Source organism: Paenibacillus sp. lzh-N1 (assembly GCF_002872435.1).
In the GTDB taxonomy this organism is placed as follows: domain Bacteria; phylum Bacillota; class Bacilli; order Paenibacillales; family Paenibacillaceae; genus Paenibacillus; species Paenibacillus polymyxa_C.
Map to the genome: position 1 here is coordinate 3230343 of NZ_CP025696.1, position 115343 is coordinate 3345685.

Below are 115343 nucleotides of genomic sequence, written 5' to 3' on the forward strand. Positions count from 1 at the left end.
CAAGAAGAGGCTGTGCCAACGTCTGATCCTGCTTTTCTGTACCAAACGTTGCTGCCTTTAATTGATGCCTTGGAGTATATTCACAACAAAGGAATTATTCATCGGGACATTAAGCCAGGCAATATTATGATTGGGGAACATGGCAACATCAAGCTGATTGATTTTGGCTCTGCTGTGCATTTTGAAGGCAAGGAGCATCCGATCTTCACCACGGCAGGCTATTCTCCGCTGGAATTTTACTCTAACCGTTCGCGACAGGGGCCTGTGTCGGATATTTATAGCTTGGCCGCCACGCTGTATTATTGCCAAAAAGGATCACCCCCACCGGATGTGCCAGGCAGATTATTTGCAGATCGAACCGAACGGATTCGGATCGAAAATGCAGGGATTTCACTACTGCCGTATGTTATTAGGCGCGGTCTGGAAGTACAGGCTACCAAGCGTTGCCGCTCACTTCGATGGTTTAAAGCCGCCCTACGTGCGGAATATTGGATAAAAAAAGGGAAGCTCCCTACTCTTACGGTTCGTTAACCGTAAGAGACGGCGCTTCTCTTTTTTTATTCCGACGATGTTATCCTGTCGGAGCTTGAATATGGTCGGTGTAGACTGAAGTATTCGGCTTAATCGCTTTATAGCGCAGCTCAATTTCAGTGACACCATCCTCAAATGTGATATACAGTTTGTCACCATACGCCATGACCGCTTTTTTGTTGCGGGTCAATCTGACTTTTCCATGCTGCAGGGCGCATCGTGTATCATGTTTCACGATCAGAGTCCCTTTTTTACCTGCGGAAAATAGGATTCGTTCCGCTTCTGGTAACGGTTCGTGAACGTCAAGCGTACGGAATAACTCCTGCAAGCTGACCTTATGACCTGGAAAGGAGGTAAGCGGCCAAGATTTTACCGGAATCTCCTGCCCACTCGCTGTAGCGAGAAAATATCCTTCGATTCTTCCAGCAAACTGAGGCTTCGGTCGCAAGAACCAATACAGAAGAGCAGCTATCACAATACTGATGGCTACTGTCCATTTAATGGCTGTATACCGGGATTGGACTGAAACGGTCAGTGTAGCGCTGCTGGATGCACCTTCTGGATCGGTAGCGGTAATCTTTAGCTTCGTGTCACCTGTGTGAAGCTCGGATAGCAGCAGATCATTACCGTTAATCTCGGCATTAATCGTATCGTCAGAAGCTCCTAAATCCAGCTTATAGTTCAGCTTGTCATGATTGGGATCAACAATAAAGTCTGATAAACTTCGACGGGAATCACCGTCTTCTTTTACCAGGCGAATCGTCAGGTCTTTTAAGGCCTGTGGTGCTGCATTGGTGGCGTGAACCTTATGTACAGTTCCCTTACGGTACCACTGCGGACTATCCAGAGATAGCTGCCATGTATAATAACCTGTTTGGGGGAACGCATATTCGGTATGAAAGGCTCCTGACTTATAGGTCATGGGCACCTTTTTAGCTGTACCGCCCTTTACAGGGGTAACTATAATATGGGCTTGGAGAGATGTATATACGGCTTCATCTGTAAGCTTTTGGCCATCCGGTAACACGAGCTGAGCTTGAAACGATGTCGCTTGACCCTTCAGCAATTGCATAGGCTTGTCGCCATGAGTTGCTGTTGTTTGCGTTCCCCCTATAGTAGCTTCAGCTTCCAGTCGATAGCTGCCAAGTAGATTGATTTTAACCAAATCTCCGCGTATGCCTCGTAATTTCAACTTCACTTTACCTGCTTGTGGATGCTCAATTTTCAAAATTGCATATCGGCTCGACTTGTACCTGCGGACATTTTCTGAATTGGAGTATAGCTGGGTTTCCAGCAGGGGATGCTCCGACAAAAGCACCAGATTGGCTTCCTCCATACTAGAGTCCGGTAGGGTCACAGCTAATTCTTGCATCTCGCCAGTGGTTGTAATTGCAGCAACTGGAACGAGCTTGGAACGAATTTGACTGGCAAAAATGCGGTTCAGAATTTCGGGCAGATCCTCAGCACTACTGGTAATAAAAGAAGCTCCTCCCGTTTGAGAAGCGATCCGTTCGAGTTCTTGCCGGTTTACCGTGCCATCATGATTCAGACCAATCGTATACACCGGGTATCCCTTGGTCTGTGCAGATTTGATGACAGAGGATACATCGTTATTCGAGTCACCCTTGGACCGAGAACCAGAAGAGGCACCAAAATCAGTCTCTCCATCTGACAATAAAATCATAAAAGGCTGACGCCCTTGGGTTGCTCCTGCGGCTAGCAGTTCCGAGCCTTTACGCAGTCCAAGTCCCAAATCTGTATAACCAGAACGGTTCAACATTCTGATTTCCTGCTGGATTTGCGATTTTTGCGCTGCCACGCCAATCGAAGTCAGTGGTTTTGAGGCGACAACGTGATGGTTGTAGGCGACGAAACCCACACGTGTACGGTCTGCATCACTCAAGTCCATAAACATACTGATGACTTCGGCGGCAATACCCTCGGGATCCGTGTCTCTCATGGAATAGCTGGTATCCAGTACAAAAACAGCATCGTAACCCTCGATCGAAGCAGTCCCCAAAGATGCTGCATTAGCCTGATTTACAGTGCAAATGACCCCGTTTAAGCCCGTTTGAAAAAATAGTACAAAAGTCATGAAAGTGATAATTCCTAGTTTCCTTATTCTGAACATAAGCTCCTCCATCGGCGAGACCAATGTGGGCGTACCAACTCTCCTAATCCTTGGGATATAAGGGATAAAGGATCAAAACAGCTGAAAAACCTCACATTAGCCATGAATTTGATACTTTTACGCTTCTCAGAAATATCCAATGAACTTCTATCGGTCATTGGATTCCATTTGTGAATATTTCCCTGAAGAAACAGGTCTAACATATCATAAAAATTACATACTTACGCATAAAATGAGTCAAAATGCCCTGTTTCAATCTGAGACTACAGAAATTGACAAAACTGAAGGGTGCTTTGTATGATAGCTTTCGTATCAACGGCAAAAATTGGGATTGAAGTTAGGAATACGAAATCATAAATTTGAAATTTCTGTGTTATATGACTTTTGATTTTGAATTTTCTCTCATTTGAATGCCTTGCCGTTAAAAGCCGAATAGCGCTTCGGACCGATTTTCGAGGTTATATGCCTGTACCGTAAATGTGGTATATGCTCAATCCTTTGACGAATTTAAATGTTAAGTAGGGGGGAGGAGGCAAATGAACTAAAAATGAATATTCGTCCGTTTCAATTGGACATCCCGTGTCCGTATATGGAGCAATGGACCTATAACTCATACTTTATTCATTTGCCGACAACGATGGAAATCATTTATCAAACCAACCGGACAATGCTTTTTGAAGAGATTAACCCGGAAAAGCTGGATCTGATCACCATTGTAGGTGATGTGAAGGGTATCGACAGCTTGAGCGATGAGAAGATCAAGGAAATTAATCAGCACCTTCTGGTGCGTAGCTTTGACGAATTTTTGGATAAGTTTTCACCGACCGTATATTCATTTTTTAACGCGGCCAATCAAAAGGTCGTCTACACCCTTAAAAAGCCTGAGGGAATTGATGAGGATAGCATTTCTGAAATTCGTATTAATCAAAGTAATGATTTTCTGAAAATGTTATTTACGCTCATTGATACTAAGCGCAGTCAAGGAATCACCAATGTAGATTTCAAATTTGAAAATCTGCTGGATATGATTTCACCGAAAAAGGTTATGGACGATATTCGTCAAGTCCGCAAAGAAATTCACTATATGTACGGTGAATACGACAAGCTGGATGATGGCGATCCGAAGAAACTCGACATGGGTGACAAGCTGAATGCCATGTTCGAGGAAGCGAGCCAGAATTATAACAACGTTATGGCTATGCTGCCGCTGGCAATTGAGGACATCAAAACCCGTCTTCTGCTCGGTGGCGCCCAAGAGGAAAATGCTGGTGAGTTGATCCAGGTGGGTATGCTCTCCATTGGGGAAAGCGGCGAACTGAAAATTATTGAAGCGCCGAAGAGCGAAAGTACTGAGCTGATGCTGTTGGATGAGAACAGCACTGGCGATCTCTCCCAAGTATTCGAAGAAGATTATAACTCTATCACAGATACGCCTTCTGACTATGTGAAGGACTTGGTGGTTCGCACGTTTGTGCCACTTCCAGCTGTTCAGACCAAGGTTGACACAGCGGTTGAAGTTCAGAACTACAACACGTATCTGGAGTTCTATAAAAATGCCAAGGATGATTTCGTAAAGGCGGTTAAGCCGCTGGTAGAAAAAATCCTCGGTGTCAAAATGTTCTTCGACCAATATGCGACGAAGAGCAAAGGAATGCTGCCGACAATGCTGGTGGCGAATAACAAGCTGGACATGCTGGTGAAAAGCAGCAATATTCCACGTCTGGAAACGTACCTGAATACCGTAAATGCCAAAAATGAATTCAGCGACACCATCTGGTTCGGGATCGTTCCATCTATTGAGCTGGAAGCAGCCGGTAAGGTGAAGGTGTCTCGTGAACGCTTTAAGGGCAACGAGAAGGTCGTAAAGCAGGGCGGAAATTCAATGGAATCGCTCTCGATGCTGCTGCAAGTCGTGAAGGATTACAAAATTCAAATGTTCTTTAACTTTGAATCCGGTGAAGAGACGACCTTCAACAGTATGGCGACAGCAGGTATCGACAAATATGTTGATAAATGCGCCAGTCTTGTGCGCAGAGAATATAGCGAATTTGCGATTCCTTGTGTACCGAACTTTACCATTATTCCGAAGGATAAATCGGGTGTCATTATTGATAGCAAAATGCTACAGACCGAAGACGGTGTGCAACTTTCCAAGGAAAAAGAAGATATTCTCAAGCTGTGGATCGAGGGCGTATATGTAGGCGCTGCCTACGTGGCTGCTGGCTTGGTCGCTTCTTATCAATGTCCTGAATACCTGCGTGAGACGTTCAAAACGGTCAATAAAAACTTCCCTGGTGTACGCTTCGACATTGAAGCTGGGGACAACAGTCTGCGCACAGTGACGACGATGGCCAAGGAAATCACTGGGTTCACCAACACGATCAAGGATGCCATCAACCGTAAAAACTTTGGCTTTGTATTCTCGTCTGAGAATGCTCAGATTCAGGATAAGGATATCCGCCGGATTACTGTCTACAAGGCAAGAAGCATGGCGATGTCCGAGGACGGCTTTGACTCCATCTACAAAACGCTGGTCAGCACGTACATTGAACGTATTTTGCGCTACCAAACAGGAGACTTCAAGCACGAAAATATCGTCCGCTTCTTTAGTAACAATCCGAGCAGTCAGAAGAGCAAGTGGCTGAGCAGCAGAGGATCTGTGAACTCGATCATTCAGGACGGAGACGATATGAGCTTCATTATTGATGAGAAAAGCAATATGTGCCATATCGATCTGGTCTTCAATGGTAATGTGAAGAACCTGGAAGTCATGATCACTAAGGGAACCAGCTCGGTCAAATCATGATCCGAGCACTACGAAAGATGTTAGAGGCGTTTCTATCCAGAACCGCCTTTATACATAAATCGCGGAGAAGCACTGCTTCTTCCGCCATCATTTTACCTAATATCAAGGAGGCAACACACATGGGATTCAGATTGAAAGTAGAAGGACAAGAAACAATTGAGCTGGGCTTGGATAACATCCAAACGGTTATTTATGACACCGATACACCGGACGATTCCAATGCACGCTCCACTGACGTAGGCTCCACGCTGCGCATCAGCGGTAAAATCATCACAGCAGTAGACGGTGACAGCGCGGATGACACGCTGAAACTGGCTTTGTGGTCTCTGGTTCCTGCTGAAAAAGCAGACAGCTACCGTAAAGTAACACTGGAAGTTATTGCAGCTGATCAAGTTGTGCGTAAAATCTACTTCCCGAATGCTTTCGTTGTAGACTACAACGAGCACTTCGGCGACACAGAAGGTGTAGGTGCATTTACACTCTACATCAAACAAAAGAAAGACAAAACCGAGCTGGCTACCATCGACGGCGGATATCCGGTTTAAGCTTAACGTCTTAACGTTAAGTGCAGCTTAAACACACACTCACCCGGCGCATACGTGAAGGGTGGATAAATATTAAGAGGCCTACGGGTCTCTTAATATTTATTTTTTTCGGAGAGGGGAACACCAGACAATGACCAACTACTATGAGCTGCTCGGTGTCGGCCGGGATGCTTCGGAGGCAGAGATTAAGCAAGCTTACCGTAAACTGGCCAAAAAGTATCATCCTGATACCAACCAGGGAAGCGAGGAAGCAACGCGCAAGTTCAAGCTGATTCACGAGGCTTACAATACCTTGCGTGACGAAGCATTGCGGCAGGCATACGATGCTGAGCTCATCCGAAAAGCAACGGGAACTAGCGGAGAACAGCAAGAAAAAGCAAGAGGGGCAGCAGCACCTTCAGAGGGTACACGTAGGGCAGCCAAAGGATTCAATCCGGCTGACATAGGCACTGATTTTGAGCAATTTTTCGGCTTTCATCCGAAAACGAAGGAAGGCTCACCAGGGAAAAAAATGAAAAAATCCGGTGATCCGACGGATACCTCAGCCATGTTCAACCAATTTTTTGGTATTCGTAAAAAGTGATGATTTCAGGATAGAAACGGGGGAAGCAAGCAGTGAAAACGGCGCAGAGCAGATGGGTTTTCATCATAGATGTTGCCATGTTCGGGCTGATGCTGGCGATCGCCTTTTATGTGTTTAACCGTCCAGGCTACAGCGGTTTGAAGACTGTGGTCGCAATAGGTATTGGGATTAGCGTGCTTGTATACATACTGCGCAATCTGGTTTCCGTGGTCCCTGTGCCAAGGCCAAAGGCAGATCGTAAACGGATTGCCAAGCTGGTGTTAATTGATGAAGAAGGTGAATCTATTAAAGAATGGTATATCGAAGGCGAAACATCATTGTTAATCGGCAAAACAACGTCACGCTCTGAGGCGGATATTGATTTGGCAGGTACAGATTATGCTTCCTTGGTAAGTGTGGAGCATGCGGTACTCAACCGGGTAAACAGTGACTGGTTTGTGGAGGATGTGGATTCCGGCAATGGGACCGGGCTACGGTCTGCGAACGAAAGTGTAACCAAGAAGCTGGAAAGTGGCGAGCCTTACCGAATTTACTCAGGTGATTTATTATATATTGCCAATACCAGGCTGCTCGTTAAATAGAAGAAGTTGCACAATCCTTAGATTGCTGTAAAGACAATCAAGACAATGGGGGAAGGAACCGACTATGAGTTTGACAAGATGCCCGAACGGACACATGTTCAGTACACGAAAGCACGGAAATACGTGTCCTTATTGTAATACAGTAGTAAATATAGCCGCACCTAAGAACGCCGAACCAGCAGCGAAAACAAACGTTGCAGGAGACGATGACAAAACCATGCCGTATTTAGGCGAAACCGTGGGGATTCACCCAGTAACCGGATGGCTGGTATGTATCGAAGGAGCACAGGTGGGTCAGGACTATCGCATTATGGCAGAGAAAAACTTTATCGGGCGCGCAGAGGAAATGCATGTCCGTATTATCGGAGACAACACGATTTCCCGCAGAAATCATGCGGTCATTGTGTATGATCCGAAGAAACGCAACTTTTACTTGCTGCCAGGCGATTCGTCAGGCTTGGCGTATCACAATAACGAGGCGGTATATTCACCAGTGGAGCTGGCTGCTTATGATGTGATTCAGCTCGGGCGCAGCAAATTTATCTTTATTCCGCTGTGCGGCGCTCATTTCGAGTGGGATAACGAAAATTAGAACAGAAGTGGGCAATGGTGCAGGGAGGTAACGATATGCAGCCTTATTTTGTTGTATGTGGAGCTGCGGTGCTATTCGCTGTTCTTCTCATCATCCGTATACGACTGACGCGAAGTTCCGGCAGCCGTACCGTGAGTGGAATTGAGATTGGAAATGGTCAAACGATCGGGAGCCGGAGCGAGCAGGATGATTATTTCTCCAGTATGACCACCCCTGTCGGTACGCTGGCGGTTGTTGCAGACGGGATCAGTGGGCTGGCCAATGGGCGTATGTCCAGTACCTTAGCTGTGACGACTTTTACGAAGGCATTTGCCAAGTTAGAAGATGCAACGAATTTGAACGGATATTTTGCAGAGGCCGCAACCCAAAGCAATCGCGGCATTTTGCAAAATTTGAATGGGCAGGGCGGGGGAACGACGCTCGCGGCAGTCATTGTGTGTGGCTATCAGCTGTATTACGGAGCGGTGGGCGACAGCTTGATTACAATTTACCGCAATGGTCACTTTCAGACAGTCAATTCCAAGCATACAGCGGAAACACTGCTGGAGGAACGGGTGCTTGCTGGACAAATGACCTCGGAGGAAGCTAAAACGAGTCCTGTACGCAATCAACTGGTCAACTACTTGGGCTATGAAGGCTTTGAGAGCATGGAACTGGGGAATGCACCGATTCGTCTGTATTCGGGTGATTATGTGCTGCTGTGCAGTGATGGCATTCAGGAGGCGCTGACGGAGATTGAGCAGGAAGAGATCATGCGCAAGGGCGGAACTCCGCAGGAAATGGCGGATGCCATGATCGACACCATCAACGATAAAGGGTTTAAAAGTCAGGATAATGCGACAGTGCTTATTTTGGCGATAGGATGAAACAAGAAAGACGGGGGTAGCGATGCGCAAGGACAACAGCGATTTTAGTACCGCCTTTGTGTCGGAAGCGGGCTCTTACATAGACAACCGGGACTATTTTGCATTCATGGAGACGGACGACATGGCCTGTTATGTCCTCGCAGATGGTCTGGATTCAGATCAAGAGCTGCGCAGCGCAGAAATGGTTGTCAAAACGGTGCTGGAAAACTTCATGGAGAAACCTTCCATGTCCAAGCGGCGCTTGATGAGAGATCTGCGTGAAGCGCAGGAATGGCTGCAATTTGAAAGCCGTCGTGTCCGGCTCAAGGCCAGTCTGCTGATGGTAGTGACCAACTATAACAAAATGGTGTACGTTTCGTGCGGTAATGTGCGGCTGTATCATTTTCGCAATGGAAGGCTTAATTTTCGCAGTAAGGATCATAGCCTGGCTCAGTCATTGGCAGATGATGGACGTATTCCAGACGAAGCGACCAGTACACACGAGGAACGGGGCAATCTGCTGGAATATCTCGGGAATCCGAATGGGGTTCATGCCCATTTCGCCAAAAAGACACAGCTTGCAGATGGAGATGTAATGCTGCTCGCTACATCTGGGATGTGGGAGGATGTTGAACTGGCGGAAATGCTGGGTGCGCTGGAGGAAGCGAAGGACCCGGGTATGCTGACGGATACGTTGGAAGAGGTCCTGCTGAGTAAACAGCGCCGGACGGTGAATAATTACACGGCTGCCGCCATTTATGTAAACAAAGTTTTTCAGGAAAAGCCTAAAAACCGTCGTAAGCTGATCAAACGGATCTTGATTGCGTTGCTCGCCTTTGTAATCGTGGGCGGGGGAGCATGGATTACACTAGCGCGTATGGCTGCGAACAAAGCGGCTGCGCTGGAAACGATGATTGAATCGGCTCAGGCCGCGGATGATTATGCAAGAGCAGGAGATTATGCAAAAGCGCTCAAATCCTACAGTGAAGCGAAAAATGCGGCGATTAAGATTAACGATAAAATTCACAAGCGACTGTATACAGCTGAGCAGAAAGTATCTCAATTGATGGTAGATGGAGACGGCTATGTAGAAAAGGCCGATTTCACCAAAGCTGAAGCCAGCTACGAGAAGGCACGGAAAAGTGCCGGGCTATATCCACCGTTTAATGTGAAGGACATTGAGCATAAAATCGACCAACTGGACAGCTATGCTGAGACAGCGAGCTGGATGAAGGACGGAGATTTAAAATTCCAGGGTGGCGATTATACCAATGCGCTTAAGCTGTACAAAAAAGCAAACAAGGCAGCGATGGAATCTGGTTATACGTCCGCGCAAAAAGAGCTGGAAAAGAAAATAACCGAGACCAATGACAAATTAACATCCATCCAGCAGCAGCTCAAGGAGATTCAAGCTGGCAAACTTCAGGCCAAAGGGGATCGGCTGATGAAAGATCTCGATTATGAAGGAGCCATTGACGCTTATAGCGGGGCACAGGAGATTTATCAGGAGATCGATAAGCTCGAAAGTGTTCTGGCGCTGGAGCGGAGCATAGCCAAGGCGGAGGAAAAACAGAGCGCGGAGCAGCAGCAAAATGGTCAGCTTCCTGCTGGATTGGGATTGTCTGACGGAGCGATGAACGACACAGATACCGGGGACGCAGCGAGTGAAGCTTCATCTTCTGCTGGGGCAACCTCTGCCACAGCATCGCAAACGAAGGTTGCGCCGACGGCTTCAGCAGGTACTACGCCCGCGAAGAAGGAGGCCTCTCCGGCTGCAAAGAGCAGTGGTACGGGGGATGGCAATGCCGCTTCGGCCAAGGCGGACACCAGCAAAGAGCAAGGAACTGCTGATTCTGCTTCTAAAGCAGCCGGGGCGTCTAATTCAGAGAGCTTAGATCAGGCTGCTGCGAACGGGAAATAAGTTTTTAATGTTCATTGAATGCTGGAGTCGGAAAGGAGTGAGGCGTCGTGAAAGAGCTGGTACAGGATCGTTTGAGCAAGATGGACGATTTAGAGCAGAGACGTTTACTGAAAAATATGATGGCCGGGGTATTTATGAACCTCGTCGAATATCAGGAAGAAATGACCCGCCAGCTAGAACGGCGGGTATTTGAGGAAATTGAGAATACGGAAGAAAAGTTTGATGTGTATGTGTCATTGACATCGCGTGAGGACTATGACCCGATTCATGAATTTTTATATCCTGTGTTGCCCTCCGATGCAGAAGAAAAACAGGTAGACATCAGCCGTGTGGCAGAGGTGGTGGGCGAAGGCGGGGAGATGCCGCTGTTTACGCTTTTTCTCGAAATGGAGACCGAACGAATCTGGGCACTGGTACGCAGCAAGCGAATTTTCTCAGGAATGCTGGTCACGGAAACCGGAAACTATCCGATTCGTTTTCGTTTGGAGCATAACCGTTCTTATATTTTGGAGATTGAGCAGTTGTATCATACGTTTATGCAAAATGGTATGCCGTGGAAAACGATTAATGACCCGTACGCTTATAAATTTGTGGACTGTGTATTGATTGGTGGAGACGGCGAACCGGCCGCTCATGAAGAAATCCATGAAATCACGATTTCGTTGGAGGAATTCGACATTTTTAAGAAAGCCAATGTTTTTCCGCTGTGGAACATTGAAAGACTAGCTCTAAAGAACAGCGGTTTTCCTATACCCGCTATGGATCGTGTGAACTATGAGCATGTGCTGCCTTTGCGTAAAACAGGACCAGAGCATGGTTACCTGATTGACGGGACTGAAAGCGATATCCGCTATATCAAGCGGACAGAAGAGGAACTGACGATTGTCACACCACGTGATAAATCTGGCGAGTGGAATGTGTTGAAGGTTACGAAACCAGCTACAACCAAGCTTAGTCGTCAGACCTATCCGGTATTGTCCAATCGGCGGCAGGACAGCTTTTTGGGTCGCTATGCAGGGAAACAGGCCGTGATTGTCCGGGCCAGAGCAGAGATCACGCGCATCGTCAATTCGTTTGAAGCGGCACAGGGGCTGGAGCTAGAGCGTGTGGACATCTGGGGAGGTGCAGGGAGAAATGATATAAGCAACCTTGTAACCAAAACTCAGACGTATCCGTTAAATCCGTTTGTCAGCGATAATGTACGGACAGAGGATGGCAAGCAGATCATGCGATTGGGGTTCAGACGTGGTTCTGAGGATGTTTTGCCAACCGCACCTGCTTACATTTTGTCCGATTTAATGAGCTTTCTGGTGTCGGAAGTGCAGATGTATTTTCCAGAGTACAAGTGTGAAGGAGAATGGGTGTGAATTACGTTTGGGATTTGCTCATGCGCGCAAGGAAACAGGGGCTGGATGTAGATAAATTCCGCTTCGTACCCGCTGTCAGCTATTCTCCGTATATGGAGCTTAGCTTGGCTGAGCTGAATACGTCCCATTTGGAGCAGGTAGTGGAGATTAATCCGTACTACCGCTTTTATTCTATTTTTCGGGATCTGTTTCCACCGGATGCAGCAGAGGATCTGGAGCTGAGAGAATCGCTATTTGATATTATGATGCATTTTCTGGCGGAGATCGATCTGTATCAAGGAATGAATCGGCGAGAGTACCATATCCGGTTTGTTCAGCGTGATATTGTGGATGGCATTTTTGGCCCGAAGGTAAAGGAAGCCTTTGGACAATTAAACCGTGAGGAACAGGACGCGATTGCTGAAGGCCTGCTGCGCCTGTATGAGACGGGGGAAGCCGTACATCTGCTAAAACAAACGATGCGTCGCGTCTTTCATCGCTCGATCATTTACACCAACTGTGAGGAAAAAGACGAACTGCTCATATATATTGGTCAGGAGGAAACGATGCTCTCACGAGTCAAAGTCGATTTGATTCTCGATTTGTTTCTTCCAGCACGGTTTACGACGGAATTGTATTGGACCAGTCATTTCGGCATTTTGGAGGAAGACCCTACGATGAAAATTGATGCTATCGCCCTCTATTAAGGCTAAATGGCTAAGAAAGGACATGTGAACGATGAACGGACCCTATACATACAGGTTGCTAGACCCGCTCACCGATCGAAAAAACGCTCGTTTCACGACCAAATATACGCGGGCGGAATTGGAGCAAATGACGACCTTTCAGTTGCGTGGCATATGTGATAAGGAGCGACTGGTCGAGGGCTTTGCGAATCGTCTGGCACGTGAAGAATTAATTCGCGTAATTTTGCGATTTCGAAGCGCGGAGGAGCATCTACTCATCACCAGACCCAATCCTAGCGGCTTTGAGCGTATGCAATCGGCATTACAGCGCAACTGGAACGACCGCCGGCAGGAGAGCGGTGGTATCCGAGTTCCCGCCAAAATCACGCTGTATCAGGGTGTGCGCACAGGTCGCATGGACAACTATCGGATCGAATCCGATTTGCCTTGGCTGAGCTCATCTAATGTGCTGCTGGTGAATGCGACAGGGGAATTGTGTGGTGTTTTAAATTTGGTGAAGGACGAGGGACGAACAGGCGTATATTATCTTTCTCGTCACCGCGATGCTGAACTGCGAGAGACATCCAATCATAGCTATAGCTTGCTGTTTTTGCGAAAGCAGGAATCAGAATATTTTTATAACCTCTACTATGGAGATAAGCCGATGCTACCGCTGAAACTTCAAGGTCACCGAATCCCGGTGGCAGAGCTGATCATTCGGGGCACGGAAACAACCGATGCGGTACTGGCGATTGATTTTGGCACCTCGAACACCACGGCAGGTGCTTATTTGGATAGTTCCTACGTTACGGCCCCTGATACAGGTATGAGCAGCACGGTAAGGCTGGACGCCATCAATTATGTATCATTCCCTGGCCCAGAAGGTACGGAAGGCGACTGGATCGAAGTGTTGCCGACCGCCATTCGCGTCGCGGACTGCTCTAATCCTGTGCATATCGTTTATGCATTTGGGGAGGAGGCACTACGTGGAAGCGATGTGGCAGGCAGCCGTGCCACGGTATTGCGGGGGATTAAACGTTGGGTCAATGACTATAAGCGAATCGAAGAATTAATGGATTCTGAGGGGAATACAGCAACCGCTTCCCGCAGCGATATTTTAGCGGCGTTTATCCGTTATGTGATTGCTACAGCCGAGCAGCAATTTAAGTGTCGGTTTCGCAATTTACACTTTTCTGCTCCTGTCAAGCTGCAGCCCCAGTTTATTGAGATGTTTAGCGATATTTTGCCTGATTACCGGATTGAAGCGGAGGATGCGCTGGACGAAGGGCTGGCAGTGCTCTACAACACGTTGGCAGACCAGATGGAACGAGGAACTTTTGCAGACGGTGAGGAGTATCAGGCACTTGTCATTGATTGTGGTGGGGGCACGACAGATCTGTCTTCCTGCCGCTTTCGGATAGAAGATGGACGTATTGCTTACAAGCTGGATATTCACACAACGTATGAAAATGGGGATACCAACTTTGGCGGCAACAATCTGACGTACCGGATTATGCAGTTTATGAAAATTGTATTTGCAGGTTATTATGCTGCCGAGACTCGTTTGCCTGACACCGATATTGATGCTCTGATCGGCATTCCTTCGGGAGATTTGTACCGTCATGTGGATGAGTTTGGAGTAGATGCTGTATATGCAGGGCTGGAGGAACGCTATCGCGACGCAGAGGCGATCTTGCCTACCGCGTTCAAACGGTATGAGCATGCTACACGGGATGAATATCAACGGGTACTGAGTAATTTTCATCTGTTGTGGAGTGCGGCAGAAAATATGAAAAAGGAATTTTTTCTACGTACGGGGGTCTTGCGCAGTCGCTTTGAATCCGAGCAGGTATTATCTGCTGAAAGCGACCTGAACATTGCCGTAATGGATCGTTGGCTGGTTTCGGTGATTGAGAACGGACGGTTCCGTGATGAATATGGTTTGCCTGATGTGGTGTTTAATATTCGTGAAGTACAGCAGCTACTTAAGGCAGATATCTACAATATTGTGCGCAAGTTTCTGGATGATTTTTATTTGGAGGGGCGCTTGCAGGATTATTCGATTATCAAACTGACCGGGCAGTCCTGCCGGATAGACGTGTTCCGCGAAGCGCTTAAGGAATTTGTGCCAGGGCGCAGTATTGAGTTCCGACAAAAGGCAGAAGACCTAAGCCGGGTACCTGAGTTGAAAATGGCCTGTCTGCGCGGGGCTATCCGTTACCTGAACGCTAAAAAAATGGGGACCATTGAGCCTGTCATTACCAATCATATTCAAGCTATTCCGTATACGGTCAGCGCATGGACGCATACGGGGCGTGAGAAGGAGCTGATTGCGAGTTTGGAAAGCAGCCGGGTACGCGGTTCGATTTCCCGGCCGTCTCAAGCGGTCGAAGTGGAATTCTTCCTGACGGCCAACGGGGGTAAGCTGCGTCAGCGCCATGTGTACCGCAGTCGGCCAGATGCTTTTGAACCCATGCCGTATGAGGAAATCGCAGAGCTGTACGGTCGGGATATCCCGCAGGATGATACGGACTCCATCCGCAATGAGGAAACGAAATATTTTGTTTTTGTCGGGGATAGTCGTTGGGGCTTTTATGTAGTACCGATTACCCGCCGTGATGAATTGCTGTATCTGGGTCCCAAGCGCTTTTTTGCCTTCGAAAATGATCTCTCCGAGCTGGATTTCTTTGACGGCACGAAATAATAAATTAAGAATTATTCAAATGCAGAAATCAGAAAAGCACACAACACTTGGAGGGAATAACATGCTGTATGCAGGTTTTTGGAAACGAACTTTAGCCTATATCATTGACAGCCTTATTTTAGGATTTGTATTTATGATAATCGGACTGGTCTGGATCATCATTCAGGCCATTGGAGATTGGGTGCCATCTCCGGCAGAAACCTCTATGCTGACAAACGGGCCGACTGCTATTTTTACCATGCAATTATTGGGACAAACTTTGATGAATTTGGGGGCTTCATGGCTGTATTTTGCGATCATGGAATCGTCCAAATGCAGAGCTACGGTGGGCAAGCTGGCTCTTGGTATCGTTGTAGTAGATGAATTTAACCAAAAGCTGAGCTTTGGACGTGCGAGTGCCCGCTACTGGAGTAAAATTGTATCGAGTATCATTTTGTGGATCGGTTTTATCATGGCAGGCTTTACAGCTAGAAAACAGGCTCTTCACGATCTGATCGCCCGTACCTATGTTGTGGACAAGCGTGAGCTGAATTATATACTTCGCGAGCAGGCTGGGCGCGGAGCCGGGATGTAACAGGTAGATAATAAATTCTGAGATCATAATGAACCTCAGTCTTCAATCAGGGGGAACAAGATGGATTTACGCAGATGTATAGAAAAGAATTTTCGTCTATTTATTGGATTACTTGGAGTAAGTAAAGCTCCACCCACCACCGATGATGGAGTTACAGTCCCGCCGCCTGCGCCCGGTGTGAACCGGCTATCTGTTCCCCTAAATAAAGAAGAATAGAGAAAGGAGGGAACCCCATGTTAACGCATATCGTTCCAAAGTTTGAAAAAGGTCGTATTCTCAAAACCGAGATGCTGGAAAATCTGCGGGATTACCCCCGTAGCTTTCTGGATATCCGATATCAGGATTATTCGGATGGCATTATTACCGGAATGAACGTGACCGTTGGGGAACATGCGCTGACCGTAGGCAGAGGCATTGTAAAGCACAAGAATAGATTATACCTGCTAGAGCAGGAACAGGAAGTGCCGTATGCAGCCACGGGGCGGCTGTCGGTGTTGAAGCTGCTTTTTTTGGAACAAACAGATCGCCCGGATTTCACCATGCATCATGCAGATATTGTGCTGGAGGCCGAGGCTGAGATCGGATTGGATGAACTGGAGCTGGGCCGGTTCAAACTCAAAGATGGAGCCGTGCTTCGCTCCAATTATCAGGATTTTGCTGATATGGCTACTGAATTTAATACATGGAGTGATATCCATGTCCCGTTTGCGGGCTTGTATCAAAGCACATTGCGCCCGGAAACGATGCGCTACTTTGCATCCGAACTGCTCAAAAGCGGTACAAACGATCCGATGGATTGTATGTTTGCACTGATGTGTCTGAACCTGGAGGCTGTGGACAGAGAATCTATCCAGCATTATATTGCGAACCGAAGTGGTGCGGAATATAAGGAATTTTCACATGCTCAGCTCCATAGGCAGCTAGTGTTGATTTTGGAAGGAGCCGGACGGGGGAAGCGCACAGCAGGCCGCTGGCAGGGCGGCGGAGCCGGACGGATGATTGTGGATTAAAATAACTGATAGAGGAGTGGAGTGTGCATCCCCTCTATCTTTACTTCTATGTCCCGGCATTTGATAAATCAATCCGGTGTAAGCCTATACATTCTTTTAAATAAAAAAGATGACATATGTATAAAAAACAGGAATAAAGTCACTAAGACTATAGTCGCTTGTTTGGTGAAGTGTACATTTCTTATTCTGCTGAAATTCGACATTTTATATGCTAGATGAGACTTGAACGGATAAGTTGCAGCCATTACGCAATTGTGCTTGTCCATGATGAGTCTTTTCATATCGCTCCTCTATACCTTGTAAAACCAGTCCGATTAGAGTAGAAATTTGCATACATATGTATAAAAATGAGTATTAAGTCTTGGAAACGCCCTTTGCTACTGTGAATTGACAAAATATAAAGCAGTGGCTAATATGGTTGGGGACACGGGAGATATTGGAATTTATAAAGGGGTAATGAGTTTTGAATAAGAGACTAGATAACAAATGTAACAACAAAATGAGATGGAGCCAAACGATTTTGGGAGCGCTGTTGGCGCTTAGTCTGGTGTTACTCAGTGGAGGAAACGCGTGGGCTTCATCCAGTGAACAATTAAAATGGGTTGAAGGTGGCCGAAAGGTAGACCTGGGAAAGGTGGCTACGGTTGATTTAGACTCATCTCTTCTTTTTTTGGATGCGGCTAACACTGCAAAGGTAAGCGAGATGAATCACGAAAAGCCATCTGGCAAGGAAATTGGGAGTATATTTCCGAAGGATGAAAATCAAAATTGGGAAGTTGTTTTTGAATACTATGAACTTGGACATATCAAGGATGATGAAAAAGAAGATATCGATGCAGATGCCATTCTAGATAGTTATAAAGAAGGTACGGAAGAGAGTAACAAGGAAAAGGCGGAAAGTGATCGCCTGTATGTTACAGGCTGGGATGTGGAGCCTTTTTATAATGAAGCGACCCATAATCTAACTTGGTCTATGCTGGCGGAGGATGGGAACAAGGAAAAGCTGATTAATTATAATGTTCGCGTGCTCACTCGTCAGGGTTATATCTCTGCCATATTAGTGTCCGATCCTGCACATTTGGATGCGGATAAGAAGTTTTTGAATGAGAAAATATTACCCAAGTTGACCGTCAAATCAGGTGAGCGATACGAGGATTTTAATGCTTCAACAGACAAAATTTCTGAGTATGGCCTGACTGGACTGATCTTGGGAGGAGCTGGCTTGGCAGTAGCTAAAAAGGTAGGCTTGTTGGCATTAATCATTGCTTTTTTTAAGGGCGCGGGAATTAAGGTGCTCGTCCTCATTGGTGCTGCTTGTGCAGGTGTGTTTGGTGTGATAGGCAAGTTTTTTGCCAAATTATTTCGCAAGAAAAAATCAGAATCCATGCACAATGAAACGAATGCTCAGGATCAGTCAGAAACATTACGGTAGCTCTAAAGAAACACACCATAATAAAATTGCTGATAAAAAGGGGGATTTGTATGTCCGTTCATGATGATGAGAAAACGAAAATTTATAAATTGGATAATAAACGTTTTGCTATTCTTCATCCTCATGCCATTCTTACCGATTTGGCTCAGGCTCAGGCAGAAGCAATCAGTGTGCAGCTTTCCGAAGGAACTGTGACGATGGAAGAAATGGAGCATTATGATTATTGTATTCCATTACATGCAATAGAAAGCGTGCAAACAAATTTGACCAAATTTGATGATACATTGCTTCTTACCTATACAAAAGCAGGTAGCTCCACACCTGAAAAAGTGAAAATGGAATTTGCCAGTGACGAAAAGGACGCGTTCGTACAGCATTTGTACAGCTATATGAAAGAGGATTATACTTATGAGCAATCTACGAATACAGCTTGGGCATCTATGAAACCGTCGATCGTCTTTTTTCTATACACATTATTGATCGGGGGCTTTCTCTCCTGGCTAGCGTATTATATGGAGACGGCTGATGAGTATTCGTTCAGGGTGCCTGCCATCCTGTATCCGGTTGTAGAGCTGATTTCGTATACGGGATATATGCCGGTCGCTATCTTTATGGGGGTAATTGTATTGATTTCCTTAATGATGGTCGTCAAAAGAGCAATCAAACCAAGCACTAAACTGGTGATTAAGCGCAAATCACAATCACAGGCAGCCTGATCAGCACACACAGATTATGTAGCTTAGGCAAGAACATTATGAACAGATGATCATGGTAACATATACCCATGAATCATCTGTTTTTTCGTTTATTTATCCCTTGTAATACTTTCGGTACACCGCAGGTGTTGTGCCTTCATATTTTTTGAATATTTTAATAAAATACCCCGGCTCATTGAAGCCAAGCTCGCTACTGATCTGGGATACCGGAATATCTGTGGCTTCGAGCAGCTGCTTCGCCCATTTCATCTTTAAGCGGGACAGATAGCTGGAAAAGTTCTCACCCGTTTCTTTCGCAAACAGCCGACTAAAATAACTCGGACTAATGTGACACAAGTCAGCCATGGCTTTTAGAGAGAAAGTTTCACCCTTGTGCTCATAAATATATTCAAAAGCGGGTTTGAGTACAGGATTTCCGCACGGAATATCCTCATCCCCTGAGGAGTTCAGATAGGCATCTGCTAAGATATTATTCATTTCTTTCTTAAGGCTTTCGATATGCTTCAGCGAGTAGCCAGGAAGGATCTCGGACAACTGCGGAGTGGATTCTATGGCCGAAGCCTTTTCGAACATTTCCGCGAGAAGATTTTTGTTCATCGCTTCTTCAACAATATAATTACACAATAAGGATAACATGTTGGAGATCATCTGAATTTCCTGATAAGTCATCGTCGGCAGATCGGCATAGTAGTCCTTAAGTTCCTCCCATTTGGAACTGTACAGCTTTTCATTTTTTGACGTGAGGATCTGTTCCAGCTGTAAAGCGCTCGAAGGATCAGCTAGGCGAACCTGGCCTGCCATGACGGCGCCGATGTATTTATCGTCGATAATGATCGGTACCGCGATGTCAACGATGTCATAATGACAGAGATAAATGTAAGGTTTGTTGGAACGTACGGCCTCAAGTCCACCACGAGAGTCACATTTTTGGCAGTAGGGAAGGAGATTCTCATCTTGGCGAACCTTCTTGCAGAACGATTGACATTGGCTGTGGCTAGTTACGGGATTCCCTCTATAATCGACGGTGAGAATGGCTAATTTGGTAACGGATGCTAATGAATCCTGCAACTGCTCCCACTTTTCCAAATCAAAGATTTTCTGGATGCTCAAATGTTCACGTATCAAGATTCTCATCCCTTAATGGTAAATTATCCTGTAAGCAACAACAAAAAAGTACAATTCACATGCTTCAGTGCAAAAAAATACAATTGCAAATTATAATATATTCCTTGATTCCTCCAATGTAAAGTTCACATGGTTCGTTTATAGTTTAAATCAGAACGAAACCAACACAATAAAGGGAGGAATTATAGATGAGAAAAGCTTTTATCAGCCCAAGCAAATATGTACAAGGTGAAAACGAATTGTTAAATTTGGGTTACTATGTGAGCACCTTCGGCAAATCTGCCTTACTGATCGCGCATCCAGCCGATATGGAGCGGGTGAAAGATAAGCTTGATTCCACTACGGAAAAGTATAACGTAACCTTTGTTGAAAGCGGTTTTATGGGTGAGTGCTCCAGACAGGAAGTGTCTAGACTTCAGGAAATCGCCACTGCGAATGGATGTGATTGCATCGTTGGTCTCGGCGGCGGCAAAGCGATTGATGCGGCGAAATGTGTGGCACAAGGAGAAGCGCTTATCATCTGTCCGACGATTGCTGCGACGGATGCGCCGACAAGTCACTCGGCCGTTCTTTATACTCCAGAAGGTGCTTTCGACGATTACGCCTATTTTAAACAAAGCCCGAGTGTCGTATTAGTCGACACCACTGTAATTGCCAATGCACCAACCCGATTCCTCGTATCAGGTATGGGTGATGCACTGTCGACATACTTTGAAGCCCGTGGGACCTCCCGCTCTTACTCCAGGGTCAACGCTGGACTGCCTAATGGAGTACGCGAGGGACAGTGTGCGCCAGCCGTAGGTACGAATGCGGCGTTGGCACTTGCAACGTTATGCTATGAAATACTCTTAAAAGACGGTGCCAAAGCAAAAGCGGCATGCGATGAAAATCAAGTTACACAAGCACTCGAAAATATCATTGAAACTAATATTTTACTCTCAGGTCTTGGCTTCGAAAGCGGCGGACTTGCTGCGGCCCATGCGATTCATGATGGACTCACCATTTTGGAAGGCACGCATCATTATTATCATGGAGAAAAAGTCGCATTCGGTACGATCGCACAGTTGGTGCTCGAAAACGCACCGACGGAAGAATTACATCAGGTACTGGATTTCTGTTTAACCATCGGTTTGCCGGTCTGCTTGGCCGATATCGGTGTCGATCATATCAGCCGGGAAGAACTCATGGAAGTAGCTGCTAAAGCCTGCATTGAGGAGGAATCGATTCATGCCATGCCGTTTCCGATCACGGTGGAGCAGGTTGCAGCGGCAATTGCTGCGGCCGACCGGATCGGCAGCCAGTACAAAGCGGAGGTAAAATAGCATGAAAAAGGTCATCAACCGTACGGAAAACTTGGTTCTTGAGATGTGCAGCGGTATTGCGCTCGCGCATCCCGAGTTGGAATTTCTACCAAAATATAAAGTGCTCAAGAAAAAGGAACTGAACACGGAGAAAGTAACGCTCATCAGCGGCGGCGGCAGTGGGCACGAGCCCGCTCACGCCGGCTTTGTCGGCAAAGGGATGCTCGATGCGGCGGTCTGTGGTGATGTTTTTGCCTCTCCTTCGCAAATTCAAGTGTATCAGGCCATTCGAGCAACCGCTGGGGAAAAAGGCACACTGCTGATTATCAAAAACTACAGCGGTGATATCATGAATTTTAGAAACGGCGCCCATTTGGCTGCTGAAGATGGTTTGGAAGTGGACTATGTAAAGGTTGAAGATGACATCGCTGTAGAAGACAGTCTATATACGGTCGGACGACGCGGTGTAGCGGGCACGGTACTTGTGCATAAGATCGCGGGTGCAGCAGCAGAAGAGGGCCGTAGTCTGGCGGAAGTCAAAGCAGTGGCGGAGAAAGCCGCTGCGAATGTACGCAGTATCGGATTTGCATTGACGTCGTGCACCGTGCCGGCGAAGGGCTCGCCAACGTTTGAGCTCGGGCCTGATGAAATCGAATACGGCGTTGGCATTCACGGCGAGCCTGGAATCAGACGCGAGAAGCTGACAGATGCGGATACGCTGGCACGCAGAATGGTAACCGACCTCCTTCGAGACATGCAGATCGAAAACGGATTCAGCGGAGAAATTGCACTGCTGATCAATGGTTTTGGCGGTACGCCTCTGCAAGAACTGTATCTTTTCAATTATGCGGTCACTCGCGAACTAGCAGCGAAGGGAATCAAGATCAATCGAGCTTTCGTCAACAATTATATGACAAGTATCGATATGGCGGGCATCACAGTTTCGATCATGAAGCTGGACGGCGAGTTGAAAACGCTACTTTCCCATGAAAGCAACGCGCCGGCGTTCAAAGTGTCTGGACCTGTTGATCATGTTGAATTCACGGAGCTTTCAACTGTAGCAGACGAAAATCGGCAAGTATCTTTCGAGGTGGAAACCGCTCCTGCCTTTGCAATTATTGAGGATAGCAAGATTACGTTGAACAATCTGATCTACCTGGTTGACAAAATGAGTGAGGTTATCATCAAGAATGAGGTGCCTTTCTGCGAGCTTGATTCTCATGCCGGCGATGGTGACTTTGGCATGAGTGTTGCGAAGGGATTTCGTCAGCTGAAACGGGAATGGAGCGACATCCTAAACCAAGATTCTTTGACGATGGGAACCTTTCTACATTCATGCTCGCTCGTCATCATGGAATACTGCGGCGGTGCTTCGGGCCCGATCTGGGGCTCGGCATTTCGCGCAGCAGCACGCTCTGCGGGCGAAAGAAACGAGCTCACCGTTACCGAATTCGCAGATCTGATGCAGGCTACGGTGCAAGGCATACAGTCGACAGGCGAACGTTCTTTCGGCAGAGGAGCCGTCGTTGGTGATAAAACGCTTATTGATGCATTAGTGCCATGTGCGGATAGCTGGGTAGAGAGCGCGAAATCAAATGTTGACGTGAAGGCAGCCTTTGTACGAGGTGCTCAGGCCGCTGTACTAGGGGCCAAAAAGACAGAAAACATTGTGGCGCGTATGGGACGTGCCGGAGCGGTCGGAGAGAGAAGCCTTGGTTATCCAGATGCGGGGGCTTATGCGCTTGGAGTAATTTTTACAGAGCTTGCTGAATGTTTGAATTGATTCGCTAATTCTTAAAAATTCAAGGTTTGTTCATTGCAATTGGGATGCATTAGGTTTATAATTTCAGACGGATTCAAAAGGCTTATCCCTGGATCCGTGGGAGTTCATCCCATCTGAGCAAGCATACTGCATGCTCAAATAAGAATTAAGCGAGGGATTTACAATGAAAACCTGCTGCACCATCCAAGTTGACGAAGACAGTTTAGTTATTGATTTGCCAGAAGAAGGAACCACGCTAGAGTCCCTGCTCGGTGATATTGAGAGTTGTGGAGGCAGTGAAGAACCTTGGCTACAACTTATAGACAAGGTAATGGGTAACTCATCTGAGACTGTACTGACAGATCAAGCGACGGATGGCGGCGATATGAACGAAGATCAGGCAACCCAAGAACCTCAAGCTGCCGCTAAGGGGTAATAGGGACATCATACATTAAGACGAATTGTTAATATTATCTGATCACATATAAGATCATGATAAGACTGCTGTACCGAGCCTAGGCATCGGGAAGCAGTCTTTTTTTAGGTTAAACTTAATAAGTAAATGAGACTTTTGTCCCTTCAGTACTCTATAGTAGCCAACTAAGGGGTACATATCTCAAAACCGTGACTTCTTATTCATTTTCTGGGATAAAGTCGAAATGTAAAATGAAACTAACTATAATAGTAGTAGCATCCATATACAGGTAAGTGACATCGAATGTTGGACCTGATCCTTTTATTGTATAAAAGAGGGGGCGAAAAAGCGGAGAACAACGTACTGATAAGTCTTATCTACTTTATTAAAAGGAAGGAATGTGTAAATGATGAACGGGCAATGGGTCCTGCCAAGGATCGCAAAAAGAGTAGCAGTAATGTTAACAGCAGTGTTGCTATTGACGTTAACGAATGGCTTCAACTGGAATGCGCCGACAGCAGAGGCGGCCGGGACGACCCCTGTGGAACGTTACGGACAACTTTCAGTAAAGAACGGTAAACTGGTGGATAAAAATGGACAACCTGTACAGCTCAAGGGCATTAGTTCTCATGGCGTTCAGTGGTTTGGGGATCTGGTGAATCAGGACACTATGAAATGGTTACGGGACGATTGGGGCATTTCCGTGTTTCGAGTTGCGTTGTACACTGAAGAAAATGGTTATATTGCCAACCCTTCATTGAAAAATAAAGTGAAGGAAGCAATTGAGGCAGCACAGAAACTGGGCCTGTACGTCATTATTGACTGGCACATTCTCTCAGATGGCGATCCGAACACTCATAAAAATGAAGCCAAAGCTTTCTTTAATGAATTTTCCACTAAGTACGGTCATTTGCCTAACGTAATCTATGAACTTGCTAATGAGCCGAATGGGAATGTAAACTGGAACAATCAAATCCGACCTTATGCATCTGAGGTATCTCAGGTTATTCGAGCTAAAGACCCGGATAATATTATTATTGTAGGAACAGGTACTTGGAGTCAGGATGTACATGATGCAGCAGACCATCCGCTTACAGATAAAAATACAATGTATACCGTGCATTTCTATGCAGGTACACATGGACAATCTTTACGTGATCGGATTGATTATGCCCTGAACAAAGGTGTAGGCATTTTTGCTACCGAGTGGGGTACAAGTGACGCTTCGGGTAACGGTGGTCCGTTCCTGAATGAATCCAAAGTATGGACTGATTTTATGGCCAGTCGCAAAATCAGTTGGGCCAATTGGTCGCTTTCCGACAAAAATGAGACCTCTGCTGCCCTGTTGCCTGGTGCAGACCGCAAGGGTGGATGGCCTGATTCGCAATTAACGGCTTCCGGTAAATTTGTAAAACAGGCGATTCTGGAAGGCTCCAGCAATCATGGTGGAGGAAGCAACGGCGGAAATAGCGGCGGAGATGGCAACAATGGTAGTAATAACAATGGTGGAAACAACGGTGGCGATCACAGTGGAAGTGCACCAGGCGGTAATAATGAAGGGATTGTGCTTCAATATCGCACTGATGACACGAACGCCAAGGATAATGCAATCCGGCCTCAATTTAATATCAAAAATACCGGAAAAACAGCTGTGAAGTTGAGTGACCTGAAAATTCGCTACTATTACACAGATGAGAGCAAACAAGCTCAGCAGTTTTTTGTAGACTGGGCCAGAATTGGTAATGAAAAGGTAAAAGCAACTTTTGTAACTTTGCCAAATCCGAAGTCCAAGGCTGATAAATATGTGGAGATTTCCTTCACAGATGGAGCGGGAACGATTCAGCCCGGCGGCGAAACCGGAGAAATTCAATCTCGTATTCACGCAGCGAATTGGAGTAATTTTGATGAGACTAACGATTACTCCTATGGAGCAACCCAAACAGCATTTGCAGACTGGGACCACGGCACCGTATATCAGCAAGGTAAGCTGGTATGGGGCATAGAGCCCTAGAATTTAACCATGACAAACTTAGTTGGGAACGAGTAAAAAGATGGGACTTTTGGTTGCACTCTTTTGAAGATATGAAGTATAGCGTATGAGCCTTTGGTATATGGATGATGGAACTTTAGAAGTAAACAACTCATACTTTTGTTCCGTTGGATATACTACCAAAGTACCATGCAACATTCAACTTTTGTGAGTGTCTACACTACTTCTATAGTACAGATGGGTTGGTTCTAATGAACCGATCCTCTACAACAAACCCCCGCTGTTGCCATTATAGGCAGGCGGGGGTTTTAATGTGCTGAAAATTAGCCTATGTTTAACCTTCTGTTTATACCAAATTAAAAGCTTTGGCCAGCAGCCGATAGGACTGAACACGCTTATCAAAGTCATGAATCGATGAAACGACCAGTAACTCATCGGTGCGATACTGCTCAGCCAGTCTCAGCAGCTGTTCCTTGCACTGTTCAGGAGTGCCAACAACACGCCATGCTGCGGACTGACGCAGCCGCTCACGATCAAATTCTGTATAGGGATAGGACATGGCTGTTTTCACCGATGGAAGAGAATTCATTTCTTTACCCTGCATGAGTAAAAGGAAATACAAACTAGCACTGGACGCCAGCTGCTCAGCTTCCTCTTCAGTTTCAGCGCAGGCTACCGTAACTGCCGCCATGGAGCGGGGCTTATCTCCTAAAATCGAAGGCATGAATTGCTCGTGGTAACGCGCGGTAGCTTCTACGCCGCCCGGAGTACCGAAAAATTGGGCAAAGGCATAGGAGGCACCCATCATCGCGGCCAATCTGGCGCTCTCCCCACTGGAGCCAAGCAACCATAATTCAGGAACGGTCGATATCATCGGGGAGGCGTGAAGACCAGCAAACCGATGATTGTCAGGCACCGAATCATGGAAGTAGTCGATTAAATCTAGAATCTGCTGTGGATATTGTTCGACAGCTTGGTATTTCCCTTCCTGCAAAGCGCGAGTAGCCAGCGGCAAGCCGCCTGGAGCACGCCCAATCCCCAAGTCAATGCGTCCTGGGTGGAGCGCCTCCAGCAGACGGAAGTTTTCAGCTACTTTATATGCGCTGTAGTGTGGTAGCATAATACCGCCTGAACCCACACGAATACGCGATGTATGAGCGGCCAAATGGGCAATCAATACCTCGGGACTGGAGTGTGCTAGTGTTTTGGACGCATGATGCTCGGATACCCAATAGCGGCTGTACCCCAGTTGATCAGCTTCACGCGCTAAATCTGTTGTATTAGACAATGCATCTTGAGCGGAACCGCCTTCAGGAATATGAGATTGGTCCAGTATACCCAGTTTAAGCATTTATAATCACCTCTTACACAACTGTATCAAACACAACTCATTTGGTCAAAATTCAAAAATGGATAGGTTGGAGTTTGTGGATCTTTTCGTTATAATAAAAGATGCATAAGGGATGAGAGAACATTCCTGCTCATGGAGAGGGGATTGAATTTGTGTTAAGAACACCTTTGGGGCGTGTCCGGCTCATGCTCTGGATTCAAGCTATAGCGTATTTGGCGATACTATTCACCCACCAGCCGCTGCAAGCTGCGGGCATGACCCAAGCGGTTATGGTGATTGGTAACATATACCGGGTGAGCTTTCTGTTGCTCCTCGTTGCTCTGATCTATGGAAAAACCGCATTGCATTGGTCTATACGGCGGCCTCTTTTCATTATGTTTGCATCCTTCATTCCGTTTGGCCTGATGATTATGGATTTTGTTTGGGTGCGAAAATGGACAGGGGATTCGGCAGCAGAACAGCGAACTGCATCGTAAACTTTGCAGAGATGCTTTGCTGTGAAGTGTCGAGGAGCTTGTCAGAGTAAGCAGGACTGGCTCCGATGCAGTTGAAAGAACATTACGCAGATAGATGCGTGGTGTTCTTTTTTTATGCACCGGAACCGGAGGAAACTGTTAACTCAATCTAATGCTAAGATTTGAACTAAAAATTCAGCCGTCTTGCGTCTATGGAAACCTTCTACCCAATGTCCGGTGAACGGATAAACTTCAATTGTTTTTGGTGATTCAATGCGGTTATAAGCAGCAAAAATCGTCTCTGGCATGCACACCGTATCCTTCAACCCTACAGATACCATGACCGGGATACGAATGCGATGAGCTAAATTCATCACGTCAAAATAACTCAATGTATGTAGTACCTGCTCCAAATGCTCGGGGAAGCGGTTTGCGAATTCGGCAGCTTCTGTCAGTGAACTGGTAGAATTCATCATGCCAAAATCCATATGACACATATTAGGAATATCCGCTACTATAGTAGCAGCTTTATCGCTGAGCACACCCACCATTAATGCAAGTCCACCACCCTGGCTGGCGCCACTGATTGCGATTTTATCTGCATCGACATCGGACTGCTCCGCCGCCCAATCTACGGCTCTAAGGGCATCAGTTGTAATCGTTTTGTAGTAGCAGGTATCCTTGTCCAATATTCCTTTCGTAACCCAGCCTTTAACGGTTCCGTGTGGATCATTTCGACGATCTCCCGTTTCTCCTCCCTGACCACGAACATCTACCGCCAATACAGCAAAACCAAGCATTAGCCAAGATGAATAATCTTCAGGATAGCCCTTTCCGCCTGTGTAGCCATGAAACAGAACGATGCATGGCAGTTTTTGATCCCCAGCATATCGGGGGCGTACATACCAGGCATGCAGAGGCGTATCATCGACCCCCTCAAAAGTGACCCGATAGGCCATCATATGAGGATACGGTGTTTCTACGGGCGTTTTGAATGCATGTACAGGTTTGGCGTAAACTTCTCTCAGTGTTTTGTCCCAAAATAAATCCATATCTTTGGGGGTGGTAAGATCGGGACCGTACTGCTTCAATTCGGCAATTCTTTTTTCAATAACATTCATAATCAAAAATTCTCCTTCATATCGAATGAGTTCGCCTTAAGTTTTACTTGGTAAAGTGGACTTCTCCAGCTCTCTCAGCAGCTCAAATGCTCTTTCATTAGTGTCTCCGCATGTATCCTTATCCGCATGAAAGCCACTGCATACGGCAGGACGCTCGGGTTTTCCAAATAATTGGCAACGGTAATCAGGCGTGAGCTGAGGGCATGGAACACCAGCAGGTTTTCCGTCTGGCATGCCGGGAATAGGGGAAGAAATCGTAATGGCAATGCAACATGCAGCACATCCTACTCGACACTCCAGTGGGGGTCACTCCTTAATAATTTGTTATTTTTGTAACTTATGCATGAAGTGACTTCAGTGAAGCCATAATGTGAGGATGGCACAAAAAAAGCAGGAATACAAGGATAAACGAATAGGAGACACACTTTTCACACAAAGAGCATAAATAATCTGGGAGGCACGTAGGATGATATCAAGCCCCCAAATCAGCGTTCCATTGCGTGGTAATATTAACCAATTGGTCTCTGTGTGTTCAAAAGGAGTTCGAGTGGTTAATAATAGAACACAACGATAAAAACTTAAACGAGGTGACGCAAAATGAGTTGGTTATGGGCATTGATTGTTGGCGGTATTATTGGTTGGTTGGCAGGAATTATCGCAGGTCGTGATGTTCCGGGTGGCGTGATTGGTAACATCATCGCTGGTTTTATCGGTGGATGGTTGGGTAGCTTGATTCTGGGAGACTGGGGTCCTGAAATCGGATCGTTCTACATCGTTCCTGCATTAATTGGTGCGATTGTGCTAGTCGTGATTGTGAGCTTGATCTTCCGTTCCGTTGGACGGAGCAGAGGTTAACTTTACGAATTATTGAATAGACTCGTCCTATGGGACGCGAGTCAAAATGGAAAAAAGCTGCTTCCGCAAGGTTCACAAATGAACCTGTGGGAGCAGCTTTTTTTGAGAAAAGGTTACATATTCCCCTATTGAAACCGTCTGATATGAGGAACAATTAGCACGCCCAGCACGATACACATGCCGATGGCTGCAAACATACCAATGGTGAGGATACCACCAAGCTTGTCCGCCACGGCACCTACGGCCAGATAGCCGACCGGAAGCAGTGCAAAGGAAAACATCAAATCCAGACTGGCTACACGTCCAAAGGATTCAGCGGGAACTAATTCCTGCAGGCTTGTCTCCCAGATAATCGCAAAAATCATAATGCCAAATCCTTCGAGCATCATGCTCATAATTAATCCTGGCATCCAGGTGACTATAGACAACAGCAGTAAGGCGAGACCGCTGACAAAAGCTCCTAAGTAAGCGAGCAGACCGCGGTGTTTCCAATGCTTGCGTGATCCATACACAAAGGCTCCCAGCATGGCACCAATGCCACTACTTGCCATTGCAATGCCGTATACGACTGGATTATAGCCATGATGAACCTTGAACAGCCACGGGATGAGCACAGCGATAATACCTGAATAACAGATATTAATGAAAGAAAAGGCGAGAATCGTAATCCATAGCCACGGATGACTTCTGAGAATAGCAAAGCCTGCTATAAAATCCTTGAGAAAATGTTGTCCACCCTGATCTTCCTGTTCTGAATCGGCCTGACGTTTACCGATGATGGAGGCCAAATGAGCACTTAGCATCCAAAAACAGGCAAAGGATACCAGATAAGCGATAGAATCCAGTCCAAAGCCGACACCTGGGGAGGAAAAGGATACAATAAAGCCTCCTAGCGGAGGACCGAGTAGACGAACGGCTTGTATACTGATTTGACTTAGCGCATTGGCAGCATTGCGGATGTCCGGTGTGAACACTTGTGCACGTAAGGCCGAATAAGCCGGATTAAAGATACCATCCATCAATCCGTACAACGCAAGGCCAACGAATAGGAACGGCAACTTCATCCCGTCCGTAAACATCAACACCGATGCAACGAACATCAGACCAAAGCGGGCGACATTCGTGAACAGAAGAAGGCGAATTCGGTCAATTCTGTCCACGATCATTCCTGCGAAAGGAAGAATAAGTACGTTTGGCAGCATATAAACCGTCATCGCCAATCCCATGATGGTGGTCGAGCCTGTCAGAGAATAGATAACCAGTGGCAAAATGACTGTCGTAACAGAACTTCCTAACATAGCGATCCAATGTCCAAGCCACAAGAGGGTGAACGCTTTGGATTGCTTTAAAGGTGAAGTAAAGGTAGCCCAGGCTGAGTGCCTTCCTTCGGGAGATAAAGCTGAATTTTGGGTATCCATGATCACACTCCGGTAAATATTTCTAATCTGCATATTAAAACCTATTATACGAAATCTCTTATGTAATGGTACACAAAAAGTTGCTGCGAGGGGAGTGAAAATGAATAGCCTGCTTATGATTGAGTCAACCTAGAATAGCCTTAGATGATAAAAAAATATAACTTACATTTTGGATAGGGATTATTGGATAAAAGCATTGACGCGCGAAAATGAATGATGTACTATTCAATGACTAGCCTGCGCTAGGTGATCAAGAAAAAGGGAAAGAGTGTGAATAACATGAGAAAATTTAGTTTTTTACCGATTGTATTCATCGTGATGGCATTGCTGGTTTCGGCTTGCGGCAACAATGATAAAGGCGCGGGCACGAATAATGCATCTACTGGAGAGAACGGTTCTAATAATGGAAAAGCAGATACAACGGCTGCAGCTACTCTTGAATCTGTCAAAGCCAGTGGCAAGCTGAGAATCGGTACGGAAGGTACCTATGCTCCGTTTACTTACCATGATGCTGCTGGCAAACTGACAGGCTTTGACGTCGATATTGCAACTGAAGTAAGTAAGCGCCTGGGTGTGCAACCGGAATTTATCGAGACGCAATGGGACGGAATATTTGCAGGCTTGAACTCCAAGCGGTTTGACGCAGTATTCAATGAAGTGTCTATTACAGATGAGCGCAAGCAAAAATATGATTTCTCCGATCCGTACATTGTCTCTAAGGCAGTTCTGATCGTGAGTGAAGATAATACGGACATCCAGAAATTTTCGGATCTAAAAGGTAAAAAGGCAGGGCAATCCCTGACTAGCAACCTGACTCAAATCGCAAAAAGCAACGGTGCGGAAATTGTAGCAACCGAAGGATTCAACCAAGCTATTGATCTCCTCACTTCCAAACGGGTAGATGCGACCGTCAACGACGGATTGTCTTATCTGGATCTGAAAAAGCAAAAGCCTGATGCTCCGATCAAAAAGGTGGACGAATCTGCGGATGCTTCACACAGTGCAGCTGTATTTAATAAAGGCAGCGAAGATTTGATCAAGGCAGTCAACAAAGCGTTGGCTGATATGAAGGCTGATGGTACGTATCTGAAAATTTCTGAAAAATATTTTGGAGCCGATGTGTCCAAATAATAAAGGATGTCTGTACAATGGATGATCGCCAAATACAAATTATTATGGATTCATTATTACCTCTGCTAAAAGCAGGGGTTTCTTTTACGATTCCGCTCACGCTGATCTCTTTTGCTCTGGGACTCGTGCTGGCGCTGATTACTGCGCTCGCCCGGTTGTCCAAATGGAGAATACTTAAGCTGATTTTCGGCTTCTATGTATGGGTGATTCGAGGAACTCCTTTGCTGGTGCAATTGTATATTATTTTCTATGGTTTACCTTCGGTGGGTATTACACTGGACCCATTTATTGCTTCAGTGATCGGTTTTACGCTCAGCGTGGGGGCCTATAGCTCTGAAATTATGCGTGCGGCTATTATTTCCATTCAGGAGGGTCAATGGGAGGCAGGATACTCCTTGGGGATGACACGTTGGCAAGTGCTGCGGCGGATCGTGCTCCCCCAAGCTTCCCGTGTGTCGGTGCCTCCGCTTGCCAATTCATTCATCAGTTTGGTAAAGGATACCTCACTGGCTGCCACTATCACCTATGTGGAAATGTTCAGAACGGCTAATCAGATTGTAGCTACCACATACGAACCGTTATTAGTGTATACCGAGGCTGGGGTTATTTACCTGATATTTAGCACGATATTGACGGTGCTGCAAAATTATTTGGAAAAGCGTCTGAGTCGTTTTTCCGTTAGATAAAGGAGATTGTACCGGTGATCCAAATTCGTAATATACACAAGTCGTTCGGCTCGCTGGAAGTGCTTAAGGGGATTGACGTGACGTTGGATAAGGGGAAAGTGCTTGTAATTATCGGTCCTTCCGGTTCTGGTAAAACAACGCTTTTACGCTGCTTGAATTTGCTGGAGGTTCCCGGCCAGGGAGAAATTCAGGTAGGTGATATTACACTGAATTTTACGAAAGGGACGAAGCTTCGGCAAGAAAACATTTTGGCGCTGCGTAAGCGGACAGGGATGGTATTTCAATCCTACAACCTCTTCCCGCATATGACTGCCGTACAAAATGTGATGGAGGGGCAAGTCACGGTTCAGAAAAAGAGCAAGGACGAAGCGCGCAAACATGCATTGGAGCTGCTTAAGAAGGTGGGATTGGCTGATAAAGCGGAATCCTATCCACATCAATTGTCGGGAGGACAGCAGCAACGGGTCGGTATTGCCCGGGCAATGGCGGTCGAACCTGAGGTGCTTTTGTTTGACGAGCCGACCTCTGCTCTTGATCCCGAGTTGGTAGGTGAGGTGCTCAAGGTCATGAAGCAGTTGGCTGCCGAAGGGATGACGATGGTTATTGTCACCCATGAAATGAAGTTCGCGGCAGAGGTTGCTGACCATGTAATCTTAATGGATCAGGGCGTAATCATTGAGCAGGGTACGCCATATCAGGTGCTAGAGCAGCCAACCAGCCCACGGGCCATCCAGTTTTTGAACCGACTGAGTGGGGAAACGGAATAAACTGAACAGACAGGCAGCTACAGCTGGGCATTTGAAAAATAAAGCCTCGCACCCGTAGCTGCCTTTTGCTCATCAGTTGTCCTCTTTTATTTTACTTTCATTTTAATGTAATCAAGAAGGTAATCAAAAGAATGCAACAGCCTGTTAAAAATGGAGCGAACATATTCGCATCAAATAATAATCCCGCTAGAGTAGGACCTAAAATATTCCCGACACTCATATAGGCATTATTCATACCAGCTACATATCCTTGCTCATTTCCTGCCATCTTCGACAATTGTGTATTAAGAGCTGGACGAAGCGTAGCTGTAGCAAAGAAAATAAGGGAAGTCACAAGAAAGATACTCCAAAAATCTTTGGCGAAGAGAAATAAAATATAAGCAGCAGAGGTGAAGAGAAGCGAGCCTTTGATCAACCTTTTTTCACCAAACTGATGGATCATTTTAGCAACAACTAATGCCTGCATACCGACGCCGATCACAGCACCTGCAGTTAGAAGGATTGAAATATTTTGCGGTGAAAATTGGAAGCGATTCGTTACATATAAACCAAGAACGGATTCAAAATTAGCAAGTCCAAAAGTCATCACCAGGACAATGACAAAGAACATCGCATATTTTGATTTCAATGACCTTGCATACTGTTTGAAAATAGACTCTCTTTGATGATTAATTCTTGCTCGTGCTGCCTTCATTTGTTCTTTCGATAAACTTTCAGGTAAACAAACGATTGAAAAAATAACTGCAATCATAGCTGCACCTGTTGCTGTATACAGTGGCACTCTCGTTCCATATCCTGCAAGAAGGCCACCAAGTCCTGGACCAATGACAAATCCAAATGACATCGCTGCCGCTAGCAGACTATTTCCTTTGCCACGTTCTTCGGTTGTTGTAATATCAGCTACATATGCCATCATGGGTGGAATAATCAGGGCTGCTGCAACTCCTTCTAGAAGTCTAGAGGTATACAGCATCCACAGCTCATCTCCAATAGCAAAGATGAATTTAGCTACAGCAAAAACAATAACACCTGCGACGATAAAAACTTTTCTCCCATATCGATCAGACAGCTGCCCAGTCATGGGCGAGAGCAGGAATTGCGTTATGCCATAGGCTGCCACCAATAAACCGATGGCCTGCCCACTGGCACCAAATTCAATGATCAGTTCCGGCAGAATAGGGGTGATCAAACCCACGCCGACCATCACAATGAATATATTGATCATGAGAATTGCGAGTATTCTTTTCATACAAAAAAAACCTCCTTATCCATTGGTTTCTGGATAGGAGGCAGACATACGAACAAGAAGATACACTGCTCCCGTCAAAGAAGCAATGCTCTTATCGTTAATACCCAAAAGCCTACACTAATCCTATCCAGAAAATTCGTAAGATTACGTTTTTTCTTTGGGAATAGGATTAGTAGATCATTGGCTTAAGGTCACCCTTTCGGTACTTTATTGTTTATCAATGTAACATAAATTTCATAATGAGGCAATAAAAGGATGAATCAGAAGAAGCCGACTCGTCCTTCGGATACATTTTTTAACCAGTCCTGCTTGCGGCTTTTATCAAGCTCGCCTCGCATACCTTTAATAATCAGCTCAATATCGGCTTTTCCTTGTTCATGCCATTCTAGAGCCGTACTGACATATAGTTCTCCGAGCTGAGCCAGGGAGAAGCCGTCTGTCATCGCTGCCGCCTTCTGTGTACCTGTTTCACCTGCAAAAACAAGGAAGTTACGCAGCTTGAGATACGCGAGTCGCAGCGCTTCGTCAGGCAAACTGATTTCATAAGCCCGATCGAAGCGGCCCGCCCGGTTCATCAGACCCGGATCGATTTTCTCGGGATAATTGGTCGTTCCGATCAGGAAGATACCCTCCTTGGACGTAGCGCCGTCGAGCGTATTCAGGAAAAAGGAACGAACCTCCTGAGGCATGGAATCAATGTCCTCAATGACCAGCACCATCGGAGCCAGGCGAGTAGCTGCCTCGAACACCTCTTTGACCGATTCACTGGTTGTATATTCTGTAATTTGCCAGTAAGCGGCCGGACCTGGCACGCTATTGGCAATAGATTTCACTAGGGTTGTTTTACCGTTGCCTGGATGGCCGTATAGCAGAATCCCACGCTTGTAAGGAATGTTATAAGTCTGATAGAAGGTACGATCCGCTTCAAAAAACTGATCAAGTGATCGGAAGATATCCCGCTTGATTTCCGCTTTCAAAATCACGTCATCCCGCGTAATTGCGCGGGTTATCGGTTCTGCTTGTCGGGAGAGTCCACGGCTTGTATCGGTAAAGACGGTGACACGCTTCATATTTTGCTTGCGTTCACGACCGCGTACTCCTGCGAGGAAGCTTTGCAGCTCCTGGTCGCCTATGGCAAACACATAATCTTCATTATATACGCCATTATCACGGAAAAAGGGAACTCGTGCCAGTGCAATCCCCCATTTGGGATAGGCAAATACATTGTTACGCATCGACAGATGCACACCGTATTCAGGAGTTGGCCCGTCATCGTCATACTGGATGGTACGTTCCTCCAAACGATCGAACACCCGTGCCACATGCTCCAGCTCAGGGCTGCCTGAACGAATATCCTCCTCCAGCAAATCCCAATACTCAATATTGGGATCATCACTGGCGTACAACTCATATTTTACGCCATAGCGGTTATAAAGTGCTTCACTAATACCGTCGATCAGACGGGCATAAGCAGCATAACCGGTAATGCGTCCATCTGTACGTTCGTCAAATTCATAAATAGCTGGGGTGTCTATACTCAACATTATTTTGCTCCTTTCAGGGCGGCCAGCGGTCTACATTTGGCTACAACGGCTGCAAGTCCTGCCCCGGTAACACTTTCAATAATATCATCTACATTTTTGTAGGCTTGTGGAGATTCGTCGATAATACTTTCCAGAGATGCCTGGTTGACCACAATTTCGTCGTCTGTCCCTACACCCAGAGCGCCTGCAAAATCGTCCACACTCACGAGCCGTTTGGTTGCAGATCGCGAGCGAATACGGCCCGCTCCATGACAGATGGAGTGAAAGTTATCCTGACCGCCTGGTAAACCTACCATAATATAAGAGGCAGTCCCCATAGAACCGGGGATCAGGGCCGGATGCCCAGTCGACTGATAAGGTCGCGGATTGTCGGGGTGTCCTGCTGGAAGAGCGCGCGTCGCACCTTTACGATGTACAAACACGCTACCGTGATCTGAATGGGATTCCTCCCAAGCATAATTGTGCATCAGATCGTACAGAGTACGCAACTCGCACTTTGTACCAAAGACATCGCGGAAGGCTTCTCGCACGGAGTATGCAATCAGATGTCGGTTCACCACAGCATAATTCAGCGCTGAGTACATCATATCCACATAATGTGCTGCCTCGGGATGATCCAGCGGTGCGAATACCAGTCTCGGATCGGAGGTGCCGAGACCGAGACGGCTCATCGCTTTGGCAATGGCAGATGAACTGGTCTGGCTGACTGCTCCCCCCCAAGCACGTGATCCGGAATGAATCATCACAGCCACCTGACCGTCGAACATCCCCCAAGCTTCAGCGACTTCTCTATTTTCTTCTGCAATTTCAATCGCCTGAATTTCGACGAAATGATTGCCTCCACCCAGCGTGCCGAGCTGCCGATGAGCCCGGTGCCAAGTACGATCTTCGACGAGATTCAGCACTTCCTCGTCAAAGGAGAACTTACTGTGCTCTACATGGCTCAGTGAGGTGGATTTCTTAGGAGTGTAGCTATCCGGGATATATTTATTAGGCAAGCCATGCAGGCCTTTGCGTACAATATGCTCCAGCCGTATATCCGAATAATGTCCGCGTTGGTGGGCTTCCATCGGCAAGTATTTGTCGATCGTCTTAACCAACTTGCGGCGCAGCTTGATTTCCTTCAAGGCATCCTTGTGCAGATTGGTCAGGTGTACGCGCATGCCACAGCCGATATCGCTACCGACGATGGAGGGAGATACATAGCCGTCTTCCATTCCCCATACCGCAGTTGTACCGATGCAGGTTCCGACGCCTACATGTACATCCGGTGTGTATCCCATATAGCGGATACCTGGAATTTGTAAATTGTTATTAGCCATCTCGAACACTTTGTAATCCAGTGAGGAAAAGAGTTGCTGCGAAGCGTACACGGTCAGATCCCCTGCCGGAAGCTTCATCAGGTGGCTGTATGGTCCTTCATGAAAAGATGAATTGGTCGTAGGTTGTATATTCATAATAAATGGGTAGTTCCCTTCTTCATGTAAATTCATAACATCGTATAAAAAGATTTGAAAAAAACAAAAAAGCCGCAGACTTGTCGTCTACGGCTTCCTGCACCGAAAGTGTCATTACATTTTATGATTAGTACATCATAAAAATATAAATAACCTGTTCTTTCAATAGCATACAAAATAAAAAAAGCCTGGCATATCACGCCGTCAGACAGCGTGATACCCCCATCATGTTGCCCGAACGGGGCCGATGAGACGAAATTTCGAATATGTGATTGTATCATGCTGACTGATTGTCATTATCGTGTAAAGCTTGGTCATGTCTGTCGGCCCCCTTTTCTTAAAGTTAATTGATATGTTAATGGAAACCTGTGGAAGCTGTCAACCCTGAAAGATAAAAGTGTGGAAAAATGTGACTATACGCATGGTGAAGTGTGAGTAACATCATAGTTCAATTGACCCAAAGCTGTTATTGTACTGAATATTCAAATATTCAGATATTGTTGATCGTTATGAAACAATTCTGTGAGGGGGACGGCGCAGGAATGGAAGGAGATCTCCAGAAGTTTAAGGCTGACTTTTTCAAAGCATTGGCTCACCCTCTGCGCATCCGCATTTTGGAGGTGCTGAGTGAAGGGGAACGGAATGTGAACGAGCTGCAGACTGCGCTTGGTTCCGAAGGTTCTGCCGTATCGCAGCAATTGGCTGTTTTACGGGCTAAAAATTTGGTGAACAGCTTCAAGGAAGGCACAACGGTCGTGTATTCACTACGTGATCCGCTCTTAACGGAGCTGCTAGCGGTGGCGCGGCGAATTTTTGACAATCATTTAGTCGAAGCGATCTCGTTGCTGGAAGGCATACGTAACGAGAAGTAATGCTACTACAGAAAAGAAGGGTTACAGGATGAAGTGGAGAGGAAGGTTTGAAGGCTATAACGCAGGGGCTTTACGAAAGGATTTAATTTCTGGAAGCATTGTGGCGATTGTGGCTATCCCGCTCGGTATGGCGTTTGCCATTGCATCGGGGGTAAAGCCGGAATATGGTCTGTACACAACCATCATAGCGGGAATTTTGATTTCACTACTGGGTGGGTCCAAATTTCAGATCGGAGGACCTACAGGTGCGTTTATTCCGATTTTGCTGGCTATAGTCATGCAGTACGGCTATGAGAATTTACTTATAGCTGGTTTTATGGCAGGCATTATGCTCATTTTAATGGGTGTTCTAAGGCTGGGGGCGTTGATCAAATTTATTCCCAAGCCCGTAACCATTGGCTTTACAGCCGGGATTGCCGTGACGATCTTCAGTGGTCAGATTGCTAACTTTCTCGGCTTGCGCGGGGTAGAGCGACATGAAACTTTTCTGCCTTCGATGGCAGAGATCATCCATCGGCTTCCTTCACTCAATGTGTACAGCATCCTGACAGCTTGTATCTGTCTTGCTGGACTTATTGTGGTGCCTAAAAAATGGCCCAAGATACCTGGCTCACTGGTCGGCCTACTCTTGTCAACGCTGGTGGCAGCTTTGTTTTTTCCAGGGCAGGTGGCTACGATTGGCTCTGCTTATGGCGAAATTCCGGCATCTTTGCCTGAGCTGCATATTCCTGCAATGACGTGGGAATTAATCGTGAAGCTCTTGCCGCCAGCACTTGTTATAGCGATGCTGGGGGCTATTGAATCACTGCTTTCAGCGGTGGTAGCTGACGGGATGACGGGAGACCGCCATAACAGCAATCGCGAACTGGTTGGACAAGGGATTGCCAATTTGCTGACACCACTATTCGGCGGTATTCCTGCGACAGGTGCCATTGCCCGTACGGCCACCAATATCCGCAACAACGCGGTTTCTCCTATGTCAGGTATTGTGCATGGGGTCGTTGTACTCCTCATTCTGATGCTTTTTGCACCTTATGCATCTAATATTCCGTTAGCTAGTATGGCACCGGTGTTGATGGTAGTGGCCTGGAATATGAGTGAGCGCAAGCATTTTGCGCACATCCTCAAAACACGGACAGCGGATTCTATTGTGCTGGTCGTCACCTTTTTGCTGACGGTTTTTACGACGCTGACAACGGCTGTGGAGGTCGGCCTGATTCTGGCAGTTGTATTGTTTGTCAAACGTATGAGCAATACACTTTCAGTAGATAAGGTGCTTCCTGACCCTTCTGTAAAGCATGAAAAGGTAGGCGCACATATGGTCACAGAGCAGCATGATTGCCCGCAGGTGGCTATTTATAATGTGGAAGGCCCCCTATTTTTCGGTGCAGCTTCAGCGTTGGAAAACTCAGGTGTAGGAGGACAGACTGGTCTCCAGCAAGGGATTTTGTTGTTGCGTATGGGAAAGGTCCCTTTTATGGATATGACGGGAGAAGCTAACTTTACTGCATTAATACAAAAATACCGAAAGTCTGGTGGAACAGTGCTTGTGTCCGGACTCCAGCCTCAACCGCTGGAATTACTGCATAAAACCGGATGCTATGACATGATCGGACAAAATCATTTTTTTGAACATACAGGAGAGGCCTTAACAGCAGCTCTTGCAATGGTAAATCAGGATCGGTGCAGTGGGTGCAGACAAATGGCTTTTCGAGAATGTACGAGCCTGTGTCGTAGAACCCAGGAAACCAAATCTTCCTTTCCAGAAGGAGCCGTTTCGGTTCCCATACCTGTAAATAGCGGCAGATAGCGCTTTTCTACTTTTGCTGCTGAATGCCGAAAAACCTCTTCTATGATCCGAAACAAAATGCACGAAGAAGACCCGCATTTGTTTTGAAAATGGAAGAGGTTTTTCGATTTTTCAAGAAAAAAAGGAATAAAATTCAAAAAAATGCTTGAATATCTGATTTTATGACACTATACTAGATTCAAAAGATACCATATGTTTCATTCTTTTGTTTTAAATTGTATTTTAATATATGCTTATCAACCTCCTCGATCACTTCTAGTATCCTACCCTACCTTTTTCTTCATTTTTTTCACTTACTTTCTTCCAGACTTGTCCACAGTTCTTAATTGAATATCGTTCCTTGCGGTCTGCACCAAAGGTTATTCACCTTAGAATATGACCTATGGATTTCACCCCAGAATCTATATTTTTTAAGGAGGTGAGTACCAGAGGCTATTTGTGAGCTTTTGACGCTGCTATCGGAAGGTTGTCTTTGAGAATCAAAAAAACCAAGTAAAGGGAGATGAAAAGTATTAATTAAGTCGAAAAATATCAAAAAGACGCTGTCGGTCGGTTTTACCGCTATTCTTGCTTTTTCTCTGATTTCTCCGGTGTATGGAGATTCCAGCACAACCTCCTCACCAGGAGCATCGACGATTTCCGCCAAGGTTTCAGCCAAGCTGAACCAGCAATTCAGCACCAGTGAGTATGTCACCTATCTGGTTAAATTAAAAGATCAGGTAGACACGGAGTCTGTTGGCTAAGCACGCATTTCAGAAAGCTTCTGCCGAGCAGATTTCCCCCGCTGCTGCTAAGCTTTCTGTACGTAAAACGGTTGTCAACTCTCTGATGGATACTGCAGAAAAAACTCAACCATCTGTGGAAGAATACTTAAAGAAGGAAGTCAATAACGGAAACGTAAAAAAATACAAGAGTTACTTTATCGTGAATGCATTTGCGGTAACCAGTACCAAAGAGGTCATGGATAATCTCGCAACCCTACCTGAGATCGACAAAATTTTACCAGATGAAAAGCGGGAGCTGCAAAAGGTAGAAATAGATAAGGATGCCCAGCCGGTAGGGGAGCAATCAACAGCAGACCAAACAGTGCAGACCAAACTGCTGTCGACCTGGCTGTGACGGAAGAGAATGCACAAAAATCGGTGCAAGAATCCGTATATAAAGATGCGGTAACGCCAAGTCGTGTCGAGTGGAATATTTCTAAAATCAAAGCACCGCAGGTTTGGGCCAAAGGTATTGACGGCAAAGGCATTGTCGTTGCCAATCTAGATACAGGTGTTGAATATACTCATCCAGCACTGAAAAGAAAATGGCGGGGGCTGAATGCTTCTGGTCAAGTCGTGAATCCTGAGCTGAGCTGGTATGATGCGGTTAATGGAGCATCGCTGCCCACAGATTCCAATGGACATGGTACACATACGATGGGGACAAGCGTTGGCTCAGACAGCAACGGTACGAATGAAATCGGTGTTGCTCCGGGGGCCAAGTGGATTGCCGTTCGAGTATTCAATCCAGATACCACAGACTCCATCTTGCTGGACGGCGGGCAGTGGATTCTTGCGCCTGTAGATAAAAACGGCAAAAAACACCCTGAGCTTGCACCGGATGTGGTGAATAATTCTTGGGGTGGTGGACCTGGTTTGGACGAATGGTATCGCCCAGTGACCAAGGCGTGGAGAGCGGCTCAAATCTTCCCTGAGTTCTCCGCAGGCAACACAACACTATCGAACCCGGGCGGACCTGGGTCTGTGGCTAATCCGGCAAATCTGCCTGAAGCCTACGCCACGGGAGCCACCGATATCAATAACAAGCTGGCCAGCTTCTCGTTGCGTGGTCCTTCTCCTTATGGCGAAGTGAAGCCAGAAATCTCGGCTCCTGGCGTGAACATCCGTTCTTCTGTACCGGGCGGGGTTTATGAGGGTGGATGGAACGGTACCTCTATGGCAGGCCCGCATACTGCCGGATTAGCGGCATTGCTGCTTCAGGCTAAACCATCTTTGACCGTGGATCAATTAGAGGATGTTATTTCGAAAACAGCGACACCGCTGACAGACAGTCAGTATCGGACCTCACCCAACAATGGTTATGGATATGGTCTGATCGATGCGCTTGCTGCGGTGAACTCCGTACTTAACTAAGAATATCAGACAGGTTTAAAAAAAGATCCCCGAAAATCCCTTTGGGTGGCTCGTACAAAGATGTATGCACCTGCTAACCGTGTGTTGCACTCATGACGTAGCCGCTAAAAGAGGTTTTCGTACATAAATGAACATAAAAGTCATAGAATTTCAAGAAAAATGCAAAAAAATGACTTGTATATCTGTTTTGGTAACTTTATACTATCCATAATATATGATTTTATATCAATTTTTAATATAAAATGTAATGATATAACATGTTTTTTTCTTCGAAATGCTCCTGCTTTTTCTCCTAGGTATCTACTAAAATTTCATCGCTTTTCTATTGGATTATAAACTCACCTATGAAGTACTGCCATCTATGAACAGCCCAATACTTTTATATCTTTCTATAATCTATGAAGGAGGTGGTCGCCAACACATCGTATTGCGCAAGCCGCGTGTTTGATGTGCAAGGCATGAGGTCTGACTCTTGTACAGGTTATTCCAGAATTATTAAACCTAGTAAAAGGAGTGGAGAAGTAATTGATTAAACCTAGACTTTTCAAGAAACCGTTATCTATTGGACTCTCTTTGCTTATGGCCTTTTCATTTGTTCAACCCGCTTTAGCGAAAAACACACCGGATGGCTCCAAGCTGGAGCTGAAATCAGCCTCACACAAGGTCACAACCGCGAAGGTGTCCCCGAAACTGACCAAACAGTTTGAGGAGAACAACTATGTTACTTATTTGGTCAAATTAAAAGAACAGGTAGATACCAACAAGGTTTCCAAAAATGCTCTCCAAAAGGCTTCACTTGAGAAAATAACACCTTCCGCTGCCAAAATGGCTGTGCGCAGCCATGTGATCAGCTCTCTGCGTGAAACGGCTTCCAGAACTCAATATGGGCTTGAAAGTTATTTGGATAAGGAATCAGAGAGCGGCGGAGTAAAAGAATATAAAAGCTATTTTATTGTCAATGCTTTGGCTGTCACGAGCACCAAGGAGGTGCTGGACCATATTTCGAAGCTGCCCGAGGTCGATAAAATTTTGCCGAATGAAACACGTTATCTGCAAAAGGTAACGGTTGATAAGCAGCCAGAGGACACAGGCGCCAAAGCGGCTGGAACAGCAACGGCAGCAACAGCAACGGCAAAGTCTGACACAGCACAGAAGGCTGTAGAACCGGAAAAGGACGATAGCAAAACATCGGCATTGCCCGGCAATACAGGCAAGAACGCTGTGGATCCATCTACGGTGGAATGGAATATATCCCATATTAACGCACCACAAGTGTGGGAAAAAGGAATTGACGGAACCGGAATCGTGGTCGCCAACCTCGATACAGGCGTAGACTACACGCATCCGGCCCTTCATCGCAAATGGCGTGGTCTGGATGCGGCAGGCAATGTCGTAAATCCAGAACTGAGCTGGTATGATCCGCATAGTCATGCGGCGCTTCCGGTCGATCAGGAAGACGATTCCCATGGTACGCATACGATGGGCACGATGGTCGGCTCCGAGGAAAATGGAACGAACCGAGTGGGCGTTGCCCCTGGTGCAAAGTGGATTGCGGTTCGGATTTTTAATCCGGAAACGACGGATGCGATTATACTGGACGGCGGTCAATGGCTGCTTGCGCCAAAAGATGCCCAAGGTAATCTTCATCCCGAGCTTGCTCCAGATGTAGTGAACAACTCGTGGGGAGGCGGACCGGGTCTTGATGAATGGTTTCGGCCTGTAGTTCAGGCGTGGCGGGATGCTCAGATCTTTCCCGAATTCTCCGCAGGGAACACCTCTCTCTCCAACCCGGGCGGACCTGGATCGGTAGCCAATCCGGCCAACTATCCGGAATCCTTTGCCACTGGGGCAACCGATATCAATGATAAACTGGGAAGCTTTTCATTGCTGGGACCCTCACCTTACGGTGAGATCAAGCCCGAAGTTTCCGCGCCGGGTGTAAATATTCGTTCAACCGTGGCTGGTGGCGGTTATAAAGGTGGCTATAACGGTACTTCCATGGCGGGTCCTCATGTTGCGGGTCTGGCTGCTCTGCTGCTGCAAGCGAATCATTCTCTTACCGTGGACCAGCTGGAGGAAATTTTGGAAAACACGGCTACCCCTCGGACAGACAGCACATATCCTACTTCGCCAAACAATGGATATGGACATGGTGTCATTAATGCACTCGATGCAGTCGGATCTGTCATGCAAGGTCTGGGCTCTGTATCCGGTAAAGTCGTAACAGGTGGCGACGATCTGGAAGCGCCTGTTCTTGAGCATACACCGCCTGCAGCTGCATTTGAGGGTCTTGATATACCTTTGACGGCTCATGTTACGGATGATGTTGGCGTAACAGCCGTTGAGGCATTTGCCAAAACAGCGGGTTCGTCAAACTATGTATACATTCCGTTGGAGCGGACCTCCGGAGACAGCAAAGACGGTACATATCAAGCGTCCATTCCGACCTTTTTGGTGGATAGCGCAGGTCTGGAATACTATATCCGTGTAAATGATTTCGGCAATAATGGTTTTGAAACGGAAGTATATAAGGTGAATGTCTCCAAAGGTGTTAAACCAGGCTACACACAAGACTTTGAAAAAGACATCGCCGGTATTAATATCGGTGGTCAGGGTAGTGTTTGGAAATGGGGAACCCCCACAAGCGGCCCTAAAAGCGCACATTCGGGTACAAAGGTCATCGCGACCAATCTCGAAGGCCAATACCAGACCAACACCAACAGTTATTTTATGGCTCCTCCTATTGATCTGACCGAGAGTTCCAAGGGGGCACTGGTCAGCTTCAAGCATTGGTACGATCTTGAAAACAATTCTGATTTCGGCAAAGTGTATGTAGCGACCACCAACAATCAGAATGCGTTTGAGCAGGTATTATCGTTTACTGGAACTAGCAATGGCTGGAAAACACAATATCTTGATTTGCGAGCATTTGCGGGTCAAAAGGTATACCTCCTGTTCAACTTTACTAGTGACAATACGATCGTGAAAGATGGCTGGTATATTGACGATCTGTCCATTCAGGAACCAGACGCCGTTGCACCTGCTGCCCCTGGCCATTTGACTGCTGAAGCAGATAATGTGGGCAATGTTACACTCGCCTGGGGTGCTTCCTCTGATGAAGATGTGAAGCAGTACAAGGTGTATCGTTCAACCCAGTCCGGCAAAAATTATACTTCCATCGGTACAACTTCTGGGCTGACCTACACGGATACGATCACCGTCGGTGGTGCGACCTATCATTATGCAGTGGCAGCCGAGGATTATAGCGGTAACGAAGGTGTCAAGTCGAACGAGGCTTCACTAAGAGTGGACGTGCCGGATACGCTGTATAGCGATCATTTTGATGGCAGCTCAGACAATGGTTGGACTCATTCCGGGACCAAGGATGAATGGGAACGCGGCATTCCTAAGGAAGTAGGACCGGGGAGCGCAGTGTCCAAGCCGAATGTGTGGGCCACCGATCTCGATAGCAACTATGAGAACGGTGCTGATTTTTCGCTGGTTACTCCAAAAATTAATTTGAATGGTATACGCAATGCAACACTGACTTTCAACCACTGGTTTGAAATTGAGGGCGGCTATGATCACGGATATGTAGAAGTGTCCAAAAACAATGGCGACACGTGGAGTGAGCTGGGTAAGTTCTCACATAATACAAGCGGTAAGAATTGGGCGCCTGTTTACTACAATCTGGATAGCTATACCGGCAATGAGATTCAAGTTCGTTTCCGCTTGAAATCGGATAACAGTGTGAACAAAAATGGCTGGTACATTGACGATTTCCGTGTGCTGGGTGTTCCAGCTTCGACAGTGACCAAGGATATCGTACCTGAGTCCAATATCAAGCTGGAAAAAGCGGAAGAACAATTCCCGCTGTATAAAATTACAAGCACTGAAAAGAGTGAATTCCAGGAAAAAGTGAAGCCGGCAGATGCATCCGTGGAGCGTGGACGTGTCGGTCTTGACAGTCTTCCAGCCAGTGCTACCGTTACGGTACTGGAAACCGGACGTTCGGTGAAAACAGACCCAACCACGGGCAAATACAGCTTCACTCATGTAGCAGGTGACTATACGCTGAAGGCCGAAGCCTACGGTTACGTGCCTCAGACGAAAGCAGTCACAATTGAAAATAACAAAGTCATCAGAGCAAACTTTAGTCTCCAGGCTGTCCCTCACGGTACGATTCACGGGGTTATTACCGACAAGCAATCCGGTGAACCGATCCAAAAAGCGAAAGTATTGGTGCTGGAAGATGCACGTATTGCTCCTGTAGAGACGAATGAGGCTGGAGAATTTACGCTGGACGTGCTGGAAGGAACATACACATTGTCCATTGCAGCCGAAAATTATTACAGTGACAGTGTTTCCGTGACTGCTCCTCCAAACGGCAGTGTTGAAGCGAATGTCACGTTGAAGCCTTTCATCGGTTTCCAAGGAGGCATTGCCTATGATGACGGTACAGGAGAAAATGCCAGAGCCTTTAACGCGGCAGGCAATTCATGGGCAGTGAGAATGACACCTGAGTCGGAAGTGGCACAAGTGACAGGAGCATCCCTTTTGTTCTGGAACTCTGCTTTCCCGAATCCGGGGGGAACGGCATTCCAATATTCTATCTATGACGCCTCCGGTGCAGCAGGAGCACCTGGACGACTAGTGGCTGGTCCATTCGACGGGACTGCTGTCCGGGATGAGACACAATGGACGACGGTGCAGCTTCCAGAGCCGGTGACGGTTCAAGGTGATTTCTACATCGTATATACACAGTCTGCGGTAGGCACACAGTCACCAGGTCTGGCTACAGATGAAAACAGCCCAAATGCGCTCCGCAGTTGGCAAGGTGTAAGCGGCACATGGAGCCAATCACCTGAAGAGGAAGGGAACTACATGATCCGGGCTATCGTCAGATATCCGGTGAATGCTCCAACGATTACGACTCCTACGAAGGCTACGTATACGCAGGAGGAAACGATTACCGTAACAGGAACTTCTCCGGCAGAAGGAGCTGATATTCAGCTCTTTAACGGTAAGGAGCTGACTGGCACAACGAAAGTGAAGGATCGTCAATTCAGTTTGTCGGTCGATCTTCAGCCAGGTGCTAATCCGCTAAGTGTTCAAGCGGCGGTATACGGCAAAGTAACAGATCGTTCCGAGCCGGTGGTTGTAACGCTCGATCAGACTAAACCGGGTCTGATCCTGACTTCACCTGATGAAGGAGCTCGTACAAATGCGGGTGTGGTCAGTGTAACCGGTACGGTGTATGACGAGTTCCTCACCGAATTGACGATTAACGGCGAGCCCGCTGAATTCGGAAGTGACGGTAGCTTTAATAAACGGCTGCTTATCAATGAAGGTGAAAATCAAATTACGGTAACGGCCAAAGATCTTGCCGAAAACGAAACGACTGTTACACGCTCGGTGTATGTCGATACAGCGCTGCCGAAGCTTGAAAATATTAGCCCTGCTGAGGATGTACGTATTACTCCAGGACAGCCGGTACGAGTAGCTTTTGACAGTGCATCCGGTTTGGAGGCATCCTTCCATGTGGAGCTGCCCTTTAACCTGTCCACTTTGGCCCGTAATGAAATTCCATTAAATGAAACTTCGTCAGGCCACTATGAAGGTACTTATCTCACTTCATCTTCTCTGAACCTGGAAGGCGGAGTCATCGTGATTCGGGTAAGGGATGCAGCGGGGAATGAAGTGGAGACGGAGGCGCCGGGGAGGTTGTATGTAACCCATGGTGGAGGAGAGGGCCCAGGTCCGAATCCACCTACATCGAATGAAAAGCCGGTAGCTATTATCCAGGCGAATGACTCAGCCAAGAAGAACAAAAATGTACAATTTAACGCCAAAGCTTCCCGCGATACAGATGGTGAGATCGTCAGCTACGGTTGGAATTTTGGTGATGGCGATACGGCAGTTGGTTCCAAGGTGAAGCATAAATTCACCACAGCCGGAACGTATACCGTGGAGCTAACAGTAACGGATAATGACGGCGCAACGGGTAAGGCAGTGCATACCATCACAATCCGTTAACAGCAAGTAAGAGGATGGGAGTTTTTTTAGAATACAATAAAGGTCTACAGCAAGCCACTGTTAATAGAGGCTGCTGTGGGCCTTTTTAAATTTGTCCAACAGTTCAGGAAGCGATACAATGAATGGTACTCTATGAAGTGAATCGTTTCACAATAATATTTTTAGCAGGAGAGGATCATATGATTCATTTGGAAAAAGAAAGCGGACGTATCCGTCTTGTGCTGGATGCCTATTTTATGGGGGAAGATATCGTTGTGCTCATATCAGGCGGTGATCAGCCTCACTTGGGGACGATTACTGCGGGGGCTAGGCTTGAGCCGATTCAAACCGTGCAATTGCAAAACCACAAGGAATTTTATATTACTGAAGAAATTGCAGTTCGCTTGCGTAAAGAGTTTGCGGGTAACTTCGCCATTTGCTGCGGGACGCATTTGGATCATGCAACCAAGGACGAAATCCGAGTGCTGACAGACATGGCTATACAAATGGGAAAAGAGCTCATTGAAGAACTTAAGCAAGTGCGCTTGTAGCGACCTTTTTAAGTGAACTCTCGAAAAAGTAGATTGCGATAGGGGTACTTACTAAAGGGATACTTAAAAAGCAATGCAAAACCATCATCCTCAATGTCTACAGATTTTAGCGCAGAGGATGGAATTAAACTACGGATCATTACATGAACTGCACGCTGGTCTCGCCTGTTGATCGCTTTAGCTAGGGCAGAAGCAAAGCACTCATTGCGTGCCAATTCGCGATACAGCGGAAAAACGGCTTTGGCAATGGCACGATGAACCTTTGGCTCAAATGTAAACTGCACCGTCCCTGGGGGAATCGTCGTACCGTTCGTGTAATAGAGCATCGGCGGCTGAGCTAAAAAGGAAACAAAGTAGCCAATCCCATTCGTACCTAAGCCTTGTTTGGCGGCAAATGGCGCTACCGAGCAGAGAAGGGATTTCATCCGATCCAAATTACCCTGAACGACAGCTCGTGACCATTGGACGGCAAAAGCACGTTGGGTTGCAATAGCTTTGTAAAATGGCAGCATGGCGGCGGATATTTTCCGAAGTGTCTCTGCATGTAAACGTTGGTGAGCCGAGCCCTTTCTGCGGGCTGTTCCACGATATAACATAGCTCCGTCCTCCTTGGCAGGATGCTCTCTTGGAGCGTAATTTATCTGTAATAGGTACAGTACTGTATGCCCGATTATCTCAAAAAGTGCTAAGATGCTACGCTTCTTCTTTTTAACGTTCTAATTTAAAAAATTGAAATAAGTACTGTCCTGATTTGTAAGATTGTGGTACCCTAGAACTTATATATTGCTATTATAATTATTGGAGTTGAATTAAACAGATGAGTGACTTGTACAAGGAGCCTCGATCTTCCGATCCTTTTCAGGAGCCGAACGATTATAACGCTCCATTTAACCAGCCCCCAGTAGTTCCACCTACAAACAGTAAAGCTGTTGCCTCGATGGTGCTCGGGATTTTATCTGTTGTCATTCCCTATCTTGGGTTGATTATCGGAATTGTGGGTATTATTTTGTCCAGTCTTTCCCTGAAGGAAATTAACCGTCATGGCGAGCAAGGCAGAGGTATGGCCATTGCTGGACTGGTATGTAGTATTATCGGCACACTGATTTATGCACTGATTATTATTTTCTTGGTTATTGTTTTTGTTGTGGCGGCCTCCAGTGGCGATCCGGATATTTTTTCAGACATTTAATGAATTAAAGAATGTTTGAGTCAGACAAACCATTCACGATTTGCCTATTGGATGCTATGATACAGGGAGTCCAATCAAGGAGAGTGAAGCTTTATGGCACGTACTCAAACACAAAAGGCGTTGAGCAAGGCGAAACGCGCCGGGATCTATTGCGCGGCACAGAGTCGTAAAACGAATGATCATTATGGCGAGATTTCACAGCACACGCGAATGAAGCCAACCAAGCAGGAACAATTACAAAAGGTCAAGCACAAGAAGCGAATCGTTCAGAGCGACGCTTCTTTTTTTTGTCTTTAGCGAGAATTTTTTTGATTTTATAGAAGTTGTCACAATCAGGAAGACAGTATTCGTTATACAGATAATGACGGACACACAAGGAGGTGATCCTATGGAACGGTTCAGCCCCGGGGCCAACGACCATACAGAACATGTAGAATCCGTCGTGGAATGCGTCAAAGCTGGCGATCAACAGGCTTATGCCACCATCATACGTACTTATGAAAAGCAGATATATATGTACTGCTATTACATTCTGAAAAACCGCGAGGAAGCGGAGGATGCGGTACAGGATATATTTATCAAAGTATATCAGGCAATAGGTAAATATAGACAGCAGGTTTCCTTTTCAGCGTGGCTTTATAAAGTAGCATACTATCACTGCCTGGATCAAATTAGGAAAAAAAGCCGCTGGCATCGATTAATATCGATCCAAAAAGAGCAACAGCAACATCTCGATGATTACTATCCATCCGATGATGAACGCGAAGTCGATGAGCTTTTAATGAATCTGAATTCAGAAGAAAGAAATCTTGTGCTGTTGAAAGCTGTTGAGCAGTACAGCTTTGAGGAGATCGGAGAAATTATGGATTGCAAGCCCGCGACTTTGCGAAAAAAGTATGAACGGTTACGCAAAAAGCTGATTCAGCAAAAAATAAAAAAAGGAGGGCTAACGAATGAGCGCATGGCAGGATCAAACTGAACACGAGCAAATGGAGCAAATCCGCCGCACGGTCCAAAATAAGAAGATGCCTCAGGTTAGCTATACGGATGACATTATGAAGAGGTTGGGGGAAATGGACGTGGTGAGTAGGAAGTTGACTCATAAAAAAGGCACATGGACCCAAAGAGTGGCTATCGGTGCGTCTGCTGCGGCAGTTTTGGGAGGACTGGTGCTGGGAAGCGGTTTTGTGTCTCCAGCTATGGCCGAAACGTTAAAAAACATCCCGTTGATCGGCGGCGTATTCCAATATAATTTTGACAGAAGCTTGCAGCAAGCCAGTAAATCTGGACTGACGACGACACCCCATTTGAGTGTATCCCGCGATGGAGTGACCTTAAACATCAAAGAGGTTATGTTTGACGGAACACGGCTGGTGTTCATGATTGAACGCCAAGGGGTAGAGGATGAGAGGATTATGTCCCCTTATTTGCCCGAGGATGCCGTGAGTGTCGAGGGGAATACATTGGAGAAGGTACCCGTGGAAAAGCAAAAAAAAGGGTATTTGTTCACACCTAAGGTCTTTATTGAAGGACAAAAGATGGTGTACGGTTTGTTTACGGACGCGGTTGGCAAAAAGGAAGACGGCAAGCTCATCAACAATATGGCTATGTATGAAATAACCAAAGGACTGTCAGAGAAAAATCTACTTGATGAATTTGAGATTACAGTAAAAGTGAATGTGAGCGGCTTCCATGAGCCCTTTGAATTTCAGGTGCCGGTGAAGAATTTATCCAAAAACAAAATTTTGCTGAAGCCTGATAAGACACAGAGCAGCGGAACGTTCAGTTACACGGTGAAGCAGATCGAGCTGACTCCGGTAACAACCCGTCTCATTGTGGACAGCAAGGGCAAAGTACCGAGCGCCGCAGAGCAATCAGGCGATTTAAGCGCGACTAAAATGTATTACGACATTGTGAATCAGGACGGAAATCAGCTGGAGCAACATATGTTAGGTCTGTTCCATCGCAGCCCTGATTCCGAATACCATGAGGATGAGGCATACAGTCCATTTGCAAAAACACCGACCTCCATTACGATCAAGCCGTACACTATGACGGTTAAGAAGGACTGGTCTGTGATAGAGGATCAAGAGGGAAATTGGGCCAAAACATATCATAAGGATTTGGAAATGACGATCCCAGTCCCATCTCAATGATAAAACAACCCAATCCGGACGATAAAGGAGAGGAAATACGAATGAAGCAATATATTAAAGTGAAGCGTATAATATTCAAATCGGCTATTCTAGCTTCAGTAACTATGATTATGGGTACAGGAGTGACGATTTCCGATACTGCATGGAAAATCCAGGCAGCAGATGCACAATCAACTGCCCCGGAGGCAAGCGCAAGCAGTCTGACCCGGGATGGCGTCACACTGACGGTCAAAAAGGTGAAATATGACGGGATTCGTCTGACCGTGCAAATTGAACGCAAGGGGATCACCAAGATCAGTACAATGCCTCCTTTCAGCAAGGACAAATCCCAGAAGTTAGAAAAGGGTTACTTAATAGATCCTCAAATATCTATTAATGGAGAAAAAATAAGTTTATTGAGAGTCACAAACGCGGTATTCGACGAAAATAAAAAAATGTTGGATAATACATTAGAAATCGCAATAGACAAAGGATTATCTGAAAAAAATCTGCCAGACTCATTTGAAATGGCATTAAAAATCAATGTTAGCGGCATTAAAGAACCGTTTTCATTTAAGGTGCCTGTGCAGAATACGGTGAAGGACAAACTGGTCCTTAAGCCGGAAAAAACGCAGAGCAGCGGAGATTTCAGTTATACCGTCAAGCAGATTGAGCTCTCCTCGGCCAATACCCGGACCATTATTGACAGCAATGGTAAAGTGCCGAGTACATCCAAACAGACTGGAAATTGGAGTGCAACCAAGATGTATTATGACATTGCGGACCCGCAAGGCAAACTGATTGCTCAAGAATTGATGGGAATTTATAACAAGGCTCCGGCGCTCAATTATCACGAAGTTGAAATGTATGCTCCGTTTGCAACCAGACCCTCTTCCATCACCATCAGGCCGTATACGCTGACCGTCAACAAGAAATGGGTGCCTATGAAGGATGCCCAGGGTAAAGAAGTAAAAACATACCATAAAGACTTAGAAATGATAATCCCATTGAATAATTGACCTTATACAGAAAAACAAAAGAAGCGGAGCGAATCGTTCAGGCAACGCTTCTTTTGTGCTTCGAAAGATTCAATCCATTACTGCAAAAAGGACTTGATAATAATTATCATTCTTGTTAGAATCATAAGAAAGAAGGAACCCTGGCAGGGGCTCCTTCATGATAAAGCTATGGTTTGGCTTGGAAACAAAGGTTTATTTTGCTTCAAAGGTTTTGCAGTCTGTTTCTTCGGACGTGTGAGTGTTTGCAGGCTTGTTGCTTACGATATAAATAGAGCTTGCGCTGCATTTATTATCCTGAGCCCAGTACGTGCATGAGTTGACTTCGCACAGAACGTCTTTTGCCATATTGTTCACCTCCTTACAGGGATGTGATGGGCTGAGCAAATATAATCACGGTCAGTCAAGGTAGGACTTGTCCAACTGTGCTTACCCTCTTGGTAAGAAGAGGGATTTTGCTATGCCTACTTGTACAATATCAAATGAATTTTAAAATTGCAATGTTTACACATTTTGCAGTTCAAAATAGACACAAGTGTTCCTTTTTAGTTAGAAAACAAAAAGCTGTCCTTGTGCAGAAGAGAATGTTCTTCTGCCAGAGACAGCTTTTTTATATTTTTCTAACAGAATGGCAGCACTAAAAGACTTAGCGTGCGTTAGGAATATTTACGATCGGATCAATATCAGCATCATAGTCTACACCCTCGAACTCAAAGCCGAACAGCTGGAAAAATTCGCGACGATATCCTTCAAGATCGGACAATTCATAGATATTATGGGTCGTCAGTTCCTCCCATATTTTCGCTACTTCTGCCTGCACATCCTCGCGCAGTTCCCAATCATCAATGCGAATACGACCTTCTTGATCTACCGCAGTTTCTGGTGCATACAGACGCTCGGCAAACAGGCGGTAGCTCTGTTCTATGCACCCTTCATGCAGCCCTTTCTCCTTCATCACCTTATATAAAGCGGAAATATACAGAGGAACGACAGGGATGGCCGAACTGGATTGGGTAACGAGTCCTTTGGTGACTGCGACGAAGGCGCGTCCACCCGTGGTTTTCATTTGGTCGTTCAGCTGACGTGCTGTCGCCTCCAGATGATCTTTTGCACTTCCGATACTGCCTTCTCGGTAGATGGCTTGGGTAATATCTGAACCGATATACGAAAAAGAGAAGGTAGTGGCATTATCAGCGAGTACGCCGCCTGCACGCAAGGCGTCAATCCACAATTTCCAATCCTCACCGCCCATAACCTCTACAGTCCCCTGTACTTCTTCTTCTGTTGCCGGTTCGAGCGTCACGCTGCTGACTTCACCGGTGTGGAAGTTAACGGTCTTATTCGTGTAAGGCTCACCAATAGGTTTGAGCACGGAATTAGACGTTTCGCCTGTGCGGGGATTAGTACGGCGACCTGAAGCCACACTGTAAACCACCAGATCGACTTGTCCCAGTTCTTCGCGAATGGCTTCCACCGTTTTGGCTTTGACCTCATCCGAGAAGGCATCTCCTGTCACGCTTAAAGATTTAAGCCCAGCATCCTGAGCTGCTTTTTCAAATGCAGCAGAATTATACCAGCCTGCTGATGCTGTGCGTGTAGCCGTAGCATTGCTAGGACGATACACGCCAATTGTATTGGCACGCGCACCGAAAGCGGCCGTAATTCGAGAAGCCAACCCATATCCGGCCGATGCCCCGATCACAAGCACATTACGAGGTCCCTGGATAGCAGGACGGGCTTGTACATAGTCAATTTGCTCCTGAACATGTTGGGCACAGCCCACCGGATGAGCAGTGGTGCAGATAAAGCCACGTGTTCTTGGTTTGATAATCATGTTATTGTAGTTCCTCTCTTCTTGTAGCAATCTTCACCTTTACTATTTTAACTTTTAACAATTTTTTTTCAAACGTGGATTTCAGTAAGTATCCTTTTTACCCAAAAGTGAATCTCTGTACAGGGTGGCAAGTGCCTAAGAGTCTGCATATGATGCTGTAACGATAAACATGAGAAGGGAGAGAGCTGCTTGAAGAACAAGAGCCGCAAAACCAACAGAAACAAAAAGCCGCTCTATCGTGTAATTGACCCGGATATGAATGAGTTAAGTATGATACAACGCTCAAAACCACTGCCTGCGGAGAGGGAGACAGAAGCAAGACTTCATCAAGTTGCTTCTCCGCCTCCCCCAACTACAGAGGAGTCGGAGCTACAGACAGTTATCGAGCCTGAAGTCGAGGCTCTGCACGAGAAAGAGATTGAGGTTGCAGATGTAGAGGAGACTCCAGCTTTGATGGAAGAACCCCCACTGCCAGAGCTAGAACCAGAGCAAGAACTAGATCCAGAACCGGAGCCGGAACTAGAGCCAGAACCAGAACCAGAACCTGATCCAATTGATGTGGAAGAAATTTTGAACAATAAGAAGGCTCCGCATGTAAACAATGCTTTCATCTATACAGACGATTTGAGTGATTTCGCTGTGACAGGTGAAAAGATCGCTCCCGCTTCTATAGATTCCAGCAAGCTGAAACAAGAGAGTATCCAAACGGAATTTCTAGCAGATTATGCTGTTCATACAATTAAAATAGCTGACGGTGCTGTGACTGCTTCGAAGATTGCTCCCGACTCCATTACGGTCGAGCATCTGTCGGACGCATCAGTGGCAGGCAGTAAATTGCAGGATCGCTCTATTAGTGGTGAAAAACTTCGTGATGGCAGCATCACTCCAGAAAAGCTGGCGGATAAAATTATCAGCGGCGATCATATTGCCAATGGCTCGATTGAAAGCCGTCATTTCAAGCAATGGATCGTGTCTTCAGATATGCTTCAAGATCAGTCGGTCACCTCCGATAAAATTCGCAGCGGTACGATTCAATCGAACAATTTGGCGAATGAAGCTGTTGATAGCTCCAAGCTGGGCGATCAGTCTGTGACCACCTCCAAACTGCGGGATGGGGCTGTGGATGGAACTAAAATCCAGGCAGGCAGCATTGAGAGCACACACCTGACCGAGCATGCCGTCCATGCCCGGCATCTAGCTCCGGGTTCGATTAATCGCAAGCAGCTATCCGACGGACTAGTGGGTAGGGAACAATTGGAGGAAGGTGTTGTCAGCGGGCGTCATCTGGAGTCTGAGGCAGTCACCAGTACGCACATTCAGGCGGGAGCGATTGAAAGAAAGCATCTCAGTCCTGGCTCCATCGGGGAAGAGCAGCTTGGAACGGGCCAAGTGACAGCCCGGCATATCGCGGATCGGAGTATTCAATCCAATAAACTGGCAGATCAGTCTGTAGGCTCATTGCAGATCGTTGATCAATCCGTCACTTCATCCAAAATATCGGATCAGAGCATTCTCCCACACAAAATTGCCGATGAGGCAGTACTTACCAGACATATTGCAACAGCAGCCATACAAGGACCTCAGATTTCTCCAGAGGCAGTTTCTTCCGTGCATCTTCAATCCGAAATTATTCGGAAAGATCATATTGCACCAGAGGCGGTTACGGAGCAACATTTGCATTCCGGGGCTGTGACAAGCGAGAAAATAGGGAAGGGTGCAGTTCTGGATTACCATGTGGCGAATCAGGCTATCAAGGAAAATCACATCGCTTCGAGCGCTATTAAGTCTGACAAAATCGCTGACGAGGCGGTTATAGAAACTAAAATTGGCACAGGGGCGGTAACCGGAAATAAAGTTGCGTCTCAAGCCATTACCCACGTACACATTGCAACGGGAGTAATCCGTGAAAACCACCTTGCCGACAACAGTGTGGGCGGAAAGGCGTTACAGGCTCAATCGGTGGATTCAGCCCATTTGGCCCAGAGCTCTGTACAGAGTAAGCATCTTGGGGAAGACAGTGTCGGAACCGCGGCGTTGCAAGAACAGTCCGTTACCGCAGACATACTAGGCGAAGGCGCTGTTCATACCGCGCATTTGGCCAGCGGAGCGGTATACTCCCACCATTTACAGGATCATGCCGTTACTTCGTTGAAACTATCGCCGGAAAGTGTGGCTACGGATAAAATTAATGATTTGGCGATTACTGCGCCTAAGCTAGCTGAGGGCAGTGTCACTTCCTCCAAGCTGTCTGCTCGTTCGGTGCAGCCATGGCATATTACGGATAAAGCAGTACTGAGCAACCATCTGGCTGTTGAAGCAGTGGAGGCGAATCATCTCGCGCCGGAATCCGTCACCTCCAACCATTTGCAGTCTGCTTCGGTCCAAACCAAACATCTCGCCCCAGATAGTGTGTCCGGCCATGCACTTCAGTCGGAAAGCGTCACTTCCGAGAAGTTAGCGGCTCGGGCTGTGCAGGCTTCCAACCTGGCGGAAAACAGCGTGGGACCCGGGCATTTGGCTGCACAGGCCGTACAAACCGAACATTTGGCCGCAGGATCAGTAGAGGACACGATATTAGCCCAGAATGCTGTGAAGTCTGAGCATCTTGCAGCAGAATCCATCCAATCCGAGCATTTGCAAAGCGGGATCATTCAGGGTGAGCATATTGCATTGCAGGCGATAGCGACTCAAGCCATACAGGATGAAGCGGTTACCTCTGCCAAACTATCAGAGGAAAGTGTAACCTCTACCAAGTTGTCAGCCCATGCAGTGCAGTCCGGGCATATTATGGATGAAGCTGTACAAAGCAACCACTTGGCCGTGGCGGTTGTGGACTCGACCCATCTGGCATCTGGAGCGGTCACCTCGGTGCACCTACAGGCCTCCTCGGTGCTAACGAGACATTTGGCTCCGGATAGTGTGTCCGGTCGTGCACTTCAAGCGGAAAGTGTAACCTCGGAAAAACTGGCAGCCCGCTCGGTACAAGGAATGAACCTTGCAGAAGGCAGTATCGGCCCTTCACATCTATCTGTGCAGTCCGTACACACGCGGCATTTGGCAGCTGGAGCGGTACAGGATAGAGTGCTGGCAGAGGGAGCGGTGAAGTCCGTGCACATTGCCCCGGAATCGATCCAACCACACCATCTGCATACTGAAATCATTCAGGGCGAGCATATTGCATCCCAGGCCATATCGACCGATGCTTTACAAGATGAGTCTGTGACATCTGACAAACTGGCAGATGAGGGCGTGACTGCCGCCAAGCTGTCGGCCCACTCCGTACAGTCGTGGCACATTACAGACGAAGCAGTGCAAGGAAATCATTTGGCAGCAGAATCCATCCAGTCGAACCATCTGGCCCCGGAAAGTGTCACTTCAGCCCACTTGCAGTCTTCGTCAGTGCTCACGAGCCATCTGGCCCCGGATAGTGTGTCCGGCCGTGCACTACAAGCGGAAAGCGTCACCTCGGAAAAGTTGGCAGCCCACTCGGTGCAAGGAACGAATCTTGCGGAAGACAGCGTCGGCCCGTCACATTTGTCTGCACAGTCGGTACACGCCCGGCATTTGGCAACTGGCGCAGTACAGGATACAACGCTGGCAAAGGGAGCAGTGAAGTCGGTACACATTACCGCGGGGTCAATCCAGCCGCATCACCTGCACACAGGAATCATTCAGGGCGAGCATATCGCATCCCAGGCCATATCGACCGATGCTTTGCAGGATGCGTCTGTTACCTCCGATAAATTGGTGGATGAGGGTGTGACTGCCGCCAAGCTGTCAGTCAACTCGGTACAGCCGTGGCACATTACAGACGAAGCAGTTCAAGGAAATCATTTGGCATCAGAAGCCATCCAGTCAAGCCATCTGGCTTCCGAATCCGTTACCTCTCGCCATTTGCAGGCTTCCTCAGTGCTCACGAGTCATCTGGCGACAGATAGTGTATCTGGTCGTGCACTACAGGCGGAAAGTGTCACCTCGGAAAAGCTGGCAGCGCGCTCGGTACAAGGGACGAATCTTGCGGAAGGCAGCATCGGCCCGTCCCATCTGTCTGCACAGTCCGTACACAGCCGACATCTGGTAGCCGGAGCGGTACAGGATAGAGCGTTGGCAGAGGGAGCAGTGAAATCCGTGCATATCGCTCCAGAATCGATCCAATCACACCATCTGCACCCTGGAACCATTCAGGGCGAGCATCTGGCATCTCAGTCGATATCGACTGATGTTTTACAGGATGAGTCTGTGACATCTGATAAATTGGCCGATGAGGGTGTGACTGCCGCTAAGTTGTCGGCTCACTCGGTACAGCCGTGGCACATTACAGATGAAGCAGTGCAAGCTAATCATTTGGCAGAAGAGGCCGTTCAATCGAGTCATCTGGCGCCGGAATCTGTCACCTCAGCCCACTTACAGTCTTCGGTGATACTTGCGAGTCATTTGGCGCCGGATAGTGTATCCGGTCTTGCGCTACAAGCGGAAAGCGTCACTTCAGAAAAGCTGGCAGCACGCTCGGTGCAAGGGACAAATCTTGCGGAAGACAGCGTCGGTCCTTCGCATTTATCTGCACAGTCGGTACACACTCAGCATTTGGCAGTCGGCGCAGTGCAGGATACAGCGCTAGCCGAGGGGGCAGTGAAGTCGGTACACCTTGCCCCGGAATCCATCCAGCCGCATCACCTGCACCCTGAAACTATTCAGAGCGAGCATCTGGCATCCCTGTCGATATCGACCGATGCATTACAGGATGAGTCCGTTACGTGTGATAAATTAGCGAATGAGGGTGTGACTGCTGCCAAACTGTCGGCTCACTCGGTACAACCGTGGCACATTGCGGACGAAGCAGTGCAAGCCAATCATTTGGCAGAAGAGACCATCCAGTCGAGCCATCTGTCACCGGAATCTGTCACTTCAGCCCACTTGCAGTCTTCGGCGGTACTTGCGAGCCATCTGGCCCCGGATAGTGTGTCTAGTCATGCGTTACAAGCGGAAAGCGTCACCTCGGAGAAGCTGGCGGCCCATTCGGTACAAGGGGCGAATCTTGCTGAAGGCAGCGTCGGTCCTGCGCATTTGTCTGCTCATTCGGTACACACCCAGCATTTGGCAATCGGTGCAGTACAGGATACAGCACTGGCAGAAGGGGCAGTGAAATCCGTGCATATTGCCTCGGAATCGATCCAGCCGCACCATCTACACCCCGGAACCATTCAGGGCGAGCATCTGGCATACCAGTCGATATCGACTAATGCTCTGAAGGATGAGTCTGTTACGTCCGATAAACTGGCAGATGAGGTCGTGACAGCTGCCAAAATATCTCCACATTCCGTACAGCCGTGGCACATTACGGACGAAGCAGTGCAAGCCCATCATTTGGCAGAAGAGACCATCCAGTCGAGCCATCTGGCGCCGGAATCCGTCACCTCAGCCCACTTGCAGCCTTCGGCAGTGACGATCCAGCATATTGCGCCAGGGAGTGTATCTGTTCACGCGCTCCAGGCAGGCAGCGTGAACGCTGAGAAGCTTGCGCTTCGGGCGGTGCGAGCTTCGAATCTGGCGGAAGCCAGCGTAAGCTCTGTACATTTGACAGAACATGCCGTGCAAGCCCAGCATTTGTCCGATGGAGCGATTCAAGAGTCAGCACTGGCAGAGGGGGCAGTGCAGTCCCGCCACATTTCACCGGATTCTGTCCAATCCGAGCATTTGCAAGCAGGAGCTATTCAGTCACAGCATATCGGCTGGCAGGCGGTGTCAGAGGAAGCTATACGGGATGGAGCGGTGACGTCCGGCAAACTCGCAGATGGAACGGTGGAGTCCCGCCATGTGGCTGAGGAGGCAATTGAAGGCCACCATATTGCTGAGGAAGTCATTGATTCGCACCATCTGAAACCCGGCTCAGTAACATTGAATCAATTGTCCACAGATATTCATCTCTCGGGACTTTTGCCTGAGGAAGGAATCAGTGGCGACAAACTTCAGGCAAACAGTATATCTCGCAGCCATCTGCAGAATCAGGTCGTCGACAGTGAGGTGCTGAGCCCAGAAGCTGTAGGTCCAGAGCATCTGCAGGCTGCTGCGGTACAAAGTCATCATGTGGCAGAGCAGAGCATCGAAGGTCATCATCTGGTAGAAGGTTCCGTGGGCTCACGTGAGCTGGAACTGAACGCAGTGAAACCAGAGCATATGAGCATCACCCCGGTCCGTACTTGTACAAATCAGCCTGCATTGCAGCAGTTTGGCAGAGCGCCGTTTCTTTTAAAGGGAAGCGAAGGAGAGACAGAAGTAACCATTGTATTCGGGGAGCCATTTGTGAACCCGGATTACACTTTGGTAGCGATGACGAACCATCCTCTCTTCCATGCAACGCTGAAATCTCAGACGACTCATGGAGCGGTGATCGTTGTAACCAAGTGGAGTGAAACCGCGCATAACTACGGTATTGTTTCCTGGATTGCCATCGGTTAGTGGAGATGATGGTTGCAACATTTATAGCGTGCAGACTCATGTATTTTTCAGATACAGAGCTGCACGCTTTTTCATATACTTTTCACATATTTGCTCCACAATTATCCCGAATTCTCCTGATAAGCTAAAGATACTTTAAAGGAGAGGTGATTCAATCATGAAAAAATGGACTAAAAATGCAGCAGCCGTATTGACCGTAGTAAGTGTACTGGGAGGAGCAAGCAGCGCATTCGCCGCTACAGCAACCACAACTCCAGTCACCACTGCACCAGCCATCAAAGCTCCTGCGGTTACGACTCCTGCTAGCAAAACACCGTCAAAAGCGCCTGCAACGAAAACACCTGTGGTGAAAGCACCTGTTAAAAAAGCTCCTGCCAAAAAAGGCAGTGCGAAAAAAGTGGCAAGCCACAAAGCAAAAGCAGTGAAAGCAAAACACCGCACAGTTAAACATCATGCGAAAAAACATAATGCTGTTCAACGCAAGGTAGCGGCACATAAAACTCGTGCACAACATGTTGTATCTAAAAAAGTAACCCATAAAGCTCCAGTAAAAAAAGCAGTCCCAGCTAAAACAGCTCCAAAAACGGTGAAAACAGCTCCAAAAGCAGCAGCTAAAGTAGTAACAAACAAAAAATAAGGTAGAAGGTAGAAGTTAGTTAGCTTTCAGTTCACCTAGCATATACAGCAGCGATTCATGATAAGGAAAGACGGGACCGGGAACGGTATACCCGTCTTTTGTCTATTCTGTGGGGCTTCTGATAAGCTTAAGAAAGGATGCTAGCATTCAGAACAACAGCAAGGAGTTAAGGCTATGACAAAAATAGTAGTAGTGGATGACGATGTATTCATTTTGCAACTAATATCTGAATATTTGAAAAAAGAGTCCTACGAGGTAACTTCCTTTTCCAGTGGGAAAACACTGGTAGAGCATATCCGAACCAACCGTCCGGATTGTCTCGTGCTTGATATTATGATGCCAGGCATTGACGGGCTTTCTCTATTGACTCAGCTTCGTGAGTTTACAGAAATGCCAATCATTATGATCTCCGCGCGCGGAGAGGAAAATGACCGCATCCATGGGCTGGAATTGGGATGCAGTGACTTTCTGACCAAGCCCTTTAATCCAAGGGAGCTGGTGGGAAGGGTCAAAGCGATGCTGAGACTGAGCAAGGCTGGAGCGTCTGCATCTGATGACAAACAAGCAGCAGAGGGCGCAAATCTTTGCCATGCAGGCAATCTGTGCATTTTTGCTGACTTTCGTAAAGTTACAGTAGACGGACGAGCGGTGAATTTGACCTCACGTGAATTCGATCTGTTGCTGTTTCTTGCGAATCATTTGGAACGGCCTTTTGGCAGAGAGCATTTGATTCAGCAGGTGTGGAGCTATGATTTTATAGGAGATGTGAGAGTCGTAGATGATCTGGTCAAACGTATTCGCAAAAAGTTGGCAGAATACCACTCCACACTCATCATTAATACGGTATGGGGATTTGGATATAAAGCAACGGTTCAGGAGATGTAGCCATGCGTACGATGAGAGCCAAAATTCTGCTGTCCCTGTCCATTGCAATGCTGATTACTGTCTGTATTACGGTGGTCTTATTTATCAGGCTTATCGATGACATTCTGGTGAATCAGGCCAAATCCAAGCTCCATGAGCAGGCACGCAAAGCCGTCCATATTATGAGTGACGGAGGCTTTGATCGACTGGACAATGCTGAACTTAACTATGTTATCAAGGGTGTGCTTTTATCTGCCGATTACTTTATTTTAAGCACGGATAACCGCATCATCGACTCCAGCGTCTCTGGAATGGAAGGCAAAAAGCTCGAGCGTTTGCTTTTGACCCGCCAGGGCTTTTTTGCATCGGTTCATCCGTCTGCCCACGATCTGGTTACTACACATGAAGGCGTTGCTGTCCTTCAAGGTAAAAAGATACTGTTTACGAATGAAGAATTGCCCGGACAACCTTTCCGCATCTTTGTATACTCACCCTTATCTTCTTTGAGAGCACTCTATGTACCGTTAATGAGAACTACGCTGCTGTCGATCGTCGCGAGTTTTCTGGTGATTCTCGTTATTGGTCTGATGGTTGTTTCACGTCTGGTTCGTCCGCTCAAGCGATTGAAAGAGGCGGTAGGCAACTATGAGCCGAATCAGCCGCAGGATAGTGATTTTCCGCAGGCGGACAAAAGCGAAATTGGCGAACTGATAGGCACCTTTCATTCCATGTCCGCCCGCATTCAGCAGCACCACCACAGCCAAATTGAATTCCTACAAAATGTATCACACGAGCTAAGGACACCGTTAATGTCCATTCAAGGCTATGTATATGCCATTCAGGATCAAGTAGTATCGCAGGACGAGGGACTGAGCATTATTAAAGTGCAATCCCAGCGATTAATTGATATGGTGGAAAAGTTGCTTCAGCTATCGAGGTTGGAGGCGCTGAATGAGGAATGGCCCGTCTCTTTGATTGATCTGAGAAGTATGGCAGAGGACGCTGTTCATCTGTTGATGCCGATGGCCAGCGAACGCTCTATCTCGCTGCGAGTGGAGGGAGAGGGTCTGCATGTGGCCGTTCCGGCCGAGCAATTATTCCGCATGATATTGAATTTGCTGCAAAATGCAGTTCGACACACCTCCACAGAGGTAGTCATTCATTTGGAGACGGGGACAACACCGGAGGTTGTGTGGGTTATGCATGTAGATGATGATGGGGAAGGTCTAACCGAATCTGAAGCAGCCGAGGTGTTCGGAAGATTCTATACCGGATCAAATGGTGCGACGGGACTAGGATTGGCCATCTGCCGTCAAATAGCCTCTCGACTGAATGGAGAACTACTTTGTACACGATCACCATTAGGTGGGGCACGCTTCAGCTACATTCAACGCATGTCATGACGCATGTTATAAATGAGGAAAAAATGGTTAAAAATGATCAATTTTTCGCTAAAATGTGCCGTTAATATGACATTGCATGATAGGTTTTTGATGATATTTTAGATATTGCTTGACTGGCAGGTACTAAAATGAGTAAAATTATTCGTATATACCTTGACTCATGAACGTCGTTTTTTTAGATAGTGGTCAATAATAGTGATGAATAATAAATGAAAGAGTGATGAGATGAACCGCCTTTTGGAAGTGAAGGACTTAACGATATCTTTCAAGACCCGTCAGGGACTAGTGCAGGCCATTCGTGGCGTAAACTTTCATGTCAATAAAGGAGAGACGCTGGCGATTGTCGGTGAATCCGGCTCAGGCAAAAGCGTAACCTCACAAGCTGTTATGAAGCTGATCCCGACTCCTCCGGGCGTTTATCAAAAGGGTCAAATTATGTTTGACGGACAAGAGCTGATTAATAAAACGGAAAAGCAGATGCAAAAAATTCGTGGTAAGGAAATTGGTCTGATTTCTCAGGACCCTATGACTTCACTTAACCCGACGATGAAAGTCGGTAAGCAGATCACGGAAGTGCTTTTCAAGCATGAAAAGATATCCAAGGACGCTGCTCGCAAGCGGGGTATTGAGCTGCTGAATCTGGTAGGTATTCCACATCCTGAACAGCGTTTTAACCAATATCCGCATGAATTTAGTGGCGGTATGCGTCAACGTGTCGTCATTGCAATGGCATTGGCTGCTAATCCGAAACTTCTGATTGCCGATGAGCCGACGACTGCGTTGGATGTAACCATTCAAGCTCAAATCTTGGAACTGATGAAGGATCTTCAGAAAAAAATTGATACTTCTATCATCTTTATTACTCATGATCTCGGTGTTGTGGCGAAGATGGCGGATCGCGTTGCTGTTATGTATGCAGGGCAAATCGTGGAAACAGGTACGGTTAATGAAATTTTCTATAACCCAAAACATCCATATACATGGGGACTCCTCGCTTCCATGCCTAGTTTGGACAGCCATGGTCAGAAGCTGGCTGCGATCCCGGGAACACCACCGGATCTGCTTCACCCACCTGTAGGGGATGCGTTTGCAGCCCGTAGTTCTTATGCCATGAAAATTGACTTTGAGAAAGAGCCTCCACTCTATCAATTGTCTGATACACACTTTGTGAAATCATGGCTGCTTCATCCAGATGCACCTGCGGTTGAGCCACCAGAAGCGGTGAAGGCTAAACTTCGCAAGCTGGATAACGCATTTGAAAAGCCAGTTTTAGTTGAACAATACGGCAGTTAAAGCATGATATCATTTGTAAATAATCAAATAATAAATAAAAAAAGGCTGTTTCTCCGTGTGAATTAATATTACGGAGGAACAGCCTTTTTGGTGTAACACCACAGGTTGTATGAGTCTGTGGTGATTTGTATTATACGGCAGTGCTTACAACTTGCCGGAACCGGCTTGGGAAGTGACTTCTGTCTTCACGCTGGCGGATGGGGAAATTTTATCGTTCAAGGATGGCTTCCAGCCTACAGAGGAGCTAAGCCCCGCGCTGGAGCCAGCGTTTACGGCCTGTCCATTCAGAAGTGTGCCAGTGTCTGACAAGGCAGTTCCACCAAAAACAGTCACAATTTTGGCTGCGGACAGTCCCGCAACGTCAATGACATTGTTTTCAGCAAAGATTTTAGAGGCTTTGCCCGCGCCCCATATATACAGTGTAGGGTATTCAGAGCGTTTTACATCACCTGTATAGTAATTGTTATATAGATGGACTTGTCCATAACGTACGCGCGGTGTGCGTTGTACTGTATTCTCATAATAATTGTGATGCAGGGTTACACGTAAAGCCCCTTCATCCGCTGTTTTACTGTCGCTGTTGCCGATAATGGATGTTTTGTCATGATCGTAAAAGTGATTGTATGAAATGGTAACCAGATCGCCTTGGTTAATCACATCGAGCAGTCCATCATGATGCTGGTATTCTTGACCGTAGAAGGTGGCGTTTCCGCTATCGGGGTGAGCCCCGTCATTGAACGTATTGTGATCCACCCATACATGCGTAGCTCCGTTAATTGTAATGCTGTCATATTCTGAATTCCAGTTGCCTGTACTGCCATCAGTTGGGTCCCATTGTGGGAAATAATCGTAGGCATCCTGAAACTCAATATTACGGATAATGACGTTGTCTGTACCCTTTTTTAATTGGAAGTTTGCGCCATTAATGACGGCATTGTTGCCCAGACCGACAATCGTTGTATTGGATGGAATTTCAATAACGATACGACTGGCTTGATTCTTCTGTGATGCCTTACGTGCATCTTCTAATGTACCAGAAGGAACCTTTTTACCCCATGTAGACGGATCGTATGCCTTGAGATACGCATTGAAATCATACTTAGAGTCCTTGTAATCGTTCAATCCTAACGGTTTATTATTATCATCGACATTGGCACTGATTGTACCTTTGACATAAATAATTTTAGGTGTAGTGTTGCTGCTCTTGCCTAACGCATCGACAAGTTGTTTACGGTTCGTTACGGTGAAAGTATTGGAGGAAGTAGCAGCAGCTCCACCTGTTGTGCCTGTGGAAAAGGCGGCCCAGCCGTTTTTGCTGCCGAGTGTCTCCTTGCCAATATCGCTGGCTGCATGAGCAGGTGCACCCATAGGAGCCAGAGTAGCGAACAGTAACACGGCAGCGATTCCGAGTGAACATCTCTTTTTCATAAAATACCTCCGTATATTGGATAAATGGAGTAGACGAACGAAGGGAGTCCCGGGTGCTCCTGTAGTTTCTACATGTTCTATCATACTTTGTGTTCCAGTATTTGTTAATATAATAAAAGTTACATACTAAAATTTTTGTCGAATTTTTTATATAATTCAATAGAGCCCTTCTTTTTCCAATCAAAACGCATATACCAGAATGAAAACGTTAACAATCATATCGAATAGAAAATGTATATATGAATATATGGAATTTTCCTGGTGAATTTCTTTCAAAATCAGTCTGTTCATCTTCATATTAAAGCAAAGGAAAATTGAATGGTTTTTCTCGTAATGTTAACGATTTCAAAACCAAAATGCGTAGGGAAATGACAGAGGATTTATGGATTTTTGCAGCATCCTCAGGTACAATGCTTGTAATAAAGCTGAGGAGGAATGGGCATCATGGCAGAGCATTTAGCAGATATCCTGAAATTGTTGAAGCAAAAAGAGTGGGTGGACTTGTCCCATGCCTTTTATCCCGAAATTCCCCATTTTCCGGTTTTCGATAATGTTCAGGTGGATACCCTGTTTACCCACGACGATGGCTTTTTTGTAAAACAATACTGCTTTCCAGGGCAATATGGAACTCATATCGACGCCCCCGTTCATTTTGTGAAGGGTAAACGTTATTTACATGAGCTTTCGTTGAAGGAACTGGTTTTGCCGCTGGTTGTCATTGACCGTTCAGCAGCCGTTGCAGCCAATTCCGACTATGAGCTTACGGTTGCGGATATTCTGGATTTTGAAAAAGAGCACGGACGCATTGCCGATCAGTCCTTTGTCGCCTTTCGTAGTGATTGGAGCAAGCGTTGGCCTGATCCTGATGCCTTCTCGAACAAGGACAACGCTGGAGATGCACATTGCCCGGGTTGGTCGCTGGATGCGCTGTGCTTTTTGGTAGAGGAACGAAATGTTGCTGCTATTGGACATGAAACACTGGATACTGACTCCTCTGTAGCTTATCGAAAAGAGGGTAAGCTGGTAGGAGAATATTACATATTGGAGCAGGATCGATATCAAGTTGAGGTGCTGACGAATTTGGACAAGCTGCCCCCGAAGGGTGCAGTCATTTATAATATTGTACCGAGCATTCAGGATTCTCCGGGATTTCCGGTGCGCTCCTTTGCTATTTTGCCTTAATCTTGAGCTTAAAAGACCGATTCAGATCTGGACATCTGAATCGGTCTTTTTCTAGCATATACGGGGTAGTGTACAGCGTGAATGACCATTTTAGTCCGGCTTGGTTCAAAATCATTGAAACGTCTTATGTGATAATCGTTACGGTAGGGGCCGAGATGGTAGGCTGAGTTGTGATAGTAGAGGTTGTGCCACTAAAATCAGATATTTCTATGACAGCGGGGACACCTGGTGTAATATCTACGGAGGCAATGACCAGACTTGCCGTGGTTAGGGTGAATAAGGAGCTCTGCTGAATAACTCCATTAATATAATAATTAGCAGAATCAGTAGCCGTTAATGTTGGCAAAGCAACGACTGGAGCATCGGCGTCATCTACGAAGCTGGCAGCAGGAATAGTTGTTGTTGTTGCTCCGATCATCCCGGCTGTAATGGTTGCAAAAAAACGGGTCACGGCTGGGGTTACAGTCGTGCTTATGGCACCACCAGTAGCTACTGGAGCAGTAGCTACTGCTGTGTATACAGGTTTTATGATGGGCATCGTTTTCATCTCCTTTCTTTACTGGTATGAGCCACTGCTGGCTCTTAATCAATAAATGATTTTTCAACCTATTCGGAAACGGCATATGAACCTTCCTATTAGAAATAGGGTAAATGAAGAAGGCCCTAATTTGCTGCGCCAAAAATGTAAGCGAATACTTGGAATCTGTATGCTACAAATGCCTAAGACTCTAAGGGGAGATGTGCATACAATGATAAGCATGAGAGGAGGAGGTGTGTACGGCTGTTATGAAGAGACGCGATGCATCACTAAGGAGGCAAGGAAAGAGGCCGGTACATTGCAAGATCAACAAACGAAAAAAGTGTAAGCCCAGGTATTCATTCAAAGGTAAAACAAAAACGGGGCTTCATGCCCAAAAGCATCCAAAACTATTTATTATACAACGACGCTTCAGAAATAAACCTGCCAAACGGAAGAGGATGGAGCATACAGGAAAGCAAGGTCTGCCAGGCGAAGCCGGGGTGACAGGAGCGCCAGGAGCGCCAGGAGTACCGGGAATTGCGGGAACACCAGGAATACCTGGAATACAGGGTCCAGCAGGAACACAGGGAGCACCAGGAGTGCCCGGTCCAGCTGGAGCTCCAGGTAGTGTAGGCGCAACAGGTGCACCTGGTCCTACCGGAGCCCAGGGCATACCCGGTTCTACCGGGGCACAGGGCGTAACCGGTCCTACTGGAGCCCGAGGTATAACTGGTCCAACAGGTCCGGCTCCTGACATCTCCAATATTGAAATTGTCCCTACGGCTGAGCGGTATTTTTATTTTACTCCTGATCCAATTGAATCTTCAGTCACGATTATGGCGGATCAATTTTCTGTAGATGGTGTGCAGGGGGCTTTTCAAAGGTTTCATGTCGGAAGCAATAGTTATGCAAATCTGTATATTAACGGGATGTTACAAGAAAGAACGTTGTTCAGCTTGACACCTTCATCGCTGACGATTCACCTCAGCGAAGGGGAGACTATTTCCTCCGGCACACCTATTATTGTGGAAATTGTTCAATTTAGTGTGCGCTACAGTGCATGACATTGCTCGCGATGAACGCTTCATGTGATGGACATTATTTTAAAACCAAAAATGGTTATAAGGTGCAGGTCCTTCAATACGAACACCGAGTTGCTCGGCTGCCTGTCTGGGCCAGAATGGATTACGCAGCAGTTCCCGACCTACTTCAACCAGATCCGCCCGACCATTACGCAAAATTTCCTCGGCTTGAATACCGTGAGTAATCAATCCTACGGCCGCGGTAGCTATATCAGCAGCCTGACGAATAGTCTCCGAGTAAGGCACCTGGTAGCCAGGAGCGTCCGACATGCCAAAGCTGGAGACCGGCTTTAGAGCCTTGGTCATGGATGGCCTGCACCACTTTTTGCAGCGGGGAAATGTGCTCGTCGCTCCATATGCCAAGGCTGCCCGAATCTTTTCCCTGCTGGGTGACTGCATGCACTTCAAGCATGACTAGCCCGACTTGTCCTAGCGCCGAGCACCGTAATGCAGCGTATGCCAATCAGTTGCTTTTCCGTCCTCTTTATTTACGGTTCAGAACGCCCGCTTTTATTCGGTTACATATGTATTTTATAGGAATAAAATGAAGCGATACACGTATTATTTAACGTATTCATGACCATTCACTTATAAAAACATGGTATTTTAGGTTTATTACGATGGATTTTAAATTCAAGCATACAGACAGGTTGAAACTGTATAAATATGATTTGCAATTTGGTTAGCAATCACTTACTATAATCCTATGAATAAGAAAACACATGTAGACAGTAAAAAGAAGGATATTCTGCAGGCAGCGATGTGCTTATTTGCAACCAAAGGAATTGATGGGATTTCGGTCAAAGAAATTGCAGAGGCTGCCGGTGTGACAGATGCTGCGATTTATAAGCATTTTAAGAGTAAAGACGCGATGGCCTTGGAGGTATTCGGGCAGTATTGCAATAGCTATACCACCTTAATTGACTTTTATCGCAAGCAGAATGGGAGCTTTCTCAGTCGTTTCCACCAACTGGTGGATGAAGTGCTGAATATGCATGATGAGGACCAATATGGATTGCTTCTACTATCACAGCATCATGAGCTGTATGTTGAAGCAAGCCAGAACCAGAATGTGCGTCAGCCGCTAGAGGCGTTGACTGAATTCATCGAACAGGGGATTCAACAAGGTGAACTGCCGAAGCAGGATGTTCAGCTATCCGGTGTGCTCATCATTGGAGCCATTACACGCTTGTCCGTGTCTAGCCTGGAAGGTGAACTTCCACAGCAGCTGGTTCCATTTGCCGTAGAGATCAAACAACGTTTAACTGCTTTATTAAGTAAAGGTCAGTAGTGACCTTTTCTTTTTAAATATAAAGTTAGTGTTTTCTAACTAAAATCATAATATGAAGGTAGGAAGTGGCTTATATGTCTAAAAAAATATTGGTGATTCAGGGGAATCCGGTCGCTGACAGTTATGGAGAAGCGCTGGCTCAAGCCTATGTAAAAGGAGCCGAAGGCGCAGGGGCTGAGGTTCGCTTATTGCAGCTGTCCGCGTTGGAGTTTAATCCAAATCTATCAGGTGGATATCGGAATAAATTGCCGCTTGAACCTGATTTGATTCAAGCACAGGAATGGATTAAATGGGCAGAACATCTCGTTTTTGTCTTTCCGATCTGGTGGGGCAGCTTGCCTGCGTTAATGAAAGGATTTATTGACCGTACCTTTATGCCGGGATTCGCGTTTAAATATCAAAAAGGAAAACCCTTGCCTGACAAGCTTTTAAAGGGAAGAACAGCCCGCCTTATCAGCACGATGGATGGTCCGCACTGGTATTACCGATTTTTCCAAGGACAGCCTGGGCACCGGATGATGAAGGATTCCACGTTACATTTATGTGGAGTCAAACCAGTACGTTCTACAACCATTGATCTCATGAATAAGAGGACAGAGCAACAGCGTAACGAATGGCTGAGCAAGGTTGAGCAGCTAGGACGAAGCATGAGCTAGGTTTTCGCCATCTCAATAGCAAACACGCTGATCCATTAACATATAGAGGACATTCGGAAAATTACATTCTAAGAGGATAGAAATGAGGCACAGAAAAATGGAACCAATCATAAATCATGAATGGGATCTAGATGAAAAAGAAGCAGTGAAATTACAGCAGGAGTTATCTTTAAAAGTTACAAAAGAAGATCGATTCCCTGAAATTCAATATGTTGCTGGGGTAGACGTGGCATACAGTGAACAAAGTGATCTCTTAGTTGCGGCCATCGTGATTTTAGATGCTAGCTCATTACAAGTAGTGGAATCCATAGTGGTTGAAGATGCTGTCCATTTTCCCTACATCCCCGGATTGTTTTCATTCAGGGAGCTGCCGCCTATAGTAAAAGCATTGAAGCAAATCAAGACCTCTCCCCAGCTGGTGGTCTGTGATGGACAAGGAATTGCCCATCCTAGACGATTCGGATTAGCCAGTCATTTAGGTGTTATATTTGATATTCCTACAATTGGATGTGGTAAAACGAGGCTATGGGGTGAATTCGAAGAGCCATCTCGAGAACGAGGGGCATGTTCGTTATTAATGGATCATGAGGAGGTTATCGGCGGAGCGTTAAGAACCCAGGACAACATTAAACCTTTGTTTGTATCTGTAGGGCATCGTATTTCATTAGAAACGGCCTGCAACTGGATATTAAAGCTTTGTCCACAATATCGCTTACCTGAGACCACTCGACAAGCTGACCAGCTTGTGAGAAAAGCTTTATCACAAATAAACCAGGGGAGTATCTGATCATAATCGCTCTACATAAGGGAAAACACCACAGTGGAGCAACTAGCTCGCATTGTGGTGTTTGGAATAGCTCATGTTTTACAATCAACGTTATATAAATATCGATGCAACGATTAAAATAAATCCGATCGCTAGACCAGCAGGGCCCCAATAATGCATAGGGTGCCAGATAATAACTTCCGACACAATGAGCACAAAAGCCATCGGCAGCCGGGAATCTATGGAGTCAGGCCCTAGAGCGGATACTAAACTGCCGACAATAACAAATGTTCACATCCAACATATGTATGTATCGGTTAAAAGAGAGATTTAGTTTACAATATGACCCATTCATTAGGGAATTTACAATGTGTAAAACTGGAAAATGAAAAAAGCCGTTTCTCCACCTTTTCGTAGTCCCAGCACAAGCTGGACTGAAGGAGGAAAAATCGGCTTTTTTAATAAACGGATTGAAGTCCTGTGCCTATTCGGTGCTTGCTTTCGCTTGCTCCGCTATGAAATTTACAGGTTTCATAATCCGGCTCAGCATGTCCTGCTTCGGACGATTCCAGGTAACCCAGTCATCCAGCAGCAGACCGCCTGTGTCACCGCTATTCGGATTCAGGGACCAATACGTAAAGTACAGGTTGTTGGCACCAATATAGTCTACGAGTGCATTTTGCCATTTACCCTCAGCGGAAGACGAATCAACATTGCGACCGCCGAATTCACCGACCAGCACCGGAGCTATGTTTTGCTTACTGATGTAGCCCCAGGTTTGATCCCAGATTGCTGGCAGGTTGGACGGGAAGGTTGAATCGTTGAACCATGGCTGCGAAGACACACCAGGACCGTAGTCATGTGGTGAATAGACGACACGGTTCGGTACGTCCAGAACGACAGGATAGTTGGCTACACCTGTCAGGTTGCCGCCCCACCAATATTGGCTGTTGTTGCCTTGTACATTATGGTCCACACCTTCTACCAGAATCAGCCAATTCGGATTCACAGACAGAATGGCATTCCCTGCACGCTGCGCCGCGAGACGCCAGTCTGTGGAAACATCGCCTGTTCCCCAGCTTGCCTGACCGTGCGGTTCGTTGTGTAAATCTGCACCAATGACGGTAGGATTGTTTTTATAACGTTCAGCTAACATCTTCCAGTCGCTGATCCAGCGGGACTCAGGGTACTGAGAGGTATACCATAGCTCGGATTGTCCACCTGAGCCTGGGCGGTGACGGTCAAGGATAATCTGAATACCGCGTTGTCCAGCTTTTTCGATCAGCTTGTCCATAATTTGAATCGGAGTCAATCCGACCAGATCAGGATTTTTGTAGTAATCAATACTGTCCGGACGAGAGCTGGAATCCAATAACTGATTGCTGTAAGGCAGACGGATGAGATTATAACCTTCCTTCTTCACCTGATCCAGCATGTCGTCCATTGAGCGGCTCCACAGTCCATGCAAAGTGTAATTAGGGGTTTCTAGACCAAACCAGTTCAGACCGTTAAATGCGGCCTCTTTCCCGGATTCATCTACAATCTTGTTTCCTTGGGTATGATAATATCCTTTCACGCTGGCTGCATCTGCCGAAGGTGGAGTGTACCCATACAGTGTGAAGCCCATGACGAGGGAGGCAATGACGAAAAATGTTTTTTTCAACCCTTTTTTCTTCATGATTCTTGCTTCCTCCTTTATATAAATGATATTGTAACCGATTACAGTTTCATTTTATGTTCAAATCTTCCATCAAACAAGTTCATAAAATTTGTATATTTTTAAGATTTCGTTCAAAATTATTAGTTTTGCGACAAGGGATATTTAGGTTAGGGGGTCTAGCATTTGTAGGGCTGGATTATGGGGTGAGGCACGTTCCAACTCACATTTATTATATTTTCCTCCTGTAAAAGAAGGTATATAATAAAGGAAATTCACATTACATACAGGTTGTAGAGTACATACATAGTTGAAAATGAACACATGCCTAATACGCAATATAGAAAGGGGGGGAATCATGGTAACCACGATGAAAGAAGTCGCAGAACGTGCAGGGGTGTCGAAGAGCACAGTTTCGCAGTTTCTGAATAAAAGATACAACTATATGAGTGAAAGCACCAAGAAGAAGATTGAGCAAGCGATTGAGGAGCTCAGTTATATTCCCAATGAGGTGGCGCGCAGTCTCAAGCAAAAGAAGACCTTTATTGTGGGGGTTATTTCTTCAACTATTTTGTCGAGATTTACAACAGAAATCGTGCGCGCAATTGAAGATGAATGCCAACTGGAAAATGTCCAGGTCATTGTCTGCAATACTGATGATGATTCGCTCAAAGAGAAAAAGTACGTCCAGTCGATGATCGCTCGGCAAGTGGATGGACTTATTATTTTTCCGACAGAAGAGAACAAAAAATTATATGTTTCCCTTGTCAAAAGTGGCTATCCGTTCGTGTTTGTCGACCGAAAAATCGATGAAATCAACGTAGACACAGTGCTGTTAAATAATGAAAAAGCTAGCGAGCTTGCGGTTGAAGCACTGATTGAGCATGGTCACAAAAATATCGGCATCATCACGTTTCCCCTAGGCAAAAAAGCAATTACCACACGAAGTGAGCGGCTGTCTGGCTATAGAAATACGCTCGGCAAACATGACATATCCGTGCATGAAAACTATATCAAAAGCGGCAGGCTGGATGAAATGCCTGATCTTATTAGACAACTATTTCACATGGAGAACCCACCCACCGCAATCATTGCTACGAATGACATGATTTTGGAGCAAGTGCTGATCTATGCCAAAAATAATCATCTGACCATACCTAATGATTTTTCCTTGATTGGGATAGATGATGTATCCTTTGCATCTTTTTATAATCCGCCGATCACTACCGTTTCCCAGCCGAGTTTTGAAATGGGGAGAAGAAGTGCGAGGCTACTGCTCGATAAAATTGATCATAAAGAGCAGAAGCATGAGCAGCTGTCAGACATCATCCGATTGAATCCGGTCATTAACCACAGAGAATCTGTCCAAAAGTTAAATTGAATAATTGGAATAAGTATTTTTTTCTTTTTTTGAAAACGTTTTTATGAATTCTATTGTAAAAGGAAAATAAAGAGCTATAATGATCTTATGATTCGAGTCATGAATACCCTTTCTGGTAGTGTTGAGTGTAGTGATGACTGCAACTTAATAAAGGAGAGGAGTGAACCATAAACGGAAATTTATGATTGGATTTGTGATATAATTCACAAAAAAACAGTTCTACTTCTTTTTACATTCCCGGAAGGGAAATTTTTTTCAAGCATTACTAAATCGATTTAGTAAGAATGAAAAATAAAAGAAAAGAAGGTCGGGATCATTATGGAAATGTTTATGAGCATTATCAGGGAGCCATCCATCATTATTGCGATTGTGACATTACTCGGTCTCATATTCCAGAGGAAGAAAGTATCCGAGATCATAACCGGAACCACCCTTTCTTTCATGGGCTTTACCATGATTAAGGTCGGCGGCGGAATTTTAGGAGGCGTGCTCACCAACTTCAGCCAAATATTTTCTTTTGCGTTCAACCTTAAAGGTGTCGTACCAAGCAATGAAGCTATCATGGCACTGACCATTGATCAGATCGGGGCGGATGCTGCGCTCATTCTACTTTTTTCCATGATCCTTAACATCGTGCTTGCGCGCCTGACCAAGTTCAAGTACATTTATTTGTCTCTCCACTTGATTTTGTTCATGAGCTTTGCCGCTACAGCCGTTATGAAAGGTCTGGGTCTCAGTTCGCTAACTACAATCATCGTTGGTTCCTTGGTCATTGGGAGCTATATGGCAGTGTTTCCTTACCTGCTCCGAAATGCCAGCAAAAATATTATCAAATCGGATGAATATACAATTGCTCATGCTTCCATGACTTCTTACATTCTCGGTACCTATTTAGGAAAAGTTTTAGGCAATCGTGAACATGACACCGAAAATGTAAAAATAAATGACCGCATCAGTTTTTTGCGTGATCCCAATGTGGCAACAACCTTGACGATGCTGGTGCTTTTGTTGGTATCTGGACTGGTTGCTGGTTCTGAATATGTCAGCAAATTATCTAACGGCAAAGAATACCTTGTCTTTATCCTCGAACAATCAGCCACTTTTGCTGCTGGCTTGTATATCGCAAAAGCAGGTGTTAAGCTGTTCACGACTGAAATTGTACCCGCTTTCAAGGGGTTCTCCCAAGTGTTCGCACCTGGAGCAGTTCCTGGGGTGGATGTTCTGGTACTGTTCGACAAATCACCCAATTCCGCGTTGGTAGGCTTCTTGGTCAGCTTTTTCACAGGTGTGGCCTGCGTTTTTGTTTTCCCGCTTATCGGACTGCCTGTTATTGTACCGGGGATCATGGCCTGTTTTCTCGCTGGCGGTGCAGCCGCGATATTTGGCAATTCCAGCGGTGGTTTTAGAGGGGCAGTCATTTCCAGTTGTCTTAATGGATTCTTGCTCTGTCTGCTGCCGGCTCTCACCTTGCCGCTCTTTTCTTTTTTGGGTGCCGACGGAGTGACATTCGCCGATCCCGACTTTACAACCCTTTCCGGATTACTTTGGCTTATTTTCCGCTGGTTTTAAACTAAATCGATTTATGAATCTTTAAAAATAACTCATCTAAATAAATTGGGTTCTAAATGAGGAGGAATGATTCATGTTTTTTAATGACCAAGATATTCAAATGGATACAGTAGACAGTAATACGACCCGGAAAGTGCTGGCCCACAGTGACCAGCTTATGTATGTCAAAGTGATGTTTGCTAAAGCCCAAACTGGGGAGATCCTGTTGCATAAGCATGTCCATGAACAAGTCACTTATGTTTTGAAGGGAAGCTTTAAGTTCATGATCGATAATGGGGAAACCAAGGAAGTGCAGACTGTTAAAGAAGGAGACAGCATCCATTTTCCATCCGACACTCTTCATGGCTGTATCCCGCTGGAGGATGACGGAATTTTGCTAGATGCATTTACACCAGCACGTGCCGATTTTCTATAAATTTTCTTACTAAATATGGCTATTATCGAGCATGCCGAATATAAAAAAACTGTACCAACGCAGGTTTTCAGTTGTTAATCTGCACCAGTGAGCCTGAGGCGGAGCCTTGGGTTCTTTCTTGTTCATATTATTGGCTGTGGCTCCAATGCACTTCATAATGATCTTTTTTAGTAGAAGACCTGCAAGTATGTTATATTTAACAAACGGCAATCGTGATGAACAGCAGTGTAGTGATTTTTAGAAAAGGATGAGATTATTTTGGAAAACAACGAAACTCAGCAGGAATTTGCAGAAGTATATGAGCAGCTTAAGGTGGCTGCAAACCGAACCTCCGATTGGAAAGCGCGCCTAGCAGCGGTGAATGAATTGGGTGCATGGAAGAACCAGCAGACGATTGACTTGCTGACGCACCGAATGAATAATGATATGGTATATGCCGTTCAGGAAGCTGCTTACCACAAGCTACAGGAATGGGGCGAAAACGTACAGCCGCCTGTGCGCAAAGAGGGTGAGCTTGTTAAGGGGTTGACGAAGATTCTGGTGCGCATTAAAAAAAGCCTGCCAGCCGACCATACCTATAATGATTTTCGCGAGAAGCTGCACAAGATGAGAGTCGATATTTATGACGTATATGAAGGCGACAAGGGTGCTGAATTTGATCAGTGGCTGGAGCAAAAATGGGCTTCGTTATCCACAAGATAATGTCCGAACCCTGGCATTGAATGTAACTCTGAGGATTGCTACTGGTAATGCAGACGAAGTCTTAACAAGGATAAGGTGTTATCTTTGTTAAGGCTTTTTTTAATATATATCGTTATTACGTGTTATTATCAAACGCAATGATTTCAAAGAGGGCTGGCCGTTTTAATTAATCTCTGCTAAAAAGATGCCAACAAAGGGGAACGATGCGCTAGAATAGAAAAATAGAAAGCGTTATCATTATTGACTTTTCTGCGATGATTCAGGGGGAGAAGGCTTATGCGTTCAAAGTTTCAACCATTAAACACGTTGCGTAATCAGATCTTTATCGGCTTTATATTGGTAATGCTCATTATGATGAGTGTGGCGGGAGCGTTTATTTATCTCAATGTCTCTCACCTGTTGAAAGACAGTGCCGAACGGCATATTGGTCAAACCGCAGTACAAGCAAGCGGCAGACTGGATGCATTAATCGGCCAGATGGACAGCCTGACGGAACAAGTGGCGAATCATCCATCTGTTCAGCATATTTTGCTGGAGGAGCGTAATGGGGGCAAGGTGACTTTCGGACAGCGTCAATCGCTACTGCAAGTGATGCATAGCTATCAGGCTTATATGCCGAGCGTTGGCTCGCTGGAGCTGTATACCGCTGAAGGGAAGATGTTGTTTCCGATTAGAGAAGGCAGTCTGGAGGATCGTATCGGACAGGCGGACATTCGGGAAGCCAATGAGATGAAAGGCAGGCTGGTCTGGATCGGCATAGATCCTGAAAATCCCCAGTCGCTGCTGGCGATTCGGCAGGTGAGCCTGGTGGATCGCTGGTTTTCACGCGGAGGATATCTGATTACCCGCATGGAACGAAGTTATTTTGGGCTAAATGGTACGTCAGCGACCCATGAAGAAGCAAATGAAACAATGCTGCTTGTAGATCGCCGAGGGCAGCTGCTGTCGGGTGAGCCTATGAGTCAGACTAATTTGTTAGATGTATTGCACAGCAAGACACAGACGGTTCATATTGGAGAGCGCGAGTATGTGAAGGCAGTTCAGCAATCGGAACGGACCGGCTGGTCGCTGCTGATCCTGATTCCAGTTAGCGTCGTCACAGAAGGAATTACGGTTTTACGGACGACACTTATTATTTCGGCGTCTCTAGGTGCCGTGTTATTCCTGTTCATGTCCTTTATGCTGTCAACGTTGATTACCAGACCGATAGGTCACTTGATTCAGGCGATGCGCCGTTCACGGGAAGGAGCGTTGGCCTTGAATCCTGAACCTGCAGCAGCGGTTGAATTACGGGAATTAAATGCAGAGTACAACACGATGATTGTCGATATCAATGAATTGATCCGTGTCATTTGCGAGAAGGAGGCTTTACAAAGCCAGACCGAGCTTAAAGCACTGCAAGCGCAGATCAACCCGCATTTTCTTTTTAATACGCTAGATGCATTCAATTGGTCGCTGCAAGAAAAAGGAGAGGAGGAGCTTGCCGGGCTGATGGTGTCCATGTCGCGGCTGTTTCGTTATGTGATCGAACCGGCTCACCATGACTCTTGGGTGACACTTGGGGAAGAAATAGCACAAGCCCGTCGTTATCTGGAACTGATGGAGATGCGTCTGGGCGAACGTCTGAGCTGGCAAATTCATATGCCACCAGGGGCAGCAAGAATTCCACTTCCTAAGCTGCTGATCCAGCCCATTCTAGAAAATGCAATTTTACACGGTGTCGAAAATCGCATCGGCAATGGCCGTGTTGAAATTCGAATCACTCCTTCGGCGAGGTTGGGTTGGACTAGGATCGAGGTTGTAGATAACGGACCTGGAATGACACAGGAGGAACTTGCAGCTGTGCGTACAGCGTTGATCGAGGGATCTGCCTGTCAGAGCAAGGGAACCGGTATGGGACTGGTTAATGTGCAGCGCAGGCTTGCTCTCTATTATGACAGTGCATCTTATCCAACGGACGGCGTGCTGATCTACAGTGCTGTGCAGGAAGGAACGGTGGTCGCTTTTGAAATTCCTGATGAATACGGGGGGCGGTAGGAATGAGTTTTTCATCCAAGACCATTGTTATTGTGGACGATGAACAAAGAACACGTCAGGGGATACATCAGACACTGGAGCAGTGGACCGCCGGGAAATACCGGATTATGACATCGGGGAATGGCCTGGAGGCATTACATATGCTGCAAGCGGAGAAGGTGCATCTGCTGATTACAGATGTCCGGTTGCCGGAATTCAGCGGGCTGGATTTAATCCGTTCTCTGGAACGGGATTCACATCGCCCGGCGATCATTGTGATCTCGGGATATGCGGAGTTTGATTATGTCCAGCAGGCGCTTCGTCTCGGAGCCGTTAATTATTTGCTCAAGCCGATTGATAAGCAGGAGCTGCTGAATGCGGTAAATGAAGCACTTCAACTGGAAGAGGAACGGCAGCGGTACAAGAAGCTGGACAAGCTGGCTGACCCTGTTCTGCTAGAGCTTGACCTCCAAGCGACTACGCTTAGCGATCCGGTACGGCGAGCCTTCACCTTTATGGCAGAGCATCTTCACGAACCCATTACGATGGCGCAGACTGCAGCGCATTCACACCTGAATGCCAGCTATTTTAGTGTTTTATTTAAGGAGCAAAGTGGTTTGTCCTTCAGCGAATATCTACACAGGCTACGGATACAACGGGCTAAGGAGCTGCTGCTGCATACCCAGTTGACGATTGCCCAAATCGGTGAGCGCTCAGGCTACCGGACAGATAAATATTTTATTAAAGTATTCAAAGCGACCGAGGGGGTAAGTCCCAGCCGCTATAGGCAGCAGATGCGTAAAGGACCGGAGAATATTTACTGACATATAGGCTGCTCACAACCCAATAAAAGTGGAATTATACCCAATGAGCGTACCCTGTTGGAAGCAGAAATAGAGTGCTAAACTTACAAATGATAACGGTTACAAAAAATATAATTACAATAACGGAGGTCTAACGATGTCCAACGAGTATTCAGTTCGTAAGCGTTCTCATCGAAAATGGGTTGCTGGGTTGACCCTGCTGCTGTCATTCATGCTAGTGCTGTCCGGTTGTGGTGTTGGTAAGGATGGGCAAGGCGGTTCCAGTGGAGCTGGGGGCAAGGTTACGCTCAAAATGATGCACTTATGGCCAGAGGGAAGCTCGGCACAGCAAAGCAAGCTTGTAACCCAGATTATAGATCAATACCAAAAGGATCATCCGAATGTCGTCATTCAGCAGGAAGTGCTGGAAAATGAACAATACAAAAACAAACTCAAAGTGCTGTCAGCTTCCAACGAATTGCCAGATATCGGCATCACTTGGGCAGCGGGCTTCATGGAGCCTTACGTTAAAGGTGGATTATTTACGCCGATGGATGACCTGCTGCAAGGTTCCAAGCTGAAGGACAAATTCGTACCGGGAACGACCGATGCCTATGCGCTGGATGGTAAAACGTATGCGCTTCCGATCGAATTGAACATAACACCCATTTATTACAATAAAGCCATATTCCAAAAATACAACTTGAAGGTACCTGCGACATTTGATGAATTTAAGCAGGTGGTGAAAACACTTGTAGATCATGGAGTTGCACCGATTGCATTGGGCAATAAAGACCGCTGGACGGGTTCGCTTTGGTACATGTATCTGGCAGACCGTATAGCAGGTAGCGAAACGCTGAAAAAAGCAATTGACGGCTCAGGATCATTCGATGACCCTGGTTTAATTCAGGCGGCCTCCGAAATTCAGACGCTGGTGGATATGAACGCCTTTAACAAAGGATTTAACGGCTTGTCCAATGATGAAGGAAAATCCGAGTTTATGAACGACAAAGCGGCGATGTATTTGATGGCTACTTGGGAGTTGCCGAATTTTACGACTAATCCCGAAATCCCGCAAGCGTTTAAAGATCAAGTCGGCTTCTTTAAATTCCCGATGGTTGCAGGCGGCAAGGGCAACGAGAACAGTTGGGTAGGAGGTCCGGGAGTCGGCTTGTTTGTTTCGGAAAATTCCAAAGTAAAAGAAGAAGCCAAAGCGTTCGTGGAATACTTCGTAGAAAAATGGGGAGAGCAATCGGTCACACAGGCGGGCGTTATTCCGGCGACGAAGGTGGACACCTCTAAAGAAAAATTGCCCAAGCTGTATGTCGATCTGCTGAATGGGCTGAACCAAGCCAGCAACATTACATTGTTCGCTGATGTACAAATGAAGCCGAATGCAGCGCAGGTACATTTGAATATGATTCAGGCGTTGTTTGGTAAAGCGGTGACACCGCAACAATTTGCCGACCAGCATAAGGCTGCCATCGAGAAAGGAAATTGAAATTGACCACCTAAGGAGGTCTGACCGTGGAAAAGGTCATGTCCAATAAGCTCGTCATTGCTCTCTATGTGTTGCCTTCCCTGCTGCTGTTATTTGCCGTGATTTATGTGCCCATCGTACTGACCGGCTATTACGGCCTGAATCAGTGGAATGGAATCGGCCCTATGACTTTCGTAGGGCTGGACAACTATCAACATTTGTTCACAGACACGGCGTTCTGGCAAAGTGCCTGGCATTCGCTGCTGCTGGCCTTGTTTTCAGGCGTCAGTCTGATCGGTTATCTGGTCGTTGCAATGATTTTGTCAGGAAAAATCAAGGGAGCGAACCTGCTGCGGAAAATTTATTTAATTCCCATGCTGCTGTCTTCTGTAGCGATCGCTCAATTGTGGCTCAAAATGTATCATCCGACCAACGGCGTGCTGAATTCTTTGCTGGCATCAGTCGGAGTTCACAACCCGCCCGAGTGGTTAGCTAATCCGTCGCTGGTGCTGCTCGCCTTGTTCATCCCGATTATTTGGCAATATGCAGGCTTTTATATCCTGATTTATTATGCTGGGCTGAAAAACATTCCCGAAACGCTGATGGAGGCTGCCCGCATCGACGGAGCCAGTGCCTGGCAGATTGCGACTCGTATCAAATTGCCTCTGCTGCGCGAGGTGATCAACGTGACGATCATATTGTCGATTGTCGGCTCGCTCAAATATTTTGACCTGATCTACGTCATGACGGACGGTGGGCCGAACGGAGCCAGTGAGGTGATGGCTTCGTACATGTACCACCAGGCGTTCCGCAGCTTTGATTTCGGATATGGCAGCGCTACAGCCTTTGCTCTGCTGCTCATCTGCCTGATTGCTACGTGGGTGATTCGTAAGGTGACCGCCACTAGTGACACCATCCAGTATTCATAGAACACTCATGCCATTAGATCAGGGTAACAGAGGACAGAAAGAGGGAGGAAACGGATATGAAAACCCAGGCAGCCGCCAACTATCCGCTTGGAGTCGCTACCCGCGGCAAAATGTTAACTCGGGTCGGTTATGCCGCTTTGTATATACTTTTGATCATCTTAGCGGTGACGCAGCTTTTACCGCTGGTGTGGCTGATGCTTTTTTCGCTTAAAAATAATCAGGAAGTATTTAACCTTCCACCGTTTGCACTCCCGTCCCAGCCGCATTGGGAAAACTATATGAATGTGTGGACCAGCGGCAATATCGGACGGTATTTCTTCAATAGTGTGTGGATCACAGTCATATCTGTGGCGTTGACAGTGCTGCTGGCTAGCTTTGTTACGTTTGCCATTACACGTATGCGGTGGAGAGGGAGTCAGCTGGTCCTAGGACTTTTTATGGTCGGACTCATGATTCCAGTCCATTCCACCTTGATTCCGTTATTCAGTATGTTTCTCAAATTGCATTTAACAGACACTTCGGTATCCATCATCCTGTCGTATGTCGCTTTTAATCTGCCGACAACAATGATGATCTTGCTGGGCTTCTATTATGCCCTGCCCCGTGAAGTGGAAGAAGCGGCCGTTATGGACGGCTGCTCCGTCAACCGGATGTTCTTCAGAATTGTGCTGCCCATGACCACCCCCGTCATGGCAACGACGTCTATTATTAACATGATCTACAACTGGAACGAGTTTATTTTCGTCAATACGTTCATCAGCTCAGATGAAAATAAAACACTGACCGTCGGCGTTCAGAACTTTATCGGACAGTATACGACCGACTGGGGAGCAATCGGAGCCACGTTGATGATCAGCATTTTGCCCATTTTGCTCGTGTTCCTCATCATGAGTGACCGGATTGTGGAAGGAATCGCAGCCGGGTCGGTTAAGGGGTAAAGCAAATTTTCTTGATTAGAAGAGCACCCCTAGTATAGACATTGGATCAAACCTTTTGGTTTGTCCGATGAGTGCTAGGGGGTGCATTTTTGTTGAGTTTAGTTTAGGCGGTTGGAGGGCTAGTTATTAGTTGCTGGTCTTGAACAAAATAAAGGCTTATTCCTCCTCATAATAGTAAGTAGAATAAGCCTCTAAGAATTTATTAAGTATAACTGGGTATCAAATGAAAAAATTTAATTGTTAGGGCGGTGATTTCGAATTAAATTCCATACTCCGAATGGATTATAGAATGGATCTTCTTCCTCAAACATTGTACATTGTTTATGCTTTAATAGATAGATTGGAGAGCTTGGATCTGTACTAAATGTTTCTCCGTCAGTGATCTTTGGAGCTTCTACAAGGTTATATAAACAAAATATCCTGAATAATGTGGACACTTCCGACCCAGTTATGTCTTCAGAAGTTGTTTGTACATCAGGATAACCAAAGCTGTGCATACCAGTAGTGTAAAATGTGTTTTCTTCGCGGGACATTTGAATAAACGCAGTAAAAACTTGAGCAATGTCCCTGCTACTTGTTATTTCTAACCATTCCTCTTTTGTACTTGCTCTTCCAGAAGATTCAACATTTACAGCCATTCCTCCTGCATGCAATACAGCACTAGCAACCTCCATAATATCCAAAACTTTTTCTATAGAACCGCCCTCACCCAAAAGATAGATGATACTTTTATGTTCATTTAATTGATCAATATGTTCCCTTTTAAATGAGCCATTTCCAGCTACCTCGAAAGCTTCTGCAACATAAGGATTATATTCACTCATTTCTACGTCAAAGAAATCTTTTGGATTATTAAGGTTTCCGATATGGCTACCTGCATATATAAAACCGTTTCCCTTTCGAGCCATTGCCTCTATAAATTCATCTCTTGTTTCCCAATAACCAGGTATTCCTAAAATAATTTTTGGTAAACTCATAGCAATATCACCTTATCTCGCAAGAATTTATACTCGACCATATTAATCTTTATTCATCTAATTTTTCTAAGAGGAAATTGGCCTTTTTAAATGTAAATTTAGATCGTCATCATTAAATTTTTTTTAATCTTCTGTTTAGTGAGACTTTCTAATTTGCCCAAAATTCCGCATCGGGTAACATCTTGATAGTGCCCAGAGCCAGTTTGTGCAAGCCCTCTTCTAAGTTATTCCCCTAATTTTCCATAAAATGAATTTTATATAGTTAATTTCATTTGGGAACTTTAGATTATATTAATGTAATTTTAGGAAATGAGAAATAAGTGAAAGCATAAAACACAGGTCAATAATGGTGACTTCTGACCATAATCGACCTGTTTATTGTAAACTTTAGACTTTTTAAGGTTATGCTTTTAATCATCAATGTGTGTTTAAGTAAACAAGAAAAGTCTTTATACGGGTATTACATGAGCTATATAAGTCTTTGGTAGAGCAGATGACTTACTCAGCACTGGGTAGTTCACCTAACCGAAAAAATGTAAAAATGGTTACTCTATACGTTCATTGTCAAGTGCATCCAAGATTTCATCACTTATATCAAGTGGTTCCCTTTTAACTCGATTTGCAAGCGAAAGAAAATCAGTAGCACCAACTACATTCAAATAACCTCCCCTTATAAAGAAAAGGCCACCTCTTTCATATAGCTTTATTGCTGGCTCAAACAAATCTTTATTATCAATAGCAATTTGATTTCCTTCATCAATGAGTGCGTTTAACTCTATATAACTGGTAACAATTTCTCTAACATAACTATTGTCAATTTCCTTTAGTATTTGTAATTCATCAACACTCACTTGTGACTTAGTTATCGAATTTGAAATGATAATAAAAGGATACCTACAAGGCCCAGGATAATATTGGAGGAATATTGATGCTCTTCTTAAGTATTCTTTACTCAAATGAACATGTGATCTTGCTTGTTTGTTTCCAATACAACTCCAATCTATTGCAGAAATACGCTTAATTGCCTGATTAAAATTTTCCATCAATTATTTCGCTCCATCTTCTCTATTTTTATTGCCCAAGAACTTTTTTCGCATAATATTCATATCCTCCAGGGAGTTCAAATGAAGGTTGATCAGAAGCTACATCATGTGCACCAGGAGGATCTGAACCAAAATCATCACTATCTTTTTGATACGAACCAGGATTTTTATATGGGTAGCCTTGTTTCATTTTTTCACTTTCAGTCAATTCATGTTTAGCTAACTCTTGAAACCACTTTTTTTGTTTTGGATCTAGCTCACCTTTTTGTGCTTCTTTCCATATAAACCCAACCTCTAAATCAGGAGTAAAGTGGCCAACTCGATAACTTTGATTATCTAAAGGAATTTTATGTGTATCAAAAAACATGTGTTGTTTCATAGCCCTAATTTCTGCTATTGTCATACCAGTATTTTTTGCAACCTGTTCAATATCAGTCATACCAACACTTCTAATATCATCATAATCCTTTGATGCAGCTTTATATTCTTTTTCTTGAAATTCATCCATAAATGTGGGTTTATAATCATCTACACGCTTGTATTCATTCCAATCAATCTTTTTAAGGGTAGGTATTGATTCAGGAACATTACCCGTTCCCTTAGTGCTCTTACCCGTGTACTCTCCTGATTCTAACGCATCAATCTGCTTTTGTCTCTCAGGTGAAATCTTTGCACCGGAACCTTTAGAATGTGGGATGTCAGGACCAGGATCATGAAACCGATAATGACCACCAGCAGTTGCGAAGATGGGTGACCTTTTAGTTAAACGAATATTCATCTTTCTAGATACACTTTGCAAGTAACTCCCCAAGGATTCAAAATTGGTTGGAAAACGGATGGCATTCGTTTTGAATTTACCATCTCCAATCTTGGCCAGAGCAGAGTCGGTCTTTGCTGAATCTCCGAATAACCCCGGTGCTCCTCCTTTCCCAGCTTTCTTTTCTTCAGCTTCCTTGAGCTCCTTAGATAAGGAGGCTTCTTCTTTCCCCAACTTTCCCAGCTTTCTAACTAACTTTGTGCCACCTTTAACAAACGCATAAATGTCTGCAACACGTTCAACGGCCTTGATACTGTCGTATCCTGCATCGTAACTTTCCTGTTTGGTATCGGTCAATGGATTAGGGAAGAAATTATTCAATTTTCGCTCAATCGGATCGGGTATACTTTTTATGCCATCCCATACGGTTTCAAGATCGTGAACCACATCTTTCTTTGTTTTCTTCCCTTGGAATGAATCGGCAATATAGTTCCAGCCAAACTTCGCACCGTTCTTAATGCCCTCGAGCGTCTCATTGCGCTCCAGAAAACCTTTACCAGTGTAATTTCCCGGCATAACAAGAGGGGTCATTACCATGGTCCCCATATCCACTATATCGACAACCGAGTCCCATAAACCGCCTATAAATTCCAAACCCGCATCCCATTCTCCCTTGAGGGTGGCACCTACGTTTTCTTTAGCACGAGCTCCCATTACACCTTGGATTCCCTTTTCAGCGACTTGTTTCTCAAAGTCAGATAAGATCGGATCTGGGTAGTATTGATGGAGGGAAGCTTTAAGCTGGATTTCCGAACTCACGCTGTTGACTTCCTGTTCCAAATCAAGCGTATCCGTTGTTGTATTCAAATGTAAGCCGTTGGTTCCTTGCAGCAGAATACTACCTGCCGAAAGACTAAGACTGCCTGCGGCTTGAATTTGTACACGTTGGGTGCTGTTCAGGCTGACACCGTTATGGGTATTCATGGAGATGTATAGCGATCCTTCCTGCGCACTCATCGACAGCTCGGAGTTCCCTAAGGAAATTTCTTTTCCTTGTGGATTTGCAAAGGATTTAACCCCAGGATCGGCTGTTTTACGCTGGTGACGTTCTGTAGGTGATTCGATCACCGCACCTTGAGCTGCGTGAGATGAAGAGACAGCAACACTAGATGGTTTCGTTCGGACCGATTGTATGACCATCGCATCGTCTTCGTCTGCACTTGGAAAATACAGCTTCACCTGTGCACCCTTTTCCGGCATCAGATACCACACCTGATTCCCTTCTGCAGAATAGGGGAACCACTGGGCATCCCTTGGATTTTGATGACCGTCTATATCCAGATGCAATCGAACCTGATTCCGACTGACCTCCAGTATTTTTCCTTCGATAGCCGCGCCAATGATCGTTCGATTATAGATTTTAGGGACCTTCAAGCTCGCCGACAGGGCGCATTCATATGACCAAGTCATCAAGCCACGAATCAATTGACCCTCACGTTTGGTGATGACGTAAGTTTCGTGATTGCGTTCAACTTCATCTCCTAATTGCAGCATTTGATCCCACTCAAAGGTATAACGGGTGTAATCTCCGATATTGGCAGATCTCCAGCCGTTCGCCTCCTGATCCAGATAAGGAGCGATCTTGCGTTGTAACGAAAAAGGAACCTCTTTCAAATGAATATGCTGCCTGGCTTGCGGGATTCCGATCCAAATTTGCGCATGGTGTGAAACGATATTGGGGACGAGCAGGGCTCCCACATGTGAAGCCAGCCGTTTTAAAAAAGTCCAATCCGTCTCCTGATACTGCATAATAAACTGTCCTGTCGCTTTTTTCTCAAAAGCTTCATCGATCTTATCCGAGCCTTTATAATCGGCCAGTACTGCATCTACAATCTCCACAAATTTTTGATTGATATGTTGAAAGGAACGATTTTTGAACTGCGTATCCAATTTGAAGCTGTGAGAAATGACGTCGAGAGTTACCACGATTTCCTGGTGCGTGTGCTCCACATCTACGCAGTATAGTTGTCCTATGAATAATGGATGCTTCTGATCTTTGGCATCGGAATACCATAGCTCAACTTCGTCGTCGCTACTTGCTTTAGTAATGATCGTGTCTGCTTGATTGCCTTCCAAGACGCCCGTGATCTTCAGTCTGGCATGTTCTCCGAGCTCGTGACTCATATGGACATTACGAAGACGCAGCTTGCCATAGGGCCAGGTAACATGTAGATGCTGATAGGTAAAACGGTCTTTTGCTACGATGTTCATTCCTGAATCTCCTTGCTTGATAAAATCAACTGTCTTGCCCGTCATCGATGATTGAGATGATGCCCCCACCACTAGGTCCGATCGCAGAAGAGAGGGTACCATCATCACTGGGGTCTATCATGAAATTGAACGTATTAGTCAAAACATCTTGGCAGCTACACATTAAGGTCGAATTGTTGAGTAGGGCGGGTGCCCCCTCAATCAATACGTCTTCTTTCCCACCGGTCCACTTGGACCCAAACGCAATCTCAGGTTCGCAAGGAAGACCATGCTTCAATTTACACAGACCAAAAGCATTGATTTTGCTAATATTGGCTCCACAAATGGCATCGTCCACGTTCAGAACGGGTTTATCTTTAATGAAGACACCATGGCTGTACATCATATTAAGCACACCAGGGTCTGTACCTTGACTGCACTGTAGCTTGGCTCCTCTCACCACATAGGAATGTTCTCCGCTGAGTGCACCTTGGGCCAAAGCTTTAATAAGTATAGGTAAAAACATATAAGTACCTCCTTGGATAAAAGGTATAGATTCAAGAAAGCTCCGACCATGTCGCAGTATGCAGCATGGCATAGGTTAACGGAACCCAGAGGGGAGCATCCTCCAGCTTAAATTGGCAACTCCCGATCATAGCCTTGCCACGCCAGGAACGCACAAAGACAATCTGATAATAGGGAGAGGGGGAAACTAGAAAAATAGCTTCATAGCAGCCAATGATGGTATCTTGAATAGAAAGAATCTTTTCATCTACAAGCTTCATACTTGGTTGTGCGCGACTGGTTTGCTCAATCATCTGTTGTTGATAGACTTCTATTTGCGTAGTGTCCAGTTCTTGCCTGCTTTGGTGCAGACCGAACAGGATTCCGCCCAGCTTGTCCTGAACGACGAAGCTTCTCGATGGATCTACCGTCTGTCCAGTTCGAACTTCTGGAGCAAGAGAGTCAGGCAGGGAAATGGTGACTTGATTTTCAAAGACAGGAAGGGTTTGAAACCGAATTTCCTGTTCATTCGTCAGCGTTAGTGAGCCTTTTAAAATTCCCTCTATCGCTTCTTCAATAGATATCATCATCCAGCTTTCATCGTTTTCCGCTGTACTTAATTGCTCTTTCAATATTTGCTGATGATGCAGTTTTAAAAAAAATTCATCCCAATGCTCCGTCAAGATTGAACCTCCTTATAAGAGTTCTAGCTTCTGTAGCCGAAAACCACTCAAACTCCGCCGAAGCAAGCTTTCAGCAGCCTCTAAGCTAACGATGAAATAAGGTTCCCTCACGTTGGACAATCGGAAAAAATGGTGTCCATTCACCTTATGGCTATCTAGAACAAGTCGTTTTAGAGTTTGGTCGTGCGCATAAAATTCAGTCTGCTCTGAAATGCCATCCACAGAGGGAACGGAACAAATCCAATATAATTCCTGACGGCTAGGTTCCCGGTTCACGATATACACCTGCTTAAAACGAGCTTGTGTATTGTATAATTCTAGAATCCGTTTCATAGGATCGGAAAATAGCGGTTGTGAGGTTAAAAATGGTAGCCAGTCCGTATACTCCGCATCTTCTGTCGCATGAACATCTAAAACCTGAGCCGGAGGCATGCCAACAAATGGCGTTTTAAAAAGATTTAAATTCATCGGTTCAATGTTTCGGGATATACGATGATCATCGACCAGCACATAATAATGGCGCATACACATTCCTCCTTACTCCGTCCACACAATAGATTGAAGCTGTGCTTCGCTTAGTTTCCAATGCTGGTAGTACTTTTGCGGGACGAGGGTTCCTTGCATCGAAGCCCCATCAAAATACGCATGTTCAAACGAATGTACATCCGTAAAATCGGCCCCATCCAGGATGGCATGTTCAAAATGAAGGCCACATAGACCTGGCACCCGAACTCCATGTTCCCGATAAGGTTGTCCGCTGGCATTACTGAAGTTAGCATCTCTCAAATTGCTATATCTAAAATCCGCGTCGGTCAGTAAGCATCCCTGAAAGCTACCCCCTGCTAGATTCGATCGCTGCCACATGCTTCCGATCAATATGCAGGTGTGAAACTGGCTTTCCCGTAAGTCACTGTGGCTAAAATCGTTATAGCGCAGATCCTTTTGCATCAGGTGAAGGTGGGGAAGAGAGAGCCGCTTTAGGTTTTCGTAAACATAGGGTTCTTCTTCACTGGAGTGTATCAATTGCTCTCTCACATGATCTGCAAGAAGTGCTTCCTGATCTTCGACATATAGATTCTCGCTGATATCCTTGTACTCACCCGTTCGGATGGCTACACGATCAGCTTTATGAATAGCGAGATACTCAGGCATTTGAACCACTTCTGTCATGCCTAAGCGCAGAAGGGAGCTCACAAACTGGTGGAATAAAGGAGCGGATTCCAACATCAATCGTTCAACGTCCACTGAAGTGATCGTCCCCATATATATTTTTCGTTCCTTCTCCAAGGCTTCCAACATGATACTCATTGGTGCGTAAGCCCATGACGCGTCATAGGTTAACTTGCAATCGGAATCATCTTCGTACCATTCAGTAGAATAAGCCTCGACCATATACAGGTAGGATTGCTCCAGCATCTGAGTGCGCAAGAACGAGTAGTGAATATATCCAATGGGTTCTTTTTGGCCTTGTTGCTGCATGCTCAAAATGTGTATACACAAATTCCTAAACGATTCTTTGAAATCGGAGATTAGTTGAGCTTGGTAGCGATCAAACATGGCTTCCAGCCTGTCCAACTGAATGTCCAACAAAGGTGTAAAATGATGTTCTTTAAAATGGTATAATGCCGCTTGTTTATCCATCTGCTAGTTCTCACCTTCCGTTAGTTCATCTTAATTTCCGTGCCGGAGAAGGTGGTTTTGTCATCCAACGTGATCGTGTTACCTTTACCAGACAGCTCAATTTTTCCGGCAGAAAGCTGGATGTTACCGGAACTCATAATAATATCCGAAGCCGCGCTAATACTCACATTTTTTCCACTTACAATATCAATGCCTGTTTTATCGTTAATGACAATGGACATGCCATTGCCAGAAATAACGATTTGATCTGGGGCGAGCATGATTTCTTTGCCGTATTTGGTTCGCAGCGTCTTAATGGCAGGATCAGCCATTCGATCTGGCGCAGGAGCTACCGCAGACAGTGCCGAAGAAGACTTTGATCCGGCAGACGAAGCAGAAGTTGTGCCATGACCAGAAGTAACAGAAGCTTTTCCCCCGGAAGGTTGTGGTTCTCTTTTAACTGAGCTGATTGCGTATCCTTCTTCTTCCTTATAACTGGGGAAATAAATGCGAATGCTGTCCCCATCCTCAGGCATACAATACCAGCCCGTGTTATCCGCAGAGGCATAAATGGTAGAGTAGGGAAACCAGTAATCTGTGTTCGGATCTTGCTGATCGTCCATATCGAGCTGGGCGCGTACTTTGTCCCGACGAACGCTCAGTACCTTGCCTTGAATGGAAGCGCCGATAATAGAGCGATTGTAGTCTTTAATCGGTCGTAAGCCGCTCCGTGGTGACAGCTTGGCGGTATGGGTCAGTACCCCATCCTTCATCTCCGTTAGCACCTCAGCTACGATCAGCTTATGACCTTGAAAGGTCACTTCGTAGCCAGGCTCCAGCAATTTCTCCGTCTCGACCTCATATTGGATAAAATCCGCATCACGCACGCCAGGGATATGGTTCTCTGAGGCGGTTTGAAAATCCGCGACCCGTTTGGTGACTTTATAATTCGTAGATTTAATTTCTCCTTTGCTGAGTCCCATAGGTAGGCCAAAATAAAACTTTGGCACTCCATAGCCCACTGCAGGAATGAGCGGAGAGTAGAAGTGGGAAGCCATCCGTTTCAGAAATTGCCAATCGGTTTCATCATATTGCATGATAAAGGTACCAATGGGCTTCTTATGGGACACAACATCCATCGCTTCTGCTTTGGAGTAGTCCGATACAATACTTTCAATCAAACCCGTATAGGTGAGCTTGGGATTTTGGAAAGAGCGTTGATGGCGTTTAATATCTAACTCGTAGGTATGAGAGATGGCTTCGACGGTTAGGTAATGGACCCCGTGAACGACTTTTTCCTCTACATCCAAGGCAATGCCTCGAAAAAGAGGCTGCCGATTGCCATTTTTGTCCGTAACAAAAGCTTTGACCTGGGTTTCTTCATCCGAAGCACGTACATACAGCTCTCGCTTTTTCTCCGAGATGATGCCTGTACAGATCATTCGGGCATGATCATTGACTGTTTTTAAGATTTTAAGTTCATGGAGGCGGACGAACTCATAAGGCATGATTTCGATATGACCGTACGTCACGATATTTTCCATAGGTGTCTCCTTCTGTAGTTGTGTTTAAAAAGTGGAATTATAAATCCAGCATATGTATTTATCGGTTAAAAGAGAGAGTTAGTTTACAGAATGACCCATTCATTATGGTATTTACTATGTGTAAATCTGGAATTTGGAGATATAAGAGGGAAGTATAAGATGGAAAAAAGCATATAATAGGTGGTAAGAGGGAGTATAAAGTGATATTTATAAAAGATTGAGCTTTAATGAGAGAGGAGGGTTCATATTATGCCAAAAAACGATAATATGCTGGCCATTTTATGGATGCTGAATTCGGGTGTGAAAATGACCGCAAAACAAATATCCGAAAAGTTAGAAATAAATATAAGGACAGTTTATCGGTATATTGACGCACTATGCGCCAGTGGAGTGCCTATAATATCCGATACGGGTCATCATGGCGGGTATCGCTTGCTGAATAATTTTATCCGAGCACCTTTACTATTTGATATGGAGGAAAAAAAGGCGCTCCTTCATGCTGCTGTTTTTGCAAAGGAAGCTGGATACCCTTTGAGTGAGGCATTAAGCAATGCGACGTCAAAATTGAAAAAGTATTCGAATCAAGAGCAGGAAAGTATACTTAGCCGTCATTTAGCCGGATTTGAAGTGATAAATCGCATGGGAGATCCTTCTCTACAGCCGATATTGGCAGAATTGGAGCAGGCTGTAGCCAACGAATTCTCTGTTGAAATGGATTATCGCACAAGCCATGAAGAACAACCCAAGAATAGGGTGATAGACCCCTACGGAATGGTTTACTGGAACAACAAATGGTATACTGTTGCATTTTGTCACCTAAGGAATGAGATCCGTAGCTTTCGGGCAGATCGGATTCTACAGATTAAGCGTACTCCAAGCCTATTTAAGCGGCCTGAGGCTTTTTCGGCTCGTGAATTTTTTATGCAAAATCTGTTACCTGATTTAGTGGGCAAGGACGGTTTAATTTCTTTAATGATCGAAGGCAAGTCAGAGGCATTGGATGACTTATGTCTGCATTGGTTTTTGGGGCATCATCTGAAAGAACGAACCGCTAACCAAGCCATCTTTTTGCTTGAGGAAAAATCACTTCATACATATGTCCCTTATTTACTCCTACCCTATGGGAAATCCATTCAAGTCATCGAACCACAGAGCTTGAAGGAAAAACTAGTTGCTGTTGCGTCGGAGTTAGTAGAATATTATCAGCGCTAAAAGCTTCACTGACAGCAGATGTCAGTGAAGCTTTTTTATAATGGGGATAATCACGGGTTACTGAGGTTGGTATCACTTGATAAATTATAAAATAAGGAGAACCTGTGAATGAATAGTACGGTATATCTTTATGTATTTGACACTATGGCAGACTGGGAGATCGGTTACTTAACTGCCGAACTGAACTCGGGGAGATATTATAAAAAGGGGCTGTTCCCATCCAAAATAGTTACCGTGGGAATGGAAAAGACTCCTGTCACAACCATGGGCGGATTGAAAATCCTGCCTGACATCAAACTGGATGAGTGCAGCATTGAGAGCACGGATTTATTGATTTTACCCGGTGGAAATACATGGACAGAAACCATTCACCAACCGATTTTAAAAATTGTTGAGAGATGTTTAGAGGAAGGTATATGGGTGGCGGCGATTTGTGGTGCTACCATGGGACTTGCCCAGGCAGGACTACTGAATTCACGTTCGCATACAAGCAATGATCTGGAATACCTCAAAATGACCTGTCCCACCTATACGGGCGAAAAGTATTACAAAATGGAATCTGCTGTAACGGATGGAAGGCTGATCACTGCATCTGGAACGGCTCCGTTGGAATTCTCCGTACACGTTTTGAAAGCTCTAGGTGTGTTTTCTTCTAAAACATTAGAGGCTTGGTATAGTCTTAATAAGACTCGTGCATCCAAACATTACTATGAGTTGATGAATTCAATCCAATGAAGGTATAAGCATAAAACTGAACTGTTACGATCATTTAAAGGAGGAGTTAAAATGACTGAAAGCAGAGAATATGTGGGAGTGTCAGGTAAATATACAAAGAATGGAATACCCAACGGCTTTACATCTATTACCCCGTTTATTACTGTGGAGAATCCTTTGGAAGCAATAGAGTTTTATAAAGCGGTTTTCAATGCGAGGGTTAAGGATATTACTGAATTTTCTGATGAGAATGGCAATAAAATCATTGTTCATGCGGAATTAGATTTTGGAAATGGTTTTTTGCAACTCGGAGCAGCGAATCCGACATATCAATTGGTCTTGCCACCAGATGAAGGAAATGCGTGTTATTCTTTCGGAATTTACGTAATGAATGTGGATCAGGTCATTGAAAATGCGGTAGCAAGAGGGGCGAAAGTAAGGGAGCCCGTTACAAACTTTGTTTCAGGTGATCGATTCGCAAGTATACTGGATCCTTGTGGAGTAAGATGGTCTATTATGACCAGGATCGAGGATTTGTCAGAAGAAGAAAGCAGTCGTAGGGTTGCTGAATGGGCCAAAAGCTTTAGTGAAAAATAGATGCGATCACTTTTTAATAAAAAAGTATTAAGAATGACAGTTTGCTGAAATGATGTAATAAAAATTCGGATGCCAGATAGTTGGCCCAAAATACGGCAATCATTGTCACCACACAAGAGTATGAGGAGTGATGTACACTGTCAGTAAGAAAAGATTGATTACAGAATGCATTGGTGTTTAGCTCCTCAATGAGGGTCTAGTTGATAAATGGAGAGAGCTCCTCAAGTCTGATACATATGGCTTGAAGAACACTGATAATAACAATTAATGTATATTAAAAGTTTGGGACAGAGGTTCAACTCCCCACGTCTTTATACTGAAATCCGCTCATTGAGCGGGTTTTTGCTTTTAATCACCCTTAATTGTAGACCAAATGTAGACATGAAACTATTTAAGGCACAGAGTTTGATGGGGTTTGTAGAGATTGCTGTTTTCTTTTCTTAATGGATTTTAAAATGAAGCGTGACTGGACTAAGATAATAATTTTTAATTTTAATTACCAAAAATTTATGTTTATGATTTTTGGCAAGGGAAAATAAGATATAAAATATGGAAGGGAGTGATATAATAAGTAATTATATTAAATAATAGTAATATAAAAGTTATAAAACTAAGAGATTGAAATTATTTTGTTACTAACCATTTTAGGAGGAATTATCTATGAAGAAAAAATTAACAATACTTAGTCTGGCTTTAGCCATCACAGCCTTCTCTACTGTAAGTTTAAGCGCTTCTTACGCTTCTGATTATGACGTTTCCTCTGGAAATTCTTCTCCTTTAATTAGCGCGAATGCAAATGGTGCTGCTGTTGAGCCTCAAGCAATAGCCTCCCTTGCTCGTAAAGCAGTACAAGTTGGTAAAGCAGCTTATGAAGCTAACAAGGATGCTCTGAGAGAAGCGACCCGCTTAGGAAGTCTATTAGGTACAGGTGTTTCTAGCAGTGATGTAGAGAATGCAGATGTAATTTTTGATAAATAGCTGAAATATCAGGGAGAGGATCAGATTTTTATGTTTCTCTCTCCCTGATGTTATTAAAAAGAGGTGATTTCTTAAATGAAAAAAAAAAGTGAAGCGTGTATTTTAAATGCTACGTTATTCTCTTTATCGTTGTTCTTGATGGTTCATTTCTTCTTTATTTTACTTCACGCTGGACCGCTTAACCCGGTCTCTGTTTCATTGAAATCAGTAACTGATAACTATGTTGGACGGTTTTTTCAACAAAACTGGCATCTATTTGCTCCCCAGCCTATGACTCAAAATCTAAAATTATATGTACGTGTGAAGTATAAGGAGGAGGGCAGTACCAAAACTGTTTTAAGCAATTGGTATGATGTTACTGAACCTATGATTAGGACGAATGAGACGACAGTATTTTCACCTTATAATAGGATGCTCAGAATTGGAAGTGGATACATACATCAATTATATATAGGAGGGAAAGATGACCTAACATATAAATTAATGGATAAAATATCAAGAAAAGAAAATTTATCCAAAGAAATAAATGCTTCTTTAGAAAAAGATTCGGATCAAGTTGAACAAATCATTTATCGCTATGCTTCTGCGTTTGCAAAAAGGGAGTTTTTAAAACATGAAATAACTGATGTCCAGTTTATGACCTCAATATCGGATGCGATTCCATATTCAAAGCGGAATGATCTTCATTTTAAAGTGAAAGAAGAGAATGTCGTATATGATTGGAAAGGAGTTGTAAAGGATGTTGTTGAATTACCGTAATTTTTTTATGAATGAACGCTTTCTTATTGGTACAAGTATCCTTCGGATATGTATTGGGTTGATATTACTTTTCAATTATTTTATTCATTATAAACAAAGATACTTTTTTTGGCACGAATCTGGAATTAATATTTATTCTACTGGGTACAAGTCATTAACATGGTCTTTATATAATTTGAATTCATCAGCTTTATTTTTTGACTTTATCTATCACCTAGGAATTATAGTTACTATTTTTTATTTAATAGGATATAAAGGCCGTCTTTTTTCAATTCTAGCCTACTTATTTTTTTATTCATTGTATGTTCGCTCTTTTCATATTAGTGACGGAGGAGACAACTTACTTATAGTGAATATGTTTTTTCTGTTGTTCACCAATAACACTGCCTATTTCTCTTTGGATTCTAAAATGAACAACTCACGTGGAAAAGACTCGAAAGACTCTTTACTCTATAAGTTATCCGTGATAATCCACAATTTTGCAGTACTTTTTTGTATTATACAACTGTGTATTGTTTATTTTTTCTCAGGAATGTACCAGCTTATGGGCGAAATGTGGCAAAACGGAACAGCACTTTATTATATATCTCAAGTGAGAGAGTTTAGCAGACCTATTTTGGATTATATGGTTAACCATTATGTTGGACTCACCATTCTATTCACTTATTTATCTATAATTATTAAAATTGCATTCCCTTTTGCTGTGATTAATAAGAGGCTTAAACCGTTTGTAGTTATTGCCATGATATTGTTTCATATAGGTATTGCTATAGGAATGGGTTTGCTGACATTTTCGTTAATTATGATTGTTATGGAATTATTGTTGTTTACGGATCAAGAATATAAAAAGTTATACCATTTTATAAAGATCAGTTTCCGGAAAATAACAATTACAATTCGAAGAAAAACAAGAAGATTAGGATATGTAAGCTTTCAACACAAACAAATTCTGGTTTTCTATGATGGTTGGTGTCCTGTCTGTACAAATATAAAAGACTATTTGTACAAGCTGGATTATTTTAGAATGCTACGGCTTGTTAGTTTTCGGAATTCTTCATTGGTTCAAGCATACAAATTAGATGTTGATGAATTACAAAGGCGAATGCATAGCTTCTCACTGAATGATCCCAGTAGAATACACCGCGGAATTGACTCTATTGCACAAATTTGTACAAGAATACCGTATCTATGGTGGGCGGTTCCCTTTATAATCATTTTCAAAAAAATGGGTATAGGCGGTTATTTGTATGATTATATAGCTTCTAAAAGAAAAGTGATTCCTGTAGGGAACTGTGACGATTTATGTGAACTTCACCATTAAGGAGCAAAGTATGCAAATAATCTTATTGTTAGTAGCTATAACTTTAATATTTGTTTTCATATGTATCCTGTTTTTGCTCATTGCGAAGCGCCAAAATAATAAGAAAACAGAAATAGATGTTCTAAGCTTTTTGAAGGAAAATCCGAGTAAAGCTTCTTTGTATATGATCAAAAATGGTATGGAGAAAATCAGCTACAACTCAGAAGTTAAAATGCCGCTTGCCAGCACTGCGAAAGTGATCATCGCTATTGAGTTTGCTCGCCAAGTAGCGGCAAAGCTGTTAGATGAACATGAACTTGTGGATTTAGAGGAATTAAATAAATTTTATATTCCTGGTTCTGATGGCAACGCTCATAATAGCTGGATCAAATGGATTAAGTCAAATCATAAAGAGGTTCAAGGAAAAATTACATTATTTGAAATTGCTCACGGTATGTTAGCTTACAGTTCTAATGCCAATACAGAATTTCTGATGGATAAAATGGGATTAGATGAGATAAATGAAAATATAAATAAACTCTCACTTTCGTTACATGATAAAATTTTTCCTTTTTCATCTGCGGGTTTAATGTCTTCTTATATCCAAGAAGTAGATAAAATAGGATTTAAAGAATCGATACAAAAAATAAGTGAAATGACCTACAAAGAATACATGGAAAAATCCATTGAAATTCACCAGATACTAAATAGTGATAAGGGGTTAGGATGTATTCAGAAATGGAACACCAAGCAGAATTATGCACGAAGGCTTCAAGTGCTGGAATCGCGCAAGCTTCCTCGTTCAACGACTAAAGAATATGCTTACCTCATGAAGCTTATACACAAGGAGGAGTTGGTTCCTTCTACTTTAAATCCATATCTAAAAATGCTAATTCAGCGACAGGTGGATAACTCCAAGCTAATAGAGTTCGGAAACAAAGGTGGGTCTACCATTTCTGTCCTAACAGAGGCTTTATATTGTACGGATCGGGAAGGAAATGACATTCAACTAGCCATGTTTATTCAAGATGATTCTGGGGTGGATCACATTTGGCTCAAGCAGAAGCTGGATTTATTTTTTCATAAATTATTAACGGATACTGAATTTCAAAAAGAGGTAAGTAAAAAATTATCATATGATAAAGGAAGAAATTGAATGCTTTTTTATTTTGTAAAAATGCTGCTGATTCCACTTATACTTTATTGGATTATGGCTTACTTTCCATTTAAAAATCGTATTTCGTGGTATATTCACACTTTGTTTACAAGTGCATATACGTTCATGATTTTATTCATAAATGATTGGACAGAAATTAGTTATTATTTACGTCCGGTTTGCATCGTATTGTTTGGATGTTCCTTATTCCGTCAAATGGTTACTTTACGCTCTTTTAAATTTAATGGCTTAAATAGAAAAACACGAATATTCCTTTCTCTTTATGGTTTATTAGCGATATATCAAGTTTTTATATGTATTTTATTTAATATTTCATACATTACATCCACTCCTAAACACGAAGATGCAGTCGATTTAGCGTTCCCTTTGAAAGGAGGGGCTTACGAGGTAGTGAATGGTGGAATGAGTTCATCTATGAACTATCACTTTTCGCATCGTACTCTGAAATATGCGGTGGATATAACCAAGCTCACCCCGTTAGGTTCAAGAAAAGGAAAATTTGATAATCCTGAATCTTTAAAATCCTATCCCATTTATAATGATTCAGTATATAGTCCGGTTGAGGGTAGAATTATCGAAGTTGTGGATGGAGTAGAAGATAATGTGCCAAACTCCTTGGGTCGTAGTAATACAAATATGATTATCATCAAACACAAAGGATATAATATTTTGCTGTTACACTTGAAGAAAAATAGTCTGTTAGTTAAGAAAAATGATTTTGTCAAGGTTGGACAAGAAATTGCGAAAGTAGGAAACTCAGGTTACAGCAGTGAGCCGCATCTTCATATTCATGCTATAAAACATGACAATAAGAGAGATTACTTCAATGGAACTTCGATACCTATTACTTTTAATGGTAATTACTTAAAAAGAAATGATTTATTGCTTAATCAAACGCTTATTTTTCGATAAAAATGAATATCTCCTTAGAACGTCGGTTTGAGAATTTGTTTGTCAGGTTTTCCGTATCGTGTATTGTTCTTCAAAGCAAGTGTTTTTAACTTAAGCGAGACATCGTCTCGACACATGTTGATTACTGTTCACTGTCAGTAAGGAAAGATTGAATACAGGATGCATTTGGTGTTTTAGCTTCTCAATGAGGGTCTAGTTGATAAATGGGGAGAGGCAATAAGCCATGTTAAAACGTATAATTTTGCCTTTAGCTGTTATCTTTGTGTTCGTATCTTCTGTCTCAGTTGAGAGCGCGCATGCGGGATCTAAATTTAATTATAATGTTGAAGTTGCTGTAAATAACAGCGTTTTGACATTAGATCCATTTGGAGAGAAATCCACAAACACCGTATATGTCCCTATTAAATTCATATCTGAGGGTTTGGGAGAGTCTGTCTCGTGGAACAGACCTACACAAGAAGTTACAATTAAATCAAATAATGGTACAATTGTACGATTAACCGTGGTAGCAAAGTTGCATACGTGAACGATGAAGAAAAGATGATGCCGAATGCTCCCGTTATGCCAGAATATCCAAATCGGGTTATGGTTCCTCTCAGATTTGTTTCGGAAGTTCTGGGAGCTACAGTAGAAACAACGACAGTCAATGGAACATTACAGGTTGACATTAAGAAATAATACTTGATTGCTTGGGAATGGGTAACAAACTAATAGCTTCTTTAAGTCTTGGATCGTGAAACCCGCTTTGAGCGGGTTTTTGCTTTTAAATATAGAAACCAATCTGGCCCAATGGGGGAGATGTGATTTAAGTATGCATACTTTGCCGATTACCAAGCGTTTGTATTGATTTTAAATTTCTCCAATATTCCTATTTTCGTTCATTCTTCGTTTTTAATGTTCTTCCGGCAGCTAGCATATACTGCAAAGGGTCATTTATTTTAAGATACGACAGACTTTGAGACACGCGGTCTTCCTGATTAACTTTTGGACGTTTTCGATCTGGGATATCTACAGACGCGAAGTCTGCATCCATTTCCACCGTTTGATTAAAGAAGCCGATGATGTGCAAATCTTCTTTCCCTTCTTTAATCGCCGAGCCTGTCCGATTTAATCCACTCACCGTTATAATCCCTCTGGTTTGGCTTGCTGAGTTTTTCTCTTCCACAAGTTTGAAATTTTGAATATCCAGTGCAGAAGGAGTGTCAACAATGGATCTTCCTTGATCCAATTCTATTACTTTTTGAAAAATCTTGCTTTGGTCAAAGGCCGGATTTTTTAAAATCACTTTGTTGTTCATGTACTCAAACGGGATATTCATACTTCTCAGCAATACCCCAAGCGGAATGACAAAGGCATCCTGAATCACTTCGGGCTGAGTGTCCATCTGTGCTAAAGTATCGTTCAGTTTATATGTTTTTGCTCCCTTTTGAAACACAATTTCATTTGAATTCCACTTGATTTTTGCTTCCTGAAGTTTACCGTTATAATCAACTTTTACGCCGAGAAGCTCGACAACAGAGCGAAGCGGAACCATGAGACGTTTTTCTTCATTAACGTAGGGACCAATCGGTGTGCAGTACAAAACGTCATAATCATTCACTTTAAGCAAAGAGGTTCCATTAACATGAATAGAGTGATTAATCGGTGTTGCATTAGCGTTATAAGAAGAGGTTCCAAATATAGCACTCACAAGAACTGCAAAGGATACTACAGCCGTGCTATAAAAATATTTTCGCTTCATTTTTCACCCTCCGTGAATTGAGATAGGTTGCGTAAGATCGCATGTTTGCTTTGGAGCAGTGATAGTTTGTCCTTCTTTGACACATGTGGAGTGCGTACGTTTTAGGATTGATGCTGTTCATTGTTACCGCATTACACAATGGCAAATAATTTTGAAGATGTACAGGAAAGACAGTAAAGAGGGGCGGCGTGCCCCTCTTATTTGTGTGATGCTGAACATTTTCATCTATTTACAGAAAGTGCAGTACTTCATTTTCACAATTGAACATCATAAAAGAGCTTTTTTCTCATTCAATGTTCTTGCTATATTCGATAAAAGCTGAATTGTATTCCTTATCTCATCTTCGGTAGTGTCTGGGTGAATTGCACAGATTCGGAGAACCGTTTTTCCATTAAGTTGTGTCGTAAGCACAGAGGCGTATCCGTTCGTCATCATTTCTTGGGAGATCCTTTTATTGAGTGAATCTAATTCTTGGTCGGATAATCCAGGTGGTGCATATCGAAAATTAACAATCGCTAACTGCGCGGGGGATACAATTTCCCAATGATTATGTTTCTTGATTTCATCTTCAGCCCATTCTGCGAGTTGAACTCCATGCTCTATGGCTTCACCGACAGCATCAGTCCCCAAAGCTTGCAGTGTCACCCATAGTTTCAGACTTCGAGCAGGCCGGGTTAACTCTGGACCCAAATCCCAATAATTAATATGTTCTTCATCAGTCTCGGCATCCTTCAAATATTCTGGGCGTGTGCTGAAGCAGTTTTTGAGTTGCTGCTTATCTTTGGCTAAAACCACGCTACAGGAATAGGTCTGCATTAGCCATTTATGTGCATCCCAAGTGATACTATCTGAACGCGATATCCCGCTCAAAAGAGACTTATATTTCGAAGAAGCCAAAATCGACGCACCGTAAGCTCCATCCACGTGTAACCAAATATTATGTTTTTCACATAGGTCAGCAATTTCGTTTAGCGGGTCAATACTTCCCGTATTGGTTGTACCTGCCGTGGCAATGACCGCAAAAGGCTTCATGCCAGCCGCCTGATCATCCATTATTTTTTTCTCTAAGGCTGAAACATCCATACGAAATTTTTTATCACTTGGAACTTTCCTGATTTGATCACCACGGAATCCGAGGATGCGTAGCCCTTTGGCGACCGATGAATGAGTTTGATCTGAAACATAAGCAGTTCCAATGGCATATTCCTGCTCGGATAACCTTGCATTGCGGGCAGCCGCTAAAGCGGTCAAATTTGACAGCGATCCGCCCGACAGAAATAAGCCCCCAGCCGTAACTGGATATCCTGCTTGGTCACACATCCACCGGATCACTTCTCCCTCTAAAAGGCTTGCGCTCGAACTCAGCATCCAGCTTCCGGCGTGGGTATTATAAGCACTGGTCATGATATCTCCTAACCAAGAGTAAAGAGACATTGGACTAGGAACCAAGGCGAAAAAGCGAGGGTGTTGCATGAAAGTTTGATGAGAATAAACGTTTTTCCTCATTTCATCGACAACTTCTTTTACGGGTCTTCCTTTTTTGGGAAAACCAATTTTCCTTAAATGAGCTATTGTTTCCTCATCTGCAGTGTTGATTACTTTTTGAGATCGGATATTATTATTTTCTGCCATATATGAATGTATGAACCGCTCAATAATCTCACCTAATTGCTGATTTGGTTCTTGATTCATCATAAGCATCTCCTTTACTTAATATCAACAAAGTATAATATAACATCTGTTGTCATTTTGTGATATTCACCGATTTCATCATTATGTTTATTTTTAGGCTCTTCGCTATTACGTAAAGTAATTCTCAAAGGCAAAGAGGGCTATATAATCGCCGTTCAGTGCAAATGCTGGAAACGTGATGTTGGGAATGAGATAGTACTCCAACTCAAGGCTGGTACGCAGGTACATAGTTGCTGTGTTGCTTGGATGGTAACGACGAGTAATTTTACAAGGCAGCTAAGGAGGCGGGGGAGCTTGAATATAGGAGGGGGAACCTTAGTTATCTGAAAAGTATTAAAAAAGAATGTATAGTCACTTGTAAGAAAGAAAAGGGTTCGAAAACGCTTTGCCATATGTTGCAAATGAGCTGCTTAAGAATTTGAAAAATGACTCTAATTAGAGCTCCAAATTTTTTAGGATTTTTATATCCAATGATTAAACTGGGAGTAAAAAAATACTGGTGGCCCTTAAAGATGTGTTAGGAGCCACCAATAAAAACTAATTTATGATATTGTTACATAATAAGGGCCATCTTTCGATACACACCTTAATTTTGACTAAGAATTATTGTCCAATTTGTTCTAAGATTTGTGTGTAAGCATTCCTATAATGATCAGGGTTAGGATCTTCTCCTATGATCTTGGGTACGTCAAAGTCAGACAGCAGGAAATGGTGTTTGGGTTGAACTTCATGCCTTGCTAAGCAACTCTTGCAACAGGACAAGGGACAGCCGTCAATTGCAATGATGTCACGTCCCGATTTCGCTGTTCTGACAAGGGGTTTGACATCACCACCAACACCAGCTATACAGGACATTTCAGCGACTTTTTCTCGATCCATTTGTATAGCGATCATGTTAGCGGTTTGTGCTGCGGAGGAACATCCAGAACAAGAATAGACAAGAGGTAAATCAGTTCTTTTCATCTTTGTACACTTCCTTGTTTTTTCTTTGTGATCGATCACGGTATCTTTGGTTTCAGCTGAAATAAATTTAAAATTGTTTATATTTTAACTTAAATTTACAGTTTAAACCGTGATCGTGATCACGACATTGTTTTTGTGAAATCTGCTATAGGGCTAACTGTGTGTATATAAATCAGCCAGATCTTTAGAAAAAAAGCTTATCCCTACTCATAGATTTAAGTTGGAATAAGCCTTTGAGCTTTTATCAATTTCTCGTTTTTTATGTTGCGTTTGTTGGTTGTAGTGATTAGTTTTACTGTCTGGGGGAAATCCATCGTTCCGTTTTAAAACATTTCAATCCTCATAGTCATCTTCTACTTTAGGTATGAATGGAGACAAGAAGGGGTCCGTGTGTTCAGTCAGTCCACCTCGAATTAACGCATGAACCCTAAATTCATTAAATACTTTGATATCATCACTATCCCTTACATATAAAACTCCATACGATCCTGGGGCTAACTCCCCTACCTTTTTTAATACTTCTATTGGATTGTGTTTAGCAGTAGGTTTATGATTGTTAAGACCTGCTATCCAGAGTTGATAATCTCCATTTACAGCTCTTAAATCGAGAACACCAGAAGACCAATCTAATTCATTCAAAAAGTTTTGTATATCTTCAATAATTAACGATAATTTTTCATCATCATCTTCAAATGAGGAACTTTCTCTGATGGTTACCCACCCGTGATACTCAAACATTTCTACTCATCCTCTCAAGGTATTAGGGGCTTAGTATCAATAATTATTTCTACACCATATCTTTCGGCATATTCTTTAAGTTGTCTTAATACTCTGTCATCGGGCTTACCTTCAAAGTGAAAGTATGCTTTTCTGTTCGTTTCAATTGCCGCTTCGATTGTAGCCTTCGCTTGTTTTCTAAATTGTTTATCTAAACTATTCAACGGTGGTTTGGTTTGAGCAATGTACTGGTCGCTTACCGTATCAAACTCACGTCCCTTAGGGTCATTACTAAATTTAACTCTGGATTCTCCACCAAGTTTTTTTGCCAACATATCAGCTGCTTCATCCTCTTTGGGGACCTTCACCAATTTTCCTGAGTATTGCCCATTATTAGAAATTCCGGTTTTTGACGTTCCCTCAGTGGGCTTGCTCGAATTCGGTAGTTTAGGTGACTCCTTAGGTCTACTTGAATTTGCCCCATTATAAACCGCCGAATCATTGAACTCATCAATGGGTCTGTTTACACCTGGGCCACCCTTTGGATTGGGTTTTCCAGGCGGATTTTCTGCAATAGGTGGTTGGCTGGACCTGGCAGGAGAACTTCCAGCACTCCCTATACCGATTCGGGTTGCCACAATTCCATAGGTCGTGTCTTCGACTAAATCGCTTAAGCCTGTCCTTTCCATGTAATCTCCAGATTTTTGTCCAATGAAGCCTTGATTGTATCGAGAAATGAGTGCATCCATTTTCTCTTTGTCCAACTCAATAGCATTTGAAGAATCCACACCCATCGATACCAAACCATCTTCAATGGCATTGAGAGTTCCTTCATCCCATACTTGCGTTCGTTTTGCGTTGACGATACGCTGGATGGCGGCCAATTTATTAGGATCTTTAATATCATACAGTGATAGTTTGCGCTTCATTGTAATTTCAGTGCGCAGTGCTTGCTCTGCTTGTTTTAGCTTATTTTCATCCTGCCACCAGTTGGCTGTAAAATAATCAGTTTGATTCCAATATGAAGTATATTCACTAGTTTTTCTTTCTCGCCATAATGCAAGTTTAGAATTCTCATGTTTCTGTGTTTGTGCTGCTTGAATACGTTGTTTTTCTTCATTATCCCGGAGCCATTTCTCCTGAATATTTTTAGGAACCTGCTGATATGCATGAGCCATGGCATTTGACTCTTTTAACAGGTTTTGGACCAGTTCCAGTGGGCCACCCGAAAGCGCTATGTGACGTGCACTCGTATACACTTTGCCTAAAATCCACTTGCTATAATAAGCTTCCTTAGCCCGTTCATGCTCGTATTGGCTTATTAGCCCTTGGAGCGCTAAACTAGCCAGATGCTTCAGTGGATGCAAACCACCTTTAGGAGCACTACCTACAGCGTGATTTGTTCCTTTGCTCCGAACAGGGATTGCTGCGGTTGCTCTCAGAATCACACCCACCGCAGGTCCACCTAAAGCTCCCGCAACAACGCCAGCCACTTTTCCCATCACTGGGATGGAGCCTAACAGTTTTGATACTGTACCCAATAGAGCATCAGCCTGTTTTTGTGCCGCCGGAGTCGTAATCTTTGCAGTAGGTGCAGAAGCTGCGCTGCTGGATGATGTCTTAGCTGCTGATGGAGCTTGCGCCGCCTCGTATGCTTTGATGCTCATTAATGGTGGCTCAGGCACAGGAGGGAGGTCAGCTACGAAAACAGGTGCCTTCACCGTACCTTCCTGATAAATCACTGGAGCTTTGGTATCCGTCTCACCATCCAGCACTATGCTGCTGGCTCCGCCTTTTAGATACAGCGCCGTTCCAGCTTCAAGTGAAAGTTCCTGTCCAGCATCAAGCTTCACGTGACCACCCTGAATTTGCACATTCCCCGGACTGTCAATCGTAATGCCGTTACCTTCATGCAGTGTAATGGAAAATTCACCGGAGGTGGATAGGGTCAGATCATGCTCAGACATTTCGACGCCGCTACCTTGCACATGTTGCCATACCTTCACATTCGGCTTTCCATTTGCGTGGCGTTGTTGTCGGAGCGAATCCGTTACATAGGCATCCTGTTCGCGGTGGGTGGGCAGATACAATTCCACCTGTTCCCCGATCTCAGGCATATCGTACCAGCCACTATGTTCTTCCGCGACATAACGGGTGGCGATGGGAAACCAGCACGCTTTGGCAGGATCTTGCTTCGGGTCAATGTCCAGTTGAAGCTGTACAAAATCCTGCTGTACCTTGAGCACCGTTCCTGTCAGCGAAATTCCAGTAGCCTGATCGTTTTCATACCGCGCATAGCGGATATCTTGTTCGGCTTGAAGATCATAACGGGTGCGGAGTAAGCCATCTGCTAAGGTTGTCACTGCTCGAACCACGACCAGTTCTTTGCCTTGTCCAATAGGTAACGTGATGAGGTCGCCTAGTGCATAGTATTGCAGGCTTTCAATCATATAGGTGACATACGAGCCAGCACGTTCTCCCGGCTTTTCCGCATCCAACTCATGAAACGTTTTCCGTACTCGATAAAATACATCCCGCTCCACCTTATGCTGCTTGCCTTCTGGCATACCGAAGAAAACCTTGGGCGAGGCTGCGGTTACCTCTGGCACAAGTACGGAGCCGAAGCGAGAAGCGAGGCGTTTTAAAAACGCCCAATCCGTCTCCTCATATTGTAAAACAAACGTGTCCAATTTGGCATGGTTGCTTACCGTATCAATGGCATCTCCGTACTGATATTTTCGAACCATCGATGTGACCAGATCATCATAGGTGCGGTGAATATCTTGATAGGAGCGTCTTTTACGTTTAATATCCATCTGGTATGAATGGGAAGCGGCCTCCAGTTCAAATGTATACACGCCTCGCACGCAGTGTACGGACATACGTGTAACAATCCCATGGAACAGCCTTCTCAGCGATTGTCCTTGCTCATCCAACTGACGAATCACAAGGGGCTCTTGCTCCATATTTTGACCAATACAAGCGGTTCCCTGTTCTTCGGAGAGCATGCCACTGATATGTAAGTAGGCATGATCATTAATGGTGCGTGTTATTTGAAGTTGCTCGATGTGTAGTGGCTGAAAGGGACCATAAAAGCGTAGGCTTTCATATCCGATCCCATCTGATAATACGCTCAAGTGAGTTCATGACTCCTTTCTAGATGCGATGGGTATTTCCAAGTGAAGCACGTCATCTTGCATTTGCTTCTGAATTATCGAAGCTGCAGATGAGTACAACAGTGAGTCAAAATAGATATGTATTACAAGGTTTGTACGCTTTAAAGGGACGAGAGGTGATATTTAATAAACAACCCAGCATATGTATTTATCGGTTAAAAGAAGGATTTAGTTTACAGAATGACCCATTGGTTGGGGGATTTACTATGTTTATTTTTGGAAGTAGGAGGATAAGAGGGAAGTGTAATATGAGTTAATATGGAAATATGGTGCTAGGCCACATGCTTTGCCATTTCGATGCTTTTTGTGCTGCCTAATCAGATACTTAAAACCAAAATGATGCCCTATCCAAACGATCTAAATTTAAAAATAATGGAGTGATAGAATGATAAGAGGACTTGTACTTTTAACTGGTGGGAATATTGAAGATTACTTACCAGACTTATATGAGTGAAGTCATGCTGAAACCGAAAAAGAGCAGCATACTTGTAGACCCATAAACGAACTACCTCCATATAACAATTATAAAGAGAATGTATTGAAAAGACTCGAAAATGGGCAATTAATATATATCTTAGTTAGGATGCAAGGATATGCAAATGTATTACTTGAGTTATTTTTAAGCACAATGTTTGAACGTAAGGATTTGGAGTTGAACAAAATTTATGCGACGGTTGCAGCATGTAATCAAGCTTCTATAAAATTATTAGAAAAATTCCATTTTAAGCTGGAAGGGACTTATCGAGAGCATGCTAGCTTAGCTGAAAAAGAAATAGAAGGGAATTAAACCATTATTTTTAAAATGGAACGAGTTAATTTCAAGTAAATCCGTTTCATCCTCTCACAGACGTTGAGGCCGTAGTAAAGCTATGTCGAGTCGATATATAGAGGTGCTTAATTGTAGCTTCCTATGTCCTTTACGAGTTGGGGAAAAGTTTATAGAAAAAATAAGGTATGGCACTACAAAATAAATGTTTCGATTTTTTTGGATTTAAAGTGGTTGGACACATCCGATGTATTTAACTGAAAATGTGAGTATTCAAGAGAGCGTCCTTAGTTTGGCGTTCTTTTCTTTGTACGCTACCTGTAAGAATTCCTCAAGCAATAAGGTTATTCCCTTCTGGGACGTGCAATCAACTTACTGTGGTACAATTACTTTAAATAAGTACGGATGCAGGGAAGGTGAACCTCTTGGATAAATTTAAAGATCTGGAGAAATTGATTAAGCTTACAGGAGATCGCGCCAAGTTGGATGCGAAAGCGAACGATACCTATATTGTATATAAAACGCCGGATGGCCAAATTGTAAAAGAATACAACAATGGAGACATTGTTCCTGTTGCGGATACGGATGTTCTCATGCATAAACATATACCAATGATGTATGTATTTGCGGGGAATAATGGAAGCGGTAAAAGTACGATTCAGAACCTGGTTGTTGACCGACTGGGAATTAGCGTAAATATTGATCCTGATGCCTTGCCCAGAGGAATCGAAGTGACTTTCTGAGATGGATATTGTGAACAGACCTGGATTCTCGGAATGGGAGGATAAGCATCATTACAAGCAAGCATTGGAGAATGAAGCTTTGTACTGGCAGGGCATGAAGTACGGAGCACAGTTTGTATATGTTGTATTAGAGAAGATGCTTCATGATGAAAAAGAGAAAGAAGAATAGCCAATGGAGATTAGATGGTTATAGAGAACATTAAAAAAGATGCTGGGCACCTACCAACCTGGTCATACCCCTGTCAAGTAGACAGGGTATGACCAGGTTGGTAGGTGTTTTAATTTGTCTTACGTTATGGGACACAGGCTCAGGCTTTTCAGTTCAATTCGTCTTGTTTGACTATGCTTGCAACTTACCCGCACGAATATCATCTGTCATGCCCGCGTAAGGTGCCTGGGCAATCAACTTCTCGTTGTTCACACCTGCATTTTCAATGAAAGTAATATATGCGAATTCAGGAACTACATGCTTCGGATAAGTCTCATACTTTTCACGCGATTCTTCCATTACAGGGATGAAATCATTTTGATAGCGTACTTTAATCCCTGGATGCTCATGCACCCATTTCGGAAAGAAAATAATACCATGCATGGTCAATGAAATGGCTGGATGGGTTCAGTATCGGAGAAGCTTCGCCGAAAGAATCATAAACTTTAAGTCGGTATAAGTCGATTAAATAATTAAGGGCTTATATATACACAAATTTCTATATTAGAACATACCTAGCAGTGAACTTAGGCCCAAGCGTAGAAGCCGTATCTAAAAATAGAATTCATTCCAGGAGGTAAGCTATGAATAAGAGAACAGGCTTTAGATTTTTAGTTGTAATTATGATGATTTATGTATTTACTTTTAATCTGGGTGTGGAAACTGTAAAGGCAAATTCCGTATATTATGTTTCTACAACGGGGAATGACATCACTGGAACCGGTACACTATCAAATCCATGGAAAACCATACAAAAGGCAGCAGATACCATGACAGCCGGAGATACCTGCATCATACGAGGTGGTACATACCGGGAAACAGTAACACTTCATACTTCCGGAACTTCTGCAAAACCCATAAACTTTGAGGCTTATACAGGAGAGAACGTAACGGTATCCGGTGCCGATCCGGTTACTGGCTGGAAAAATTACTCCGGATCCATCTATTATGCGGAAATGAGGGGTTCCCTTGGAACAAAAAATCAGATATTTGTTAATAAGCAAATGCAATTTGAAGCTAGATGGCCCAATTCATCAACACTTGATCCCTTAAATTCAACATATGCAACAGTTGATTCCGGTTCCACTACAACCATCAAGGATGGAAACTTAACTCAGGCACCTGGATACTGGGTTGGCAAAACGGTTTGGAGTGTTCCGGGAACAGGCTACAAATCTTATAAAAGTACCATTACCAGCTCAAGTGACGGCTCCATTACCTTTGATCAAATAGATACTGCAGCGACAGGCGGTAACAGCTATTATATTACTGGTAATCTTAAAGATCTTGACAGTGCGGGAGAATGGTATTATGACAGCATTACTGGCAGACTTTATTTATGGGCACCTGGTGGAGTTGATCCGAATACTTTGACAGTAGAAGCAAAGAAGCGGACTTATGCATTTGATTTAAGTTCCCACTCTTACATAAATATTACCGGAATTAATATCTTTGCCTCCAGCATTAAAATGTCTAATTCTAATTACTGTAAAGTTTCTAATATGATTGCGGAATATGTCAGTCATGATTCGGATGTTACCAGACAATACAGTACAGGGATATTTATGTCCGGTACCAATAATGAGCTTAGAGACAGTACTTTGACCTACAGTTCCGGTAATCTGGTGAGTATAGAGGGAACAGGAAATAAGGTAATTAATAATCTTATTCATGAAGCAAATTATTCGGCAGCGGATATTCCGGCAATCTATCTATTGGGGGCAAACCATCTAATCAGTCATAATACGGTATATAACGCTGGGCGTTATCTGATATTTATGCCTACCCAAAACAGCCAGATACAATATAATAATCTGTACAATGCAGGAAAGCTGACAAAAGACTGCGGAATACTTTATGAATTTGCCTGGGATGGGCAAGGGACGGTAATTCATCATAATTACATCCATGATAATCTGGCAAAGAATTATTCCGGCACTGGTATCTATCTGGATAATGGTAGCAAGGGCTATATTGTGCATCATAATGTTGTATGGGGAAACTATACAGGGATAAGATTGAATACACCCAGTAATTTTAACCTGATTTATAACAATACCACCTACAGTAACGGAAATGTAGGATATTGGGGAAGTAATTTTCAGTCAGATATGTACGGCGACAGAATTTTCAACAATATCTTTACTACTACCTTTACACTGCCTGGTACTCATATAGAGGGAAATAATATTACCTCAGAAACCAATCCGTTATTTGTGAATCCCACAGCATATGATTTCAGGTTGCAGTCTACTTCTCCAGCTATTAATGCAGGGGTTGTAATATCTGGAATCACGAATGATTATGTTGGTGCGGCACCGGATATTGGAGCATATGAGTTCGGTGGAACTGACTGGACTGCCGGGCATGATTTTTCTTCACCTCCGGACCCGGTTTTTGAGAGTGTCAGCTTACTTTATGATAATAACGTAAGGCAATCTGATTTCGAGAAAGGGATAATCTCACCATGGGCAGCAACATATTCAGATACTGCTGCAAGTGTATCGGTACCAAGAAGCGGCTCTAAGAGTGTTAGATTGGGACCCGGAGAAGATGGTATCGAGCAGGTACTTACGGGGCTAAGTCCTAATACCAGCTATATGTGTACCGCCTGGGTTAAGGCAGACATAGGCGAGCGGATTCAGATTGGTGTTAATGGCTTTGAAGGAACGGATGCATCCGCAACATCTGACAGTACATCCTGGACAACGGTAAACATTCCTTTTACAACCGGAGCAGGCGCTACTAGGGCAACGGTGTATGCTTACAAGAATCCTGGTACAGGATATGTTTATGTGGATGATTTTGGGGTAGTTGAGCAATAAATTATTTTACTGGTTTTATGTTTGACAGGATTGTCAGAAAGTCAGAAAAACCAAGACTGCCTTGGGGCAGATGGATCAGGAGGGACACTTTCAGTAGAAAATAAAAAAAGAAAGACATAAAGACTCTGATCTAAAAACGATAGATTTTCCGCCAAGGGGCGATCAAGCCTTAGGGTCATCATTTTTGTACACTCAAGGCATGTGGAGTGCGTGGTAGTAATATATCGAGATGAGAAGCATTGATGTACGAGGATTAAGAGCAACTTTAATATGTTCCTGCATTCAAAAAACGCTTTAGGGTTGTTACTGCATTGCACAATGACAAATAACTTGGAAGATGTCTGGGAAAACAGTAAAGAGGGGCGGCGTGCCCCTCTTATTGCGAGATACTAAATATTTTTAGAAAGTGTAGTTTTTTATTTCGAGATTTTTCATCATAAAAAGCTTTTCTCTCATTCAATGATCTTGCTATATTCGATAAAAGCTGAATTATATTCCTTATCTCATGTTCTGTAGTGTTGTCATATTGTGAGATTCACTGATTTCATCATTATGTTTAATCTTTAGGTTCTTCTCTATTACGCAAAATAATTCTCAAAGGCAAAGAGGGCTACAAGTAGCGCCCAGTAAAGTATGGGCGCTTTTGCTTAAATAATCCTTTATATAGATTTAAAATCGTTTATTTTAATATATCAGCATGCCTTGCTTGAGAAGTTATTGGAAATTGATGTTCCTATAGTTCTAAACATGTCTAGGGTCTTCTAGATCCCCTGATTTAATCTTTAGTATTCCCGATAGCTACAATATATTTAAGAGGGTTGGATTGA

General features: G+C 44.7%; 96 protein-coding genes and 4 pseudogenes (2 of these 100 cut by a window edge). 67 read left to right on the forward strand and 33 right to left on the reverse strand.

Going from position 1 to position 115343, the window contains the following annotated elements; translation table 11 throughout:
• Positions 1-531, forward strand: partial view of a serine/threonine protein kinase gene (locus tag C0638_RS14695; RefSeq protein WP_058710416.1) — the 3' portion only. The gene continues 381 nt to the left of window position 1, outside the view; the window shows 531 of its 912 coding nt (coding positions 382-912); its start codon lies beyond the left edge, outside the window; it ends in the stop codon at positions 529-531.
• Between the two features lie 40 nt (positions 532-571).
• Here C0638_RS14695 and C0638_RS14700 read toward each other — a convergent pair whose 3' ends face one another.
• Positions 572-2674 (reverse strand): vWA domain-containing protein, encoded by a 2103-nt coding sequence (locus tag C0638_RS14700; protein WP_058710415.1) that lies wholly within the window; start codon positions 2672-2674, stop codon positions 572-574.
• A 625-nt stretch (positions 2675-3299) separates the two neighbouring features.
• On the opposite strand from C0638_RS14700, the gene C0638_RS14705 reads away from it, so the two are divergent.
• The 14 genes from C0638_RS14705 (at position 3300) to C0638_RS14770 (ending at position 19003) form a co-directional block, all read left to right on the forward strand.
• The gene (locus C0638_RS14705; RefSeq protein WP_025365581.1) at positions 3300-5468 is read left to right on the forward strand and encodes a hypothetical protein; all 2169 of its coding nucleotides are present in this window, start codon (positions 3300-3302) and stop codon (positions 5466-5468) included.
• A 119-nt stretch (positions 5469-5587) separates the two neighbouring features.
• The gene (locus tag C0638_RS14710) at positions 5588-6013 is read left to right on the forward strand and encodes a hypothetical protein (protein ID WP_007431573.1); all 426 of its coding nucleotides are present in this window, start codon (positions 5588-5590) and stop codon (positions 6011-6013) included.
• Positions 6014-6143: 130 nt separating this feature from the next.
• Positions 6144-6596, forward strand: a complete 453-nt coding sequence (locus C0638_RS14715) for a J domain-containing protein (RefSeq protein WP_013372553.1) — start codon at positions 6144-6146, stop codon at positions 6594-6596.
• A 32-nt stretch (positions 6597-6628) separates the two neighbouring features.
• On the forward strand, positions 6629-7177 hold the full coding sequence (locus C0638_RS14720; RefSeq protein ID WP_013372552.1) for an FHA domain-containing protein: 549 nt from the start codon (positions 6629-6631) through the stop codon (positions 7175-7177).
• Positions 7178-7241: 64 nt separating this feature from the next.
• Positions 7242-7769 carry an FHA domain-containing protein gene (locus C0638_RS14725; RefSeq protein WP_040103097.1) on the forward strand — a complete coding sequence of 176 codons (528 nt, stop codon included), beginning with the start codon at positions 7242-7244 and terminating at the stop codon, positions 7767-7769.
• A gap of 35 nt (positions 7770-7804) precedes the next feature.
• Positions 7805-8635, forward strand: a complete 831-nt coding sequence (locus C0638_RS14730; RefSeq protein ID WP_025676108.1) for a PP2C family protein-serine/threonine phosphatase — start codon at positions 7805-7807, stop codon at positions 8633-8635.
• Between the two features lie 22 nt (positions 8636-8657).
• Positions 8658-10535: a hypothetical protein gene (locus tag C0638_RS14735; protein WP_058710414.1), complete on the forward strand. Its 1878-nt coding sequence runs from the start codon at positions 8658-8660 to the stop codon at positions 10533-10535.
• Positions 10536-10582: 47 nt separating this feature from the next.
• Entirely contained in the window at positions 10583-11902 is a 1320-nt protein-coding gene (locus tag C0638_RS14740; RefSeq protein ID WP_058710413.1) for a hypothetical protein, read from the forward strand.
• Positions 11899-12588 (forward strand): iron-dependent peroxidase, encoded by a 690-nt coding sequence (locus C0638_RS14745; protein WP_082689607.1) that lies wholly within the window; start codon positions 11899-11901, stop codon positions 12586-12588. Before C0638_RS14740 ends, C0638_RS14745 begins: the two co-directional genes overlap by 4 nt.
• A gap of 31 nt (positions 12589-12619) precedes the next feature.
• Positions 12620-15271, forward strand: coding sequence for an Hsp70 family protein (locus C0638_RS14750; protein WP_058710411.1), 2652 nt, complete (start codon positions 12620-12622; stop codon positions 15269-15271).
• A 61-nt stretch (positions 15272-15332) separates the two neighbouring features.
• Positions 15333-15845, forward strand: coding sequence for an RDD family protein (locus C0638_RS14755; RefSeq protein WP_025676103.1), 513 nt, complete (start codon positions 15333-15335; stop codon positions 15843-15845).
• Between the two features lie 233 nt (positions 15846-16078).
• Positions 16079-16855, forward strand: coding sequence for a hypothetical protein (locus C0638_RS14760; RefSeq protein ID WP_013372543.1), 777 nt, complete (start codon positions 16079-16081; stop codon positions 16853-16855).
• A gap of 499 nt (positions 16856-17354) precedes the next feature.
• Positions 17355-18287 (forward strand): DUF2167 domain-containing protein, encoded by a 933-nt coding sequence (locus C0638_RS14765; protein WP_058710430.1) that lies wholly within the window; start codon positions 17355-17357, stop codon positions 18285-18287.
• Positions 18288-18337: 50 nt separating this feature from the next.
• A complete protein-coding gene (locus C0638_RS14770; RefSeq protein ID WP_058710410.1) occupies positions 18338-19003 on the forward strand; it encodes a hypothetical protein in 666 nt (221 codons plus the stop codon).
• A 93-nt stretch (positions 19004-19096) separates the two neighbouring features.
• Here C0638_RS14770 and C0638_RS14775 read toward each other — a convergent pair whose 3' ends face one another.
• Positions 19097-20128, reverse strand: coding sequence for a PocR ligand-binding domain-containing protein (locus tag C0638_RS14775; protein ID WP_025676099.1), 1032 nt, complete (start codon positions 20126-20128; stop codon positions 19097-19099).
• A 188-nt stretch (positions 20129-20316) separates the two neighbouring features.
• Here C0638_RS14775 and C0638_RS14780 point away from each other — a divergent pair, with 188 nt between their 5' ends.
• From C0638_RS14780 to C0638_RS14795, 4 genes are all read left to right on the forward strand, one after another.
• Positions 20317-21450 carry a glycerol dehydrogenase gene (locus C0638_RS14780; protein ID WP_058710409.1) on the forward strand — a complete coding sequence of 378 codons (1134 nt, stop codon included), beginning with the start codon at positions 20317-20319 and terminating at the stop codon, positions 21448-21450.
• 1 nt (position 21451) lies between these two features.
• A complete protein-coding gene (gene dhaK, locus C0638_RS14785) occupies positions 21452-23212 on the forward strand; it encodes a dihydroxyacetone kinase subunit DhaK (protein ID WP_082689606.1) in 1761 nt (586 codons plus the stop codon).
• Between the two features lie 163 nt (positions 23213-23375).
• On the forward strand, positions 23376-23627 hold the full coding sequence (locus C0638_RS14790) for a hypothetical protein (RefSeq protein ID WP_013372537.1): 252 nt from the start codon (positions 23376-23378) through the stop codon (positions 23625-23627).
• A 385-nt stretch (positions 23628-24012) separates the two neighbouring features.
• A complete protein-coding gene (locus tag C0638_RS14795; RefSeq protein ID WP_058710408.1) occupies positions 24013-25617 on the forward strand; it encodes a cellulase family glycosylhydrolase in 1605 nt (534 codons plus the stop codon).
• Positions 25618-25942: 325 nt separating this feature from the next.
• Here the strand turns inward: C0638_RS14795 and C0638_RS14800 are convergent, their stop codons facing one another.
• A complete protein-coding gene (locus tag C0638_RS14800; protein ID WP_013372535.1) occupies positions 25943-26947 on the reverse strand; it encodes an LLM class flavin-dependent oxidoreductase in 1005 nt (334 codons plus the stop codon).
• A gap of 152 nt (positions 26948-27099) precedes the next feature.
• Here C0638_RS14800 and C0638_RS14805 point away from each other — a divergent pair, with 152 nt between their 5' ends.
• Positions 27100-27423, forward strand: a complete 324-nt coding sequence (locus C0638_RS14805; protein ID WP_016324638.1) for a DUF3817 domain-containing protein — start codon at positions 27100-27102, stop codon at positions 27421-27423.
• A gap of 143 nt (positions 27424-27566) precedes the next feature.
• Here C0638_RS14805 and C0638_RS14810 read toward each other — a convergent pair whose 3' ends face one another.
• A complete protein-coding gene (locus C0638_RS14810) occupies positions 27567-28523 on the reverse strand; it encodes an acetylxylan esterase (RefSeq protein WP_058710407.1) in 957 nt (318 codons plus the stop codon).
• A 36-nt stretch (positions 28524-28559) separates the two neighbouring features.
• Positions 28560-28823: a YkgJ family cysteine cluster protein gene (locus C0638_RS25705; RefSeq protein ID WP_209446902.1), complete on the reverse strand. Its 264-nt coding sequence runs from the start codon at positions 28821-28823 to the stop codon at positions 28560-28562.
• Positions 28824-29120: 297 nt separating this feature from the next.
• On the opposite strand from C0638_RS25705, the gene C0638_RS14820 reads away from it, so the two are divergent.
• On the forward strand, positions 29121-29378 hold the full coding sequence (locus C0638_RS14820) for a GlsB/YeaQ/YmgE family stress response membrane protein (RefSeq protein ID WP_013372531.1): 258 nt from the start codon (positions 29121-29123) through the stop codon (positions 29376-29378).
• 125 nt (positions 29379-29503) lie between these two features.
• Here C0638_RS14820 and C0638_RS14825 read toward each other — a convergent pair whose 3' ends face one another.
• Positions 29504-30796, reverse strand: a complete 1293-nt coding sequence (locus C0638_RS14825) for an MFS transporter (protein WP_058710406.1) — start codon at positions 30794-30796, stop codon at positions 29504-29506.
• Between the two features lie 279 nt (positions 30797-31075).
• Between C0638_RS14825 and C0638_RS14830 the strand changes: the two genes are divergently transcribed.
• The 3 genes from C0638_RS14830 to C0638_RS14840 are packed head-to-tail and all read left to right on the forward strand — an operon-like array spanning position 31076 to position 33380.
• The gene (locus C0638_RS14830; protein WP_013372528.1) at positions 31076-31927 is read left to right on the forward strand and encodes an amino acid ABC transporter substrate-binding protein; all 852 of its coding nucleotides are present in this window, start codon (positions 31076-31078) and stop codon (positions 31925-31927) included.
• Between the two features lie 17 nt (positions 31928-31944).
• Positions 31945-32613, forward strand: a complete 669-nt coding sequence (locus C0638_RS14835) for an amino acid ABC transporter permease (RefSeq protein ID WP_058710405.1) — start codon at positions 31945-31947, stop codon at positions 32611-32613.
• 14 nt (positions 32614-32627) lie between these two features.
• Positions 32628-33380, forward strand: coding sequence for an amino acid ABC transporter ATP-binding protein (locus C0638_RS14840; RefSeq protein WP_040103112.1), 753 nt, complete (start codon positions 32628-32630; stop codon positions 33378-33380).
• Between the two features lie 97 nt (positions 33381-33477).
• On the opposite strand, the gene C0638_RS14845 is transcribed toward C0638_RS14840, so the two are convergent.
• From C0638_RS14845 to C0638_RS14855, 3 genes are all read right to left on the reverse strand, one after another.
• Positions 33478-34629 carry an MFS transporter gene (locus C0638_RS14845; protein WP_058710404.1) on the reverse strand — a complete coding sequence of 384 codons (1152 nt, stop codon included), beginning with the start codon at positions 34627-34629 and terminating at the stop codon, positions 33478-33480.
• 260 nt (positions 34630-34889) lie between these two features.
• Positions 34890-36173 (reverse strand): AAA family ATPase, encoded by a 1284-nt coding sequence (locus tag C0638_RS14850; RefSeq protein WP_013372524.1) that lies wholly within the window; start codon positions 36171-36173, stop codon positions 34890-34892.
• On the reverse strand, positions 36173-37630 hold the full coding sequence (locus C0638_RS14855; protein WP_058710403.1) for an RtcB family protein: 1458 nt from the start codon (positions 37628-37630) through the stop codon (positions 36173-36175). Before C0638_RS14855 ends, C0638_RS14850 begins: the two co-directional genes overlap by 1 nt.
• Before the next feature lie 542 nt (positions 37631-38172).
• On the opposite strand from C0638_RS14855, the gene C0638_RS14860 reads away from it, so the two are divergent.
• On the forward strand, positions 38173-38502 hold the full coding sequence (locus tag C0638_RS14860; RefSeq protein WP_007431533.1) for an ArsR/SmtB family transcription factor: 330 nt from the start codon (positions 38173-38175) through the stop codon (positions 38500-38502).
• Positions 38503-38530: 28 nt separating this feature from the next.
• The gene (locus C0638_RS14865) at positions 38531-40312 is read left to right on the forward strand and encodes a SulP family inorganic anion transporter (protein WP_058710402.1); all 1782 of its coding nucleotides are present in this window, start codon (positions 38531-38533) and stop codon (positions 40310-40312) included.
• A gap of 322 nt (positions 40313-40634) precedes the next feature.
• Here the strand turns inward: C0638_RS14865 and C0638_RS25710 are convergent, their stop codons facing one another.
• Positions 40635-40991, reverse strand: a complete 357-nt coding sequence (locus C0638_RS25710; RefSeq protein WP_233902343.1) for a hypothetical protein — start codon at positions 40989-40991, stop codon at positions 40635-40637.
• Here C0638_RS25710 and C0638_RS14870 point away from each other — a divergent pair.
• The 3 genes and pseudogenes from C0638_RS14870 (at position 40876) to C0638_RS14880 (ending at position 49016) form a co-directional block, all read left to right on the forward strand.
• Positions 40876-42450 (forward strand): annotated as a pseudogene (locus C0638_RS14870) (S8 family serine peptidase). The gene C0638_RS25710 and the pseudogene C0638_RS14870 overlap by 116 nt on opposite strands.
• 525 nt (positions 42451-42975) lie before the next feature.
• Positions 42976-48486, forward strand: coding sequence for a S8 family serine peptidase (locus C0638_RS14875; protein ID WP_058711766.1), 5511 nt, complete (start codon positions 42976-42978; stop codon positions 48484-48486).
• Between the two features lie 179 nt (positions 48487-48665).
• Complete coding sequence (locus C0638_RS14880; RefSeq protein ID WP_025365561.1) at positions 48666-49016, forward strand: prenylated flavin chaperone LpdD; 351 nt, start codon at positions 48666-48668, stop codon at positions 49014-49016.
• Positions 49017-49024: 8 nt separating this feature from the next.
• Here C0638_RS14880 and C0638_RS14885 read toward each other — a convergent pair whose 3' ends face one another.
• Positions 49025-49612 (reverse strand): hypothetical protein, encoded by a 588-nt coding sequence (locus C0638_RS14885; RefSeq protein ID WP_058711765.1) that lies wholly within the window; start codon positions 49610-49612, stop codon positions 49025-49027.
• 221 nt (positions 49613-49833) lie between these two features.
• Between C0638_RS14885 and C0638_RS14890 the strand changes: the two genes are divergently transcribed.
• From C0638_RS14890 to C0638_RS14910, 5 genes are all read left to right on the forward strand, one after another.
• Positions 49834-50205, forward strand: coding sequence for a DUF4190 domain-containing protein (locus tag C0638_RS14890; RefSeq protein ID WP_013372515.1), 372 nt, complete (start codon positions 49834-49836; stop codon positions 50203-50205).
• Positions 50206-50298: 93 nt separating this feature from the next.
• Complete coding sequence (locus tag C0638_RS14895; RefSeq protein ID WP_058711764.1) at positions 50299-50502, forward strand: hypothetical protein; 204 nt, start codon at positions 50299-50301, stop codon at positions 50500-50502.
• A gap of 91 nt (positions 50503-50593) precedes the next feature.
• Positions 50594-51184, forward strand: a complete 591-nt coding sequence (locus tag C0638_RS14900) for an RNA polymerase sigma factor (RefSeq protein ID WP_040103120.1) — start codon at positions 50594-50596, stop codon at positions 51182-51184.
• Positions 51159-52361, forward strand: coding sequence for a DUF4179 domain-containing protein (locus C0638_RS14905; RefSeq protein WP_040103121.1), 1203 nt, complete (start codon positions 51159-51161; stop codon positions 52359-52361). The genes C0638_RS14900 and C0638_RS14905 overlap by 26 nt, the downstream gene beginning before the upstream one ends.
• A gap of 41 nt (positions 52362-52402) precedes the next feature.
• Entirely contained in the window at positions 52403-53359 is a 957-nt protein-coding gene (locus C0638_RS14910; protein WP_052452894.1) for a DUF5643 domain-containing protein, read from the forward strand.
• 192 nt (positions 53360-53551) lie between these two features.
• On the opposite strand, the gene C0638_RS14915 is transcribed toward C0638_RS14910, so the two are convergent.
• On the reverse strand, positions 53552-53704 hold the full coding sequence (locus tag C0638_RS14915; protein WP_017426780.1) for a DUF1540 domain-containing protein: 153 nt from the start codon (positions 53702-53704) through the stop codon (positions 53552-53554).
• 298 nt (positions 53705-54002) lie between these two features.
• Complete coding sequence (fabV, locus tag C0638_RS14920) at positions 54003-55190, reverse strand: enoyl-ACP reductase FabV (RefSeq protein WP_040103122.1); 1188 nt, start codon at positions 55188-55190, stop codon at positions 54003-54005.
• A gap of 189 nt (positions 55191-55379) precedes the next feature.
• Between fabV and C0638_RS14925 the strand changes: the two genes are divergently transcribed.
• From C0638_RS14925 to C0638_RS14945, 5 genes are all read left to right on the forward strand, one after another.
• Positions 55380-61646, forward strand: a complete 6267-nt coding sequence (locus C0638_RS14925) for a WIAG-tail domain (RefSeq protein ID WP_058711763.1) — start codon at positions 55380-55382, stop codon at positions 61644-61646.
• Positions 61647-61803: 157 nt separating this feature from the next.
• Positions 61804-62283 carry a hypothetical protein gene (locus tag C0638_RS14930; RefSeq protein ID WP_058711762.1) on the forward strand — a complete coding sequence of 160 codons (480 nt, stop codon included), beginning with the start codon at positions 61804-61806 and terminating at the stop codon, positions 62281-62283.
• Positions 62284-62457: 174 nt separating this feature from the next.
• Positions 62458-63168 (forward strand): response regulator transcription factor, encoded by a 711-nt coding sequence (locus C0638_RS14935; protein WP_058711761.1) that lies wholly within the window; start codon positions 62458-62460, stop codon positions 63166-63168.
• A 2-nt stretch (positions 63169-63170) separates the two neighbouring features.
• A complete protein-coding gene (locus C0638_RS14940) occupies positions 63171-64550 on the forward strand; it encodes a sensor histidine kinase (protein WP_013372508.1) in 1380 nt (459 codons plus the stop codon).
• Positions 64551-64775: 225 nt separating this feature from the next.
• Positions 64776-65843 carry an ABC transporter ATP-binding protein gene (locus tag C0638_RS14945; protein ID WP_013372507.1) on the forward strand — a complete coding sequence of 356 codons (1068 nt, stop codon included), beginning with the start codon at positions 64776-64778 and terminating at the stop codon, positions 65841-65843.
• 144 nt (positions 65844-65987) lie between these two features.
• Here C0638_RS14945 and C0638_RS14950 read toward each other — a convergent pair whose 3' ends face one another.
• On the reverse strand, positions 65988-67271 hold the full coding sequence (locus C0638_RS14950) for a pectate lyase family protein (RefSeq protein ID WP_058711760.1): 1284 nt from the start codon (positions 67269-67271) through the stop codon (positions 65988-65990).
• Between the two features lie 444 nt (positions 67272-67715).
• Between C0638_RS14950 and C0638_RS14955 the strand changes: the two genes are divergently transcribed.
• Positions 67716-68453, forward strand: coding sequence for a cyclase family protein (locus tag C0638_RS14955; RefSeq protein ID WP_058711312.1), 738 nt, complete (start codon positions 67716-67718; stop codon positions 68451-68453).
• Between the two features lie 124 nt (positions 68454-68577).
• Here C0638_RS14955 and C0638_RS14960 read toward each other — a convergent pair whose 3' ends face one another.
• Positions 68578-68991 carry a DUF4183 domain-containing protein gene (locus C0638_RS14960; RefSeq protein WP_013372504.1) on the reverse strand — a complete coding sequence of 138 codons (414 nt, stop codon included), beginning with the start codon at positions 68989-68991 and terminating at the stop codon, positions 68578-68580.
• Positions 68992-69431: 440 nt separating this feature from the next.
• Between C0638_RS14960 and C0638_RS25990 the strand changes: the two genes are divergently transcribed.
• Positions 69432-70037 carry a DUF4183 domain-containing protein gene (locus C0638_RS25990; RefSeq protein WP_102163575.1) on the forward strand — a complete coding sequence of 202 codons (606 nt, stop codon included), beginning with the start codon at positions 69432-69434 and terminating at the stop codon, positions 70035-70037.
• 39 nt (positions 70038-70076) lie between these two features.
• Here C0638_RS25990 and C0638_RS26175 read toward each other — a convergent pair.
• Positions 70077-70313: pseudogene (locus C0638_RS26175) on the reverse strand (oxidoreductase); the annotation flags it as partial.
• On the reverse strand, positions 70267-70467 hold the full coding sequence (locus C0638_RS26180) for an oxidoreductase (protein ID WP_442792768.1): 201 nt from the start codon (positions 70465-70467) through the stop codon (positions 70267-70269). The pseudogene C0638_RS26175 and the gene C0638_RS26180, both read right to left, overlap by 47 nt.
• Positions 70468-70761: 294 nt before the next feature.
• Here C0638_RS26180 and C0638_RS14980 point away from each other — a divergent pair, with 294 nt between their 5' ends.
• The 3 genes from C0638_RS14980 (at position 70762) to nfi (ending at position 72789) form a co-directional block, all read left to right on the forward strand.
• Positions 70762-71346: a TetR/AcrR family transcriptional regulator gene (locus tag C0638_RS14980; protein WP_025676091.1), complete on the forward strand. Its 585-nt coding sequence runs from the start codon at positions 70762-70764 to the stop codon at positions 71344-71346.
• A 74-nt stretch (positions 71347-71420) separates the two neighbouring features.
• A complete protein-coding gene (locus tag C0638_RS14985; protein ID WP_025676090.1) occupies positions 71421-72002 on the forward strand; it encodes an NAD(P)H-dependent oxidoreductase in 582 nt (193 codons plus the stop codon).
• Between the two features lie 82 nt (positions 72003-72084).
• Positions 72085-72789, forward strand: coding sequence for a deoxyribonuclease V (gene nfi, locus C0638_RS14990; protein WP_102163578.1), 705 nt, complete (start codon positions 72085-72087; stop codon positions 72787-72789).
• Between the two features lie 463 nt (positions 72790-73252).
• Here the strand turns inward: nfi and C0638_RS14995 are convergent, their stop codons facing one another.
• Positions 73253-74446, reverse strand: a complete 1194-nt coding sequence (locus C0638_RS14995) for a glycoside hydrolase family 5 protein (RefSeq protein ID WP_058711313.1) — start codon at positions 74444-74446, stop codon at positions 73253-73255.
• 337 nt (positions 74447-74783) lie between these two features.
• Between C0638_RS14995 and C0638_RS15000 the strand changes: the two genes are divergently transcribed.
• From C0638_RS15000 to C0638_RS15040, 9 genes are all read left to right on the forward strand, one after another.
• Positions 74784-75806: a substrate-binding domain-containing protein gene (locus tag C0638_RS15000; RefSeq protein WP_102163580.1), complete on the forward strand. Its 1023-nt coding sequence runs from the start codon at positions 74784-74786 to the stop codon at positions 75804-75806.
• A gap of 318 nt (positions 75807-76124) precedes the next feature.
• The gene (locus C0638_RS15005) at positions 76125-77375 is read left to right on the forward strand and encodes a PTS ascorbate transporter subunit IIC (protein WP_013372494.1); all 1251 of its coding nucleotides are present in this window, start codon (positions 76125-76127) and stop codon (positions 77373-77375) included.
• Between the two features lie 73 nt (positions 77376-77448).
• Positions 77449-77790, forward strand: a complete 342-nt coding sequence (locus C0638_RS15010; protein WP_025676085.1) for a cupin domain-containing protein — start codon at positions 77449-77451, stop codon at positions 77788-77790.
• A gap of 258 nt (positions 77791-78048) precedes the next feature.
• Positions 78049-78492, forward strand: coding sequence for a HEAT repeat domain-containing protein (locus C0638_RS15015; protein WP_025676084.1), 444 nt, complete (start codon positions 78049-78051; stop codon positions 78490-78492).
• 276 nt (positions 78493-78768) lie between these two features.
• Positions 78769-80529 (forward strand): cache domain-containing sensor histidine kinase, encoded by a 1761-nt coding sequence (locus tag C0638_RS15020; RefSeq protein ID WP_058711316.1) that lies wholly within the window; start codon positions 78769-78771, stop codon positions 80527-80529.
• Between the two features lie 2 nt (positions 80530-80531).
• The gene (locus C0638_RS15025) at positions 80532-81332 is read left to right on the forward strand and encodes a response regulator (protein WP_058711317.1); all 801 of its coding nucleotides are present in this window, start codon (positions 80532-80534) and stop codon (positions 81330-81332) included.
• Between the two features lie 136 nt (positions 81333-81468).
• Complete coding sequence (locus C0638_RS15030; RefSeq protein ID WP_013372489.1) at positions 81469-82812, forward strand: extracellular solute-binding protein; 1344 nt, start codon at positions 81469-81471, stop codon at positions 82810-82812.
• A 26-nt stretch (positions 82813-82838) separates the two neighbouring features.
• Positions 82839-83720 carry a carbohydrate ABC transporter permease gene (locus C0638_RS15035; protein ID WP_040103139.1) on the forward strand — a complete coding sequence of 294 codons (882 nt, stop codon included), beginning with the start codon at positions 82839-82841 and terminating at the stop codon, positions 83718-83720.
• A gap of 56 nt (positions 83721-83776) precedes the next feature.
• On the forward strand, positions 83777-84658 hold the full coding sequence (locus C0638_RS15040) for a carbohydrate ABC transporter permease (protein ID WP_058711318.1): 882 nt from the start codon (positions 83777-83779) through the stop codon (positions 84656-84658).
• Positions 84659-84891: 233 nt separating this feature from the next.
• On the opposite strand, the gene C0638_RS15045 is transcribed toward C0638_RS15040, so the two are convergent.
• From C0638_RS15045 to C0638_RS15080, 8 genes are all read right to left on the reverse strand, one after another.
• Positions 84892-85635, reverse strand: a complete 744-nt coding sequence (locus tag C0638_RS15045; protein WP_058711319.1) for a DUF4261 domain-containing protein — start codon at positions 85633-85635, stop codon at positions 84892-84894.
• Between the two features lie 545 nt (positions 85636-86180).
• A complete protein-coding gene (locus C0638_RS15050; protein WP_025676078.1) occupies positions 86181-86678 on the reverse strand; it encodes a hypothetical protein in 498 nt (165 codons plus the stop codon).
• 28 nt (positions 86679-86706) lie between these two features.
• The gene (locus C0638_RS15055) at positions 86707-89811 is read right to left on the reverse strand and encodes a contractile injection system protein, VgrG/Pvc8 family (RefSeq protein ID WP_233902331.1); all 3105 of its coding nucleotides are present in this window, start codon (positions 89809-89811) and stop codon (positions 86707-86709) included.
• Complete coding sequence (locus C0638_RS15060; RefSeq protein WP_013372465.1) at positions 89732-90211, reverse strand: DUF4280 domain-containing protein; 480 nt, start codon at positions 90209-90211, stop codon at positions 89732-89734. The genes C0638_RS15055 and C0638_RS15060 overlap by 80 nt, the downstream gene beginning before the upstream one ends.
• Before the next feature lie 31 nt (positions 90212-90242).
• Complete coding sequence (locus C0638_RS15065; protein WP_058711320.1) at positions 90243-90872, reverse strand: hypothetical protein; 630 nt, start codon at positions 90870-90872, stop codon at positions 90243-90245.
• A gap of 12 nt (positions 90873-90884) precedes the next feature.
• Entirely contained in the window at positions 90885-91397 is a 513-nt protein-coding gene (locus C0638_RS15070; RefSeq protein WP_025676071.1) for an imm11 family protein, read from the reverse strand.
• 12 nt (positions 91398-91409) lie between these two features.
• Entirely contained in the window at positions 91410-92513 is a 1104-nt protein-coding gene (locus C0638_RS15075) for a pentapeptide repeat-containing protein (protein ID WP_058711321.1), read from the reverse strand.
• Positions 92514-92533: 20 nt separating this feature from the next.
• Positions 92534-94036 (reverse strand): hypothetical protein, encoded by a 1503-nt coding sequence (locus C0638_RS15080; RefSeq protein ID WP_013372461.1) that lies wholly within the window; start codon positions 94034-94036, stop codon positions 92534-92536.
• Positions 94037-94285: 249 nt separating this feature from the next.
• Between C0638_RS15080 and C0638_RS15085 the strand changes: the two genes are divergently transcribed.
• From C0638_RS15085 to C0638_RS15125, 9 genes and pseudogenes are all read left to right on the forward strand, one after another.
• The gene (locus C0638_RS15085; RefSeq protein ID WP_013372460.1) at positions 94286-95248 is read left to right on the forward strand and encodes a helix-turn-helix transcriptional regulator; all 963 of its coding nucleotides are present in this window, start codon (positions 94286-94288) and stop codon (positions 95246-95248) included.
• Positions 95249-95356: 108 nt separating this feature from the next.
• A complete protein-coding gene (locus tag C0638_RS15090; RefSeq protein ID WP_058711322.1) occupies positions 95357-95983 on the forward strand; it encodes a type 1 glutamine amidotransferase family protein in 627 nt (208 codons plus the stop codon).
• Positions 95984-96034: 51 nt separating this feature from the next.
• Positions 96035-96559, forward strand: a complete 525-nt coding sequence (locus C0638_RS15095) for a VOC family protein (protein WP_058711323.1) — start codon at positions 96035-96037, stop codon at positions 96557-96559.
• Between the two features lie 660 nt (positions 96560-97219).
• A complete protein-coding gene (locus C0638_RS15100; protein WP_013372457.1) occupies positions 97220-97537 on the forward strand; it encodes a hypothetical protein in 318 nt (105 codons plus the stop codon).
• 75 nt (positions 97538-97612) lie between these two features.
• The gene (locus C0638_RS15105; RefSeq protein WP_013372456.1) at positions 97613-98296 is read left to right on the forward strand and encodes a DUF5819 family protein; all 684 of its coding nucleotides are present in this window, start codon (positions 97613-97615) and stop codon (positions 98294-98296) included.
• A gap of 544 nt (positions 98297-98840) precedes the next feature.
• Positions 98841-99617 carry a DCC1-like thiol-disulfide oxidoreductase family protein gene (locus tag C0638_RS26185; RefSeq protein ID WP_412534808.1) on the forward strand — a complete coding sequence of 259 codons (777 nt, stop codon included), beginning with the start codon at positions 98841-98843 and terminating at the stop codon, positions 99615-99617.
• A gap of 10 nt (positions 99618-99627) precedes the next feature.
• A complete protein-coding gene (locus C0638_RS15115) occupies positions 99628-100752 on the forward strand; it encodes a serine hydrolase (protein ID WP_013372454.1) in 1125 nt (374 codons plus the stop codon).
• On the forward strand, positions 100753-101685 hold the full coding sequence (locus C0638_RS15120; protein WP_040103149.1) for a M23 family metallopeptidase: 933 nt from the start codon (positions 100753-100755) through the stop codon (positions 101683-101685).
• Positions 101686-101908: 223 nt separating this feature from the next.
• Positions 101909-102363: pseudogene (locus C0638_RS15125) on the forward strand (copper amine oxidase N-terminal domain-containing protein).
• Positions 102364-102553: 190 nt separating this feature from the next.
• On the opposite strand, the gene C0638_RS15130 reads toward C0638_RS15125, so the two are convergent.
• Complete coding sequence (locus C0638_RS15130) at positions 102554-103426, reverse strand: copper amine oxidase N-terminal domain-containing protein (RefSeq protein ID WP_058711324.1); 873 nt, start codon at positions 103424-103426, stop codon at positions 102554-102556.
• A 267-nt stretch (positions 103427-103693) separates the two neighbouring features.
• Positions 103694-105121 (reverse strand): pyridoxal phosphate-dependent decarboxylase family protein, encoded by a 1428-nt coding sequence (locus C0638_RS15135; RefSeq protein ID WP_040103151.1) that lies wholly within the window; start codon positions 105119-105121, stop codon positions 103694-103696.
• Between the two features lie 189 nt (positions 105122-105310).
• Here C0638_RS15135 and C0638_RS25725 point away from each other — a divergent pair, with 189 nt between their 5' ends.
• Entirely contained in the window at positions 105311-105445 is a 135-nt protein-coding gene (locus C0638_RS25725; protein WP_231860498.1) for a hypothetical protein, read from the forward strand.
• Positions 105446-105721: 276 nt separating this feature from the next.
• On the opposite strand, the gene C0638_RS15145 is transcribed toward C0638_RS25725, so the two are convergent.
• The 3 genes from C0638_RS15145 to C0638_RS15155 form a co-directional block, all read right to left on the reverse strand.
• Positions 105722-106081 (reverse strand): putative zinc-binding protein, encoded by a 360-nt coding sequence (locus C0638_RS15145; RefSeq protein ID WP_013311396.1) that lies wholly within the window; start codon positions 106079-106081, stop codon positions 105722-105724.
• 333 nt (positions 106082-106414) lie between these two features.
• A complete protein-coding gene (locus tag C0638_RS15150) occupies positions 106415-106819 on the reverse strand; it encodes an Imm7 family immunity protein (protein WP_040103153.1) in 405 nt (134 codons plus the stop codon).
• A 14-nt stretch (positions 106820-106833) separates the two neighbouring features.
• A complete protein-coding gene (locus tag C0638_RS15155; RefSeq protein WP_058711325.1) occupies positions 106834-109935 on the reverse strand; it encodes a restriction endonuclease fold toxin in 3102 nt (1033 codons plus the stop codon).
• A 577-nt stretch (positions 109936-110512) separates the two neighbouring features.
• Between C0638_RS15155 and C0638_RS15160 the strand changes: the two genes are divergently transcribed.
• From C0638_RS15160 to C0638_RS25370, 3 genes are all read left to right on the forward strand, one after another.
• Complete coding sequence (locus C0638_RS15160) at positions 110513-110761, forward strand: GNAT family N-acetyltransferase (RefSeq protein WP_040103155.1); 249 nt, start codon at positions 110513-110515, stop codon at positions 110759-110761.
• A gap of 404 nt (positions 110762-111165) precedes the next feature.
• A complete protein-coding gene (locus C0638_RS25730) occupies positions 111166-111483 on the forward strand; it encodes a hypothetical protein (RefSeq protein ID WP_058711326.1) in 318 nt (105 codons plus the stop codon).
• Between the two features lies 1 nt (position 111484).
• A complete protein-coding gene (locus C0638_RS25370; RefSeq protein WP_165264056.1) occupies positions 111485-111652 on the forward strand; it encodes a hypothetical protein in 168 nt (55 codons plus the stop codon).
• A gap of 171 nt (positions 111653-111823) precedes the next feature.
• On the opposite strand, the pseudogene C0638_RS15170 reads toward C0638_RS25370, so the two are convergent.
• A pseudogene (locus C0638_RS15170) lies at positions 111824-112075 on the reverse strand (phenolic acid decarboxylase); the annotation flags it as partial.
• A 200-nt stretch (positions 112076-112275) separates the two neighbouring features.
• Between C0638_RS15170 and C0638_RS15175 the strand changes: the two are divergent.
• Positions 112276-114516, forward strand: a complete 2241-nt coding sequence (locus tag C0638_RS15175) for a right-handed parallel beta-helix repeat-containing protein (RefSeq protein WP_058711327.1) — start codon at positions 112276-112278, stop codon at positions 114514-114516.
• A 775-nt stretch (positions 114517-115291) separates the two neighbouring features.
• Here C0638_RS15175 and C0638_RS25735 read toward each other — a convergent pair.
• Positions 115292-115343, reverse strand: the end of a protein-coding gene (locus tag C0638_RS25735; protein ID WP_233902209.1) for a hypothetical protein. It continues 371 nt past the right edge of the window; the window shows 52 of its 423 coding nt (coding positions 372-423); its start codon lies beyond the right edge, outside the window; the stop codon is at positions 115292-115294.

Excerpts from the sequence above, each read along its gene's own strand:
- C0638_RS14700 (WP_058710415.1), bottom strand. The coding sequence starts at position 2,674 with ATGGAGGAGCTTATGTTCAGAATAAGGAAACTAGGAATTATCACTTTC.
- C0638_RS14705 (WP_025365581.1), top strand. The coding sequence starts at position 3,300 with ATGGAAATCATTTATCAAACCAACCGGACAATGCTTTTTGAAGAGATT.
- C0638_RS14710 (WP_007431573.1), top strand. The coding sequence starts at position 5,588 with ATGGGATTCAGATTGAAAGTAGAAGGACAAGAAACAATTGAGCTGGGC.
- C0638_RS14715 (WP_013372553.1), top strand. The coding sequence starts at position 6,144 with ATGACCAACTACTATGAGCTGCTCGGTGTCGGCCGGGATGCTTCGGAG.
- C0638_RS14725 (WP_040103097.1), top strand. The coding sequence starts at position 7,242 with ATGAGTTTGACAAGATGCCCGAACGGACACATGTTCAGTACACGAAAG.
- C0638_RS14730 (WP_025676108.1), top strand. The coding sequence starts at position 7,805 with ATGCAGCCTTATTTTGTTGTATGTGGAGCTGCGGTGCTATTCGCTGTT.
- C0638_RS14735 (WP_058710414.1), top strand. The coding sequence starts at position 8,658 with ATGCGCAAGGACAACAGCGATTTTAGTACCGCCTTTGTGTCGGAAGCG.
- C0638_RS14750 (WP_058710411.1), top strand. The coding sequence starts at position 12,620 with ATGAACGGACCCTATACATACAGGTTGCTAGACCCGCTCACCGATCGA.
- C0638_RS14755 (WP_025676103.1), top strand. The coding sequence starts at position 15,333 with ATGCTGTATGCAGGTTTTTGGAAACGAACTTTAGCCTATATCATTGAC.
- C0638_RS14760 (WP_013372543.1), top strand. The coding sequence starts at position 16,079 with ATGTTAACGCATATCGTTCCAAAGTTTGAAAAAGGTCGTATTCTCAAA.
- C0638_RS14765 (WP_058710430.1), top strand. The coding sequence starts at position 17,355 with ATGAGATGGAGCCAAACGATTTTGGGAGCGCTGTTGGCGCTTAGTCTG.
- C0638_RS14770 (WP_058710410.1), top strand. The coding sequence starts at position 18,338 with ATGTCCGTTCATGATGATGAGAAAACGAAAATTTATAAATTGGATAAT.
- C0638_RS14780 (WP_058710409.1), top strand. The coding sequence starts at position 20,317 with ATGAGAAAAGCTTTTATCAGCCCAAGCAAATATGTACAAGGTGAAAAC.
- dhaK (WP_082689606.1), top strand. The coding sequence starts at position 21,452 with ATGAAAAAGGTCATCAACCGTACGGAAAACTTGGTTCTTGAGATGTGC.
- C0638_RS14790 (WP_013372537.1), top strand. The coding sequence starts at position 23,376 with ATGAAAACCTGCTGCACCATCCAAGTTGACGAAGACAGTTTAGTTATT.
- C0638_RS14795 (WP_058710408.1), top strand. The coding sequence starts at position 24,013 with ATGATGAACGGGCAATGGGTCCTGCCAAGGATCGCAAAAAGAGTAGCA.
- C0638_RS14800 (WP_013372535.1), bottom strand. The coding sequence starts at position 26,947 with ATGCTTAAACTGGGTATACTGGACCAATCTCATATTCCTGAAGGCGGT.
- C0638_RS14810 (WP_058710407.1), bottom strand. The coding sequence starts at position 28,523 with ATGAATGTTATTGAAAAAAGAATTGCCGAATTGAAGCAGTACGGTCCC.
- C0638_RS14820 (WP_013372531.1), top strand. The coding sequence starts at position 29,121 with ATGAGTTGGTTATGGGCATTGATTGTTGGCGGTATTATTGGTTGGTTG.
- C0638_RS14825 (WP_058710406.1), bottom strand. The coding sequence starts at position 30,796 with ATGGATACCCAAAATTCAGCTTTATCTCCCGAAGGAAGGCACTCAGCC.
- C0638_RS14830 (WP_013372528.1), top strand. The coding sequence starts at position 31,076 with ATGAGAAAATTTAGTTTTTTACCGATTGTATTCATCGTGATGGCATTG.
- C0638_RS14835 (WP_058710405.1), top strand. The coding sequence starts at position 31,945 with ATGGATGATCGCCAAATACAAATTATTATGGATTCATTATTACCTCTG.
- C0638_RS14845 (WP_058710404.1), bottom strand. The coding sequence starts at position 34,629 with ATGAAAAGAATACTCGCAATTCTCATGATCAATATATTCATTGTGATG.
- C0638_RS14850 (WP_013372524.1), bottom strand. The coding sequence starts at position 36,173 with ATGTTGAGTATAGACACCCCAGCTATTTATGAATTTGACGAACGTACA.
- C0638_RS14855 (WP_058710403.1), bottom strand. The coding sequence starts at position 37,630 with ATGAATATACAACCTACGACCAATTCATCTTTTCATGAAGGACCATAC.
- C0638_RS14860 (WP_007431533.1), top strand. The coding sequence starts at position 38,173 with ATGGAAGGAGATCTCCAGAAGTTTAAGGCTGACTTTTTCAAAGCATTG.
- C0638_RS14865 (WP_058710402.1), top strand. The coding sequence starts at position 38,531 with ATGAAGTGGAGAGGAAGGTTTGAAGGCTATAACGCAGGGGCTTTACGA.
- C0638_RS14880 (WP_025365561.1), top strand. The coding sequence starts at position 48,666 with ATGATTCATTTGGAAAAAGAAAGCGGACGTATCCGTCTTGTGCTGGAT.
- C0638_RS14885 (WP_058711765.1), bottom strand. The coding sequence starts at position 49,612 with ATGTTATATCGTGGAACAGCCCGCAGAAAGGGCTCGGCTCACCAACGT.
- C0638_RS14890 (WP_013372515.1), top strand. The coding sequence starts at position 49,834 with ATGAGTGACTTGTACAAGGAGCCTCGATCTTCCGATCCTTTTCAGGAG.
- C0638_RS14895 (WP_058711764.1), top strand. The coding sequence starts at position 50,299 with ATGGCACGTACTCAAACACAAAAGGCGTTGAGCAAGGCGAAACGCGCC.
- C0638_RS14900 (WP_040103120.1), top strand. The coding sequence starts at position 50,594 with ATGGAACGGTTCAGCCCCGGGGCCAACGACCATACAGAACATGTAGAA.
- C0638_RS14905 (WP_040103121.1), top strand. The coding sequence starts at position 51,159 with ATGAGCGCATGGCAGGATCAAACTGAACACGAGCAAATGGAGCAAATC.
- C0638_RS14910 (WP_052452894.1), top strand. The coding sequence starts at position 52,403 with ATGAAGCAATATATTAAAGTGAAGCGTATAATATTCAAATCGGCTATT.
- C0638_RS14915 (WP_017426780.1), bottom strand. The coding sequence starts at position 53,704 with ATGGCAAAAGACGTTCTGTGCGAAGTCAACTCATGCACGTACTGGGCT.
- fabV (WP_040103122.1), bottom strand. The coding sequence starts at position 55,190 with ATGATTATCAAACCAAGAACACGTGGCTTTATCTGCACCACTGCTCAT.
- C0638_RS14930 (WP_058711762.1), top strand. The coding sequence starts at position 61,804 with ATGAAAAAATGGACTAAAAATGCAGCAGCCGTATTGACCGTAGTAAGT.
- C0638_RS14935 (WP_058711761.1), top strand. The coding sequence starts at position 62,458 with ATGACAAAAATAGTAGTAGTGGATGACGATGTATTCATTTTGCAACTA.
- C0638_RS14940 (WP_013372508.1), top strand. The coding sequence starts at position 63,171 with ATGCGTACGATGAGAGCCAAAATTCTGCTGTCCCTGTCCATTGCAATG.
- C0638_RS14945 (WP_013372507.1), top strand. The coding sequence starts at position 64,776 with ATGAACCGCCTTTTGGAAGTGAAGGACTTAACGATATCTTTCAAGACC.
- C0638_RS14950 (WP_058711760.1), bottom strand. The coding sequence starts at position 67,271 with ATGAAAAAGAGATGTTCACTCGGAATCGCTGCCGTGTTACTGTTCGCT.
- C0638_RS14955 (WP_058711312.1), top strand. The coding sequence starts at position 67,716 with ATGGCAGAGCATTTAGCAGATATCCTGAAATTGTTGAAGCAAAAAGAG.
- C0638_RS14960 (WP_013372504.1), bottom strand. The coding sequence starts at position 68,991 with ATGCCCATCATAAAACCTGTATACACAGCAGTAGCTACTGCTCCAGTA.
- C0638_RS25990 (WP_102163575.1), top strand. The coding sequence starts at position 69,432 with ATGGAGCATACAGGAAAGCAAGGTCTGCCAGGCGAAGCCGGGGTGACA.
- C0638_RS26180 (WP_442792768.1), bottom strand. The coding sequence starts at position 70,467 with ATGCTTGAAGTGCATGCAGTCACCCAGCAGGGAAAAGATTCGGGCAGC.
- C0638_RS14980 (WP_025676091.1), top strand. The coding sequence starts at position 70,762 with ATGAATAAGAAAACACATGTAGACAGTAAAAAGAAGGATATTCTGCAG.
- C0638_RS14985 (WP_025676090.1), top strand. The coding sequence starts at position 71,421 with ATGTCTAAAAAAATATTGGTGATTCAGGGGAATCCGGTCGCTGACAGT.
- nfi (WP_102163578.1), top strand. The coding sequence starts at position 72,085 with ATGAGGCACAGAAAAATGGAACCAATCATAAATCATGAATGGGATCTA.
- C0638_RS14995 (WP_058711313.1), bottom strand. The coding sequence starts at position 74,446 with ATGAAGAAAAAAGGGTTGAAAAAAACATTTTTCGTCATTGCCTCCCTC.
- C0638_RS15000 (WP_102163580.1), top strand. The coding sequence starts at position 74,784 with ATGGTAACCACGATGAAAGAAGTCGCAGAACGTGCAGGGGTGTCGAAG.
- C0638_RS15005 (WP_013372494.1), top strand. The coding sequence starts at position 76,125 with ATGGAAATGTTTATGAGCATTATCAGGGAGCCATCCATCATTATTGCG.
- C0638_RS15010 (WP_025676085.1), top strand. The coding sequence starts at position 77,449 with ATGTTTTTTAATGACCAAGATATTCAAATGGATACAGTAGACAGTAAT.
- C0638_RS15020 (WP_058711316.1), top strand. The coding sequence starts at position 78,769 with ATGCGTTCAAAGTTTCAACCATTAAACACGTTGCGTAATCAGATCTTT.
- C0638_RS15025 (WP_058711317.1), top strand. The coding sequence starts at position 80,532 with ATGAGTTTTTCATCCAAGACCATTGTTATTGTGGACGATGAACAAAGA.
- C0638_RS15030 (WP_013372489.1), top strand. The coding sequence starts at position 81,469 with ATGTCCAACGAGTATTCAGTTCGTAAGCGTTCTCATCGAAAATGGGTT.
- C0638_RS15040 (WP_058711318.1), top strand. The coding sequence starts at position 83,777 with ATGAAAACCCAGGCAGCCGCCAACTATCCGCTTGGAGTCGCTACCCGC.
- C0638_RS15045 (WP_058711319.1), bottom strand. The coding sequence starts at position 85,635 with ATGAGTTTACCAAAAATTATTTTAGGAATACCTGGTTATTGGGAAACA.
- C0638_RS15050 (WP_025676078.1), bottom strand. The coding sequence starts at position 86,678 with ATGGAAAATTTTAATCAGGCAATTAAGCGTATTTCTGCAATAGATTGG.
- C0638_RS15055 (WP_233902331.1), bottom strand. The coding sequence starts at position 89,811 with ATGATGGTACCCTCTCTTCTGCGATCGGACCTAGTGGTGGGGGCATCA.
- C0638_RS15060 (WP_013372465.1), bottom strand. The coding sequence starts at position 90,211 with ATGTTTTTACCTATACTTATTAAAGCTTTGGCCCAAGGTGCACTCAGC.
- C0638_RS15070 (WP_025676071.1), bottom strand. The coding sequence starts at position 91,397 with ATGCGCCATTATTATGTGCTGGTCGATGATCATCGTATATCCCGAAAC.
- C0638_RS15075 (WP_058711321.1), bottom strand. The coding sequence starts at position 92,513 with ATGGATAAACAAGCGGCATTATACCATTTTAAAGAACATCATTTTACA.
- C0638_RS15080 (WP_013372461.1), bottom strand. The coding sequence starts at position 94,036 with ATGGAAAATATCGTGACGTACGGTCATATCGAAATCATGCCTTATGAG.
- C0638_RS15085 (WP_013372460.1), top strand. The coding sequence starts at position 94,286 with ATGCCAAAAAACGATAATATGCTGGCCATTTTATGGATGCTGAATTCG.
- C0638_RS15090 (WP_058711322.1), top strand. The coding sequence starts at position 95,357 with ATGAATAGTACGGTATATCTTTATGTATTTGACACTATGGCAGACTGG.
- C0638_RS15095 (WP_058711323.1), top strand. The coding sequence starts at position 96,035 with ATGACTGAAAGCAGAGAATATGTGGGAGTGTCAGGTAAATATACAAAG.
- C0638_RS15100 (WP_013372457.1), top strand. The coding sequence starts at position 97,220 with ATGAAGAAAAAATTAACAATACTTAGTCTGGCTTTAGCCATCACAGCC.
- C0638_RS15105 (WP_013372456.1), top strand. The coding sequence starts at position 97,613 with ATGAAAAAAAAAAGTGAAGCGTGTATTTTAAATGCTACGTTATTCTCT.
- C0638_RS26185 (WP_412534808.1), top strand. The coding sequence starts at position 98,841 with ATGGGCGAAATGTGGCAAAACGGAACAGCACTTTATTATATATCTCAA.
- C0638_RS15115 (WP_013372454.1), top strand. The coding sequence starts at position 99,628 with ATGCAAATAATCTTATTGTTAGTAGCTATAACTTTAATATTTGTTTTC.
- C0638_RS15120 (WP_040103149.1), top strand. The coding sequence starts at position 100,753 with ATGCTTTTTTATTTTGTAAAAATGCTGCTGATTCCACTTATACTTTAT.
- C0638_RS15130 (WP_058711324.1), bottom strand. The coding sequence starts at position 103,426 with ATGAAGCGAAAATATTTTTATAGCACGGCTGTAGTATCCTTTGCAGTT.
- C0638_RS15135 (WP_040103151.1), bottom strand. The coding sequence starts at position 105,121 with ATGATGAATCAAGAACCAAATCAGCAATTAGGTGAGATTATTGAGCGG.
- C0638_RS15145 (WP_013311396.1), bottom strand. The coding sequence starts at position 106,081 with ATGAAAAGAACTGATTTACCTCTTGTCTATTCTTGTTCTGGATGTTCC.
- C0638_RS15150 (WP_040103153.1), bottom strand. The coding sequence starts at position 106,819 with ATGTTTGAGTATCACGGGTGGGTAACCATCAGAGAAAGTTCCTCATTT.
- C0638_RS25370 (WP_165264056.1), top strand. The coding sequence starts at position 111,485 with ATGGATATTGTGAACAGACCTGGATTCTCGGAATGGGAGGATAAGCAT.
- C0638_RS15175 (WP_058711327.1), top strand. The coding sequence starts at position 112,276 with ATGAATAAGAGAACAGGCTTTAGATTTTTAGTTGTAATTATGATGATT.